The sequence below is a fragment of the Micromonospora sp. LOL_015 genome (genome assembly GCF_048060275.1).
Taxonomy (GTDB): Bacteria; Actinomycetota; Actinomycetes; order Mycobacteriales; family Micromonosporaceae; genus Micromonospora_E.
In genome coordinates this window covers 168,742-282,743 of sequence record NZ_JBHMIO010000003.1, presented here as the reverse complement: position 1 = coordinate 282,743, position 114,002 = coordinate 168,742, and the positions used below count along the sequence as shown (strand labels likewise).

At 71.2% G+C, this 114,002-nt stretch carries 102 protein-coding genes, 1 pseudogene and 1 riboswitch (1 of these 104 running past the window's edge); of the genes and pseudogenes, 54 read left to right on the top strand and 49 right to left on the bottom strand.

Annotated features, from left to right (window positions below):
- Positions 1–133: 133 nt before the first annotated feature.
- Together ACFHWU_RS05395 and ACFHWU_RS05390 are read right to left on the bottom strand one after the other, a co-directional pair.
- Complete coding sequence (locus ACFHWU_RS05395; RefSeq protein ID WP_416567856.1) at positions 134–334, bottom strand: GntR family transcriptional regulator; 201 nt, start codon at positions 332–334, stop codon at positions 134–136.
- 383 nt (positions 335–717) lie between these two features.
- Positions 718–957: a winged helix-turn-helix domain-containing protein gene (locus ACFHWU_RS05390; protein WP_416551118.1), complete on the bottom strand. Its 240-nt coding sequence runs from the start codon at positions 955–957 to the stop codon at positions 718–720.
- A 484-nt stretch (positions 958–1,441) separates the two neighbouring features.
- On the opposite strand from ACFHWU_RS05390, the gene ACFHWU_RS05385 reads away from it, so the two are divergent.
- Together ACFHWU_RS05385 and ACFHWU_RS05380 are read left to right on the top strand one after the other, a co-directional pair.
- Positions 1,442–1,789, top strand: a complete 348-nt coding sequence (locus tag ACFHWU_RS05385; RefSeq protein ID WP_416551119.1) for a DivIVA domain-containing protein — start codon at positions 1,442–1,444, stop codon at positions 1,787–1,789.
- The gene (locus tag ACFHWU_RS05380; protein WP_416589930.1) at positions 1,786–3,582 is read left to right on the top strand and encodes a hypothetical protein; all 1,797 of its coding nucleotides are present in this window, start codon (positions 1,786–1,788) and stop codon (positions 3,580–3,582) included. The genes ACFHWU_RS05385 and ACFHWU_RS05380 overlap by 4 nt, the downstream gene beginning before the upstream one ends.
- 86 nt (positions 3,583–3,668) lie before the next feature.
- Here the strand turns inward: ACFHWU_RS05380 and ACFHWU_RS05375 are convergent, their stop codons facing one another.
- Positions 3,669–4,775, bottom strand: coding sequence for a Ku protein (locus ACFHWU_RS05375; RefSeq protein ID WP_416589929.1), 1,107 nt, complete (start codon positions 4,773–4,775; stop codon positions 3,669–3,671).
- 147 nt (positions 4,776–4,922) lie between these two features.
- Here ACFHWU_RS05375 and ligD (ACFHWU_RS05370) point away from each other — a divergent pair, with 147 nt between their 5' ends.
- Together ligD (ACFHWU_RS05370) and ligD (ACFHWU_RS05365) are read left to right on the top strand one after the other, a co-directional pair.
- Positions 4,923–5,894, top strand: coding sequence for a non-homologous end-joining DNA ligase (gene ligD, locus ACFHWU_RS05370; protein WP_416551122.1), 972 nt, complete (start codon positions 4,923–4,925; stop codon positions 5,892–5,894).
- Positions 5,884–6,837 carry a non-homologous end-joining DNA ligase gene (ligD, locus tag ACFHWU_RS05365; RefSeq protein ID WP_416551123.1) on the top strand — a complete coding sequence of 318 codons (954 nt, stop codon included), beginning with the start codon at positions 5,884–5,886 and terminating at the stop codon, positions 6,835–6,837. The genes ligD (ACFHWU_RS05370) and ligD (ACFHWU_RS05365) overlap by 11 nt, the downstream gene beginning before the upstream one ends.
- Here the strand turns inward: ligD (ACFHWU_RS05365) and ACFHWU_RS05360 are convergent.
- Positions 6,829–8,499, bottom strand: coding sequence for a DNA repair helicase XPB (locus ACFHWU_RS05360; RefSeq protein ID WP_416567855.1), 1,671 nt, complete (start codon positions 8,497–8,499; stop codon positions 6,829–6,831). The two genes, ligD (ACFHWU_RS05365) and ACFHWU_RS05360, sit on opposite strands and share 9 nt — an antisense overlap.
- Positions 8,500–9,289: 790 nt before the next feature.
- Here ACFHWU_RS05360 and ACFHWU_RS05355 point away from each other — a divergent pair.
- The 3 genes from ACFHWU_RS05355 (at position 9,290) to ACFHWU_RS05345 (ending at position 12,936) form a co-directional block, all read left to right on the top strand.
- Positions 9,290–10,675, top strand: coding sequence for an endo-1,4-beta-xylanase (locus ACFHWU_RS05355; protein WP_416551125.1), 1,386 nt, complete (start codon positions 9,290–9,292; stop codon positions 10,673–10,675).
- A gap of 118 nt (positions 10,676–10,793) precedes the next feature.
- Positions 10,794–12,542 carry a cellulose binding domain-containing protein gene (locus ACFHWU_RS05350; RefSeq protein WP_416551126.1) on the top strand — a complete coding sequence of 583 codons (1,749 nt, stop codon included), beginning with the start codon at positions 10,794–10,796 and terminating at the stop codon, positions 12,540–12,542.
- 133 nt (positions 12,543–12,675) lie between these two features.
- Positions 12,676–12,936: a hypothetical protein gene (locus tag ACFHWU_RS05345; protein ID WP_416551127.1), complete on the top strand. Its 261-nt coding sequence runs from the start codon at positions 12,676–12,678 to the stop codon at positions 12,934–12,936.
- A 49-nt stretch (positions 12,937–12,985) separates the two neighbouring features.
- Here the strand turns inward: ACFHWU_RS05345 and ACFHWU_RS05340 are convergent, their stop codons facing one another.
- Positions 12,986–15,520 (bottom strand): helicase-associated domain-containing protein, encoded by a 2,535-nt coding sequence (locus ACFHWU_RS05340; RefSeq protein ID WP_416589928.1) that lies wholly within the window; start codon positions 15,518–15,520, stop codon positions 12,986–12,988.
- Positions 15,521–15,690: 170 nt separating this feature from the next.
- Here ACFHWU_RS05340 and ACFHWU_RS05335 point away from each other — a divergent pair, with 170 nt between their 5' ends.
- Both ACFHWU_RS05335 and ACFHWU_RS05330 read left to right on the top strand, forming a co-directional pair.
- The gene (locus tag ACFHWU_RS05335; protein WP_416551129.1) at positions 15,691–16,305 is read left to right on the top strand and encodes an HAD family hydrolase; all 615 of its coding nucleotides are present in this window, start codon (positions 15,691–15,693) and stop codon (positions 16,303–16,305) included.
- A 32-nt stretch (positions 16,306–16,337) separates the two neighbouring features.
- The gene (locus ACFHWU_RS05330) at positions 16,338–16,724 is read left to right on the top strand and encodes a cold-shock protein (protein ID WP_416551130.1); all 387 of its coding nucleotides are present in this window, start codon (positions 16,338–16,340) and stop codon (positions 16,722–16,724) included.
- Positions 16,725–16,762: 38 nt separating this feature from the next.
- Here ACFHWU_RS05330 and ACFHWU_RS05325 read toward each other — a convergent pair whose 3' ends face one another.
- The 3 genes from ACFHWU_RS05325 to ACFHWU_RS05315 form a co-directional block, all read right to left on the bottom strand.
- A complete protein-coding gene (locus ACFHWU_RS05325; protein ID WP_416551131.1) occupies positions 16,763–17,638 on the bottom strand; it encodes a 1,4-dihydroxy-6-naphthoate synthase in 876 nt (291 codons plus the stop codon).
- Positions 17,631–18,371 carry a futalosine hydrolase gene (locus ACFHWU_RS05320; protein ID WP_416589947.1) on the bottom strand — a complete coding sequence of 247 codons (741 nt, stop codon included), beginning with the start codon at positions 18,369–18,371 and terminating at the stop codon, positions 17,631–17,633. Before ACFHWU_RS05320 ends, ACFHWU_RS05325 begins: the two co-directional genes overlap by 8 nt.
- Positions 18,372–18,448: 77 nt before the next feature.
- The gene (locus tag ACFHWU_RS05315; RefSeq protein ID WP_416551132.1) at positions 18,449–20,233 is read right to left on the bottom strand and encodes an MFS transporter; all 1,785 of its coding nucleotides are present in this window, start codon (positions 20,231–20,233) and stop codon (positions 18,449–18,451) included.
- An 85-nt stretch (positions 20,234–20,318) separates the two neighbouring features.
- On the opposite strand from ACFHWU_RS05315, the gene ACFHWU_RS05310 reads away from it, so the two are divergent.
- On the top strand, positions 20,319–21,176 hold the full coding sequence (locus ACFHWU_RS05310; RefSeq protein ID WP_416551393.1) for a DUF3027 domain-containing protein: 858 nt from the start codon (positions 20,319–20,321) through the stop codon (positions 21,174–21,176).
- On the opposite strand, the gene ACFHWU_RS05305 is transcribed toward ACFHWU_RS05310, so the two are convergent.
- Positions 21,145–21,450: a DUF2530 domain-containing protein gene (locus ACFHWU_RS05305; protein WP_416551394.1), complete on the bottom strand. Its 306-nt coding sequence runs from the start codon at positions 21,448–21,450 to the stop codon at positions 21,145–21,147. The two genes, ACFHWU_RS05310 and ACFHWU_RS05305, sit on opposite strands and share 32 nt — an antisense overlap.
- Before the next feature lie 192 nt (positions 21,451–21,642).
- Between ACFHWU_RS05305 and ACFHWU_RS05300 the strand changes: the two genes are divergently transcribed.
- The 3 genes from ACFHWU_RS05300 to ACFHWU_RS05290 all read left to right on the top strand — a co-directional run bounded on the left by ACFHWU_RS05300 (position 21,643) and on the right by ACFHWU_RS05290 (position 25,055).
- Positions 21,643–23,106, top strand: coding sequence for an NCS2 family permease (locus ACFHWU_RS05300; protein WP_416551133.1), 1,464 nt, complete (start codon positions 21,643–21,645; stop codon positions 23,104–23,106).
- Between the two features lie 129 nt (positions 23,107–23,235).
- On the top strand, positions 23,236–23,670 hold the full coding sequence (locus ACFHWU_RS05295) for a MarR family transcriptional regulator (RefSeq protein WP_416551395.1): 435 nt from the start codon (positions 23,236–23,238) through the stop codon (positions 23,668–23,670).
- Positions 23,671–23,741: 71 nt separating this feature from the next.
- Positions 23,742–25,055 carry an MFS transporter gene (locus ACFHWU_RS05290; protein ID WP_416551134.1) on the top strand — a complete coding sequence of 438 codons (1,314 nt, stop codon included), beginning with the start codon at positions 23,742–23,744 and terminating at the stop codon, positions 25,053–25,055.
- A 61-nt stretch (positions 25,056–25,116) separates the two neighbouring features.
- Here the strand turns inward: ACFHWU_RS05290 and sepH are convergent, their stop codons facing one another.
- The 3 genes from sepH to ACFHWU_RS05275 all read right to left on the bottom strand — a co-directional run bounded on the left by sepH (position 25,117) and on the right by ACFHWU_RS05275 (position 28,856).
- Positions 25,117–26,184, bottom strand: a complete 1,068-nt coding sequence (gene sepH, locus ACFHWU_RS05285) for a septation protein SepH (RefSeq protein WP_416551135.1) — start codon at positions 26,182–26,184, stop codon at positions 25,117–25,119.
- A gap of 279 nt (positions 26,185–26,463) precedes the next feature.
- Positions 26,464–27,591, bottom strand: coding sequence for a phosphoserine transaminase (gene serC, locus ACFHWU_RS05280; RefSeq protein WP_416589927.1), 1,128 nt, complete (start codon positions 27,589–27,591; stop codon positions 26,464–26,466).
- A gap of 158 nt (positions 27,592–27,749) precedes the next feature.
- Complete coding sequence (locus tag ACFHWU_RS05275) at positions 27,750–28,856, bottom strand: citrate synthase 2 (RefSeq protein ID WP_123606312.1); 1,107 nt, start codon at positions 28,854–28,856, stop codon at positions 27,750–27,752.
- A gap of 199 nt (positions 28,857–29,055) precedes the next feature.
- Here ACFHWU_RS05275 and pdxH point away from each other — a divergent pair, with 199 nt between their 5' ends.
- The 7 genes from pdxH (at position 29,056) to ACFHWU_RS05240 (ending at position 36,279) form a co-directional block, all read left to right on the top strand.
- Positions 29,056–29,715, top strand: coding sequence for a pyridoxamine 5'-phosphate oxidase (pdxH, locus tag ACFHWU_RS05270; RefSeq protein ID WP_416551137.1), 660 nt, complete (start codon positions 29,056–29,058; stop codon positions 29,713–29,715).
- Between the two features lie 85 nt (positions 29,716–29,800).
- Positions 29,801–30,766, top strand: coding sequence for an aldose 1-epimerase family protein (locus ACFHWU_RS05265; protein WP_416551138.1), 966 nt, complete (start codon positions 29,801–29,803; stop codon positions 30,764–30,766).
- Complete coding sequence (locus tag ACFHWU_RS05260) at positions 30,766–31,386, top strand: nitroreductase family protein (RefSeq protein WP_416551396.1); 621 nt, start codon at positions 30,766–30,768, stop codon at positions 31,384–31,386. The genes ACFHWU_RS05265 and ACFHWU_RS05260 overlap by 1 nt, the downstream gene beginning before the upstream one ends.
- Before the next feature lie 171 nt (positions 31,387–31,557).
- A complete protein-coding gene (locus ACFHWU_RS05255; protein ID WP_416551139.1) occupies positions 31,558–31,869 on the top strand; it encodes a type II toxin-antitoxin system VapB family antitoxin in 312 nt (103 codons plus the stop codon).
- 138 nt (positions 31,870–32,007) lie between these two features.
- Positions 32,008–32,760, top strand: a complete 753-nt coding sequence (locus tag ACFHWU_RS05250; RefSeq protein ID WP_416567848.1) for a DUF4230 domain-containing protein — start codon at positions 32,008–32,010, stop codon at positions 32,758–32,760.
- A gap of 225 nt (positions 32,761–32,985) precedes the next feature.
- On the top strand, positions 32,986–34,212 hold the full coding sequence (locus tag ACFHWU_RS05245; RefSeq protein WP_416551141.1) for a glycosyltransferase family 2 protein: 1,227 nt from the start codon (positions 32,986–32,988) through the stop codon (positions 34,210–34,212).
- Positions 34,213–34,464: 252 nt separating this feature from the next.
- A complete protein-coding gene (locus ACFHWU_RS05240) occupies positions 34,465–36,279 on the top strand; it encodes an arabinofuranosyltransferase (protein ID WP_416589926.1) in 1,815 nt (604 codons plus the stop codon).
- A gap of 49 nt (positions 36,280–36,328) precedes the next feature.
- Here the strand turns inward: ACFHWU_RS05240 and ACFHWU_RS05235 are convergent, their stop codons facing one another.
- Positions 36,329–36,535: a PspC domain-containing protein gene (locus ACFHWU_RS05235; RefSeq protein ID WP_123607371.1), complete on the bottom strand. Its 207-nt coding sequence runs from the start codon at positions 36,533–36,535 to the stop codon at positions 36,329–36,331.
- Positions 36,536–36,974: 439 nt separating this feature from the next.
- Between ACFHWU_RS05235 and ACFHWU_RS05230 the strand changes: the two genes are divergently transcribed.
- Both ACFHWU_RS05230 and ACFHWU_RS05225 read left to right on the top strand, forming a co-directional pair.
- The gene (locus tag ACFHWU_RS05230) at positions 36,975–39,020 is read left to right on the top strand and encodes a DUF5941 domain-containing protein (protein ID WP_416589925.1); all 2,046 of its coding nucleotides are present in this window, start codon (positions 36,975–36,977) and stop codon (positions 39,018–39,020) included.
- Positions 39,017–41,230 carry a bifunctional glycosyltransferase/CDP-glycerol:glycerophosphate glycerophosphotransferase gene (locus ACFHWU_RS05225; protein ID WP_416589924.1) on the top strand — a complete coding sequence of 738 codons (2,214 nt, stop codon included), beginning with the start codon at positions 39,017–39,019 and terminating at the stop codon, positions 41,228–41,230. Before ACFHWU_RS05230 ends, ACFHWU_RS05225 begins: the two co-directional genes overlap by 4 nt.
- Before the next feature lie 33 nt (positions 41,231–41,263).
- Here ACFHWU_RS05225 and ACFHWU_RS05220 read toward each other — a convergent pair whose 3' ends face one another.
- Positions 41,264–42,862, bottom strand: a complete 1,599-nt coding sequence (locus ACFHWU_RS05220) for a glycosyltransferase family 2 protein (protein WP_416589923.1) — start codon at positions 42,860–42,862, stop codon at positions 41,264–41,266.
- 65 nt (positions 42,863–42,927) lie between these two features.
- Here ACFHWU_RS05220 and ACFHWU_RS05215 point away from each other — a divergent pair, with 65 nt between their 5' ends.
- Entirely contained in the window at positions 42,928–43,470 is a 543-nt protein-coding gene (locus ACFHWU_RS05215) for a hypothetical protein (RefSeq protein WP_416567846.1), read from the top strand.
- The gene (locus ACFHWU_RS05210; RefSeq protein WP_416551147.1) at positions 43,467–44,645 is read left to right on the top strand and encodes a glycosyltransferase; all 1,179 of its coding nucleotides are present in this window, start codon (positions 43,467–43,469) and stop codon (positions 44,643–44,645) included. The genes ACFHWU_RS05215 and ACFHWU_RS05210 overlap by 4 nt, the downstream gene beginning before the upstream one ends.
- A 49-nt stretch (positions 44,646–44,694) precedes the next feature.
- Here the strand turns inward: ACFHWU_RS05210 and ACFHWU_RS05205 are convergent, their stop codons facing one another.
- From ACFHWU_RS05205 to ACFHWU_RS05180, 6 genes are read right to left on the bottom strand one after another with little or no spacing between them, the layout of a single operon-like run.
- The gene (locus tag ACFHWU_RS05205) at positions 44,695–46,302 is read right to left on the bottom strand and encodes a hypothetical protein (RefSeq protein ID WP_416551148.1); all 1,608 of its coding nucleotides are present in this window, start codon (positions 46,300–46,302) and stop codon (positions 44,695–44,697) included.
- A 2-nt stretch (positions 46,303–46,304) separates the two neighbouring features.
- A complete protein-coding gene (locus ACFHWU_RS05200; protein ID WP_416551149.1) occupies positions 46,305–46,601 on the bottom strand; it encodes a YciI family protein in 297 nt (98 codons plus the stop codon).
- Positions 46,598–47,920 carry a hypothetical protein gene (locus tag ACFHWU_RS05195; protein WP_416551150.1) on the bottom strand — a complete coding sequence of 441 codons (1,323 nt, stop codon included), beginning with the start codon at positions 47,918–47,920 and terminating at the stop codon, positions 46,598–46,600. The genes ACFHWU_RS05200 and ACFHWU_RS05195 overlap by 4 nt, the downstream gene beginning before the upstream one ends.
- 57 nt (positions 47,921–47,977) lie before the next feature.
- Positions 47,978–48,790, bottom strand: a complete 813-nt coding sequence (locus ACFHWU_RS05190; protein ID WP_416551151.1) for an SDR family NAD(P)-dependent oxidoreductase — start codon at positions 48,788–48,790, stop codon at positions 47,978–47,980.
- On the bottom strand, positions 48,787–49,770 hold the full coding sequence (locus ACFHWU_RS05185; RefSeq protein ID WP_416551152.1) for an alpha-ketoacid dehydrogenase subunit beta: 984 nt from the start codon (positions 49,768–49,770) through the stop codon (positions 48,787–48,789). Before ACFHWU_RS05185 ends, ACFHWU_RS05190 begins: the two co-directional genes overlap by 4 nt.
- Positions 49,763–50,698 (bottom strand): thiamine pyrophosphate-dependent dehydrogenase E1 component subunit alpha, encoded by a 936-nt coding sequence (locus tag ACFHWU_RS05180; protein ID WP_416589946.1) that lies wholly within the window; start codon positions 50,696–50,698, stop codon positions 49,763–49,765. The genes ACFHWU_RS05185 and ACFHWU_RS05180 overlap by 8 nt, the downstream gene beginning before the upstream one ends.
- A gap of 133 nt (positions 50,699–50,831) precedes the next feature.
- On the opposite strand from ACFHWU_RS05180, the gene ACFHWU_RS05175 reads away from it, so the two are divergent.
- Entirely contained in the window at positions 50,832–51,962 is a 1,131-nt protein-coding gene (locus ACFHWU_RS05175; protein WP_416589922.1) for a mandelate racemase/muconate lactonizing enzyme family protein, read from the top strand.
- Positions 51,963–52,247: 285 nt separating this feature from the next.
- Positions 52,248–52,517: a hypothetical protein gene (locus ACFHWU_RS05170; protein WP_416551155.1), complete on the top strand. Its 270-nt coding sequence runs from the start codon at positions 52,248–52,250 to the stop codon at positions 52,515–52,517.
- 22 nt (positions 52,518–52,539) lie between these two features.
- Here the strand turns inward: ACFHWU_RS05170 and ACFHWU_RS05165 are convergent, their stop codons facing one another.
- The 10 genes from ACFHWU_RS05165 to ACFHWU_RS05120 form a co-directional block, all read right to left on the bottom strand.
- Positions 52,540–53,034, bottom strand: a complete 495-nt coding sequence (locus ACFHWU_RS05165; protein ID WP_416589921.1) for a GyrI-like domain-containing protein — start codon at positions 53,032–53,034, stop codon at positions 52,540–52,542.
- 20 nt (positions 53,035–53,054) lie between these two features.
- Positions 53,055–53,408, bottom strand: a complete 354-nt coding sequence (locus ACFHWU_RS05160; protein ID WP_416589920.1) for a helix-turn-helix transcriptional regulator — start codon at positions 53,406–53,408, stop codon at positions 53,055–53,057.
- A gap of 112 nt (positions 53,409–53,520) precedes the next feature.
- Positions 53,521–54,003 carry a GNAT family N-acetyltransferase gene (locus tag ACFHWU_RS05155; RefSeq protein WP_416551397.1) on the bottom strand — a complete coding sequence of 161 codons (483 nt, stop codon included), beginning with the start codon at positions 54,001–54,003 and terminating at the stop codon, positions 53,521–53,523.
- A gap of 38 nt (positions 54,004–54,041) precedes the next feature.
- Positions 54,042–54,413, bottom strand: coding sequence for an ArsR/SmtB family transcription factor (locus ACFHWU_RS05150; protein ID WP_416551157.1), 372 nt, complete (start codon positions 54,411–54,413; stop codon positions 54,042–54,044).
- Positions 54,414–54,520: 107 nt separating this feature from the next.
- Positions 54,521–54,886: an L-rhamnose mutarotase gene (locus ACFHWU_RS05145; protein ID WP_416551158.1), complete on the bottom strand. Its 366-nt coding sequence runs from the start codon at positions 54,884–54,886 to the stop codon at positions 54,521–54,523.
- Positions 54,883–55,719 (bottom strand): carbohydrate ABC transporter permease, encoded by an 837-nt coding sequence (locus ACFHWU_RS05140; RefSeq protein ID WP_282233411.1) that lies wholly within the window; start codon positions 55,717–55,719, stop codon positions 54,883–54,885. Before ACFHWU_RS05140 ends, ACFHWU_RS05145 begins: the two co-directional genes overlap by 4 nt.
- Positions 55,716–56,678 carry a carbohydrate ABC transporter permease gene (locus tag ACFHWU_RS05135; RefSeq protein WP_416551159.1) on the bottom strand — a complete coding sequence of 321 codons (963 nt, stop codon included), beginning with the start codon at positions 56,676–56,678 and terminating at the stop codon, positions 55,716–55,718. The genes ACFHWU_RS05140 and ACFHWU_RS05135 overlap by 4 nt, the downstream gene beginning before the upstream one ends.
- 72 nt (positions 56,679–56,750) lie before the next feature.
- Positions 56,751–58,049 (bottom strand): ABC transporter substrate-binding protein, encoded by a 1,299-nt coding sequence (locus ACFHWU_RS05130; RefSeq protein WP_416551160.1) that lies wholly within the window; start codon positions 58,047–58,049, stop codon positions 56,751–56,753.
- A 16-nt stretch (positions 58,050–58,065) separates the two neighbouring features.
- Positions 58,066–59,067, bottom strand: coding sequence for a Gfo/Idh/MocA family protein (locus tag ACFHWU_RS05125; RefSeq protein ID WP_416589919.1), 1,002 nt, complete (start codon positions 59,065–59,067; stop codon positions 58,066–58,068).
- Positions 59,064–60,308: a M20 metallopeptidase family protein gene (locus ACFHWU_RS05120; RefSeq protein WP_416589918.1), complete on the bottom strand. Its 1,245-nt coding sequence runs from the start codon at positions 60,306–60,308 to the stop codon at positions 59,064–59,066. The genes ACFHWU_RS05125 and ACFHWU_RS05120 overlap by 4 nt, the downstream gene beginning before the upstream one ends.
- Positions 60,309–60,416: 108 nt before the next feature.
- Here ACFHWU_RS05120 and ACFHWU_RS05115 point away from each other — a divergent pair, with 108 nt between their 5' ends.
- Positions 60,417–61,286, top strand: coding sequence for an amidohydrolase family protein (locus tag ACFHWU_RS05115; RefSeq protein WP_416589917.1), 870 nt, complete (start codon positions 60,417–60,419; stop codon positions 61,284–61,286).
- Positions 61,287–61,293: 7 nt separating this feature from the next.
- Here ACFHWU_RS05115 and ACFHWU_RS05110 read toward each other — a convergent pair whose 3' ends face one another.
- Positions 61,294–61,926, bottom strand: coding sequence for a GNAT family N-acetyltransferase (locus ACFHWU_RS05110; protein ID WP_416551164.1), 633 nt, complete (start codon positions 61,924–61,926; stop codon positions 61,294–61,296).
- Between the two features lie 204 nt (positions 61,927–62,130).
- Between ACFHWU_RS05110 and ACFHWU_RS05105 the strand changes: the two genes are divergently transcribed.
- Positions 62,131–62,787: an alpha/beta fold hydrolase gene (locus tag ACFHWU_RS05105; RefSeq protein WP_416589916.1), complete on the top strand. Its 657-nt coding sequence runs from the start codon at positions 62,131–62,133 to the stop codon at positions 62,785–62,787.
- A 137-nt stretch (positions 62,788–62,924) separates the two neighbouring features.
- Here the strand turns inward: ACFHWU_RS05105 and ACFHWU_RS05100 are convergent, their stop codons facing one another.
- A complete protein-coding gene (locus tag ACFHWU_RS05100; RefSeq protein ID WP_416589915.1) occupies positions 62,925–64,784 on the bottom strand; it encodes a S8 family peptidase in 1,860 nt (619 codons plus the stop codon).
- Positions 64,785–65,039: 255 nt separating this feature from the next.
- Positions 65,040–66,509, bottom strand: a complete 1,470-nt coding sequence (locus tag ACFHWU_RS05095; protein ID WP_416589914.1) for a hypothetical protein — start codon at positions 66,507–66,509, stop codon at positions 65,040–65,042.
- 212 nt (positions 66,510–66,721) lie between these two features.
- On the opposite strand from ACFHWU_RS05095, the gene ACFHWU_RS05090 reads away from it, so the two are divergent.
- The 4 genes from ACFHWU_RS05090 (at position 66,722) to ACFHWU_RS05075 (ending at position 73,194) form a co-directional block, all read left to right on the top strand.
- Positions 66,722–68,542, top strand: coding sequence for a glycosyltransferase (locus ACFHWU_RS05090; protein ID WP_416589913.1), 1,821 nt, complete (start codon positions 66,722–66,724; stop codon positions 68,540–68,542).
- Between the two features lie 126 nt (positions 68,543–68,668).
- A complete protein-coding gene (locus tag ACFHWU_RS05085) occupies positions 68,669–69,982 on the top strand; it encodes an ABC transporter ATP-binding protein (protein ID WP_416551169.1) in 1,314 nt (437 codons plus the stop codon).
- A gap of 96 nt (positions 69,983–70,078) precedes the next feature.
- Positions 70,079–70,828, top strand: a complete 750-nt coding sequence (locus ACFHWU_RS05080; RefSeq protein ID WP_416589912.1) for an HAD family hydrolase — start codon at positions 70,079–70,081, stop codon at positions 70,826–70,828.
- Positions 70,825–73,194 (top strand): glycoside hydrolase family 65 protein, encoded by a 2,370-nt coding sequence (locus ACFHWU_RS05075; RefSeq protein WP_416589911.1) that lies wholly within the window; start codon positions 70,825–70,827, stop codon positions 73,192–73,194. The genes ACFHWU_RS05080 and ACFHWU_RS05075 overlap by 4 nt, the downstream gene beginning before the upstream one ends.
- A gap of 57 nt (positions 73,195–73,251) precedes the next feature.
- On the opposite strand, the gene ACFHWU_RS05070 is transcribed toward ACFHWU_RS05075, so the two are convergent.
- Entirely contained in the window at positions 73,252–74,268 is a 1,017-nt protein-coding gene (locus ACFHWU_RS05070) for a coiled-coil domain-containing protein (RefSeq protein WP_416551172.1), read from the bottom strand.
- A 2-nt stretch (positions 74,269–74,270) separates the two neighbouring features.
- A riboswitch (cyclic di-AMP (ydaO/yuaA leader) is annotated at positions 74,271–74,406 on the bottom strand.
- Positions 74,407–74,658: 252 nt separating this feature from the next.
- On the opposite strand from ACFHWU_RS05070, the gene ACFHWU_RS05065 reads away from it, so the two are divergent.
- The 4 genes from ACFHWU_RS05065 (at position 74,659) to ACFHWU_RS05050 (ending at position 78,094) form a co-directional block, all read left to right on the top strand.
- On the top strand, positions 74,659–75,336 hold the full coding sequence (locus ACFHWU_RS05065; RefSeq protein ID WP_416589910.1) for a potassium channel family protein: 678 nt from the start codon (positions 74,659–74,661) through the stop codon (positions 75,334–75,336).
- Positions 75,337–75,840: 504 nt separating this feature from the next.
- Positions 75,841–76,050 (top strand): cellulose binding domain-containing protein, encoded by a 210-nt coding sequence (locus tag ACFHWU_RS05060; RefSeq protein WP_416589909.1) that lies wholly within the window; start codon positions 75,841–75,843, stop codon positions 76,048–76,050.
- A 48-nt stretch (positions 76,051–76,098) separates the two neighbouring features.
- Positions 76,099–76,767 carry a winged helix-turn-helix domain-containing protein gene (locus tag ACFHWU_RS05055; protein ID WP_416551175.1) on the top strand — a complete coding sequence of 223 codons (669 nt, stop codon included), beginning with the start codon at positions 76,099–76,101 and terminating at the stop codon, positions 76,765–76,767.
- A 28-nt stretch (positions 76,768–76,795) separates the two neighbouring features.
- On the top strand, positions 76,796–78,094 hold the full coding sequence (locus ACFHWU_RS05050; protein WP_416551176.1) for a sensor histidine kinase: 1,299 nt from the start codon (positions 76,796–76,798) through the stop codon (positions 78,092–78,094).
- 45 nt (positions 78,095–78,139) lie between these two features.
- On the opposite strand, the gene ACFHWU_RS05045 is transcribed toward ACFHWU_RS05050, so the two are convergent.
- Complete coding sequence (locus ACFHWU_RS05045; RefSeq protein WP_416551177.1) at positions 78,140–78,622, bottom strand: hypothetical protein; 483 nt, start codon at positions 78,620–78,622, stop codon at positions 78,140–78,142.
- A gap of 59 nt (positions 78,623–78,681) precedes the next feature.
- Here ACFHWU_RS05045 and ACFHWU_RS05040 point away from each other — a divergent pair, with 59 nt between their 5' ends.
- On the top strand, positions 78,682–79,827 hold the full coding sequence (locus ACFHWU_RS05040) for a branched-chain amino acid ABC transporter substrate-binding protein (protein ID WP_416567840.1): 1,146 nt from the start codon (positions 78,682–78,684) through the stop codon (positions 79,825–79,827).
- 51 nt (positions 79,828–79,878) lie between these two features.
- The gene (locus ACFHWU_RS05035) at positions 79,879–80,646 is read left to right on the top strand and encodes a hypothetical protein (protein WP_416551179.1); all 768 of its coding nucleotides are present in this window, start codon (positions 79,879–79,881) and stop codon (positions 80,644–80,646) included.
- A 67-nt stretch (positions 80,647–80,713) separates the two neighbouring features.
- On the opposite strand, the gene ACFHWU_RS05030 is transcribed toward ACFHWU_RS05035, so the two are convergent.
- The 6 genes from ACFHWU_RS05030 to ACFHWU_RS05005 all read right to left on the bottom strand — a co-directional run bounded on the left by ACFHWU_RS05030 (position 80,714) and on the right by ACFHWU_RS05005 (position 90,904).
- A complete protein-coding gene (locus tag ACFHWU_RS05030; RefSeq protein WP_416551180.1) occupies positions 80,714–81,571 on the bottom strand; it encodes a peptidase in 858 nt (285 codons plus the stop codon).
- A gap of 1 nt (position 81,572) precedes the next feature.
- On the bottom strand, positions 81,573–82,946 hold the full coding sequence (locus tag ACFHWU_RS05025) for a VWA domain-containing protein (protein WP_416589908.1): 1,374 nt from the start codon (positions 82,944–82,946) through the stop codon (positions 81,573–81,575).
- An 81-nt stretch (positions 82,947–83,027) separates the two neighbouring features.
- Entirely contained in the window at positions 83,028–86,303 is a 3,276-nt protein-coding gene (locus tag ACFHWU_RS05020; protein ID WP_416589907.1) for a methyltransferase domain-containing protein, read from the bottom strand.
- Positions 86,304–86,514: 211 nt separating this feature from the next.
- Positions 86,515–87,450 (bottom strand): glycosyltransferase family 2 protein, encoded by a 936-nt coding sequence (locus ACFHWU_RS05015; protein ID WP_416551183.1) that lies wholly within the window; start codon positions 87,448–87,450, stop codon positions 86,515–86,517.
- A gap of 119 nt (positions 87,451–87,569) precedes the next feature.
- Positions 87,570–89,747, bottom strand: a complete 2,178-nt coding sequence (locus ACFHWU_RS05010; RefSeq protein ID WP_416589906.1) for a carbohydrate-binding module family 20 domain-containing protein — start codon at positions 89,745–89,747, stop codon at positions 87,570–87,572.
- A 263-nt stretch (positions 89,748–90,010) separates the two neighbouring features.
- Positions 90,011–90,904, bottom strand: a complete 894-nt coding sequence (locus ACFHWU_RS05005; protein ID WP_416551185.1) for a LysR family transcriptional regulator — start codon at positions 90,902–90,904, stop codon at positions 90,011–90,013.
- A gap of 80 nt (positions 90,905–90,984) precedes the next feature.
- On the opposite strand from ACFHWU_RS05005, the gene ACFHWU_RS05000 reads away from it, so the two are divergent.
- A complete protein-coding gene (locus ACFHWU_RS05000; RefSeq protein ID WP_416589905.1) occupies positions 90,985–92,019 on the top strand; it encodes a bile acid:sodium symporter family protein in 1,035 nt (344 codons plus the stop codon).
- Between the two features lie 30 nt (positions 92,020–92,049).
- On the opposite strand, the gene ACFHWU_RS04995 is transcribed toward ACFHWU_RS05000, so the two are convergent.
- Positions 92,050–93,405, bottom strand: coding sequence for an LCP family protein (locus tag ACFHWU_RS04995; protein WP_416589904.1), 1,356 nt, complete (start codon positions 93,403–93,405; stop codon positions 92,050–92,052).
- A gap of 205 nt (positions 93,406–93,610) precedes the next feature.
- Between ACFHWU_RS04995 and ACFHWU_RS04990 the strand changes: the two genes are divergently transcribed.
- Positions 93,611–95,512, top strand: a complete 1,902-nt coding sequence (locus tag ACFHWU_RS04990) for an asparagine synthetase B family protein (protein WP_416589903.1) — start codon at positions 93,611–93,613, stop codon at positions 95,510–95,512.
- A 99-nt stretch (positions 95,513–95,611) separates the two neighbouring features.
- Entirely contained in the window at positions 95,612–97,000 is a 1,389-nt protein-coding gene (gene nhaA / locus ACFHWU_RS04985) for a Na+/H+ antiporter NhaA (protein WP_416589902.1), read from the top strand.
- 53 nt (positions 97,001–97,053) lie between these two features.
- Here nhaA and ACFHWU_RS04980 read toward each other — a convergent pair whose 3' ends face one another.
- Entirely contained in the window at positions 97,054–98,712 is a 1,659-nt protein-coding gene (locus ACFHWU_RS04980) for an ABC-F family ATP-binding cassette domain-containing protein (RefSeq protein ID WP_416589901.1), read from the bottom strand.
- 39 nt (positions 98,713–98,751) lie between these two features.
- Here ACFHWU_RS04980 and ACFHWU_RS04975 point away from each other — a divergent pair, with 39 nt between their 5' ends.
- The 3 genes from ACFHWU_RS04975 (at position 98,752) to ACFHWU_RS04965 (ending at position 100,278) form a co-directional block, all read left to right on the top strand.
- Entirely contained in the window at positions 98,752–99,504 is a 753-nt protein-coding gene (locus ACFHWU_RS04975) for an ROK family protein (RefSeq protein ID WP_416567834.1), read from the top strand.
- 151 nt (positions 99,505–99,655) lie between these two features.
- The gene (locus ACFHWU_RS04970) at positions 99,656–100,027 is read left to right on the top strand and encodes a tetratricopeptide repeat protein (RefSeq protein ID WP_123607363.1); all 372 of its coding nucleotides are present in this window, start codon (positions 99,656–99,658) and stop codon (positions 100,025–100,027) included.
- Positions 100,024–100,278 (top strand): Smr/MutS family protein, encoded by a 255-nt coding sequence (locus ACFHWU_RS04965; RefSeq protein WP_123606272.1) that lies wholly within the window; start codon positions 100,024–100,026, stop codon positions 100,276–100,278. The genes ACFHWU_RS04970 and ACFHWU_RS04965 overlap by 4 nt, the downstream gene beginning before the upstream one ends.
- 24 nt (positions 100,279–100,302) lie before the next feature.
- Here the strand turns inward: ACFHWU_RS04965 and ACFHWU_RS04960 are convergent, their stop codons facing one another.
- Positions 100,303–100,911: a TetR/AcrR family transcriptional regulator gene (locus ACFHWU_RS04960; protein WP_416589900.1), complete on the bottom strand. Its 609-nt coding sequence runs from the start codon at positions 100,909–100,911 to the stop codon at positions 100,303–100,305.
- Positions 100,912–100,979: 68 nt separating this feature from the next.
- Here ACFHWU_RS04960 and ACFHWU_RS04955 point away from each other — a divergent pair, with 68 nt between their 5' ends.
- Positions 100,980–101,804, top strand: a complete 825-nt coding sequence (locus tag ACFHWU_RS04955) for an SDR family NAD(P)-dependent oxidoreductase (protein ID WP_416551193.1) — start codon at positions 100,980–100,982, stop codon at positions 101,802–101,804.
- Here the strand turns inward: ACFHWU_RS04955 and ACFHWU_RS04950 are convergent.
- The 4 genes from ACFHWU_RS04950 to ACFHWU_RS04935 all read right to left on the bottom strand — a co-directional run bounded on the left by ACFHWU_RS04950 (position 101,734) and on the right by ACFHWU_RS04935 (position 104,721).
- The gene (locus tag ACFHWU_RS04950; protein ID WP_416589899.1) at positions 101,734–102,480 is read right to left on the bottom strand and encodes a hypothetical protein; all 747 of its coding nucleotides are present in this window, start codon (positions 102,478–102,480) and stop codon (positions 101,734–101,736) included. The two genes, ACFHWU_RS04955 and ACFHWU_RS04950, sit on opposite strands and share 71 nt — an antisense overlap.
- A complete protein-coding gene (locus tag ACFHWU_RS04945) occupies positions 102,477–103,241 on the bottom strand; it encodes a MerR family transcriptional regulator (RefSeq protein WP_416551195.1) in 765 nt (254 codons plus the stop codon). Before ACFHWU_RS04945 ends, ACFHWU_RS04950 begins: the two co-directional genes overlap by 4 nt.
- Positions 103,242–103,304: 63 nt before the next feature.
- Positions 103,305–103,712, bottom strand: coding sequence for a hypothetical protein (locus ACFHWU_RS04940; RefSeq protein ID WP_416551196.1), 408 nt, complete (start codon positions 103,710–103,712; stop codon positions 103,305–103,307).
- 403 nt (positions 103,713–104,115) lie between these two features.
- A complete protein-coding gene (locus ACFHWU_RS04935; RefSeq protein WP_416551197.1) occupies positions 104,116–104,721 on the bottom strand; it encodes a TetR/AcrR family transcriptional regulator in 606 nt (201 codons plus the stop codon).
- 63 nt (positions 104,722–104,784) lie between these two features.
- On the opposite strand from ACFHWU_RS04935, the gene ACFHWU_RS04930 reads away from it, so the two are divergent.
- From ACFHWU_RS04930 to ACFHWU_RS04890, 9 genes and pseudogenes are all read left to right on the top strand, one after another.
- Positions 104,785–105,627, top strand: coding sequence for a class I SAM-dependent methyltransferase (locus tag ACFHWU_RS04930; protein WP_416551198.1), 843 nt, complete (start codon positions 104,785–104,787; stop codon positions 105,625–105,627).
- Positions 105,628–106,000: 373 nt separating this feature from the next.
- Positions 106,001–106,186, top strand: a complete 186-nt coding sequence (locus tag ACFHWU_RS04925) for a hypothetical protein (RefSeq protein WP_416551199.1) — start codon at positions 106,001–106,003, stop codon at positions 106,184–106,186.
- A gap of 41 nt (positions 106,187–106,227) precedes the next feature.
- A pseudogene (locus ACFHWU_RS04920) lies at positions 106,228–106,431 on the top strand (sigma factor); the annotation flags it as partial.
- 112 nt (positions 106,432–106,543) lie between these two features.
- Positions 106,544–106,933: a hypothetical protein gene (locus ACFHWU_RS04915; RefSeq protein WP_416567864.1), complete on the top strand. Its 390-nt coding sequence runs from the start codon at positions 106,544–106,546 to the stop codon at positions 106,931–106,933.
- 221 nt (positions 106,934–107,154) lie between these two features.
- Positions 107,155–107,484: an ArsR/SmtB family transcription factor gene (locus ACFHWU_RS04910; protein ID WP_278173557.1), complete on the top strand. Its 330-nt coding sequence runs from the start codon at positions 107,155–107,157 to the stop codon at positions 107,482–107,484.
- Complete coding sequence (locus tag ACFHWU_RS04905; RefSeq protein ID WP_416551201.1) at positions 107,484–108,188, top strand: cation transporter; 705 nt, start codon at positions 107,484–107,486, stop codon at positions 108,186–108,188. The genes ACFHWU_RS04910 and ACFHWU_RS04905 overlap by 1 nt, the downstream gene beginning before the upstream one ends.
- 13 nt (positions 108,189–108,201) lie before the next feature.
- Positions 108,202–108,816, top strand: a complete 615-nt coding sequence (locus ACFHWU_RS04900; protein WP_416567863.1) for a methyltransferase family protein — start codon at positions 108,202–108,204, stop codon at positions 108,814–108,816.
- Positions 108,817–108,860: 44 nt separating this feature from the next.
- Entirely contained in the window at positions 108,861–109,778 is a 918-nt protein-coding gene (gene rsmI, locus ACFHWU_RS04895; RefSeq protein WP_416567831.1) for a 16S rRNA (cytidine(1402)-2'-O)-methyltransferase, read from the top strand.
- Positions 109,779–109,940: 162 nt separating this feature from the next.
- The gene (locus tag ACFHWU_RS04890; protein ID WP_416551205.1) at positions 109,941–112,205 is read left to right on the top strand and encodes a glycoside hydrolase family 9 protein; all 2,265 of its coding nucleotides are present in this window, start codon (positions 109,941–109,943) and stop codon (positions 112,203–112,205) included.
- Between the two features lie 47 nt (positions 112,206–112,252).
- Here ACFHWU_RS04890 and ACFHWU_RS04885 read toward each other — a convergent pair whose 3' ends face one another.
- Positions 112,253–114,002, bottom strand: the 3' portion of a protein-coding gene (locus ACFHWU_RS04885) for a M28 family peptidase (protein ID WP_416589898.1). The gene runs 665 nt beyond the window's last position; 1,750 of the gene's 2,415 nt are visible here — the last part of the coding sequence; its start codon lies beyond the right edge, outside the window — the gene reads right to left on this strand; its stop codon occupies positions 112,253–112,255.

Sequence of the window (114,002 nt, the reverse complement as noted above, 5' to 3'; positions counted from 1 at the left end):
TCAGCTTCAGCTCGAGACCGAGGGGGTGGTATTTGGCCGTCCGTGTCGGCGTTGGTGGTCACTGAGGGCGAGAGTGGAGTCGGGTGGGCGAGCCTGACCAGGGCGGTTCGCCCTGGCCGGGGTCGGCGTCGGGCTAGCCGGTCGAGTGGTCGGCAACGTAGGTGCCTCGTCCCTGCTGACCGATGATCAGGTCACGTTCGTGGAGCAGCGACAGCGCTCGGTAGGCGGTGCCCTTGCTGACGCCGTATTTGTCGGCGAGCTCGGCAGTGGATGGGAGTTTGTCTCCGGGCGCGAGCGCACCGGACTTGATCATCTCGGTGATGTCGGCGGCCATGCGCCGGAACGGTGGTTGGGCTGTAGGCATGTGAGGTGTCTCCAGTTGGTTCGGCACCTCCGATCATGCCGGACTTACTTTAGTTACTGCAATAGCTCGGCAAGCTCCAACAAGTCAGGGGTAGACCTGGCCTAGTTACTAAGGTAAGTTGAGCCGTGGTCGTCTCCGGTTGGTTCGGCAAAACGGATCGGGTGGCGGCTGAGCAGGTGGTATCGCCTCGCCGGGTGGCCGGCAGGCGCGGACGGTTGACTAGTCAGGGAGGGGGTGTGCGTATGTGCCGGCTACCCGGGACGGCTTGACGGCCGGGCTTCGTGCTCCAGGGCGTGGTGATCGGATGCGCGGGTCTGACGAGACGGCAGGGGTCGCCGGTGGCCGGCGAGGCCCTACGGCTTGCGCATCCACGTCGCCGGATCGGTGGCGAAGATGCCCTTGCCTTGGCGGCGGTCGATCACCTCAAGGGCTTCGAGTCGCACGTTCACCAGCTGCATGGTGGACGAGCTGACCGTGTACATCTTGCAGAACTCGGCGATCGACGGCAGCTTGCTGCCGGGCGCGTACTTTCCTGTGCGGATGTCGGCCATGATCTTGTCGGCTACCCGCAGGTAGTCAGGCTTGGCAGGCATGACGCTCCTGCTTGTCGAGGGCTCCTCGCGTGGCGACTCCAATTTGATCACAAGGAACGTGTATGAACAATGGGACTTAAGTTACTTGGCTTCCTCATTCAAGTTGCTCCCACGAGCGCTCCTCGCGTGGCAACGATGGGGTGTTCGTGCACTGGTCGGGGCGGGGTGGTGGCGCGCGGCCTGCCCGCCCCGACCGCCCTACCCGAGCGAATCCCCGCGAAACCCGTAAGCCCGTGAGCAGCAGAGATCCAGCATGAGCCGCTCCGGGGTCGTACTCGCCGAACGAGGCTGCGACCGCCGGAGCTGGGGCGACCCGTCGGCTGCGAGTCCTCCCGCTTCGGCCTTCCCGGCCGGCGGGTCGCCCCGTCCAAGCACACAGATACGCAGCACCAGCACCGGGAGCAGATCAGGCACAGCAACAGCGCGGCATCGCGTCGGCGGCACCGGCTGCCGGCGTACTCCTGACCGAAGGGGAACCCCGACGATGCGCAACCTTCTCCACCGGATCTTCAACCGACCAGGCCGGCGAGCAAACCGGGTGGTCGAGCCACCACAGCACCTGCGGCCCCGCAACGCCGGAGTGCCCCGCAACGCCGGAGTGTTCCGCCGGCCGCCGTTGCGGCCCCGGATCCACCCCGGCCAGGTCCGCGACCGCCGGTTCCGCGAAGTGCGGCGCGGCCTCGACCCTGCCGAGGTGTACGCCTTCCTGCACTACGTCGCGGAGGACCTGACCGCCCTGCGCGACGACCTGCGGCGCACCGACGACGAGAACCTGCGGATCAAGCGGGCGCTGCGCGAATGGCAGTCCACCCAGACCCGGATGTACGCATGACCACCGGGCCGCGTACCCAACTGGTGCTGACCGTCGCGAACCTGGACACCGGCGCGGTCGCCTCCACCAGCGTGATGCCCGGCGACATCGAGCCGGAGCCGGCCCTGCACGGCGGCTGGGATATACCACTGTGGCCGGTGCGTGACGAGTTGGCGGCGCAGGTCAAGGTCGACCGGTCGACGCTGCGTGACCTGCGCTACCTGGACCACACCGCTGCCCTGGGAGCCGATCCGGTGCTGACCCTGCCGTCGACCTGGCGGCCGGATCTGCCGGACGCCGAACGGGTCGCCGGGCTCGCGGCGGCGCACGCCGGTCCCGGCCACCCGGCCTGGTCGATCCACTTCGGGCGTACCGTGGCTGAGCCGCCGGTCAGCGTCGACGAGTCGCTGGGCCGGCTGTGCGCGCTGGCCGACCTGCTCTGCCTCGACCTGGTCGTCGAGGCCCGGTGGGGGGTGTTCGCGGCCGATCTCAACTGGGACATCAGGTTCGAGACGCCCGGCGCGGCCGTGCCCCGTGACCAGCGCGGGTACGCCGCGAGCCTGCCCGCTGCCGTCGACGGTACCGCCGTGGCGGACGCGTTGGCCGGGCTGGCCGAGCGGTCGTTGACCGCACCGGCGCACTTCCTGCTGCCGGCGCTGCGGTCGGCGGCGCCGCCCGACGAGATCGACGTCGATCGGCTGGAGCGCCGCATCGTCCAGGACTGCGGTACGCCGCCGCCGGCCCCGGCCAGCGCGGGGGAGTGGACCGCCGGGGCGCAGGCCATCTGGCGGGACCGCCGCTGGCGGCACACGTCGCTGTGCCGGATCCCAGGCCCCCGGCCGGCGATCCCCGAACGGGCACCGGTGCTGCGCCGGACCTGGCAGCCGCCGCTGCCGCCGTGGCTCGGCGAGCCGATCCCCAGCGAGCCGTGCCCGGACTGTCACGCCACCGGGTGGCGGCACCCGGTGCTGACCTGTCGGCGGTGCGGTGGCCACGGCCGGCAGTTCGACGCTGCCGTCGTCACCGTCACCAATCTTCGGGACCGGGCGACGCACGTCGAGTGGCGGCCGAGCCGCACCACGAGCCCGGCCACCGCTGCGCCCGTCATCGCAACGGGTGGGCTGCCGGTGGCGCGGCTGCCGGAACGGTTCCGGCTGGGCCGGCTGGCCGGGGTGTTCGGCGTACGGCCGGTGGACCTGCTCGACCTGACCGGCGAGCGGGTGGTCCCGCAGGAGCTGCGCGACGGGGTGGTGCCGGTGCTCGGCGACGGGCCGGACCCGATCCGGCGGTACCTGCGGGCTGCCGCCGCCGGTCGACCCGGCGCCCGCCTGCTGGTGCACGCCACCGACTGGGCCGAACTACCGGCGTTCGACGCGTTCGCTGCGCTGGTGGTCGGGCTCGGTCTGGCGCTGCGGGTGACCGCGCGGGACATGCGGCCGTACGTCGACGATCCGATGGTGGTGCACGACCTGCTCTGGGGCGTCGAGGCGTTGCCGGCGACCAGCCCGGTCGACGAGGTGGAGCCGGTCGACTGGACGGAGCGGGTGGGCGAGCTGGAGCCGGTGGACGAGCCGTTGAGCCGCAGCGTGCCGCAGGCGATCGGCTGCTGCCTGCACTACCTGGAGTTGGCGGTGGTCGAGTCGCTGCCGGCCGACCCGGCGCAGCCGATCCCGGTGCCGCAGCAGTTGGCGCCGCCGGCCGTGCCGGACATCGTCGGGCAGCTCACCGAGCTGGCCACCGCGCACGCCGGGCAGGTGGTGGCCGCGCATCTGGACCAGGCCGGCTGCCGATTCTGGGTCGCCCCGAGCCGCTGACGCTGATGCCACAGGTGCATCAAGATGCACCTGTGGCATCAAGCTGTAACTCGTGTCTGCCCCGGGGAGGGTCCGGAGTAGGCGGTTCAGGCGGATTTGCGGTCAGCGGTCTTCTTCGCGGCGGTCTTGCGGGCACCTGACTTCTGCGTACCGCCGGTTTTCTGACCGGTGCTCTTCGCGGCGGCCTTGCGGGCGTCGGTCTTCTTCTCCGGCTGGGCCTTCTTGGCGGTGGTCTTCTTCTGGTCGGCGGTCGCCGACTTTTTCGCCGGGGCCGTCTTCCTGGCTGGGGCCGCCTTCTTCGCCGCCGGCGCGGCGGCGGCGGCCTTGGCCGACTTGGCCGAGGTGATCGGGGTCGGCTCGGCGGGCTCCCGGTCCTTGCCAGCAGCCTCGTCCGAAGCTTCGCCAGCGGCTTCCCCGCGCGCCACCCGGGCCCGCTCGACCGAGGCGCGCAGCGCGGCCATCAGGTCGACCGCGGCGGCCGGTGCCTCCTCTTCCTCCTCGGGGGCGACGATCTCCCGGCCCTCCACCTTGGCGTCGATGACCTCCTGCAGCGCCGCCCGGTAGTCGTCGGTGTACTCGTCCGGGGCGAACTCGCCGGCCATCGAGTCGATCAGCGAGGCGGCCATCGCCAGCTCCGGCGGGCGGACCTGGATGTCGTCGTCGAGGAAGCCGAACGACGCCTGGCGGATCTCGTCCGGCCAGAGCATCGTGTTGAGTACCAGCACGTTGTCGCGTACCCGCAAGGTGGCGAGCTGTTCACGTTGCCGGATCGCGACCTTGACGATCGCCACCCGATCCGAGTCGGCCAGGGCGTCGCGCAGCAGCACGTACGGCTTTGTCGCGGTGCCTTCCGGCTCCAGGTAGTAGGCCTTGTTGTAGAGCATCGGGTCGACCTGGTCGGCCGGCACGAACTCCAGTACGTCGATCGCCCGGGAGGTGCTCAACGGCAGGTCGGCGAAGTCCTCGTCGGTGAGAATCACCATCTCGCCGCCGCCGAGGTCGTAGCCCTTGGCGATATCGTCGTAGCTGACCTCCTCGCCGTCGACCGAGCAGACCCGCTTGTACCGGATACGCCCGCCGTCCTCCCGGTGCACCTGGTGGAACCGGATGTCCTTCTCCTCGGTAGCGGAGTACAGGCGTACCCCGATCGACACGAGGCCGAACGACACCGCGCCTTTCCAGATCGCGCGCATGGCTGATCCCTTCGCCACCACCGGCGGCCGCCGACCTGTCCCGCCCTTCCCCAAGGTCAAGATCACCAGGTCGGCCCGGTGTTGATCCAGGATCGCATCCGACAGAACTCAGCGCGACCACTTCGTTGCTGGTTTTACAGTGACAGGATGCCGGGTGGACCGCTGCGGCCGATGCTCGCGACGACCGGGGAGCTGCCCACAGGCCCCGGCTGGTGGTACGAGTTCAAATGGGACGGCGTGCGCGCTCTGGCCGATATCTCCGCCGGCGGGCAGCGGCTGTACGCCCGGTCCGGCGCCGAGATCACCGTCGCCTACCCGGAGCTGTCCGGGCTGCCCCGCGCCCTGGACGACGCCCTGCTCGACGGGGAGATGGTGCTGCTCGACGCCGCCGGCCGACCGTCGTTCACCCTGCTCGCCGAACGGATGCACGTACGGGACCCGGCGCGGGCGGCCCGACTGGCCGCCGGTGCGCCGGCCACGTACATGATCTTCGACCTGCTGCGGCTGCGCGGAGCCGACCTGACCGGCTGGCCGTACCACGACCGGCGGCACGCCCTCGAAGCGCTCGGGCTGGCCGGGCCGGCGTGGGCGGTACCGCCCAGCTTCACCGACGGGCCGGCGACCCGGGCCGCCGCCGCCGAGCACGGGCTGGAAGGCGTGGTCGCCAAGCGACGCGACGCGATCTACCGGCCGGGTGCCCGCAGCCCCGACTGGGTCAAGGTCAAAATCGAGCTGACCCGGGACTTCGTCGTCGGTGGCTGGCGTCCCGGTGCCCGCCGGATCGGTGGGCTGCTGGTCGGCGTACCGGTGCGGGACGCGGCCGGCGTGGCGACCGGCGCACTGCGGCTCACCGGCCGGGTCGGCGGCGGGATCGGCTCGGCTGCCGAGCGGGCCCTGCTGGCCGCGTTGGAGCCGCTGCGCACCGACGTGTCGCCGTTCGACGCTGCGCTGCCCCGGGAGGACGCCCGCGGCGCGATCTGGGTACGCCCAGAGGTGGTGATCGAAGTACGGTACGGCCAGCAGACCCCGGACGGGCGGCTGCGGTTCCCCCGGTTCCTGCGGATCCGCCCGGACGTGCCGGCCACCGACGTCACCGAGGAGGACGCCGATGCGGGCTGACCGCGGTCGTGGCGCGGGCGAGGGCCGGATCCGGGTGGACGTGGCCGGCCGGTCGCTGGAGCTGTCCAACCTGGACAAGGTGCTGTACCCGGCGGCCGGGTTCACCAAGGGCGAGGTGATCGACTACTACACCCGGGTCTCTGGTGCGCTGCTGCCGCACCTCGCCGACCGGGCACTCACCCGGATCCGCTACCCGAACGGCGTCGACGGCCAGTTCTTCTTCGAGAAGAACGCCCCGGCGAGCACGCCGGACTGGGTGCGTACCGAACGGCTGCCCACCCCCGGGTCGTCGCGGGGCCGCGACGAGCTCGACTTCGTGATCGCCGACGACCTGCCCACCCTGGTCTGGCTGGCCAATCTGGCCGCGTTGGAGCTGCACACCCCGCAGTGGCGGGTCGGCGCCGACCCCGACCTGCTGGTCGTCGACCTCGACCCGGGGGCGCCGGCCGGGATCGAGGAGTGCTGCGCGGTCGCGGTGCTGATCCGCGACCGGTTCGCCGACGACGGCATCGCCTGCTTCCCGAAGACCTCCGGCCGCAAGGGTATGCAGCTCGGCGCGCCGGTGTCGGCCGGGCAGCCGGCCGACGTGGTGTCCGGCTACGTGAAGCGGGTCGCCGAGGAGCTGGAACGCCGGTCACCGAAGACGATCACGTCGAAGATGGCCAAGCGGCTGCGCCCCGGCCGGGTCTTCATCGACTGGAGTCAGAACAACGCGGCGAAGACGACGGTGGCGCCGTACTCGCTGCGGGCCGGCCCGGTGCCGGCCGCCTCCGCGCCGCTGACCTGGCCCGAGGTGGAGGCTGCGGCGGCCGGCGAGCCGGGCGTCGTCCGCCGGTTCACCGCCGCCGAGGTGCTGGACCGCCTCGCCGAGTACGGTGACCTGCTCGCCGACCTGCTGACCGTCGGGCCGCCGGTCCCGGACCGCAGCCAAGAGTCAGGGTAGGGCCGGGCCGAGGACGTCGTCGGCGTCGACGATCGTGTACGCGTACCCCTGCTCGGCGAGGAACCGCTGCCGGTGCGCGGCGTACTCGGTGTCGATGGTGTCCCGGGAGACCACGGTGTAGAAGTGCGCCTGCCGGCCGTCGGCCTTGGGCCGCAGCACCCGGCCGAGCCGCTGCGCCTCCTCCTGCCGGGAACCGAAGGTGCCGGACACCTGAATCGCCACCGCCGCCTCCGGCAGGTCGATGGAGAAGTTCCCGACCTTGGAGATGATCAGCGTGGGGATCTCGCCTTGCCGGAACGCGTCGAACAGCCGTTCCCGCTCCTTGTTGGTGGTGGAGCCCTGCACGATCGGCGCGCCGAGGAACTCGCCGAGCTGGTGCAGCTGGTCGATGTACGCCCCGATGACCAGCACCTGCTCGCCGTGGTGCCGGTCGACCAGCGCCTTGACCACCGGCAGTTTGGTACGCGCGGTGGCCGCCGCCCGGTACCGCTCCTCGGTTTCGGTGACCGCGTACCCCATCCGTTCCGCGTCGGTGAGGGTGACCCGCACCTCGACGCATTCGGCCGGGGCGATCCAGCCCTGCGCCTCGATGTCCTTCCACGGCGCGTCGTAGCGTTTCGGCCCGATCAGCGAGAAGACGTCGCCTTCCCGGCCGTCCTCGCGGACCAGGGTGGCGGTCAGGCCGAGCCGGCGGCGGGCCTGCAGGTCGGCGGTGAACCGGAAGATCGGCGCCGGCAGCAGGTGCACCTCGTCGTAGATCACCAGGCCCCAGTCGCGGGCGTTGAACAGGTCGAGGTGGGTGAAGGCGCCCTTGCGGCGCGAGGTCAGCACCTGGTACGTGGCGATGGTGACCGGGCGGATCTCCTTGCGCTCGCCGGAGTACTCGCCGATCTCGTCGGCGGTCAGCGAGGTGCGGGCGACCAGCTCCCGCTTCCACTGCCGGCCGGCGACCGTGTTGGTGACGAGGATCAGGGTGGTCGCCTTGGCCTGGGCCATCGCGGCCGCACCGACCAGCGTTTTGCCGGCGCCGCAGGGCAGCACCACCACGCCGGAGCCGCCGGCCCAGAACTGCTCGACCGCCTCCTGCTGGTAGGACCGCAGCGACCAGCCGGGCTGCCCGTCGACGCCGGCGGTGCCCAGCTCGATCGGGTGCGCCTCGCCGTCGACGTAGCCGGCCAGGTCCTCGGCCGGCCAGCCCAGCTTGAGCAGGCCCTGCTTGAGCCGGCCCCGCTCGGACGGGTGCACCGCCACCGTGTCGTCGTCGATCTTGTCGCCGAACATGCCGGCGAGCTTCTTGCTCTTGGTCACCTCGGTCAGTACGGCCCGGTCGGTGGTCCGCAGCACCAGCCCGTACGCGGGGTCGTTGGCCAGCTGCAGCCGGCCGTACCGGTCCATGGTGTCGGCGACGTCGACCAGCAGCGCGTGCGGCACCGGGTAGCGGGAGTACTTCAGCAGCGCGTCGACGACGCTCTCGGCGTCGTGCCCGGCGGCGCGGGCGTTCCACAGGCCGAGCGGGGTGAGCCGGTACGTGTGCACGTGCTCGGGCGAGCGCTCCAGCTCGGCGAACGGGGCGATCGCCATCCGGCACGCGGTGGCGTCCGGGTGGTCGATCTCCAGCAGCAAGGTCTTGTCCGACTGGACGATCAGTGGTCCGTTGTTCACTGTCGGTATCCCCCTTCTGGCCGACCCACCAGTCTCGCACACGATCGCCCGGCACCGGGCGGCCCCGGTGACCGACGCCACTGTCGGAGTGGCGATGTTGCGGACCGTGTGAATATCGCAACCTCAGCGGCGGCTGCGGCGTCTTACACCACGACGGCTGTCCCGCTCAGGGCGGCGTCACACTGGCCGGCGCCGACGGATGCGTTCGATCTGCACCGTGACCCGTCCGGGCGGAGAGGCAGCTCGGGTAGCGGCGACGCGGGCGGAGCAACGGGGGCGAGCGGTCCGCACCCGTGCGGCGGCCGGGTGGTGGCCGGGTGGTGGCCACCGGCTGCTGGCGACTCTCCAGCGAGCAGCCGGCGGCCGCCACCGGCGATTAAATCTAAATGCCTCTATGTCTTGAACGCTTCGTCGGTAGCACCTATGCTCCTGCTGTGGGGCTCAGGGCACGCCCCAGCCGCATCCATCGGTCTTGTCGGGAGCCGGCCGGGGTGGTCGTCGGCAGCGTCGCCACCTTCCGAGCCGGGCCTCCGGCGTCGAGCGCTGCGGGCAGGCCTCGTCTACCTCGGTCAAGCGTCCCGGGTCACGCTGCATGACGCGATCTCCCAGCGGTTTCCGGGCACCGCCCAATCCCACTACGACTCCGCTGGATGCTTGCTGACCGGATAGCGGCGTATCGGCATCGGTGCCTGGAAAGAGCTCGATCGGTGGTTCCTCAGCTCTGTCGCCGTCCGACGGTTCGACCTCAGTGGGCCATAGGCGCCGGTCGCGCAGTCAGGAAGGAAAGGTAATGAAAACGGTCAGAAGTGTACGCACGATGGTCGCGTTCGCCGCGACGATCGTGCTTTCCACCGCAATGGCGGTAGCGGTCGCCAACTCGGCCAGCGCGGCGTCGACGCTGGGCGCGGCGGCGGCCGAAAGCGGGCGTTACTTCGGCGCTGCCACGAACTCGTTCATGCTGAACCGCCAACCCCACGCCACGGTCCTCAACCGCGAGTTCAACTCCATCGTCGCCGAGAACGAAATGAAGTGGTATCACACCGAACCGAACCAGAACCAGTTCAACTTCACCGCCGGCGACCAACTCATCGCCCACGCCCGCGCCCGCGGCATGACCGTCCGCGGCCACACCCTCGTCTGGCACTCCCAGCAACCCCAGTGGGCGCGGAACATGTCCGGCACCGCCCTGCGCAACGCCATGATCAACCACATCAACCGGGTCGCCGGCCACTGGCGCGGCCAGATTCACTCCTGGGACGTCGTCAACGAAGCTTTCGCCGACGGCGGCAGCGGTGCCCGCCGCGACTCCAACCTGCAACGCACCGGCAACGACTGGATCGAAGTTGCCTTCCGCACGGCCCGCGCCGCCGACCCGAATGCCAAACTCTGCTACAACGACTACAACACCGACGGCATCAACGCCAAGTCCACCGCCATCTACAACATGGTCCGCGACTTCAAGTCCCGCGGTGTGCCCATCGACTGCGTCGGCCTGCAGTCCCACCTCGGCACCAGCCTCGACCCCACCTACCAGCAGAACATCCAACGCTTCGCCGACCTCGGCGTCGACGTCCAGATCACCGAACTCGACATTCTGCAGGGCTCCAACCAGGCGAACATGTACGGCCAGGTCACCCGCGCCTGCCTCGCCGTCGCCCGGTGCACCGGCATCACCGTCTGGGGCGTGCTCGACCCCGATTCCTGGCGTACCGGCGCCAACCCGCTGCTGTTCGACGGCAACGGCAACAAGAAACCCGCCTACGACGCCGTACTCAACGCCCTCAACGCCGGTGGTAACCCCACGCCGCCGACCAGCGCACCGCCGGCAACCACCGCACCGCCGGCAACCACCGCACCGCCGGCGACCACTCCGCCCCCGCCCGGCGGCGGATGCTCCGCCACCGTCTCGATGAACTCCTGGAACGGCGGATTCGTGGCCACCGTCCGGGTCACCGCCGGACCGGCGTCCATCAACGGTTGGCGGGTGCGGCTCACCGTGCCGTCCGGAGCCAGTGTGACCAACGCGTGGAACGCCGACCGCAGTGGCAACACCGGTGCCGTCGACTTCACCAATGTCAGCTACAACGGCCAGGTCGGTGCCGGGCAGTCCACCGAGTTCGGTTTCCAGGCCAGTGGAAACGGTTCGATTCCGACGCCCGGCTGCACGGCCAGCTGAGCCCGCTGGGCCGGTGAGGGGACCGTCCTGCCCCACCGGACCAGCTGAACCAGCTCTTCTCGGTAGGCATCGCGGCCAGCCCACTGCGGATGGCCACTCAGTAGATCGGGGAAAGTGAATGAGAAAGTGGAGAATCAACGCCGCCGTGGCGTCCGTCGGGGCCGTGCTGCTCGCGTCGGCCGCGGTGGCCGCCGCGACCCCGGCCGCTGCGGCCGCCGGATGCTCGGTCAACTACGCGGTGTCGTCGCAGTGGCCGGGTGGGTTCGGCGCCAACGTGACCATCACCAACCTCGGTGACCCACTCACCGGCTGGAGCCTCACCTGGTCATTCGGTGCCGGCCAGACGGTGACGCAGGCATGGAACACGACGTTGACCCAGAGTGGGGCGGCGGTGACCGCCAGGAACGTCAGCTACAACGGTGCCATCCCGACAAACGGTACGACCTCGTTCGGCTTCAACGGGTCGTGGAACGGCAGCAACCCCGCTCCCACCAGCTTCGCGTTGAACGGAGTGGCCTGCACTGGCGGTACGGTGCCCACCACCGCACCGCCGCCGACCACCGCACCGCCGACCACCGCACCGCCCAGCACCGCACCGCCGACCACCGCACCGCCGACCACGCGGCCGCCGACCGGGCCGGCCGACATCACGGTGAACAGCTCCACCAGGTACCAGACCGTCGACGGTTTCGGAGCCGCCACCTGGATCTGGGGCAGCAGCACCTGGTCGACGGCCGAGACCCAGACCCTGGTCGGGCTGGGCCCCGATCAACTGGGATTGTCGATCATCCGGACCGGCATCTCACCTGAGTCCGGCGAATGGTCGAACCAGGTCAACGCCCTGCGCACGGCGAAGTCGTACGGCTCCGACGTGAAGATCCTGGCGTCACCGTGGACGGCACCGGCGGCCTGGAAGACCAACAACAGTCGGATCAACGGCGGCAAGCTGCGTACCGACTACTACGACGACTACGCCAACCATCTGAACAGCTACGTCCAGTACATGCGCAACCAGGGCGTGACGGTCGACGTCACCTCGGTGCAGAATGAGCCGGACTGGCACCCGAGCTACGACTCGATGGACTGGAGCGGAACCGAGCTGCGCAACTTTGTCCGCGACCACGGGTGGCGGGTGCAGAACACCGAGCTGATGGTCGCCGAGGCGGTCAACCTGAACTACAGCTACACCGATCCGACCCTCAACGACGCAGGCGCGCGCAACAACATCGGCTACATCGGTGGGCACCTGTACGGCCTCGAGTCCTCGGGCCGATTGAAGCCGTACAACCTGGCCAATCAGCACGGCAAACCGGTGTGGATGACCGAGTGGAACCATCACGAGGCCGACGGCAGCGGCTCCAACATCTGGGGCGACCCGAGCAACCAGGCCGTCTGGGACGAGACGCTCGACGACATCATGCGTACCGTGCACCGGACGATGGAGGCCAACTGGACCGCCTACATCTGGTGGTACGGCAAGCGGTTCTACTCGTTCATCGGTGACGGTGAATCGGCCTACGGCACCACGGCCGGGGAACCGCTCAAGCGCGGATACGCGTTCTCCCAGTACGCCAAGTACGTGCGCCCCGGCTACCAGCGGGTCGCCCTGACGAAGAGTTCCAAGGCGTCACCGCTGGAGGTGACCGCCTACACCGGGGACGGGAAGACCACCCTGGTGGTCCTCAACCGCTCGAACAGCGCGGTGAACGGTGCGGTGGTCCAGGCCCCGCAGAACGTGACACGGGCGGAGCACTACCTCACCTCGCGGTACTCGAATGCGGCCAGCCAGTCGGTCGGGGTGAACGGCCAGCAGGTCACCGTCAACGTGGGCGCACGCAGCATCTCCACCGTCGTGCTCACCCACTGAAACCTCCGGCGCCGGTGCGGGTTCCTAGCCGCACCGGCGCCGGACACGTCGGCCGCTGCCGGCTACTGTCCGATCCGGCCCCGACCTGCCAGTCTGGAAGAGCGAAAGGCAGCATTCGGGCCGGGAGGCGGTCATGGCGGTCAACGACAGAGCGGATCGACAAGACCCGACCGACCGGGGCTACCCGTCGTCGGTGTCGCGGACCACGTTGTTCTGGTACGCGTTCGCGTCGTCCTCGCTGGTCGGTTGGTTCCTGTTCGGCTGGCTGGTGCTGCGTCAGGGCTTCGTCGACTCGGTGGGCGAGGCGCTCGGCACTGGATTCGCCCTGCTGCTCGCAGTATCGGTGATCGAGGCGGCCCGCCGGCACCGGCACGACGGTCGGCCCACGGGCTGAGCCCCGGGTCGCCGGGCGTACCGATCGGGAGCACATGCTGCGCGGTCAGTCAGTCGTGCACCACCGCAGCGGTCACCCGTTGTAGCGCGAAGGTGTGCAGCGTCTCGGTGCGCTCGTCCTCGGCCCGCAGGAAACCCCCGCCGATCGACACCGGACGGACCAGCCGGGAAGCGGCGGCGCCGTGCGCGTCCACATAGCCCACCCAGACCAGCGCCTTGTCCCGTACCGCCTGCTGCAACACGGCCAGCGCCTGCGAGTGCGCCTGTACCGCAGCCAATCCGTCGACCGTCTGCCCGGTGGCCGCCCGGATCGGGCCGGGTGTACGCCGTACCGCCCGGGCCGCCGCCTCCCCGCGACGCAGCTGCTCGACCAGACCGCTGATCCGGGGCGCGGTCAGCTTCGGCGCGGCCAGCGGATCGACCGACCGTAACGTCACCGGATGCCGCACCGGTGCCCGCCGGGCTCGGGGCCGGCCAGTACGCAGCGCGGCCCCGGTGCCGTCCTCCGGCACCGGGGCGTAGCCAGCCTGTCGTAGTGCCTCCAGCATCCGGCCGGCGGGCACCACACAGACCAGCACCGTCGGCGCCAGCCGGCGCAGTGACAGGGCGGCCAGCCGGCGGTCGGCCAGCACGGTGGCCAGCAACGCCTCGTCGTCGCTGCGCAGATAGCCGCCGGCTGATCCGGCGCGCAATCCGCCATGGGTACGGGCTGAGTCGTCGATCAGGTAGGTGAGGCCCTGCGGCACCGGGGTGCGGGACCGCCGGGCGAACAGCTCATGCAGCTCGGCCGCCTGGTAGCCGGCGTCCAACGCCCGACGCACACTTGCCGGCGTGACCCGGTGAACGCTGGCCGCCCCGGTCGACTCCGGCTCGGCGACCAGCTCCAACTCGGCAGCCAGGGCCGGCTCCGGTGGGCCGGGCACCACCACGGTCAGGTCGGCCTGCACCAGGACGTGGTCCACCGGGGACGGCAGCAGGTCGGCCAGCGCGCGTTCCGCCGCCGAAGCCGCACCTCGGTGCTCTCGTTCGGTGGCCCGTACGCCGAGCGGATCGTCGTCGGCCGAGATGTCCCGACCGTCCCGGCCCTCTCCGGCGAGCAGCGAGCGGCCGTACCCGGTCAACACGCCCAGCCCGGTGACGCCCAGTTGAGCCGCCTCGTCGAGGACCTCGCGGTGCAGGTCGTCGCGGCCCCGGCTGCGCCGTGGCGCCTGCCAGGCGAGCAGCGAGAGCACTTCGTCGGCGGTCGGCGCGGCTCCCGGCGGCAACCCGGCCAGCACCCCCAGCACGGTACGGCGTACCGGCGGCGCGCCGGCCCGCTCCACGTCGGTGGACAGCGCGGTGATCGGCCGGTCCCGGTCGTCCCGTCGGCCGATCAACCCGGCCCGCCGGGTCATCGCCAGCCACGCCCCGACCAGCCGCTCCCACCGCCGGGCCACCGGCTCGTTGATCCACTGGTCGTAGCTGCCGGTCGGCAGGATCTGCTGGTCGACGGCGGTGCGGCTGGCCGAGGCGGGCAGTTCGGCGGCACCGACCAGCCCGGCGGCGTACCCGATCTCGATCAGCAGCCCGGCCAGCGACTCGCTGACCCCACCGGCGCGGGCCAGTCGGCGCAGCTCCCGTACCCCGATCCCGCCGGTACGCAGCAGCGGCGCCGGCTCGGCAGCCAACGCCTCCAGCAGCGCGCCGGCCTGCCGGACCACCTCCATCGCCTGCCCGGCACCGGTCGAGTCCACCACCTTCGGATCGCGCTCGGCGGAACCGGCCGCAGGCGGGTCGGGGCGCAGCGCGCCGAGCGGCCCGGTGTCCCGGCGCAGCAGCAGCCCGACCTCGCGGGGCAACTCCACGGCCTGGCTGCCGGCCGTGGCCGGCGCGTCGGTGACCACCGCCAGCAGACCGGCCTCGACCAGCCAGCGCACCGGACTCACCCCGTCGCCCGGACCGCCGCCGGCTGGTGTGTCGGCGGCTTGAGCGCTGGTGGCCGGGGTGGCGGTAGCGGAAGTCACCGTGCCGAGCGGCGGGCCGGCGGCGAGTCGGTCGAGCACTGCCCGGGCCGATGGTGGGGCGCTGAGCAGTGTCCGGCGCAACGCGGCCGGGTCGGCGCACCGTCGCGCGACCCGGTCGTCCAGGTCGGCGGCGGGCCGGCCCAGCCCTGCCGGGTACGGCGAACTCGCCTCGTCCACCCCACCGGCGACCCGGAACCGGCCGGCCGACCCGTACAGCAGGCAGCGGGCCAGCAGCCGGCCCACCGCCGCGCGGACCTGAGCCGCGGTCGCCCCGCTGCCCGGCACAGTGGCCATCGCCAGCACCGCGTCCAACTCGACGGCGGCGTCGGCGGCGTCGGTCGAACCGGCCGAGCCGTCCCGGGCCGACGGCTCCCGACACAGTCGCGCGGCGTCCAGGATTCGCAGGGTGAACTCGTCCAGGTCGTCGAGCGCACGGGCGGAGGAGACCCGGGACTGGGCCCGGGCGGCCAGCGTGGTGATGTCGGTCGGCGCCGGCACCACCAGGTCCGGACGCAGGCGCAACAGGTCACCCAGCTCGGCGTCGGAGCGGGAACGCAGGTGGTCGGCGAGTGTGTTGGCCATGGTTGTTCCACGCTAGCCCGCCGGACGCCTCAGGTGGCCTCGGCCGTCCGGAGCAGATGCGCCGGCTCGGGAGTCGCCCGCATAGGCTCACCCTCCGGCCGCCACCCGACCGGCCATCCGCCGGCCGGATCCACCCGTTGTGGCGGGCGCGACGAGGAAGGGACGTACACATGTCGCCGGTGGTCGGATTCGACCTGGACATGACATTGATCGACTCACGGCCAGGGGTCGCCGCCACCTACCGGGCATTGACCGAGCTCACCGGGGTGCAGGTGGACGCCGAGGTCGCGGTGTCGCGGCTCGGCCCGCCGCTGCGCCAGGAGATCAGCCAGTGGTTTCCGGCCGACCAGGTCGATTCCGCGGTCGAGCAGTTCCGGTCGCTCTACCCCCGTTACGCGGTCGGTCCGACCCTGCCGATGCCCGGGGCGGTCGCCGCGCTCGAACTGGTCCGGGAGCAGGGCGGGCGGGTGGTGGTGGTCACCTCGAAGCTCGGCCGGCTGGCTCGCCTGCACCTGGATCACCTGAGGCTGCCGGCGGACGAGGTCGCCGGGGACCTGTTCGCCGAGGGCAAGGCGGTCGCCCTGCGCGAGTACGCCGTACAGCTGTATGTGGGTGACCACACGGCGGACATGGTGGCCGCGCGGACCGCCGGGATACCGGGTCTCGGGGTGGCCTCCGGCCCCTGTTCGGCGGCTGAGCTGCGGTCCACCGCAGCGGCTGCGGTGATCGACGACCTGACCGGATTCCCGGCGGCGGCCGGCGCACTGCTCCGGCTAGCCTGGTGAGGTCAATCCTGCGAGTGAAGTCGAGGTCAGTGGTGCCGACGGGTCGAGTGAAATGGTACGACGCGGGAAAGGGGTACGGGTTCGTCACCAGTGACGAGGGTGGCGACGTGTTCCTGCCCAAGGGTGCGTTGCCGGCTGGCGTCACCGACCTCAAGTCCGGGCAACGGGTGGAGTTCGGGGTGGTGGACAGCCGGCGCGGCGCGCAGGCGCTCGGCGTACAGCTGCTGGAGCCCCCGCCGTCCGTCGCCGAGCTGCGTCGGCGACCGCCGGAGGAGCTGCACGGACTGGTCGAAGACATGATCAAGGTGCTGGAGGCCAAGGTCCAGCCGGACCTGCGGCGGGGCCGGTTCCCGGACCGCAAGACGGCGCAGACCGTGGCCCAGCTGGTGCACGCGGTCGCCCGCGAACTGGAGGTCTGACCCGCGGTCGCGGTCCCCGGACCGCAGTGGTCGACTGTCTACCGCCGCCGTGACTGGTCGTCGGGCGGCGGCGCGAGCAGCCCTGCCGTCGGTGGGGTGAGCCCTTGCGCCGCCGCCCGGTCCAGTAGCGCGGCGACCGCCGCGTACCCGTCGGCACCGAGGTCGGCGGTGAATTCGTTGACGTACAGCCCGATGTGCCGGTCCACCACGTCCGGCTCCATCTCCTGGGCGTGGGCCAGCACGTAGTCCCGGGAGGCGCCCGGATCGGTCCAGGCCAGTCGCACCGACTCGCGTACCCAGCCGGTCGCCTGCGCCGGGTCGACGACGCCCCGTCGGGCCAGGATCGCGCCCAACGGGATCGGCAGCCCGGTGTCCGACTCCCACCACGCTCCGAGGTCGACCAGCGCGGTGAGCCCGTACCGCTGGTAGGTGAACCGCGCCTCGTGGATCACCAGGCCGGCGTCGTACCGGCCGGCGGCGACGCCGGGCATGATCTCGTGGAACGGCACGACCTCGATCCGGGCCGGCGGCCGACCCGCCGACCAGAGCCGGAACAGCAGGTACGCGGTGGTCCGCTCACCGGGTACGGCGACAGTTGCCCCGGTCAGGTCGCCGGCCGCCCAGCGGCCCTCTCCGGCCGTACCTCCGGTCAGCAGCAGCGGGCCGCAGCCCCGGCCCAACGCACCCCCGCAGGGCAGCAGATGGTAGTCCGGCAGCAGCCAGGGCAACGCAGCGAAACTGACCTTGACCAGGTCGAACTCGCCGCGTTCGGCGGCGGAGTTGGTGACGTCCACGTCGGCGTACCGGACGGTGACCGGCGGGGCGTCCGACACCAGCCCGTGCACCAGGGCGTGAAAGACGAACGTGTCGTTGGGGCAGGGGGAGAAAGCCAGCCGCAGGGTCACGTCAGCCACGGTAACTGGCGCTCCGGCTGGTCAGCGCGCTGGCCGCCGTGGTCAGCGCGGCCAGCGCCGACGGGATCCGCCAGCCGGCCCGGTCGCGCGGGCCGACCGGGTTGGAGATGGTACGCAGCTCTGCGAAGGGCAGCCCGGCCAGCTCGGCGGCCCAGGCCACCCCGTACCCCTCCATGGCCTCGGCCACCGCGTCGGGGTAGCGGCAGGTGAGCGTCCCGGCGGTCGTCGCGGTGCCGGTCACGGTGTTCACCGTCAGCACCGCGCCGGGTACGGCGTCCGGCAGCACCGCCCGCAGCCAGCCGGTGAGCGCGCCGTCGGCGGGGGCGACCGCGGTGCCGAAGCCGAGTTCGTCGATCGTCAGGAACCCGTCCGGCGACTCGGCGCCGAGGTCGGCCGCGACGCTGCGGGTGGCGACGGCGATCTGCCCGACGGCGATCCGGTCGGGGAATCCGCCGCCGATCCCTGCGCTGACCACCGCGTCGTACGGGCGTCCGCTGCTCGCCGCGAGTGCCAGCTGCCGGCTGGTCCCGGCGGCGGCGGCCGCCGAACCGACCCCGACCACCGCGATGTCGACCGCTCGGTCGGCTGTGTCGCCCGTCGTGCCGCCGCCCGCTGCCGTGCTGCTACCGGCTGTGCTGCTGCCCGCTGTGCCGCCGCCCGGGGCGATTCCGCGCCGGAGGGCGACCGCCTCGGCCTCGACCGCGGTCACGATCAGAATCCGCACCTGCCGCACCCTACCCACCGCGCCTTCCTGGACCTACCGGTCGCCGGGCAGGGTCGTTGCCCGGCGACTCGTCACCTGCCCGTGGGTCAGCTTCCGCTGTCCGGCCCGTCGGGTCGATCGTCCTCGGCCGCGCGGCGCAGCGTCGACGACGGGCGGTAGATGTGGAATCCGGGTGGCGTCGGATCGTCGTCGTCGGCTTGGCCGTCGGCCCGGTCGTCGTCGCGGTGACCGGCGGGTGCGCCGGCGGCCGGGACGCCGACCGGCTCGGCACCGACCGGGCCGGTGCCGCCCTGCCCAGCGCCGACCGGTGCCGGCGGTGCCGGCGTCGGCGGGGCGGGTCGCGGACGTGGTCGGATCCGGGCCGGGACGATCGACCGGCGGGCGCGTGGCGGAACAACCGTGCCGCCGTCGTCGGGTGAGCCGGCTTCGGGCGTACCGGGATCGGCGGTGCCTGATTCGGCGGTGCCAGGTTCGGGCGGGTCCGGGACGTCGTCGGCTGCGTCGACCGGTCGGCCGTTGAGCCGGTCCTTGCGCTGCCGGCCGGCGACGGTCATCGCGCGGGCGGCGGCGAGTATGCCGAAGCCGGCCGCCGCGATGACACCGACCCGGCCGTCCACCGGGATCAGCCCGAACGCACCACCGGCGACGAACGACAGCATCAGAATGGTCTCGGAGTGGGCGAATGCGCTGGCCCGCAGCCGTTCCGGCAGCCGCTCCTGGATGGTGGCGTCCACCGCGAGCTTCGCGATGCCGCTGATGATCGCGGTGACGAAACAGAACAGCGCCACCATCAGCAGCGAGAACTGCAGGGTGGCGAGTACGCCGACACCGGCCACGATCACCAGCCCGCTGGACTGCAGGGCGAGTGGACGGTTGATCCGCATCCGGCTGCCGATAGCGGTGGCGGCGAAGCTGCCGGCGGCCAGTGCCGCTCCGACCAACCCCAGCGCGCCCTCGTCGCCGAGCTGCTGACCGACGATCACAGTGGTCAGGTCGCCCGCCTTGATCGCGAAGGCGAGGAAGAGCAGCAGGAAGCCGTAGAGGCAGCGCAACGTGCCGCTGCCGACCAGGGTGGCGATCACCAGCCGGCTCCCGGTGAGGATCCGCTGCCGGTCAATGCCCCGCCGTATCCCGAACACCCGGAACGCCCGTGGCACCCGCTCGGCGGGCTCGGAGTCGGCCCGAGGCGGTAGCCGCAGCGCGATCACCATGCCGACCAAAAAGATCACCGACGCGACACGCAGCGGCCACTGCGGCCCGAACCAGAACGCAGCCAGCCCCAGTGGTGCGACCAGCGCTCCGGCGATCGTGCCGTAGACGCTGGCCCTGGCCCCGGCCTGGGACAGCCCAAGCCCGGCTGGCAACAGCCGGGGCACGGCGGCGGAGCGGCCGACGCCGTACGCCCGGGACAGGGCGAGCACCCCGAACGCCGCCGGATACAGCCCGAACCCGTTCAGGTGGTCGGCGATCAACCAGGCCAGGAAGGCCCGGCCGAGCATGGTGGTGGCCAGTGCGTACCGCCGGCCGTGCCGGAAGTGGTCGAGCACCGGGCCGACCACCGGGGCCAGCAGCGCGAACGGGACCATCGTCACCAGCAGGTAGAGCGCCACGCTGCTGCGGGCCTCGCCGAGCGGCGCGCTGAAGAAGATGGTCCCGGCGAGTCCGATCGTGATCAGGGTGTCCCCGGCGCAGGAGGCGGCGTGCAGGTCGAACAGGCGCGACATGCCCGGTTCACCGCCCGCCCCGCGGTGGCGTACCTGCAGAACCTTGTGTCCGGCCCAGCGACCGCTGTGCGCCGTGCCGCGCAGCACCGCGCGGGTGCCGCGGAAGGCGGTCCCGGCCGTGTGCCCGAGCGAGCGAAACAGCCCCATGCGCCCATCCTCACCTATCCGCAGCTGTCCCGTCTCGGGCTGTGCCGGTTTTCGCGGTCGCGGGTCCGGGTCGGCAGGGGAGTGCCTGGCGACAACGAGTCGCTGTCGGCGGGGGAGTGCCTGTCGGCGGTGCCGGCCGGTAGGCAACAATGGGACGGTGACCAGGAGCACCGCTCGTGCCGCCCGCCTCGACTCGGTCTGTGCCAAAGCCGTCGACGTGGCGTACGCCGCGCTGACCGACGCGGTGGATCCCGCCGAGGTCGGCGAGCACCTGCAGGCAGTCGCCGAAGGCGACCGGCTGGTGACCCACCTCTTCGACTGCCATCTTGCCGGGTACCAGGGCTGGCGGTGGGCCGTCACCGTGACCCGGGTGTCTCGCAGCCGGCAGGTGACCGTCTGTGAGACGGTGCTGCTGCCCGGTCCGGACGCGTTGCTGGCACCGGGTTGGCTGCCCTGGCACGACCGGTTGCAGCCCGGTGACCTGGGCGTCGGTGACCTGCTGCCGACCTCGTTCGACGACGACCGGCTCGCGCCCGGTTACCTGCAGTCGGACGACCCGGCCGTCGAGGAGGTCTCCTGGGAGCTCGGGCTCGGCCGGAGCCGGGTGATGTCTCGCGAGGGCCGCGCCGACACCGCGCAGCGCTGGTACGACGGCGAACACGGCCCGCAGGCACCGATCTCGGTCGCCGCGCCGGACACGGCCCGCTGCGGCGCCTGCGGGTTCTACCTGATGCTGGCTGGGGCGCTGCGGCAGGCGTTCGGGGTGTGCGGCAACGTGTACGCACCGGACGACGGCCGGGTGGTGAGCGTGGACCACGGCTGCGGCGCGCACTCGGAGACGCTGACCGGCCCGGCGGTGACTCCGGTGGACGAGCTGCCCACGGTTTACGACGACGGCGAGGTCGAGACGGTCACGGTGCGTTCGGGTCCGGCCGGCGACTGACCTGGTCGGCGTGGCGCCGTCGCCGGTTGGCGTCGTGCCGCAGCATCACCGCGAGCCCGGGCAGCCCGAGCAGGAGACCGGCCAGGCAGGTCCAGAGCCAGTCGGTACGCCCGGTGTCGGCCAACCAGTCTCGGGCGAGCAGGCAGACCAGCCCGGCGACGGCCCAGGCGATCATCCCGCCGACGGCGAACGGCACCATCGGTGGGTCCAGTGGCGCCGGTCGGGGCGCCCTCGGCAGCCGCACCGGGCCGGTCGGGGCGTCCGGCGGGGTCATCAGCGGCGAGTCGGGCACCTCACCAGGGTACGTCCCGGTTGATCGGGACCGCCGCGACGGGCCGGTCGACCCGGACGGCGGGCTGAGTCGGCCGTCGATGTCGCGGACGTAACCGGATGGACCTTCGCCGGTAACAGCTGATCTGAGACGATGCGCGCAACCTATCGACCTTATGATCAGCTGTGAGGATCCATGGCGACAGTGCCGGCAGAGACAACCGGGCCGACCCCGGACCCCAGCCCACGTAACGCGTTCGACCGCTTCTTCGAAATCACCGCCCGCGGCTCCACCCCCGGCCGCGAGGTACGTGGCGGACTGGCCACCTTCTTCACGATGGCGTACATCGTGGTGCTCAATCCGTTGATCCTGGGCAGCGCGGTCGACGGCGAGGGCGCCGCGCTGGCGATCCCGGCGATCGCCGCCGCGACCGCCCTGATCGCCGGGCTGATGACGCTGCTGATGGGGGTGGTCGCCCGGTTCCCGCTGGCGCTGGCCGCCGGTCTCGGGGTGAACGCCCTCGTCGCCTTCGAGATCGCACCGCAGATGACCTGGGCCGACGCGATGGGCCTGGTGGTCATCGAAGGCGTGATCATCCTGGTCCTGGTGCTGACCGGGCTGCGTACCGCCGTCTTCCGGGCCGTGCCCACCCAGCTGAAGACCGCCATCGGAGTCGGCATCGGGCTGTTCCTTGCGTTGATCGGCTTCGTCAACGCCGGGTTCGTCACCGGCGGCACCGCGTCACCGCCGCTCGGCCTGGGCATTAACGGCATGATCGCCACTTGGCCGGCGTTCGTCTTCGTACTCGGTCTGCTGCTCACCCTGGTGCTGGTGGTCCGGAAGGTACGGGGTGCGATTCTGATCGGCATCCTGGGCTCCACCGTGCTGGCCATCGTCGTCGAGGCGATCGGCGGGTTCGGGCCGGCCGGCGGTCCGGACGGCCGAGCGGGCGGTTGGGCGTTGACCGTGCCGAGCCTGCCCGACCAGGTCTTCGGCATGCCGGACCTGTCGCTGCTCGGCAACTTCTCCGTGCTGGGCGCGTGGGACTCGGCGACCTGGCTGATCGCCCTGATGTTCGTCTTCACCCTGCTGCTGACCGACTTCTTCGACACGATGGGCACCATGGTCGCGGTCGGCCAGGAGGGCGGCATGCTCGACGCCGAGGGGATGCCGCCGAGGACCCGGGAGATCCTGGTCGTCGACTCGATCGCGGCGGCGGCAGGCGGCATGGCGAGTACGTCGAGCAACACCTCGTACATCGAAAGCGCCGCCGGGGTGGCGGAGGGTGCCCGGACCGGGGCGGCGAACCTGGTCACCGGCGGGTTGTTCCTACTGGCCGTCTTCCTGTCCCCGCTGGTCGAGGTGGTGCCGTTCGAGGCGGCGTCGACCGCGCTGGTGGTGGTCGGCTTCCTGATGCTGACCGCGGTGCGCACCATCGACTGGACCGACTACGAGATCGCCATCCCGGCCTTCCTCACCATCGTGCTGATGCCGTTCACCTACTCGATCTCCAACGGGATCGGCGCGGGAGTGATCACCTTCGTGCTGATCAAGCTCGTGAAGGGCCGTGCGGCGCAGGTGCATCCGCTGCTGTACGGGGTGGCCGCGCTGTTCACCCTCTACTTCCTGCGGCATCCGCTGGAGTTGCTGATCGGCTGAGCCGACCGCCTCGTCGCTTCGCCTGCCGTCACCGGCGGTACCCTGGTGCCGCCGGTGACGGTGGTCATAACGGCTGGTCGATCGGTGTGTTCGTTAGTTAGGCTAACGAACGTGACGGAGTGGGCGGTGATGGGAGAGCGACAGGTCACGGCCGCGCAACTGGCGACGTCCCTGCGCGATGCCATCACCCGACTCAACCGGCGGGTCCGACGGGCCCGGCCGGTCGGCGATCTGACGGTCACCCAGCTGTCCGCGCTCACCAGCCTGGAGCTGGCCGGTGCGATGACGCCGCGGGAGCTGGCCGACATCGAGCGGGTCCAACCGCCGACGATGACCAGGATCGTCGCCAAGCTCGAGGAGCGCGGACTGGTGCAACGCACCCCGCACCCGACCGACGGCCGCCAGGTGATCCTGTCAGCCACCGAGTCAGGCCGCGAGGTGATCGCCGGGTTTGAGCGGATACGTGACGAGTGGCTCGCCACCCGGCTCGCCGCGCTGAGCCCTGCCGAACGGGACACGTTACGGCAGGCGGCGGAGATCCTGCAGCAGGTCGCCCGCGGCTGACGCGACAGTCGCCATCGGGTCCGCTTCGTCCCGTGTGGATGACGCGTACGATCCGAGGAGGCGCACCCCGAGTGCGGGCGACACTGAACACCACCTTTCAGTCCCTACAGGTCCGTAACTACCGGATCTTCGCAACCGGGCAGCTGATCAAGCTGATCGGTGTGTGGATGATGTTCATCGCGCAGGACTGGCTTGTCCTGCAGCTGTCGGACGACTCCGCCACCGCGCTCGGCGTGGTTGTCGCCCTCCAGTTCACCCCGGTGCTGCTGTTCACCCTGATCTTCGGCCGGCTCGCCGACCGCTACGACAAGCGGCTGCTGCTGTTCGTCGCCAACGCCATCTGGTGCGTGCTGGCCCTGGTGATGAGCGTGCTGGTGCTGACCGGCGTGGTGGCGCTCTGGCACGTCTTCGTCTTCGCCGGCCTGCTCGGCGTCGGTAACGCCCTGGAGACCCCGGTCCGGCAGGCGTTCGTCTCCGAACTGGTCGGGACCCCGCTGCTGCCCAACGCCCTCGCGCTGTCCTCGGCGACGTTCAACACCGCCCGGATCGTCGGCCCGGCCGTGGCCGGGCTGGCCATCGCGGCGTTCGACGTCGGGCCGGTCTTCCTGATCAGCGCGCTCGCGTCGACGGCCCCGCTGGTCGGACTGATCCGGATGCGCTCCGGCGAACTGCACCGAGTCGGCCTGCCGGTCGGAGCGCAGCGGGACGCCGCCAAGGTGGTCGACGGGTTGCGCTACGTCGCCCGCCGCCCCGACCTGATGCTGCCGATGGCCCTGATGGCCGTGCTCGGCCTACTGCTGTTCAATTTCCAGCTGACCCTCGCCGCGTTGGCGAAGACGGTCTTCGAGACCGGTGCGGCGTCGTTCGGCCTGTTCACCACGGCGCTCGCGGTCGGCGCGCTGGCCGGTGCCCTGGCCGCCAGCGGCCGGCGCGACCGGCCGTCGGTCTACGTCGTGCTGGGCAGCGCGTTGACCTTCGCCGGCCTCGGCACCCTGGTCGGGCTGGCCCCGACGTACTGGCTGGTGGTGCTCCTGCTGCTGCCGACCGGGTTCTTCATGGTCTACTTCGCGCAGGCCTCCAACCAGCGGGTGCAGCTCGGTGTCGACCCGGCGTTCCGGGGCCGGGTGATGGCGCTGTGGGTGCTGGTCTTCCTGGGCACCAACCCGGTCGGCGCACCGATCATCGGCTGGGTCGCTGAGCGTTTCGGAGCCGGGGCCAGCATCTGGCTGGGCGGCCTGCTGTCCTTCCTGACCGCCGCCGCCGCACTGGCCTGGCAGTTGCGGCGCACCGGCGGCCGGCTGCGGCTGAGGTGGGCACCGATGCCCCGGCTCTACGTACTGCCGGCCCGACCCGCGCCGGCCCATGCCGGAGCAGTCCGAGCCTGACCTCCTGGACCGGTACTGCCCGGGTCGGATCGGTCCCAGGCCGCCGGCGGCCGCCGACGGGTCAGGAACTCGCGCGGTCGGCCGGGCCGCTACCGAACAGGACGTCGTCCCAGCTCGGCAGTCGCTTGCGGGACTTGCCGGAGCTGTCGGCCGGGGTCTCGGTGGCACCGGACGCGGCGCGCCGGGGCCGCAGCACCGCCAGGGACGGCACCGCCGGGACCTCCTTGGGCGCGTCGGCGTCGTCGTCGAAGGCGGAACCCGTGCCGCCGCCGAGCAGGGCGGCGGCGCCGCCGGCCACCGGCCGCTGCCGGGGCATCTCGGCGTTGGCCGCCGGTTCCAGGCCGCGACCGGCCGCCGAACCGAGTGGTCGGTCCAGCGAGGCGAGCAGCGCGTCCCGCCCGGCCCGGATCGGGTCCCGGCTGGGTCGTGGCTGGTCACTCGGGGCAGCCGGGAGGCCGTGCCCGCCGCCCCGGCCCGGCTCGGCCCGCGACGGACCGGGCAGCGCGTGCCCGCCCCGCTCCGGCGCCGGCTCCTGACCGAGGATCTGGGTGGGCCGCTCAGTGCAGAGGTACTGCGCCATGTCGTCGTGCGGCGAGATCACCTGGCGGCTCTTGTCAAGCTCCCAGATGGCCTGGGCGGTGGCCTTGCCGGACGGCCAGGTGGCGATGATCCGCCAGGTGCCGTCGTCGCGCCGGTACGCGTCCCAGGAGATCTTCTCCGCGTCGATGCCGTGCTGGGCCAGCCGGCCGTCGACGACCTCGGCGAGCGGTGCACCCTTTTCGGAGTTCTTCAGCCTGGTACGCCGAGCGTGCTGGGCGAGCATGGCCCGCTCCTGCAGCACCGGTCCGGCGTAGCGCAGCACCCGGTCGACCGGCACCCCGGCGATCCGCGCGACGTCGTCGGCCGACTCGCCGGACCGGATCCGGGCCTGGATGTCCCGGGGGGACAGCGACGGCTGGGGATCGCCGGGCTGGCTGGCCACCGTCAACGTGGTCGAGCTGTCCGGGTCGGCCTGCACGGCGGTGGAGACGCGGTCGTCGATCGGTAGGGCGAGCAGTCGACCGACCTCGTCAGCGAGGACCAGGGCCTGACCGTCCTCGGAGAGGGCGACGAAGCGTACCGGGCGCATCGCGTTGCCTCCGTCCCGCTGAGCTGCCCCACGCCGCAAGGTCGACCCGCCCGCGACGTCCTCCGCACACGGTACGCCGATAAGTCACCTGATGGGAGTAGGCCACGCCGGGCATGTCGAGTGAGCTGCCCCGATCCGTCCACTGAGCGGGTCGGGTGGCGGACGGTGATCGAGCGTCGGCGATCACGGATGGTCGGTCGGCGGTTGATCGTCATCCTAGAGCAAACCGGCCGGTTCGGCGACAATCCACGCCGAACCGGCCTTATCGCCCGATATGCCTCAGAGTCGCTCGCTCACAAAGTCGACGCAGGCGGTCAACGCCTCGACGTCGGCCGGGTCGATCGCGGGGAACAGCGCCATCCGTAGCTGGTTGCGGCCGAGCTTGCGGTACGGCTCGGTGTCCATGATGCCGTTGGCCCGAAGTACCTTGGCGATCTGGGCGGCGTCCACTCCGTCGACGAAGTCGATGGTCGCCACCACGTTCGACCGCAGTGCCGGATCGGTGACGAACGGGGTGGCCACTGCGGACCGCTGAGCCCAGCCGTAGATCGCCGCCGCGCTCTCCGCCGTCCGCTTCGCCGCCCAGGCCAGCCCACCCTGGGCGTTCATCCAGTCGGTCTGCTCGGCGGCGAGGAAGATCGTCGCCAGTGCCGGGGTGTTGTAGGTCTGCTCCAACCGCGAGTTGTCGATCGCGGTAACCACGTCCAGGAACGCCGGGATGTACCGACCGGACGCCTTTACCTGGGCGGCCCGGTCCAGGGCAGCCGGCGACATCAGGGCCAGCCAGATGCCGCCGTCCGAACCGAAGCACTTCTGCGGGGCGAAGTAGTAGACGTCGGTCTCGGTCGGGTCGACCTCCAGGCCGCCGGCGCCGGACGTGGCGTCGACCAGCATCAGCGCACCGTCGTCGGCCCCGGCGACCCGCCGGATCGGCACCGCGACCCCGGTGGAGGTCTCGTTGTGCGGCGTCGCGTAGACGTCGACGCCCGCCTCGGCGACTAGGGTCGGGGCGCCGCCCGGCTCGGCCTTGTGCACCGTCGGCTCGCCGAGGAACGGCGCATCGCGTACCGCCTTGGCGAACTTGGCCCCGAACTCGCCGAAGCTGGCGAACTGCGCCCGGTCGCGGACCAGACCGAACGTGGCGACCTCCCAGAACGCCGTGGTACCGCCGTTGCCGAGAACCACCTCGTAGCCATCGGGCAGCGCGAAGAACTCGGCGATGCCGCGCCGCAGCCGGGCCACCTCGTCGCGGACGGTGCGCTGCCGGTGGGAGGTGCCCAGGTAGCTGGTGGCGACCTCGGACAGCGCCTCGACGGCTGCCGGGCGGACCTTCGACGGGCCGCAGCCGAATCTGCCGTCGGCGGGCTTGATCTCGTCTGGGATGCGGATGGTCGCAACGTCAGCCACGGTGGTCAGCAGTCCTTCCAGAGGCGCTACGGGTCGACCAATCCTTGCACCCGACCGGCTGGCCCCGGGGTGTGGTCCCACGTCTGTGACTGAGGCGTGCCCCACATCCCCCGGGCCGGTGCCGGTGGGATCCGTACCGGATCAGGACCGATGCCGGATCAAACGTCGTGCGGGACCGCGTCCCAGCCGGCGACCTGCTGCGGCTTGCGCGGCTGCGGGCCGACGTACCGGGCGGACGGGCGGACCAGCCGCTTGAGCCGCTTCTGCTCCAGGATGTGGGCGCTCCAGCCGCCCATCCGGGCGCAGGTGAACATCGAGGTGAACATGTGCGCCGGCACCTCGGCGAAGTCGAGCACCACCGCCGACCAGAACTCGACGTTGGTCGCCAGCACCCGGTCCGGCTTGCGGTTGTGCAACTCCTCCAGAGCGGCCTTCTCCAGCGCCTCGGCAACCTCGTAGCGGGGCGCGCCAAGCTCCTTGGCGGTGCGGCGCAGCACCCGGGCGCGCGGGTCCTCGGCCCGGTACACCCGGTGACCGAACCCCATCAGCCGTTCGCCGCGGTCGAGCACGCCCTTGACGTACGACTCGGCGTCGCCGCTGCGCTCGACGCCCTCGATCATGTGCAGCACCCGGGACGGGGCACCACCGTGCAGCGGTCCGGAGAGCGCGCCGATGCCCGACGAGATGCAGGCGGCGGCGTCGGCTCCGGTGGAGGCGACCACCCGGGCGGTGAAGGTGGAGGCGTTCATGCCGTGTTCGGCGGCGGAGATGAAGTACGCGTCGACCGCCTTGACGTGCCGCGGGTCGGGCTCGCCACGCCACCGGCGCATGAACCGCTCGACGATGGTCTGCGCCTTGTCGATCTCCTTCTGCGGCACGGCCGGCAGACCGAGCCCCCGGGCCGACTGGGCGACGAACGACAACGCGGTGACCGACACCCGGGCCAGGTCCGCGCGGGCCTGCTCGTCGGAGATGTCGAGCAGCTGGGACAGCCCCCAGTACGGGGCGAGCATGGCGACCGCCGACTGCACGTCCACCCGGATGTCGCCGGAGTGCACCGGCACCGGGAACGGCTCGGCGGGCGGCAGACCCGGCCCGAACCGGCCGTCGACCAGCAGTGCCCAGACGTTGCCGAAGGAGACCTGTCCGATCAGATCCTCGATGTCGACGCCGCGGTACCGTAGGGCACCGCCCTCCTTGTCAGGCTCGGCGATTTCGGTCTCGAATGCGATCACACCTTCGAGACCCGGTTTGAAGTCGGACATATGGCTCTCCTGGTGGGGATTTGGCGGTGCTGCCCGAGCGCCCGGTAGAACTGCTGCAGGCTGCCCTGAACGGCTTTCACTGACGTCCGTGTGCTGCGGTGACTGGTCGTTCGTACCCGGTGGGTGACCGGTTGTTCGTGCCTGGTGGGTACCCAGCGTAAGTTCGGTGCCAGGGGTAGCCCTAGTTCAGGAGAGCGACGTGACGGGAGACACACCACGACCGAGTCTGCCGCGTCGTGACTATCGCGGTGCCCCGGAACTGCGTCGCCGCGGCCTCGCCGTCGACTGGCACACCCAGTTCGCCCGGTGGTTCGCCGACGCGGTGGCGGCCGGGTTGCCGGAGCCGAATGCGATGGTGCTGGCCACGGCCGACGTCGATGGGCGACCGAGTACCCGGACGGTGCTGATGAAAGGGTACGACGAGACGGGGATCGTCTTCTTCACCAACTACCGGTCCCGCAAGGGCACCGAGGCCACCGACAATCCCTCGGTCAGCCTGCTCTTTCCATGGTTCGCGATGTCCCGGCAGGTGGAGGTACGTGGGGTGGTGGCACCGATCCCCCGGGCGCAGACCGAGGCGTACTTCGCCACCCGGCCGCGCGGCTCCCAGCTCGGCGCCTGGGCCAGCCCGCAGTCGCGGGTGGTGCCGGACCGCGCGGCGGTCGACGCCGGTCTGGCCGCCGCCCGGCGGCGGTTCCCGGAGCCGACCGCGGTGCCACCGCCGCCGCACTGGGGCGGCCTGCGGGTGACGCCGTGGACCGTCGAGTTCTGGCAGGGTCGGGCCGACCGGCTGCACGACCGGTTGCGGTACCGCCGGGATGCCGGCGGTGGCTGGTCGATCGAGCGGATCGCACCGTAGCGCAACCTTTAATTTACTCTTAGCTATTGTGGATCATTGGCCGGCGGGTGACCCGCGAGCTGGATCGAACCGTTATCGTCGCCGCATGGACAACGTCGATGCACGTCCGGGCCCGCCGTCCGGAGCGCAGTGGACGATCGCGGCGGACGGGCACGAGGCCGTCGTGGTCGAGGTAGGTGGCGGGCTGCGGGCGTACCGCGCCGGTGGGGTCGACTACGTCGACGGGTACGCCGAGGACGAGCTCTGTGTCGGCGGTGCCGGCCAGGTCCTGGCACCGTGGCCGAACCGGATCCGCGACGGCCGCTACACCTTCGCCGAGATCACCCGGCAGCTGCACCTGTCCGAGCCGGACCGGCACACCGCGCTGCACGGGCTGGTCTGCTGGCTGCCCTGGCAACTGATCAGCAAGACAGCCGACGAAGTGGTGGTCGGCTGTACCCTCTTCCCGCACCCAGGCTACCCGTGGTCGCTGGTGCTGCGTACCCGCTGGGCGGTCGGCGCCGACGGACTGCGGGTGACCCATCAGGTGACCAACGCCAGCGCCGAGCCGGCACCGTTCGGGCTCGGGGTCCATCCGTACCTGCGGCTGCCGGACACCGTCGTTGACGACCTGACCCTGCACCTGCCGGCCCGCAGCCGGCTGCTGGTGGACGGCCGGCTGCTGCCGATCGGTGCGGCGAAGGTGGCCGGTGGCGAGTACGACTTCACCAAGCCGCGGCGGATCGGTCCGGTGGTGCTGGACACCGCGTTCGGCGATCTTGACCGGGATTCGTCGGGCGGCTCCGCGGTCCGGTTGTCCAACCAGGATGGATCGGACGGCGTGACGCTCTGGGCCGACGCCGCCTTTGGCTGGTGGCAGCTGTTCAGCGGGGACACCCTCGCGGAGCCGCGCTACCGGCGGTCGGTGGCGGTCGAGCCGATGACCTGCCCGCCGGACGCGTTCCGGTCCGGGCGGGACCTGATCGTCCTGGCGCCGGCCGAGACCTGGCAGGCGAGCTGGGGCATCCGGCCGGGGCAGGAGCCGGCGGGACCGGGACCGGAGGGCCGGTGATGGAGTTCCGCGACGCGGTACGTAGGCGGCGGATGGTCCGCAACTACGATCCGGACCGCCCGGTACCGCCCGAGATCGTCGACCGGTTGCTGGAGCACGCCATCCACGCGCCGTCGGCCGGGTTCTCCCAGGGCTGGGGATTCCTGGTGCTGGACCGGCCGGACGACCGGGCGGCGTTCTGGGCGGCGACCACCCCGGTGGCGGCGGACCCGGACACCGAGCGGCGCAGCCGCTGGCTGGCCGGCATGACCCAGGCGCCACTGATCATCGTCCCGCACGCCAACCGGTCGGCGTACCTGGACCGGTACGCCCAGCCGGACAAGGGTTGGACCGACCGCGACGAGGCGCGCTGGCCGGTGCCGTACTGGCACATCGACACCGGGTTCGCGGCGCTGCTGATGCTGCTGACCGCCGTGGACGAAGGGCTGGGAGCCTGCTTCTTCGGCATCCCGCCGGAGCGCACGCCGAATTTCCGGGAGGCGTTCGGCGTGCCGGACGAGTTCGTCCCGATCGGTGCGATCACTGTCGGCTACCGGGCACCCGACTCGCGTTCCCCGTCGCTGCGTCGCGGTCGCCGTCCGGTCGACGAGGTGGTTCACCGTGGCCGGTGGAACGGTTGACCGGGGCCGGTTGCGGGCGGTGACGCTGCGGTACGGGCCGCAGGATCGCTCCGACTGGTCGCGGCAGGTCGCTACCCTGGCAGACGCGCTGGCGTACGGTGGCGTCCGGCCGGCGGGTGGCGGTTCGGCAGACAGACGGTCCGGTAGGCGACATGGGAGGAGCGCGCCGTCGTGATCTTCAAAGCGGTGCGGGACGGTCGTCCTTACCCTGAGCACGGTCTGACCTTGAAGCAGTGGGCGGAGATTCCGCCCCGCCCGCTGCGGCTCGATCAACTGATCACCACCAAGCGGGAGCTGGCGCTGGACAAGCTGCTCGCCGAGGACTCGACGTTCTACGGCGACCTCTTCCCGCACGTGGTGCAGTGGGACGGCGGTCTCTACCTGGAGGACGGCCTGCACCGTGCCCTGCGGGCCGCGCTTCAGCAGCGCAACCAGATCCACGCCCGGGTGTACCTGCTCATCCAGCAGCGGGCCGCCGGCTGACCTGCCGGCCCGGCCCGATTCGTCCGCCGGGCGCGATGATCCGCCGGTCGGCTCCGGATGCGGTTGTCGTACCGGGGCCGTACGGTGAATCCAGACGTCCCGGCGGTGGGCCGGCGTCTGGTGAGGACGGTGATGTGGATGTCCCGTAGCGGCGATGTCAACACTCCTACTCAGGAGTTTCCGGAGTATCCCGAGGGTTCGCCGGAGCCGGCCAGGCCGGTCGAGCCGGCTACGCCGCCGGCGGAGTCCGGCGGACGTCGGCGCGGGCTGCTCGGGCTCGCCGCCATCGTCGGCCTGGTCGTGGTGCTGCTGCTGTCCTCCCAGGCCGCCGGGTTGCTACCGAACTGGCGCAACCCCTTCGCCCAACAGGAGACCGATCGCACCCAGCCGCCGGTGCTGCAGTCGATCCAGGATCTCAGCCGGTTCGTCGCGGCGGAGGGCAACTATCAGGTCGTCGTCGACCTTGAGCAGGACCGACGGTACGTGCCCGATTTCCTGCTCAACGAACGAACCCTGTTCGTCGGGGTCGGAACGGTCGAGGCATACGTCGATTTCGGGCAAATTGGCGAGGAAGCCATATCTACCTCTGAGGATGGTCTTTCTGCGCAGATCGAGTTGCCGGCCCCACAGTTGACCGACGCGGATCTCGATCTCGACAACAGTTATGTCTTCGCCGAGGAGCGTGGCCTGCTCAACCGTCTCGGTGAGGTGTTCGGCGGTGACCCGAACCGGCGGCAGCAGGTCTACCAGTTGGCCGAGGACCGGATCACGGCCGCCGCCCGGGAGAGCGGGATCGCCGGGCGGGCCGAGGAGAACACCCGCAAGATGCTGACGGGGCTGCTGCGCTCTCTGGGATACGAGGAAAGCTCAGTCACCTTTGTGGCGCCATAGCTATTTCTGTAGGCTGAAACCGCCCGTGAAGGGTGGTGATCCGCCGGACCGAATCATCCTTCGGCCCAGCGTTTTCTGTCCGGGGGTGGGCACTCGTTCCGCGTGGGTCGCGCTAGAGTGCAGTCGAGGGTCGGATCCGCAGAAGCAGCGGGCCAGAAAATGAAATTGACTCATGACTGGTACGGCGGCCTGGCTGTGGTCAGTCTCTAATTCGGGGGTGCACCCGTGGCGCGTTCGGTGCGCAACGACGAGGTCGAGGTCACTGTCCTTCTGCCGTGTCTGAATGAGGCGGAGACGCTGGAGGTGTGCATCCGCAAGGCCCGCCGGTCCCTCGACGAGCTCGGGGTCCGGGGCGAGGTCCTGGTCAGCGACAACGGCTCCACCGACGGCTCACAGGAAATCGCCGTACGCGCCGGTGCCCGGGTGTCGCACGCCCCCATGCGCGGCTACGGCGGAGCACTGATCAACGGCGTCGAGCAGGCCCGCGGTCGGTACGTCATCATGGCCGACGCCGACGACTCGTACGACCTTTCCGACCTTGGACCTTTCATTCATGAACTGCGGCGCGGTCGGGACGTGGTGATGGGGAACCGGTTCCGTGGCGGTATAGCCGACGGTGCGATGCCGTTTCTGCACCGCCATCTCGGCAACCCGGTGCTCTCCTGGCTGGGTCGTCGGCTGTTCAACCTGAATGTGGGTGATTTTCACTGCGGGATCCGTGGGTTCAACCGGGACCGGGTCCGGCAGTTGCAACTGTGCATGCCGGGCATGGAATTCGCCTCCGAACTGGTCGTCCGGGCCGCGCTCAACGGCTACGACATCACCGAGGTGCCGACCACCCTGCGCCCCGACGGCCGGAGCCGGCCACCCCACCTGCGGACCTGGCGGGACGGCTGGCGTCACCTGCGGTTCCTACTGGTATTCGCCCCCCGGAAGATGCTGATCTGGCCCGGTGCGGTGCTGTTCACGGTCGGCCTGATCGGCACCGTAACGTTGGCCGTCGGCCCGTTGGTCGTCGGCGGGATCGGTTTCGACGTCAGCACCCTCGTCTACACCTGTCTCGCCATGCTCGCCGGCGCACAGTTGTTGCTCTTCGGGGCGTTCGCGCTGATCTACGGCAGATACGAGGGCATCACCGACCTGCGACAGTCCGACCGGTGGAGCCGGTACGTCAGACTGGAGACCTGCACGGCCGGCGGGTTCGCGTTGATCCTGCTGGGTCTGGCCGGCACCATCCTGGCGGTCGCCACCTGGGGTGCGACCGGCTTCGGCGCCCAGGACGCGAGTGAGACCATGCGGGTAGTGCTGCCCTCCTCGACCGCGATCGGCCTCGGCGCGACACTGATCTTCGCCGGGCTCTTCTCCAGCCTGCTCAGCCTGCGGCGGGTCTCCGTCGCCGTGGCCGATCAGCAGATCTCGGAGCCCGGCCCGCTGGTCGCCAGCACCCACTGACCGAGACGGCCCGCCGATGCGCGACATAGCCGGCGCGCGTCACGACAACGAACGGTTCCGCGGAGCACCATGACTGTCGAGACATCCCCGGCCGGCGCTGGCGAGCCGTCCGGCCGGGAGGTCGGTTTGCCCGGCCGGGGGTCAGGCTCGCAAGGCCGGACGGCATCGGGCCGGATCCCGGTGCAGGACAATCCGGACGGATCTCGTAGACCGGAGTCAGCGCCAGGGCCGGGGCGGCCCCGGGCCAGCCGGTTGCCGGCACTGGCCGGCCGGCCGGGGCTGCTCGCCGTACTGACCTGGCTGGTGGCCACACCGGTGGCGGTCGTGCTGCCGTCGGTGGCGCGCGCCGACCCCTTCACGGTGGCCGGTCGGGCGCTGCCGGTCGCCAGTGGCCTGCTCCTGGTCTGCCTCGGCGGACTGGCCGCTGCCGCCGTCCAGCGATGGCAGCCCACCGCGATGCCGGCGCTGGCCGGGGTCAGCGCCGGCCTGGCCTCGGCCTGGCTGGCGCTGATCCTGCGGGCCGCGCTGTACGGCACCCCGTTCGGCTTCGGTGGCCTGTCCGGGGACATGCTGCGGATGACCGCCACCGCCACCCGGTACACGGTCACCGTGGCCAGCGCGGACACCACGGTGCCCGGGCTGCCGTCGGAGTACCCGCCGCTGTACGCCTGGTTGGTCGGCCGGGCGGCGGTGCTGCTCGACCATCCGGCCTGGCGGTTGCTCGGCGCCGCCGAGGTGCTGTTCGTCTCGGCGTCGGTGCTGGTCGGTTTCCTGCTGTGGCGCCGCCAGGTGGGTCCCTGGGCGGCGCTGGCGATCTCCTGCGTGGGGGTGCTGGCCTGGTCCGACCCGCGGAAGGCGTACGAGGTCCTCGCCTTGATGGTCTTCATCCCGTGGGTGCTGGAGACCTTCACCCGTCCGCCTCGCAGCCGGCTGCACTGGCTGGCCTGCGGGCTGCTCGGGGGTCTGCTGGTGGTGCTCTACCAGGCCTGGCTGGTCTACGGGGCGCTCGGCCTCGCGGTGATCGTCGGGTTGGCCTGGCGGGCCGAGCCGGACCGGTGGGCGTACCTGCGGCGGCTGCTGCTGGTCGCCGCGGTCGCCGCCGTCTCGTCGGCGTGGTACGTGCTGCCGTACCTGTGGGCGTTGACCACCGGCGGCGGCGGACAGCTGGTTTCCGACCTGTTCGTGTCGCCGTACTACCTCGACAATCTGCTGCCGTTTCTGGAGCGGGGCGACCTGCCGCTGCGTGGCCTGCAGCTGGCCGGCCTGGTGGGCTCGGTGTGGCTGATCCGGTCGACCTGGTGGGCCCGGCCGCTGCTGCTGATCGCCGCCGGTGCGTTCGCCTACCGGCTGCTGTCGCTGGTGCGGTTCGTGCTGACCGGGCACACCGCCTTCGCGCATTACACGGCCCGGCTGTACGGCGTCGTACTGGCTGTCGCCGGGGTGCTGACCCTGGTGCACGCGGTGCCGCTGCTGCTGCGCCGGCTGCGGATCAGTCCGCCGGTCGGGCTGGCCGGCGTGCCGCTGGCGGTGCTGCTGGCCTGGGCGGTGCCGGTCTACTCCACGAACTGGATGCCGGGCACCGACGGTTCCGGTTCGGGGTACGCGGCGGCGGCGCACGCCGAGCCGCTGCCCGGCGGCGGCTATCCCCGGTACGCGCCCGACACCGGCCGCGCTGACTGGTTCCCGGTCGAGCCGGTTCGTCGAGCGGTTGAGCAGGTCATCGGGCCGGACCCGGACCGGGTCACCCTCAGCGTCGACGAACGGCTTTTCTCGTACCTGCCGTGGCCCGGCTACCTGAGCAACGACCGGACCGCGGCGGGCACCCTGTCCCGGTGGGACGAACGCCGGGCCGAGCTGCGCGATCTGGCCGACCAGGAGGACCCGGCGGCGTTCGCCGCCGAGTCTGCGGCGACCGCGTTCGGGCCGATCGACATCTTCGTCCTGACCCGCGACGGCGACGAGCTGGTCTGGCGGGACCTGCAATTCCATCGCGACCAGTTCGACCCGCGCTACTGGGTGGTCCGCGACGACCTGCCGGGACAGGTCGTGGTCTCGATCCGTCGGTGACGGGTCGTCAGCGGTCCCTGATGGCGGGCGCTAGCCGGGGACGGGGCGGTCAGTACGACGTAGCGAGGTTGCGGTCCTCGTTTGGCATCACGATCCACAGCGCCAGGTAAATGATCACCTGGGTGCCGGGCAGCAGCAGGGAGAGCAGGAAGATCAACCGCACCATTCCCGCTGAGATGCCGAACCGTTGGCCGAGCCCGGCGCAGACGCCGGCAATCATCCTTCCGTTGCGGGGACGTACCAGTTTGCGGCTCATCGGACGCTCCTTCGGGTGTCGTTTGCTGGCCGGTCTGCCACGTTCCACGGTAGGTACGCCGGGAGGCGGCGACCTCGGTCCACGGACCGATTCGCGGCGTGGCCCCCGTACGGCGTTACCCTGACTGATTCAAGATCATTCAGGGAGCCATGCCGAGGTGGCGTCATCTCACGGACGTGCGAGCTACCCGCTTTGTTCACCGACTGCTAATCTTGCCGGCGTTGCCCACGCCGACGGTGCCCCTACTCGCGTCGGTGCGCTCGGGCGACGCCACCCCTCTGAGCGCCTCGCGCGCTCGTCTAGACGGAAGCGCGCGAATGTGACACTGGCGATCCTCATTTCGGCGGACCGGGCTTCTGCTACCCCGGCCAGCGTTGATTCCGGAGAGTTGCGTACGGTAAGTGGATCGTCGCTCAATGGGCATCTCCGGGAGCAGCTCGTGGCTGCCGGCGCCGACGAGGTGTGGCCGACGGAAGCAGCCGGCGTCGCCGACCTTGTTGAGCAGGCCATTGGACCGGTCCTGCTGTGCGCCACCGACGTGGTCGCCCACACCGAGGCGATTCGACTGCTCGCCGTGGCGCCGGCCGAGACGACCAGGGCGATGCTGCTGCCCGCTGTGGACGGCTCCGGCGGTGGTCGGGTCGCCGCAGTCAGCGCGCTGCGTGGTCGTATCGTCGCCGTCACCCCCGATCCGGCCACCACCGACCGGCTTCCGCTCTTCGGCGGCGTACTGCGGGTCGGCGTCGGTGACCTGCCCGCGTTGGCCACGGCGGCCCGGGCCGCCGCCACCCGGCGACTGCCTCCGGGTACCCACCCGCTGGACGCGATCCTCGCCGAGTTCGTTGCCGGCGGCGCCGCCGTCGGGGCGTACCCGCTGCGTCACCTGGTGGCCCGGCGGGTCGCCGATCAGGTCGAGCTGTCCAACGCCGAGGCCCGGATCCGTGCTGTCGACCCCGATCAAGCCCGACTGCGCCTCGCAGTCAAGGAACAGGACGACCTGTTCGCCACCTATTTCGTGAGCAGCTGGTCACCAAGGGTTGTGAAGCTTGCGGCGTGGATCGGGTTGAGCCCGACCGGGGTCACCGCCATCTCGGTCGCGTTCGCCGCCGCCGCCGCGCTGTTGTTCGCCGTCGGTGACCGGCCGCTGCTGCTGCTCGGTGCGGTTCTGCTCTATCTCGGCTTCGTGCTCGACTGCGTCGACGGCCAACTGGCCCGCTACACCGGCCGGTTCAGCGCGTTCGGCGGTTGGCTGGACACCATCGCCGACCGGGGCAAGGAGTACCTGGTCTACGCGGGGCTCGGCGTCGGTGTACACCAGGCGGGACTGGCCGGTGGGTGGGCGGCCGACGGATGGGTGCTGGCCACCGCAGCGATCGTGTTGCAGACCGTCCGGCACATGACCGACGCCTGGTACGGGGCGCTGCACGACGAAGCCGCCCACCGGACGCCGAGCCGACCGGCCACCGGCGCGTCGGCGGGCGGGGTCGGCGGTCGGCTCAGCCAGGTCTCCGATCGCGTGCTCGCCGGGCCGCGCTCGCCGATCTACTGGGCGAAACGGACCATCGTCTTTCCGATCGGCGAGCGGTGGGCACTGATCGCCGTCACCGTGGTGCTGTTCGGCCCGCTGGTCAGCCTGTGGGCCGTACTCGGCTGGGGGATGCTCGCGGCCATCTGGACGGCGGGCCTGCGGACCCTGCGGGCCCGGTCGATGCGGGTCCCGGTACTGGCGGCGGTGGACACCGCGAATCACCGTGACGACGGTTTCCTGGCCGGTCGGATCGCCAATCTGCGGACCGGCCGGTCCCCCGCCGGGCAGTTGCCCCTCGCGGTGGCCGCCGCCGGGACAGCCGCGATCCTGTTGGCCCTGACCACGACCGGTGTGCTGTCCGGTGCCGGCGCTGTCCTCGTCGGCGCGGCGGCCCTGCTGGCGGCCGGCTCGGCCAGCGCGGCCCGGCCGGCCACCGGCGCGCTCGACTGGCTGGTGCCGGCGGCGCTGCGGGCGGCCGAACTTCTCTTCGTCGTCGCGGCCGGCGTGGTCGCCGGCGTACCGGCCGCGGTCACCTACGGACTGCTGCTGATCCTCGCCCTGCACCACTACGATTTGACCGCCCGGCTGGAGAAACGGCTCGACGGACCACCGCTGCGCCGGTGGAGCCTCGGCTGGGACGGCCGAGTACTGCTGCTCGCCGTCGCCGCTGCCGGACCGGCGCTGGTCGCCGCCGGGCTGCCCACGACGGTCACCCCGGTCGCGGTGACCACCGGTGTGGTTGCCGCGTTCGCCGGCTACCTGATGCTGCACTTCCTCGTGACCGCGGTCGTCGACCACCGACCGTCGGCACCGGGTCGAGCAGCGGACCACCGCCCGCCGGGCGCCGTCGCCCGGGTCCCGGCACCCCGCCGGCCGCCGGCCATGCCGGCCGGTCCGGCTCCCTCCCTCCGCCCCGCCGGCCGCTCCGCCGGCACGATCGCAGGTGATGACCGATGACGTTGATCAGTATCGTTGTGCCGGTGTACAAGGTGCAGGGCTACCTGCGGGAGTGCCTTGACTCCATCCTCGGGCAGTCGTTCACCGACGTCGAGGTGATCGCGGTCGACGACTGCTCGCCGGACACCTCCGGGCAGGTCCTCGCCGAGTACGCCGCCCGCGACCCCCGGCTGACCGTACTGTCGCTGCCGGCCAACGTCGGTTTGGGCAAGGCCCGAAACGCCGGCCTGGACGCGGCGACCGGCGAGTACGTCTGGTTCCTGGACAGCGACGACTGGCTGACCGACGGCGCGCTGCGGGCGGTCGCCAACCGGCTCCGCGACACCACGCCCGACGTGCTGATCGTCGACCACGTGCGGGTCTTCTGGAACAACTACCAGGCGGGTAGCGCGCTGCGCCAGGCGTTCCCGACCTCGCCCGGTGCCGAGGTGTTCAACGTACGGACCCGGCCAGAGACGCTCAAGGTCCTGCACACCGCCTGGAACAAGGTCACCCGTCGGAAATTCCTGGTCGATCTCGGGCTGCGGTTCGAGGCGGGCTGGTACGAGGACGTGTCGTTCACCTTCCCGCTGCTGGTCGCGGCCGAGCGGGTCACCATACTCGACCGGGCGTGCGTCAACTACCGGCAGCGCCGCACCGGGGCGATCACCCGGACCCGCAGCGCCCGGCACTTCGAGATGTTCGACCACTGGGGCAACACCTTCGACTGGTTGGATGCCCGCGGCCCGCAGGCCGACCCGGTCCGGCCCGAGCTGTTCGGTCTGATGATCTCCCACTATCTGATGGTGCTGGGACACGGCGGTCGGCTGCCCCGCGAGCTGCACCGGGAGTTCTTCGCCCGGGCCCACGCCGACTACCAGCGGCGGCTGCCGGCCGGCGGTTACCCCGAGCCGGACGGCGTGGAAGGGCTGAAGCGGCGGCTGCTGGCCGCCAACCGGTGGCGTACCTTCGCCGCGTTGCGGGCCGGCCAGCAGGTCCGCAAGAAGCTGCCCTCGGTCAGCCGACGGTTCGGCCGGCCGGTCAAACGGCGGCTGATCAACCTGGCCCGGGCCGGCCGGCGGGTGTTGCTGCGTGGCTACTACCGGCTGCAGCTGCGGCTGCCGATGGACCAGTCGCTGGCGCTGTACGCCGCGTACTGGTATCGGGGCTACAGCTGCAACCCGGCGGCGATCCACGCCAAGGCGGCGCAGATCGCCCCGCAGATCAAGAGCGTCTGGGTGGTCCGTCGGGACCGGGCCTCGAGCATGCCGCCCGGGGTGCCGTACGTCATCGCCGGCACCTGGCGCTACTACCGGGCCCTCGCCCGGTCGAAGTGGCTGATCAACAACGTGAACTTTCCCGACTACGTGCGCAAGCGGCCCGGTTCGGTGCACGTGCAGACCCACCACGGCACGCCGGTCAAGGTGATGGGCCTGGACCAGCAGCGGCACCCGATCGGTGCCACCTCGATGAACTTCTCCCTGCTGCTGCGCCGGGTGGACCGGTGGGACTACAGCGTCAGCGCCAACCACTTCTCCACCCAGATGTGGGAGCGCGCCTACCCGGCCGGCTTCGAGTCGCTCGACACCGGCTATCCGCGCAACGACCGGCTGGCACTGGCCACCGACGCGGAGGTGGCCGCGGCCCGAGAGGCGCTCGGCATCGCTCCCGGTGAGCGGGTGGTGCTCTACCTGCCGACCCACCGCGAACACCAGCCCGGCTGGCGGCCCGACTTCGACGCCGACGCGTTCGCCGAGGTCCTCGGCCCGGACGCCTGGTTGCTGATCCGCAGCCACTACTTCCACGACCGGCAGCGGACCGGCCAGGCACCCAACGCGCCGGCCAGCGGTCGGGTCCGGGACGTGTCGGCGCACCCGGTGGTCGAGGACCTGTACCTCGCCGCCGACGTGCTGATCACGGACTACTCGTCGGCGATGTTCGACTACGCGATCCTGGACCGCCCGATTGTGATCTACGCGCCGGACGCCGCGGCGTACGCGATGACGCGGGGCGTCTACTTCGACATCACCGCGGAACCCCCGGGAGCGGTCGCCACCACCTTCGGGCACCTGCTGGACGTGTTCCGTACCGGGGCGGTCGACGACGACGCCGCGGCCAAGGCCCGGACCCAGTTCCGGGGGCGGTTTTGCCACCTCGACGACGGGCACGCCGCCGAGCGGGTGGTCCGCCGCGCGCTGCTCGGCGAACCGGCACCGCCGGCGGCCAGCTGATGCCGGGTGGGGGCGGGCGACCGGCGGTGCCGGTTAACTGTCGGTGCGGCGGGAGGTCAGCCGCCGCTGCCCGGTCCGTGCCGTCTGCCATGCCCGGCGGAGCAGGTTCCGGCTCTGCCGGGCACCCATCTCGGACAGCCACTGCGGGCTGCGGGCCAGGGTGCCGGTGGTTCCGTCGGTGACGACAAGCGTCGGCCCGGCGGCGCCCGGCGTCAGCCAGAGCACCCGGGTGCCGACCCGGGTCGGTCGGGTGCCGAGGGTGCCTCGGCCGCCGCGCTCCGGCCCCGGCGGTACGGCGTACTCGCGGCCGCTGTCCCGGACGACCAGCCGGACCGGGTACCGGCCGGAGGCCAGTTCGCCGACAGTCAGCCGGCAGGACCAGCGCAGGTCGTTGCCCTTGCGGTACTCGACGGTGACCGGTTGGCGGAGCAGCCCGTCCCCGATCTCCAGCAGCAGGTCGGAGCGGACCTGACCGGGTTCGCCGTCGATGCCGGCACAGCGCACCGTGCCCTGAACGGTGACCGTCGGACCGGTACCCGGCCCGCTGCCGCGCAGGCCCTGCACACTGACCGTCACCTCAGAGACCCGCAGCAGGTCGCGGTAGGTGTCGAAGTCGGGGTGCCCGAGGTACGGCTGGCCGGCGTGCACCCGCAGCGGTCGGCTGGAACGCGGCCGGCGTACTGTCGCGGCGTCCTGCTCGTAGATCGCGACGGCGCGCAACCCGGCCCCGGCGTTGCCGACGAACTCGCTGGCCACATCGATCGGGAGGTCCTTGAAGAGGCTGTGCATCCGGGCGGTGAACTCGGCGAGCTGATCGTCGTCGCAGCCGGCCGCCGCCCGCCACGCGTAGTGCAGCTGCATGTAGGCGATCCACCGGTACACCGCTTCGCGGTCGTCGGAGCGCAGGTCACGCACCTCGTCGGCGAGCCGCTCGATGATGGTCAGATGCTGCATGATCCGGGCCGGCTGGCTGCGGGAATCCATCAGCGAGGAATTGTCCCCCCGCTGCCGGTAGAGGTAGCTCAGCCGGGGAGTGAGGATCGTCCGGGGCGACCTGGCCAGCAACGGAATGGTGAACAGCACGTCCTCGAACGCGGTGCCCTCGGTGAACTTGACGCCGACCGTGTCGACCAGATCCCGGCGGAAGATCTTGTTGCAGGCCGACGGGTTGCCGACCAGGTCCGGGGCGTGCGCGATGTGCTCGACGACCCGTTCACCGATGAGCAGTTCACGACGCCAGGCGGGGTTCGGCCGGGGCGGCAGCCCTTGCATGTCGCCGACGGCGATCGCCGCCTCGTGGTGGTCGGCGAGCCCGGTCAGGTGACTGAGCGCGCCGTCCGGGTAGATGTCGTCCGAGTCGAGAAATGCCAGGTAGCGGCCGGTGGCGAGGCGCACGCCATGATTGCGGGCCGCGCCGAGCCCGGCGTTGTCCTGCCGGACGTAGCGCACCGCGGTGGCCTGACCGGCGTACCGCTGGGCGATCTCGGCTGATCCGTCAGTCGAGCCGTCGTCGACCACGACGACCTCGATCAGGTCCCGACCAGGCTGGCGTTCGATGGATCCGAGCGCTTCCGCGAGCCATTTCTCTGTGTTGTAGACCGGCACGACGATGCTGACCGTCGGGGATGGCACCGCGTTCACCTCACGTCACGACTGGGTAATCTGGATCGGTGACCCTGATTCGTAGAGTACGTCGCGTGCTGCGCCCGGCACGGCGGATGGTTGGTCGGCTACAGCGCATGGCCGGCCGGCCAGCGGCGCAACTCTACAGCCCGAACGTTACCGCGAGCGACGTTCGTCTTCTCGTCGGCGTCGCCGAGCGCAAGGGTGATCGTCAGGGCGTAACGGCGGCCCTGCTCCGGCTGGTGCAGCGCGGGGCGGCGAACGAGACCGAGCAGCGGCGGGTCCGGTCCGTCGGCGTCGGCGCTCCGGCCCCGGTCGCCGACCCGCCGCCCGCGGGTCGACCGGGCGGCGACGCCGTCCGGCTCACCCTGCACCGACCCGATCCGGCAGCCCCGATCGAGGCCACCGTCACCGGCCGAGCCGCACCGCTTTCGTACTGGCGTCCTGCCTGGGCAGGGCTGCCGTCCGACCTGCGAGACCAGCTCACCGCCAGTGTCCTCACCCGACTCGCCGCGACCGGCGGCGTCACCGAGGTGCGCGCCGACGACCCGGCCAGCACATCCGTCGCCCGAGCGGTCGCCGCCGGCACCGGCGCACGATACGGTGGGCAGCCGTGATCGTTCCCTGGCGCCGTGGCACCTCGGCCGGACACCTGCTTGACGACGCGCTGAGCGCGCTGGCCGCCGCCGACTGGTCCGACACCGACCGCCCCCCGGTCGCCTGGCTGCACTGGCCGGTCGACACGGCCAATCCGTACCAATCGTTGCTGTACAGCCGGTTCTCCCAGCACAACCTGACGCCGATGCGGGTCCGCCGGCTCGACCAGCTGGACAAGCTGCTGCCCGCACTGCCCGACGGCATCGGCCGGGTGCTGCATGTGCACTGGCTCTACGACGTCACCTCCGGTTGCACCACCACCGGCCAGGCCGAAGCTGCGGTCGATGCCTTCGCCAAGCGGCTGGACACCCTGCGCGACCAGGGCGTACGGCTGGTCTGGACGGTGCACAACCTGCTTCCGCACGAGACCGTGCACCGGGCGACCGAAACCCGGCTGCGCCAGGTGATGCTCGCCGCCGCCGACGTGGTGCACCTGATGCACGACAGCCACCTCGACATCCTGCGGGACACTTTCGGAGCCGAGCCCCGACGCGTGGTGTTCGCCCCGCACCCCACCTTCGCCGGCGCCTATCCGGACTGGGTGGACCGGCCCGCCGCCCGCAGCCATCTCGGCATTCCGCTCGGCGCCCGGGTGCTGGTTACCTTCGGGCAGGTCCGGCCGTACAAGGGGCACGGCGACTTCCTTGACGCGCTCGACGTCGCGGTCCGGCACGACCCGCGGCTGCGCTGGCTGGTCGCCGGCAAGGTACGCGAGGAGGCCGGCGGCCCCGAGTTCATGCGCCGGGCCGCCGAGCACCCGGCGGTGATCTTCCATCCCGGCTTCGCGCCCGACACCGACGTGCAGTACTTCCTGCGGGCGGCCGACGCCGCCGTCTACCCGTACCGGTCGTCGCTGAACTCCGGCGCGCTGGCGCTGACCGCCGGATTCGGCCTGCCGGCGTACGTGTCGACCGGCACTACCGTCGGTGGTCTGCTGCCGGACGCCGCGCTGCGCCGGTTCGACCTGTCCGACCCGGACAAGACCGCCGAGACGATCACCGAGTCCGGTGGGGCCTGGGACCGTGCCGAGCCGGTCCGCGCGGCGGTCCGTGACCACGTCGAAGCCCTGTCTCCGGCGAAGGTCAGCGCCCGGTTCGCGGCCGAGTTGCGGCGGCACCTCGACCCGCTGGCGTGACAGGGCGCCCAGTGACCGGCGACCCTGCCGACTGGTCGCGCCGCCGGACTCAGCCGGCGCTGTACGCGTACCGGGCGGCCCGTTCGGCCAACCACAGCCACCGGCGCTGCACCGCCCCGCTGGTAGCGGCGACCATGCCGAGCGCGTCGGTGCGCACCCGGTCCAGCGCGACGGCGTCAGCCGCCGGGGCGTCGAGCAGCCCGGCGCCGTCGCGAAACGCCTCCGCCTCGGCCTCGCCACCGAAGCGGGGAGCGACCTCGTCGCGCCAGAAGTCCGCCCAGTCCAGCTCCGGGTTCCAGCTGAACCGGGCGTACGCCAGATAGCCGATCTCGTTCGTCGGGTGGTAGGCACCCGCCTCGCCGAAGATGGTCAGCCCCCGCATGCCGGCCACGCCGACCCGGGCCGCCATGTCGGCGTACAGCTGCGGCACCCAGGAGTGCCGCTGCCGGTTCCACTGCGATCCGGCGTGGGTACGCAGCACGTTCGTCGAGTGCGGTAGCGCTTCGACGTGCGCGGCGGTCAGCCGGTCCCGGTTGTCGTACCAGAATCCCCGGTTGACGCAGTACTGGTAGGCCACGTCGTCGGGCAGGTCGGCCAGCGGACGCTGTGCCGGCAGGTCGAAGATGTTGTCCCAGTAGACCTCGACCAGGTGCCGCAGCGGCACCCCGGCGGGCCCGGTACGCCGGGCCGTGTCCAGCAGCGTCGGGTAGACCGACCGCATCGCCTCGTACGACCAGGAGGTGCGTTCACCGCCGGTGCGCCGGGTGCACCGAGCGCAGGCGCAACTGCCGTAGTCGCCGGTCTCGAAGTTGATCCCGCCCACCGGGATCGTCTCCAGCAGCCAGTCGACGGCGTCGCGATTCCAGGCCAGATTGTCCGGCTGCGACGGGCAGGCGGCCATCATGTACTCGCTGGCCGGGAAGTGCAGATCGCCGAACTCATCGATGTCAAAGCCAATCTTCTTCGGCAGCTCGGCGGCCAGCTCGGGGCGTTGCCGCAGCCAGGTCGCCAGGTTGTAGCGGTGCCGGCCGTCGAAGTAGATGCCGCCGTAGGCGTTGACCCCGATCCCGGCGATGATCCGCACGCCCCGCTCGTTGGCGTACCCGCACAGGTCGCGGGCCGCGTCGACACCGCCGTGCGCGTCGCGCAGCAGCCCGTACACGACGATCCCGCCGATCCGTTCCCGGCTGCAGAAGTCGACCAGTCGCCGGTAGTCGGCGCCGAACGCGTCGGCTGACTTGGCGTACGGGTTGAGCGCGCCGATCTCCTGTAGGCCGAGCTGGCGCAGATCCCAGTTGGTCGAGTGGTCCCAGGTCCACAGGGTGCGCAGTGCCAGCCCGGGTGCCTGCTCCCGTACCCCCACCGGGACCTGGCGTTCGGTGGCCAGCTCGGTCAGCTCCCGGGCGGCGTAGATCAGGCCGGCGAACGGGTCGCCGGTCAGCCGGACTCCACCGTCACCGGTCGCGTCCGCACCCGGCCCGCCACCGGCCGGAACTTCGATCCGGTAGGTGCCCTCCGGCAGCGCCGGGTCGGCGTCGAGGTGCACCGGCACCCCGTCGGTGGAGCTGCCGAAGGTCTCGGCGAGCAGCCGGGCGGCGTACGGCGCGGATTCGGCACCGCGTACCTGGACTCCGGCGATCCGGCGTAACTGCGACATGTCTACCTCCCGAGGGATTGCGGTGTGGCGGCCAGGTACTCGGCCACCTCGATGGCCGTCCACACCCCGTGCCGCCAGTACGGATCGGCCTCGCACACCGCGCGGGCGGCGTCAGCGTCGGCGGCCCGCACGATGAGCACCGACGCGCTCAGATCGGCGTACGCGCCGGCGACCAGCGCGGTGCCGTCGGCGAGCAGGGTGGCGACCCGGTCCAGGTGGGCGGATCGGTGCGGCCCGCGCCGCTGCGCCGCGTCGGCGGCGTACCTGACGGTGACCAGGTAGGTCGGCTCGAATCTCACGCGTCACCGCCGATCGCTTCGAACAGCCGCTGCATCGCCACCCGGTAGACCGTCTGCGGGCGACCGGCTCCGGTGCTGACGTGCACTCCGACCTCGTCGGCGTAGCCGGCGGCGCGCAGCGAGTTGAGCAGCCGGCGTGCCGAGCGGGCCTCCACCCCGTACGCATCGGCCAGGCTGCGGGCGGTGACCTCGTTGGGGTCCAGCTGATGCAGCGCCTCCAGCAGGCGTCGGGTGGACAGCGGGCCGAGTTTGAGCTGCTCGGAGACGCGCAGGATGCCGGGCGCGGTCTCCCGCAGGCGCTGCTTGACCGGGCTCACCCGGGTGGAGTGGATCTCCCCGTCAGGGAAGACGACGTGGGTGTCGCCGCTGCCCCGGCTCAACGCGAGGGCCTTGCGGGCGTTGTCCTCGGCGGCGGCGATCGTCGTGCCGGCACCGAAGCCGACGGTGTGGCCGCCGTCGACGCCGCGCAGGGTGAGCAGGGAGGCGTGGCCGGCCCGGTGACGGGCGAGGGCGCTGTCCACGGTGCCCCGGGTGGTGGTGATCACCATCGTCCGGTCGTCGATCATGCTGAGCCGCCCGCGCATCCGTTCGGCGTGTTCCAGCAGCGCCTCGCGCAGCCGCAGCCGCTGCCGTTCCACCTCGTACGGGTCGTGCCGGCGGCTGGCCGGCTCGGCGAACTCGATCATCATCACGGCGATCTGGGTGGCCCGGGACTGCCGGATCTCGGCGGCCAGCCAGGCGCGGCGCAGCGCGTCGCGCACCGACGCGCGGGTGTGCTCGACCCGCCAGACCGGCACGCCCGCCTCGCGCAGGTCGCGGTGCACCGCACCGAGGCAGGTCAGGCAGGCTTCGACGGCACCGGTGGCGTACCGGTCGCGGTGGTAGGCGGTGACGTCGTCGAGGGTGGCGTAGAGCAGTCCGGTCGAGTCGGCGATCGGCAGGATCTCGGTCGGTGCGGGCACCTCGATGTCGTGGTACGTCTCCCGTACCACCCCGGCCTCGATGGTGTCGACGCTGACCGTCGGCAGCTGCCCGCCGGTCGCCAGCAGCATCCGGGACAGGGTGCGGTAAAGGTCGATGCCGCCATGGCGGATGTAGTCGACCTCGGCGCGCAGGTCACCGGCGGCGGTGGCGAGCGCGTGCGGGATCCGGCCGGTGAACAGCAGTACCTGGCAGAGCTCGTCGAGCTCGCGGGCCAGTTCCGGGGCCTGCTCCGGCCGGGCGTACGCGCGGCTGGTGAGTTCGCCGGCCCGCCCTTCGCCGGCGGCGACCTCCTGGACCAGCCGGATGGAGTCCTCCGGCCCGATGATGCCGATCATGTGTTGCTTGCCTCCACGTCGTCGCCGGCTTGCGGGCGGGCTGCTCAGCCAGGCCGTTCAACCGGTGTAGACGGTGCCGGTGATGCTGGCCGACAGTGGTGCCGCGAGCAGCACCAACGCCGACGCCACATCTTCCGGCCGGCCCAGGTCGGCTTCGATGTCGGCGACCCGGCCGGCATCGACCCCGTTGGTCCGCGCCTCGTCCAGCGAGCGGCGCATCAACGGCGTGTCGATGTCGCCGGGGCAGAGCGCGTGCACTCTGACCCCCCGTGGGCGAAGCTGGCGGTCCAGGGTCAGTGCCAGGCCGTGCAACCCTCCCTTGCTCGCGCCGTAGGCTACCGACCCGGAGCCGGTGAGCACGCCCGCCTTGGAGCCGACCAGCACCAGCACCCCGGTGCCGGCGGCCAGGTGCGGGACGGCGTGCTTGGCGACCAGGAACGGCCCGGTCAGGTTGACCGAGAGCACCCGGTGCCACAGCTCGATCGGCACACCGGTCACATCCAGGCCCTGGCCCTGCATGATCCCGGCGACATGCAGCACCGCGTCGATGCCGCCCCAGGCGGCGGCGACGCCGCCGAACGCGTCGGCCACCTCAATCTCGACCGTGACGTCGACCTGACGGGAGTAGGCCGTGACACCGAGGTGGCGAACCTGTTCGGCGGCGCGGGCCGCGCCGGCTCCGTCCGCGTCGATGACGGCGACCGCGGCGGCGCCGGCCGTGGCGGCGGCCCGGACGGTGGCCAGCCCAATGCCGGAGGCGCCGCCGAGCACCACGACCCGCCGTCCGGCCAGCACGGGCGCCGTACCGCTGGCCGGTGTGGCCGCCGCCGGATCCTCCGCCGGCGGGGTGTCCCGGGCGTCGCTGGTCACGCGCCGACCGTCCGGCGCACGGCGGCGGCCACGTCGGCGGCCTCCGGCACGACGGCGGCCTGCAACGCCGGTGCGGCCGGCATCGGCACATCCGGGCAGGCGACCCGGGCGATGGGGGCACGCAGGTCGGCGAAGCACTCGGCGGCGGCACGGGCGGCGATCTCCGCGCCGAAGCCGCCAGTCAGGTTGGCCTCGTGGGCCACGACGAGCCGGCCGGTACGGGCCACCGACGCCGCGACGGTGTCGAAGTCGAGCGGATTGAGCCAGCGCAGGTCGATCACCTCGGCGTCGATGCCGTCGTCGGCGTGCAGCTGCCCGGCGGCGTCCAGCGACGCGGACACCATTCGGGACCAGGCGACCACGGTGACGTCCGCGCCGGGGCGGACCACCCGCGCGCCGCCGACCGGCTCCACCGCCGCGTCGGTGCGGACCTCGCCCCGAGTCGGGTACAGCATCCGGGCCTCGCCGACGACCACCGGGTCGTCGCTGGCCACGGCGGTACGCAGCATCTGGAACGCGTCGTCCGGAGTGGCCGGTAGAGCCAGCCGCAGCCCGGGGGTGTGCGCGAAGTACGCCTCCGGGGAGTGCGAGTGCTGGGCGCAGGCACCGGGGGAGTAGCCCTGCTGCATCCGGATCACCAACGGCACCCGCCACCGGCCGTTGCTGGCGTAGTGGATCGTCGGGATCTGGTTGACGAACTGGTCCATCGCGACGAACGAGAAGTCGGCGTACATGATCTCGGCGATCGGCCGCAGGCCGGTCATGGCCGCGCCGAGCGCCATGCCGAGGAAGCCGGACTCGGAAATCGGGGTGTCGAAGATCCGTGCCGAGCCGAACCGCTTGTGCAGCCCCTTCGTCGCGCCGAACGGTCCGCCGGGCAGGGCGACGTCCTCGCCGAAGTAGATGGTGTCGTCCCGGCTGTCCAACGCCCAGGTGAGGGCGGCGTTGACAGCCTGGATGTAGCGCAGGGACTCAGGCATGGACATGCTCCTTGACGGTCGCCGGGTCGGGCAGCGGCGTGGTGCGGGCGGCGGCGACGGCGGCTTCGATCTCGGCGTCCACCTCGGCGTCGATCGCGTCCAGGGCGGCGGTCAGCGCCGCGTCGGCGGCCTGCCGGATACGGGCGAGGGGTTCACGCTGACGGGCGGCGGCGATCTCGCCGGCCGGCCGGTAGTGCTGGGCGTCGCCGCTGTAGTGCCCGACCAGGCGTTCGGTCATCGTCTCCACGATGGATGGGCCGGAGCCCTCGCGGGCGCGGGCCACCGCCTCGTCGACGGCGGCCGCGACCGCGTCCGGGTCGTTGCCGTCGACGACCCGACCGGGTACGCCGTAGCCGGGTGCCCGCTCGGTGAGCTGGCGTACTCGCACCATGTCGGAGATGCGCGACATCTCCGAGTAGACGTTGTTCTCCACGACGACGACCAGCGGCAGGTCCAGCACGGCGGCCATGTTGATCGCCTCGTGCACGTTGCCCTGGTTCATGGCGCCGTCGCCGATGCTCACCACCGACACCGCGCCGGAGCCAGTGCGCTGCGCGGTCAGCGCCGCCCCGGTGGCCACCGGCACCCCGGCGCCGACGATGGAGTTCTCGCCGACGAACCAGCGGCTCGGGTCCGACAGGTACGGCGAGGCGGCCCGGCCGCCGCACAGCGCGCTGTCGCGGCCCATCATCTCGGCGAACAGTCCGGCGAGGTCGACGCCGCGAGCAATCGCCCAGCCGTGGCCACGGTAGGTGGCAGTCACGTAGTCGCCGTCACGCAGCGTACGGCAGGCACCGACCGGGATCGCCTCCTGGCCGTCGCACAGGTGGATCGACCCCGGGATCTCGCCGCCGTCCTTGAGGGCGGTCAGTCGCTCCTCGAACCGGCGGATCCGGGTCATCGACCGGTAGTCGTCCGGCAGCCCCATCACACCCCCAACGCTCATTAGTCCCTTATTGAGGCTCGTTGAGAATGGAGCCTAGACCAGGGGCATCATGCTATGGAAGAGTGAGGTGGCAAGTTTCTGGCCGTTATAGGTCTCAAATTTTCTGGGGGCAGCTATGGAGATCGTCGCCGTCGACTCGGTGGTGCTCGGCGACGCGCACTTCGTCCAGGTGCACACCGCCGACGGGCTGACCGGCGTCGGCCAGTCCGCCTGCTGGGGCTACCCCGCGGCGGTGCACGCCGTGGTCGAAGCCTTCCGCCCGTACCTGCTCGGCGCCGACCCGCGGCGGATCGAGCACCACTGGCACCACCTGTACCGGATGGGGCCGTTCCGCGGCTCGGTGCTCACCGCCGCCGTCTCCGCGATCGACATCGCGCTGTGGGACGTGCTCGGCAAGCAACTCGGCGTGCCCGTCTGGCAGCTGCTCGGCGGCCAGGTCCGGGACCGGATCCGGCTGCACCTGCTGCTGGGCGGCACCGGTGCCGACGACCTGGCCGCCCAGGCGGCGGCCGCCGTCGCCGACGGGTTCACCGCCGTCAAGTTCGACCCGCTGCCGGCCGACTACGCGAACCTGTCGGTGGCCCGGCTGGTCGCGCAGACCGAAGCCACCACCGCAGCCGTGCGCGACACCGTCGGGCCCGACGTCGACCTGCTGATCGAACTGCACCGCAAACTCACCCCGCTACAGGCCGAATCGGTCGTACCCGTACTGGCCCGGCACCTGCCGCTGCTGGTCGAGGACCCGATCCAGATCGACAGCGTCAGCAGCCAGGCCGACGTGGCGCGTCGGGCGGCCGGCGTACCGATGGCCAACGGCGAACGACTGCACACCATCTGGGAGTTCAAGGAGTTGCTCGCCCAGGGCGGTGCCCAGTACGTGCGCCCCGACGTCGGCCTGGCCGGCGGACTCAGTCACGCCCGTAAGATCGCCGCGCTGGCCGAGGCGCACCACGCCGCCGTGGTCACCCACAACTGCCTCGGCCCGCTGCTGACCATGGCGTCGGTGCACCTCGACGCGGCGATCCCGAACTTCGTCGTGCAGGAGTACTCGCCACTGGACGACACCCTCGCCGCCGGCCCCGCCCGCCCGGCGGTCCGCCGTGACGGCGGCTTCCTGCCGGTGCCCGACCAACCGGGCCTCGGCGTCACCCTCGACCTGACCGACGCCGCACCACTGGACCTCACCGGCCGGCCACTGACCCGGATTCCGCGCCGCGCCGACGGCTCCGTCGCCTACGCCGTCTGAGCCGGATCCTTCCGGCCTGCCCGACCCCTCCGGCGTACTGTGTCACTCCAATTCCGACAGGTCGGACGAGCGAGGGGTCGATACGCTTGTCGGCATGTCGCAACCGACGCCCGAGACCCGTTCGGACCGGCAACTGGTCTTCGCCTCCGACGAGGTGATGGGCCGGATCGCGCAGCAGGTCCAGCCGCAGATCCAACAACCTGCGTCGCGCCGTCGGCGACCAGCGGGGCCAGCGTCGCGGCGACCGCGCTGTGGGCCCTGCAGTTCGCCACGCTGATCGCGATCTTGGCGGTCGTCACCACCCTGGTCCGGCGGCGCGCCACCCCGGCTGAGCAGGGTGGTGACACCCCGCCCAGCCAAATCCTGTTGCGTGCCGTGCGCGGCGCGCTGTTCACCGTCGTCTGCGCGGCACTGGTGCTGGCGTGGCAAGGGCTGTCGGTCGGTCAGATCGCGGTGCTCGCCGGGACGATCGCCGCCCTCCTGCATCTGGCACCGATGTTCATCGCCCGGCTACTACTGCGCCGCCGACAGCGCGGCGACGCAGCAGCCCGGTGACTCGCCCCGTGACCCGGTGGCCTCAGGCCGGTTCGACCGGTAGCCACAACTCACAGGTCGCGGTGCTGAAATCGGCAGCGCGGTCGAGCACCGCGACCATCGACGGACCTGGCCGCAGCCGCCACGGATTCGACGGGAACCAGTCGGCCGCCGTCGCCGCCCAAGCCGACTGCAGGGCCTGCGGGTACGGCCCGGCGACGCGGAAGACCGCCCACCTGCCGGCCGGTGCCGTCACGGCGTCCAGGTCGGCGGGCGTGGCCGTCTCCGCCGCGACCGCGACCCCGTGCAGGTAGGTCAGCTCGCTGCCTTCGGTGGCGTCCGGGTCGAGGTCGGCGAAGACCTGCAACAGGCCGGCCGGATCGGTGCCACACAGGTCTTTCAGCCGCCCATGCTCCTGGGCCGGCAGCGCGGCGATGTGCTGCTGGATGTGCGGGTTGACGCCGTGGTGGATCAGCGGGACCCGGGTCGCGTGTCCAACGAGCCGAAACTCGGGCCGGTCGACGATACGGGTGTCCATCGGGATGCTCCCTTCGACGGTCAGGCGGAACCTGAGCTGTAACTGGCTGCGAAGGGGCCTCCATCGCGGCGCACGTCACTCGGGCCGACACCGTGGACCGCCCGGAACGCCCGCCCGAACGCCTCGGTCGAGCCGTACCCGTGCCGGACGGCGATGCTCAGCAGATCGTCGTCGCCGCGCACCAGCTCGGCGGCGGCAACCGTCATCCGGCGTCGGCGCACGTACTCCGACAGCGGCATCCCGGCCAGCGACGAGAACATCCGCCGCAGGTGGTACTGGGTCGTGCCGAGCGTCCTGGCCAGCGCGTCCATGTCGAGCTCCTCGGTCAGGTGCTCTTCGACGAGGTGGACCAGCCGGTTGAGTGCCGAGATCACGTAGGCCTCCCTTCGACGTCCAGCCTGGCCGAGCGCACCCTGGCGGTGCCCGACCGTCGTGGCCCGATCCGATCATCCGGCCGCCCGACCCGGTTTGGGCGCCGATCAGACGTCAGTCGACGATCGGGCTGCGGCGCTCGAGCAGCACCACGTCGCGCCAGCGGCCGTGATGGCAGCCGACGCGCTCACGGGTGCCGATGGTGCGGAAACCACAGCTGTGGTGCAGGACGAGGCTGGCGGTGTTCTCGGGGAACACCCCGGCCTGGATCGTCCAGATGCCGGCCTGCTCGGTCGAGGCGATCAACTGCCGGAGCAGCAGCCGGCCCACGGCGCGCCCACGGGCGTCCGGGTGGACGTAGACGGAATGCTCGACGACTCCGGCGTAGACGCACCGGTCGGAGACCGGGGTGCACGCGGTCCAGCCGAGGACGGTGAGGTGAGCGGCATCGGCGTCAACGGCGACCCAGCGGTGGTCCGGCAATCGGGTGGCCGTGAAGCTGTCCCAGCCGGGCGGTTCGGTCTCGAAGGTGGCGTTGCCGGTGGCGATGCCGAGCCGGTAGATGTCGAGCACGACGTCGCGGTGCACGTCGGTCATCGGGATGAGCGTCACCGGCGGTGCCGCGCCGGTGTCGGTCACCGCGCGGCTCCGGCGGTGGTGGCGACGTCGAGGAGCCGGGACAGGGCGGCGAGCCGGGTCGGGACGATCCAGTAGTACACCCAGGTGCCCCGGCGCTCGCAGTCGATCAGGCCGGCTTCGCGCAGCACCTTCAGGTGGTGGGAGATGGTCGGCCCGGTCAGGGTGAACGCCTCGGTCAGGTCGCAGACGCACACCTCGCCGTCGGCCTGGGACGCGATCAGCGACAGCAGCCGCAGGCGTACCGGGTCGCCGAGGGCCTTGAAGCCGGGGGCCAGGCCCGTCGCCGCCCCGTCGGTGAGCGCCTGGTCGGTCAACGGGGCGCAGCAGGTCGACGGGTCCGGCACGACCGGCAACTCTTGTCTTGACACACGTCTAGTTTGACAATCATCAAGTCGGCGCGCAAGCTTGCTGTATAGATATCCGTCTAAGCGGTGATCGAGGTGCGGGACGTTCCGTTGCCAAAAGCGGTCCGCTGTCAGGCGGGCGGCGGTGGGTGGCCCGGATGGTCGAAGACCGGGTACGCCCAGAGCGGCTCGCCGTCGGCGTCGGCGACCTCGGCGAACAGGTGTGCCAGCGAACGGGTCCACCGGGCCTGCACCTGCGACGCGGCGGTGACCCGGCTGGCGTTACCGAAGCCGTTGCGGGTCCGCAGCACGCAGATCAGCATTAGCCCGTACCGGTAGATGCGGTAGTCGTAGATGCCGGCCTCGTCGATCAGCGCTGACAACTCCGGCCAGACCTCGGCGTGCCGCCGCTCGTACTCCTGCTCGGCGCCGGGGCGCAGCCGGTACACGTGACACAGCTGCGCGCCCGGCGTCTCGCTGTCGGCGGGTGCGCTCACTTGCCGGAGCCCGCGAGCGCGCCGGAGACCAGTTGCCGCTGGAACACCAGGTAGACGATCAGCACCGGCAGCAGCGCCACGATCAGGCCGGCGCTGACCAGCGGCACCGACACGTCGTACTGGCCGGACAGCAGCGACACCCCGACCATCAGGGTCTTGGAGTCCGACCCGCCCATGATGACCAGCGGCAGCAGCAGGTCGTTCCACATCCACACGAAGTTGAAGATGGCCAGCGCGGCCAGAGCCGGGGTAGCGATCGGCACCAGGAGCCGGAACAGGATGGTGAAGTGCCCGGCACCGTCCATCCGGGCGGCTTCGATCAGCTCGTCGGGCACCTGCTGGAAGTAGCCGGCCAGCTGGTAGGTGCCCAGCGGCAGGCCGAACGCCGCGTACGCCAGGATCAGCCCCTGGTATTCGCCGGACATGCCCAGGTCGAGCACGGTCTGGTAGAGCGGGTAGATGATCGCCTGGCTGGGGATGGTCAGCGTGATGATGATCAGCAGGAAGACGGCCTTGCCGCCGCGGAAACGCAGCTTCGTCACCGCGTACGCGACGAGCAGCGCGGCCAGCACCGACAGCACCAGCCCGCCCGCGGTGGTGATCAGCGAGTTGAGCAGCAGCCGGGGCATGTCCATCCGGCGGAACGCCTCGGCGTAGTTTTCCAGGGTCACCCCGGTGGTCGGCAGCCCGAGCGGGTCCTCGGCGAAGCCGTACTGCGTCTTCAGTGAGCTGATCACGGTGAACAGCAGCGGGTAGATCGCCGCGACCGCGACGACGACCAGCGCGAACGTCAGCAGGTAGCGCCCGAGTCGGGCGGTGGTCCGTCGGCTCATCGCGGCTTGCGGGTCCCCTCTTTGAACATGTGCCGCACGGAGAAGATCGACAGCACGGCGACGAAGACGAACAGGGCGATGCCGATCGCGGACCCGTAACCGCGGTCGAGGAAGGTGAAGGTGGTCAGGAAGACCAGGTACTCCGGCAGCATGGTGGCGTCACCGGGGCCGCCCTGGGTCAGCGCGTAGATCAGCGGGAACAGCCAGATCAGCACCCCGGAGGCGCACAGCACACTCCAGTACGCCACGGTCGGGCGCAGCATCGGCACCACGATCGAGAACAGCCGTCGCCAGAAACCGGCCCCGTCGAGGTACGCCGCTTCGAGCATCTCGTCGGGAATGGTGGCCAGCCCGGCCAGGTAGGTCATCACCCCGAGCCCGAAGAAGCTCCACAACGCGACGGCGACCAGCGAGAAGAGCGCGCTGTAGCGGCCGTTGAGCCAGGCGACCGCCAACGGGTCGAGCCCGATCGTGCGCAGGCCGGCGTTGATCGGGCCGTCGGGCGCGAGGATCTGGCGGAACATGATGCCGACGACGATCGGCGCGATCGTGTACGGGACGAAGTAGACGGCCCGGAAGAACTTCCAGCCGGGGGCCCGCTGGTGGATCAGCACCGCCAGCACCAGCGGCAGCACCACCCACACCGGCAGGGTGGCGACCACCATCAGCGCGTTGCGGAAGCTGGTGATGACCATCGGGTCGTCGAGCATCCGCAGGTAGTTGTCGGCGCCGGCGAACGTGGCGCCGCCGAAGCCGGCCGACGACTCCATGCTGGTGATCACACCCCGTACCAGCGGCACCAGTTTGAACGCCACGGCCAGCGCCAACGCCGGGGTCACCAGCAGCGCGGCCAGCCACCACTCGCGGGCGTGCCGGTGGCGGCGGGCCGGCCGGCGGGCGGATACGGGCGTCCGGTCGGCGGACGTCGGCTCCGGTGCCGGCGCGGTGGAGATCGTCATCGCGGTGTCCTTAGCCTGGCAGGGGTGCCGTCGATGGGCAGGCGGTGCCATGCCTGCCCACCGACGCGGCGGTCAGTTCTGCTGCTTGGTCGGGCTGCGTTCCAGGGCCTGCTGCATCTGTTCGGCCCACGCGTCAACGGTGAGCTGGCCGAGCGTGACCTGCTGCCAGCCGCGGGCCAGCGCGTCGGCCTCCGGGCCGGAGAGCATCACGCCGGCGTGCAGGGTCGGGTCGGCGACCAGTTCCTGGATCTTGAGGAACGCCGGTGAGTCGGGCAGCAGTGCGGAGTCCACGTTCCTGTTCAGCGGCTGCCCCTTCGCGTACTCCACCCACAGCTCGCCGTTCTCCTTGCTGGCCAGCCAGGAGATAAAGGTCAGACCGGCGTCCTTCTTGTCGCTCCACTGGGTGACGCCGTAGACGGCGCCTTCGATGCCGGAGAACTTCTGCGCCAGCGGCGCGTCCGGGTTGATCACCGGCCATCGGGTGACGCCGAGGGTCTCGTCGCCGAGGGCCTCGCCGAACGCCTGCCAGTTGACCGCGTCGGAGATGATCGTGCCGGCGAAGGCGGCGTCACCGCGCTGGAAGATGTCCGCGCCATCGGGCAGCATGGTGATCGACGGAGCGTTGTCGTTGGCCCAACCGCTGGTGGTGATCTCCGCTAGCTTTTCCAGCGTGGACACCAGCTTCGGGTCGGTCCAGGAGATGGTGCCGGCCAGCAGGGCGCGGATGTCGTCCTCGGTCAGGTAGTTGCGGGCAATCTCCGGGAAGTCCCAGTACGCCGGGAAGGTGCCGGACAGCCCGAGCGCCAGGCAGGTCTTGCCGGTGGCGGCGACCGCCTCGCAGGCCGCGCCGAACTCGTCCCAGGTGGCCGGCGGCTGTTCCGGGTCGAGCCCGGCGGCGGCCAGCACGTCCTTGTTGTAGTAGAGGACGTTGCCCTGGTAGGAGAACGGCACGCCGTAGCAGTTCTTGCTGGTGTCGAAGTCCTCGCAGGTGCCGCTGTAGGACACCAGGTCCTTGTTGATCTCGGCCGCCTGCTCGCCGAGCGGCACGTACGCGTTGCGCCGATCGAACAGCTCCAGCCCGGCGTTGTTGGCCATCACGTCCGGCCCGGACTGGGAGGTGATGTACGGTCCCTGTACCTCGGGGTACTTGTCGAACGGGACCGATTCCATCTCCAGCTTGATGTCCGGGTGGCTGGCCTCAAAACGGCTCTTGACCTGCTGCCAGTATTCGGCACCACCCGGCTCCCAGGTCAGCACCTTGAGGGTGACCGGTCCGTCGGCGGTGCCGTCGTCACCGCCGCAGCCGGTGAGCAGCACGGCGGCTGCCGTCCCAGCGGCGGCGAGGCCGGCAAGGGTACGTCGTCGATTCATCCGGTGAAGCTCCTAATCAGCGAGAGGTGTGGCGGATCCGGTGGGTAGCGCCACCGGCGGCGGCGCTGTCGGCGATGGCGGCGGCGACCTCGACCACGTGCAGGCCGTCGGCAAGCGGTACGACCGGACTGTGGTCGCTGCCGTCGACGCGGTGCAGGAAGTGCCGCAGTTCGGTGGCGAGCGCACCGCCGCCGTCGGCGGGCGACACCTGCCAGTCCGGCGCTTCGGTCTGTTCGGCCTGCACCAGCAGGGTGGGGTGGGCGAGGTCGACGTGACCGACCCCGTCGGTGCCGTACACCTCGACGAGGTCGCTGGTGTGGTTGGGCGAGTGTTCGGGCAGCAGGTAGCTGTTGCGGATCGACGACACGACGTCGTTGGCGTGTCGCAGCTCCGCCCAGACGAGGACCGGCGTGGCCGATCCGGGTCGGGTCCGGGCCGTGGCGCGCACCTCGACCACCGGCGCCTGCGCGTACCACAGAGCGAGGTCGATGTCGTGCACCGCGGTGAGCAGCGCGGGATGCTCGTGCGGGAAGAGTCGGCTCAACGTGCGCGGCCGGTCCCGGCGCGACGAGACGGCCAGCACCCGGCCGAGTCGGCCGGCGCGTACGGCGTCGTACAGTGCCCGGTGCGCAGGACTGAACCGCAGGATGTGGCCGGGCTGGCAGAGCACGTCGTGCGCCTGGGCGGCCGCGACGATGGCAGCGGCGTCGTCGACCGTCGTGGCCAGCGGCTTTTCCAGCAGTACGGGTACACCGGCGGCGAGCAGCGCGACGGCGACCGCCCGGTGGACCGGGCCGGGTACGCAGACCGAGGCGGCGTCGGGCCGGGCCACGGCGAGCAGTTCGGTGACGGTGCTGAAGGTGCGGCCGACGCCGTACTGCCGGGCGACGTGTTCCCGGGCGACCGGGTCGGGGTCGACGACGGCGTCGACGGTGACACCGAGTGATCGGTAGGCGGCCACATGCCGGGTGCCGAACGCGCCGGCTCCGAGCACGGCGACCCGCGGTTCGGAGTTCATCGGTCCGCCGCCCCGGTGACCCGTCCCGGTTCGGCTCGTGCGGACGGTTGTGCCGGGATCGTGGTGCCGGGCTGGGCGAGCCCGCCGGCGAGGACGGCCCGGGTCAGCCGTTCCAGCACCGTCACCCCGACGCCGATGCACCGTTCGTCGACGTCGAACGAGCCGGAGTGCAGTGGCGCACCGCCGACTGTGCCGTTCGACACGCCGAGTTTGACGTACAGGCTGGGGCCGAGAGCGCCGAGCAGTGCGAAGTCGTCGGTGGTCAGCGGTGGGACCGACAAGGGGTGCAGGTCGACCAGACCGGGCAGTACGGCGTCGGCAAGGGCGACGAGCTGGTCCGCGTTGCGTACCGGCGGCATCTCGTTGGCCCAGGTGAAGCGTAGGTCGAGGTCGAGAGCGTCGGCCTGCCCGACGGCGACCCGTTCGATCGCCTGTTTGAGCCGGGCCCGGGCGGCCGGATCGTGGGTGCGCAGCGTGCCGGTCGCTTCGGCGCGTTCGGCGACCTGGCTCTGGCTGGCGCCGCCGGTGATCGTGCCGATGTTGAAGGCGACCAGATCGTCGGGGTTCTGTGCGCGGGCGACGGCGGCGTGCAGGGCGGTCACGGTGGTGGCGAGACCGAGGATGGCGTCGCGGCCGCTGGCCGGGGTGGCGGCGTGTGCGGCCCGGCCGACCAACTCGACGCGGAAGGCGTCCTTGGCGGCCATCGCGGTGGTCCGGTCGACACCGAGGGCTCCGGCGGGTAGTCCTGGCCAGCAGTGCAGCCCGAGTACGGCGTCGAAGCGCCGGTCGGCGAGTGCCGGGTCGGCGAGCACGGCGGCGGCCCCTGAGTCGGCGCCGAACGGGATCTCCTCTGCGGGCTGGAAGAGCACGGTGACGCTGCCGGCCGGTGGCGGGTCGCCGGCGATCCGGGCGGCGACCCCGTACGCGACGGTCATGTGTACGTCGTGCCCGCAGGCGTGGCAGACGCCCGGGGTACGGGAGGCGTAAGGCACCTCCTTGGCATCCGACACCGGGTACGCATCCATATCGGCCCGAATAAGTACGGCTGGTCCAGGAGCGGCGGAGTTGAGCTCCAGAAGCAGTCCGGTGCCGGCTATGCCAGTGTGTAGCCGGCCCAGTGGTCCCAGCAGTCTCTGCAGTGTCGCTGCCGTCTGCTGCTCCTCGAAACGCAGCTCAGGGTGCTGGTGAAGTTGGCGCCGCAACTGCGTCAGCGCTTCGACCTCGTTGCCTGCCAGCGTCACCTAGCTTCACCTCACGTGTGACATAAATCCGGACCTAATAGAGACAGAACTTAGGTCAGCGGGTGCGTCGCGTCAATGGGCTGGTCGGATCCGGGTTAGGGTCCGGCCATGGAACGGGCCGACGCACACCTGCACCTGTTCGCCGACGGCTATCCGGGCCGGTACGGCAGATCCCCGTCAGGCGGGCAAGATATATCTATATACCAGGACATACGGCGAGAACACGTGATCAGCCGTGCTCTCGTCGTCGGCTACGAGGGCGAGCCCCGCTTCGCCGGCAACAACCACTACCTGGCGAGCCTCGCCGCCGTACACGACTGGCTGGCCCCGGTCGCCTACCTGCACCCCGGCGGAACGAAACCCGGCGACGAGAACGGCGGTCGGCGGAGCCAGACCGGCGACACCGCACCCGGCCACTGGCTGGCCGCCGGGTTCGTCGGCTTCGCCGCCTACCTGGGCGACCGGGACAGCGCCGACTGGTTCGCCGACTGGTTGACTCGGCACACCGCCACCGTCAACCGGGCGCACTGCCTACTCAGCTTGAACGCCGTACCGGCCGCTGTCGCCCGGCTCGGCCCGGCGCTCGCCGCGGTCGGCGACTGCACCGTGCTGTTCAGCCACCTCGGTCTGCCTGGCCGGCAACCCGCACCGCCGGCACCGTCGACGGCAGCCACCATCCTCGCCCCGCTGGGTGGGCTGGCCAGGCTGCCCCACGTCGGGGTGAAGGTCTCCGGTCTGTACGCGGTCAGCGACCCCCCGTACGACCACCCGCACGCGGCCGCCCGGCCCTTCGTCGAGCAGCTGATCGAGTGGTACGGGCCACAACGGCTCTACTGGGGCTCCGATTTCCCGCCCTGTCTGGACCACGTCTCGTTCGCCCAGACACTCGATCCGGTCGGCCTGGTCGGCCTGAGTGCCGACGAATATGCGGACGTGGCCGGCCGGAACCTGCTAAGGACTCTCGGCGACAACAGGTAGCGGATGGTCAACGATCGTTCACCCGGGGTCGGGGCTCGCGCCACATCGGCCAGATCGGCGGGCCGTCGGGCAGCCGGACCGGTCCGTGCGGTCGGTAGCCGTGCCGGAGGTAGAGATCCCGGTTGCGGGGCGTGGTCGCCTCCAGGTAGCCGGGGGTGCCGTAGCCGTCCAGATGCCGGTGGTGGTGCCGCAGCAGCGCACTGCCCAATCCACTGCCCTGCCGCCATGGCACCACCGCCAGGTAGGCCAGATGCCAGTGCGGCTGCCACGGATGGTGCGCCGCCAGGATCCGGCCCAACGCGGCGAAGCGGGGTTGCCACCGTCCGGTCGCGGTTAGCAGTTGCAGCTCGTGGTCGCTGACCGCCTCCGGCTCGGTGGGCGTACGTCGCCCGCGCGGGTGCCAGACCGCGACCCCGCTGAACTGGCCGGCGACGTGCACCGTACCGCCGGCCCGGATGGCGTGATCGAGCTCGATGGTGAACAGCGTCCGGAAGATCTCCGCCCGTGCCTCCAGGTCACTGATCAGCCACTGCGACACCGGCGCGATCAGAAACGCCTCGGTGAGCAGGGTGGCGGCCTGCGGGAGGTCGTCCACTCCGGCGGTACGGATCGTCACTGCGGCTGGGTGGATCGCGGTCATCAGCGGCCTCCTGCCGGTCGGCGTATCTGCGCGACGGGTTGGCCCAGCCGGTGGGCCGGGCAATGCAGGTGACGCCCGTGGTGCCGGGCCGGATGGCGTAGCGGCAGGTCAGATGCCCGACACTCGTACTGTCGGTGGTGGATGCTGCAATACCCCGACCGGCGTCGGTGTGACGACCGGTGTCGCGGCAGAAGCGGAGGCTCGGTGGCGACGTTCGTGCTGATCCCCGGCGGTGGGACCGATCCGTGGTACTGGCACCGGCTGGTCGACGAGTTGCGGGTCCGTGGGCATGAGGCGATCCCGGTCGACCTGCCGTGCGAGGACGACGCCGCAGGGCTCGACGAGTACGCCGACACCGTGGTCGCCGCGATCGGCGGTCGGGCGGACGCCGTACTGGTCGCGCACTCGCTCGGCGGCTTCACCGGGCCACTGGTGGCCGCCCGGGTGCCGGTGCGGATGCTGGTGCTGCTCAGCGCGATGATTCCGGTGCCGGGCGAGACCGCCGGGGACTGGTGGGCGAACACCGGTCACGCGGCCACCCTGGCCGGGCAGCCCGAGTCGGACGTGCTCGCGCTGTTCACCCACGGGATGCCGGACGACCTTGCGGCGGAGGTGCTGCGGCACGACCGAGACCAGTCCGGCACGCCGTTCGGACAGCCCTGGCCGCTGCCGGCCTGGCCGGATGTGCCGACCCGGTTCGTCGTCTGCCGCGACGACCGCTTCTTTCCCGCCGACTTCATCCGCGGCCTGGTCGCGCAGCGGCTCGGCTTCACGCCTGACGAGATCGGCGGCGGCCACCTGGCGGCGCTCACCCACCAACGGGAGTTGGCCGACCAGTTGGAGGCGTACCTCCTCGACTGACGCGACCAGGTGCCCGCCGAGCGTGCAACCGGCGCGCACCGGACCGGGGGGCGCCGCAGGTCCGCGGCGCCCCCCGGGCTCGGTGCACTGTCTCGCCGGGCCCGGTCAGGGTCGACCCGACCGGGCCCGGGACAGGATCACAGCTCGAGCGACCAGGTGTTGATGTAGCCGGTGTCGCCGCTGAAGATGTCGCGGACCCGCAGCTGCCAGGTCCCGTTGGCGGTCTCCGACGACAGGTTCACCGGGTACGTCTCGATCACGTTGTCGGCTCCGTCGAAGAACGCCCAGCTCTTCAACCGGTAGGAGGAGCCGTCCGGGGCGATCAGGTCGACGATCAGGTCACCCCGGTAGGTGTGCTGGATGTTGACGTCCACCGTCGACGACGACGAGGGGGTGCTGCTGCAGCCGCTGATCGAGATGCTGCTGCTCACCCACGATCCGCTGTCCGGGATCGCCACGTCGGTGCCGTTGGTGCCGGTGCAGCTGCCGCCCGGACCGATCACCGTCAGGGTGAACGTCGCGGTACGGGTCGCCGAGCTGCCGGTGCCGGTGACGGTGACCGGGTAGCTGCCGCCCGGAGTGCTCGCCGAGGTGCTGACGGTCAGGGCGGCCGAGCCGCCCGAGGTGACGCTCGACGGGCTGAAGCTGGCGGTCGCGCCACTCGGCAGACCGCTGGCCGAGAAGCTGACCGACTGGGCCGATCCGGACGTGGTGGCGGTGGAGACGGTCGCCGTCACCGAACCACCCGGGGTGGTCGAGCCGGACGTCGGGCTGACCGACATGGAGAAGTTGTCCGCCGGCGGGGTGCCGTCGTTGACTACGTACAGCAGGCGGTTGGGCGAGCCGCTGCCCGGGTTGCCCACCGCGCCCACCGTCGCGTTGTCGTACAGGTAGCCGCGGACCTCCTGCGGGCTCCAGCCGGGGTTGGTCGAGGCGACCAGGGCAGCCGCGCCGGCCACGTGCGGCGCGGCCATCGAGGTGCCGCTGATGGTGTTCGTCGCGGTGTCGCTGGTGTGCCAGGCCGAAGTGATCGACGACCCGGGGGCGAACACGTCAAGGCAGGTGCCGTAGTTGGAGAAGCTGGACCGGCCGTCGTTGCTGGTGGTGGAGCCGACGGTGATGGCTTCGGTGACCCGGGCCGGGGAGGTGTTGCAGGCGTTCGCGTTGCTGTTGCCCGCCGCCAGGCTGTAGGTCACACCGGCCGCGATCGAGTTGCGCACCGCGGTGTCCAGCGAGGTGTTGGCGCCGCCGCCGAGGCTCATGTTGGCCACCGCCGGCAGTTCGGCGTTGTCGGTCACCCAGTCCACCCCGGCGATGACCCCGGCGGTGGTGCCGCTGCCGGAGCAGTTCAGTACCCGGACGCCGACCAGGGTGACGTCCTTGGCGACGCCGTACGCGGTGCCGCCGACGGTGCCGGCGACGTGCGTACCGTGGCCGTTGCAGTCGTCTGCGGACCCGCCGTCGACGGCGTCGAAGCCGCTGACTGCCCGGCCGCCGAAGTCGTTGTGGCCGAACCGGATCCCGGTGTCGATGATGTACGCGTGCACGTTGGACGCGGTGTTCGGGTAGGTGTACGAGTCGTCCAGCGGCAGATCGCGCTGGTCGATCCGGTCCAGCCCCCATGACGGCGGGTTCGGCTGCGTGCCGCTGATCCGTACGGTGTGGTTCTGCTCGACGTACTCGACCGCTGGGTGGGCGGCGATCCGGGCCGCCTGCTTGGCGTTGGCGGAGATCTCGAAGCCGCGCAGCGCGGCGGCGTAGGTGCGGGCGACCGTCCGACCGTGCTGGCTGGCCAGGTTGCGGGCGGTCGCGGCGACCTGTCCCCGGGTGACCGCGCTCTTCTTGAAGACCACGATGTAGCTGTCCGGTACGGCGGTCGGTCCACCAGCGTGCCGGATCGTCCCCTCCGGTTCGGCGGCGGTGACCGGTCCGGTGACTGCCGCCACCATGGCCAGTGCGGTGGCACCGACGATGATGATCCTGCGGGGGAGATTCATCTCCCGTCCTCCCATCAGATCGGCAGGGCGTCAGTCCGCTGACGGTGACAGCGGATCAGTGAACGCCGATCTTGCTGAGAGTAATCTGAGCGGACACTGGCAAGTTATATTCCGGAACGTCTATACCACTGGTGCGATGGAACCGACGGGATCATCGCCCACCTGCAACGCCGTGCCCGAACAGCGGGTAGTGCCGGGTGGTCCGAAACAAGGAATTTTCATGATCGCCCCTTGGTGGGGGCGGGCGATCGAGGCTCAGCGGGAGACCAGCCGACGGCGTACCCCGCGGGCGTACTTGCGGGCGACGAAAACGGTCGCCCGGCCGAGGCTGCGTGCTCCACCGACGGTGACCGTCTGCCCGGCCCGTCGGCCGCCGCGCGGTCCGGCCGTAGCCGAGCCGCCCGCCGCGCCCGACCCGGCTGGGGTCAGGTCGACCACGTCGTACTCGCTGCCGGTCTCCCACCGTTGCCCGTGGCTGGCGGCAACCGCCTCGACCAGCGCGCCGTCGGCGGTACCGGCGTGCAGCGCCCGGCTGCGGGCCGCGGTGGACCACAACTCGACGGCGTGGGTCGGGGCACCGGCACCGGCCGGCAGCACCCGGAGCAGCCCGCACCGCCACTTCTCCATCGCCTCGACCAGCGAGCGGACGGTCCGCGGACCGACGCCCAGCCGGGCCGGCACCCGGAGCAGGTACGGCGCGGGGAAAGCGGTCACCGGAGCGCTGCTGACCATGCGTACCCGTGGTTCGCTGCGGTACTCGGCGGCCAGCAGCCGCAGGTCGGCTCGGCTGCTGTCGGTCCCGCTGCTGTCGGTTCCGGCCACGGCCCAGTCGCCGACCAGGGCCACGTGCAGGTCGCGCTCGTCTCCGCCGAGCAGCCGGTCGACGCAGGACCGGACCACCTGGTACGGCTGGTCGACCGGTATCACGACGGTCACCAGTGGCACCTGCCAGACCCGGCCGGGCCGGTTGCGACGCGCGCGGGGGAACGGCACCAGGTCGGTCAGCTCGGCGTCGGCCCGCTCCCCGGCGGTGACCGAATTTGCCGGGGCGGCCGTCCACAGCGTCGCCGCCGGCTCCGGCACGAACACCGCCCCAGCCTGCGCCAGCCGGTAGGCGACCTCGACGTCAGTGCCCTGGAACCGGTCGGAGCCGGCCTGGTAGCGGTCCCGTTGGAAGGCGTAACCGGTGCCGGCGGCGGCCAGGAAAACGAGATGGTCGGCGGTGCGGAGCTGATGCGTGGTGTCGAGCAGCCGGGCCAGCCCGGGGTCGACCGTACTGCCCGGGAAGAGCTGGCCGAGGGTGCCGGCGCTGGCATGGGCCACGATCACGTCCGGGTCCGGGGCCCGGCCGGAGAAGATCATCGGTACGGCGACACTGACCGCCGCCGGACTGGCCTGCTGCCAGCGGGTGAGCGCCGAGACCAGGTCCGGTGCCGGGACCGCACCGGCCGGAATCCGGACGATGATCTCGCCCTTCGCGGTACCGACCTGGTCGGCGAAGTCGCTGTCGGCGGTGACGGTGACGATCTGCAACAGCCGGTCCGGGTACCGCTGCTGGCGCAGTGCGGCGACGGTACGGGCGGCGCCCGCCGGGTCGCCACCGTCGCCGACCACCAGCACGCTCACCTGGGCGGTGGGCGCCGGGTGACCGGGCTCCACGGGGGCGATCAGGGTCCAGTCGTTGTGTGGTGACGGAGCGGCGGACACGGCACCAGGCAGGGACACGCGTGCAGCGTACCGGAAGCCTGGCCGGTAGCCTCTGCCGTGATGTGGGTCGGTGTCGCGTGCCTCGACCCGACGTGGTGCTCCGAGCCGGAACGACAAGGTGGCGCAGGGTGGCGGAGAATGCGGTGGGTGGCGTCGTGCGCGGCGGGAGCCCCGAGCACCGGCGCTGGTGGTGGCGGGTCCGATTGACTGATCGACCGGACGGCCGTCCAGTGTCCGGGCCGACCACCGGGGCGGCCCGCCGCACGCTGGTGGACGCCGACTCGGTGGCGGCGCTGCGCCGCCTGCTGGCTGAGCCGGCCGCGGCTACGCCGACCCGCCAGCTGGTGGTCCGGGTACGCCGTTGGCGTCCGCCGACCGCCGGCTGGTCCGGCCGGCTGGGCCCGGTACCGGGCCTGCGGCGGCACCGGGTGCGGCTGCCGCGAGGTGGCGGCAACGCACGGCTGAGCGTGGACCTGGCCGAGCCGGTCCCGCTGCACGATCTGCTCACCGCCGCGCTGGCCGTGCTGGCGCCGGTCCGGCCGTTGCCGCGACCGGCCAGCGCCGACGTCGCGGCGGTCGGGGTGGCGCCCGGCTGGCTGCCGGTCGACGCCAACCACTCGGTGACCGGGGCGCTGGCGACGAACCCCGAGATTCGCGGGTACGACGTGGTGCTCGCCCCGGACGCGGCGACGCTGGCCCCGCCGTCGGACCTGGTCGGGGTGGCGGTGACCGCCGGTGGCACCGGCGCCCGGGTGGCCAACCGGCAGCCGCTGGTGCTGATCGATTCGGCGGTGGCGAACCCGGTCGGCCGGGGTCGCTGGTACGGGCCGACGGAGCCGACCGGAGTGTTGGAGTTCCTGCCCGGCGACCCGGTGTCGGGCTGGCAGGTGCGGCCGGCTGAGTCCGATCCGGCACCGGCGAATTCGCCACCGGTCGGGGTGGATTCCCCAGCAGCCGATGCGATGCCGGTGGCACGCGGCGGGTTGGTCGGCGCGCCGCTGTCCGGCGACCAGCTGGCGGCGATCCGCCGGTTCACCCACCTGACCTGCCCCGACGTGCCGGCGGTCGCGCCGGCGGCGGAGGCGACGCTGCTCGCCCAGCTGGCGGCGACCGGTGCCGTGCTGCGGGTGCCGCAACTGCCGCCGGCGGTAGCGGACCGGCTGGCCGAGCCGTTGCTGGCGGTGCTGCGCACCGACCTGCCCGGGGTCGGCGCGGATCCGTTGGAGTGGGAGATCCGCAGCGTACGGCAGCGGTCGGCGGCGTTGCGTGGGCACGCCGCCGCGTTCGCCGCCGGTGACGTCACCGGCGACACCTTTCCGGCACTGGCGGCACCGCCGTCGGTGAGCGCGGTGCTGGTCACTCGGCGTCCCGAGTACCTGCCGGATGTGGTCCGGCAGCTGGCCGGGCAAACCTACCCCGAACTGGAGATCGTGCTCTGCCTGCACGGTATCGAGTTGACGGCGGACCTGCGGGCGCGGCTCGGTGAGTGTGGCCGGCCGATCCAGATCTTCACCGCGCCGGCCGGGTTCAGCTTCGGGGAGGTGATGGGCGCGGCGACCGCTCGGGCGCGGGGCAGCCTGGTCACCAAGGTCGACGACGACGACCTGTACGGCCCGGAACACATCTGGGACCTGGTACTGGCCCGGGAGTACTCGGGCGCGATGCTGGTGGGCAAGGCGGCCGAGTTCGTGGTGCTGCAGATGCTCGGGGTCACGGTCCGTCGGGCGGCGGTGCCGCCGGAGGCGTACGGCGCCCCGGTGGCCGGCGGCACGATGTTGATGGCGCGCGGGGACCTGGAGGCGGTCGGTGGTTGGCGGCCGGTGCCCCGGTCGGTGGACCGTGGCCTGATGGACCGGGTGCTGCGCGCCGGCGGGCTGATCTACCGCACCCATCCGCTCGGCTACCTGTACGAACGACGGGCGGCCGGGCACACCTGGGACGCCGGTCTCGACTACTTCCTGCGTCGAGGTGGCCAGCAGTGGGACGGGGTACCCCGGCACCCGGAGTTTGGTACATCGTTGGCCGGGCTACCCGAAGTAACCGTTCGGTAGCCAGCTCGACTCTCCCGGTAATCGGGCTGTCACAGTATGAACATGGCACGTTTACCCGATGTGCCAGGGCGATGGCGCTCGTCACAGTCATTCGGGGGCCGGCAACCGATGGCTGGGGAGGTGGCGGTGACCACCGTCGCGCTCAAGGATGTATCCAAGGTCTTTGTTGACGGAACCGTCGCCGTCGACAAGGTCAACCTCGACGTCAACGACGGTGAGTTCATGGTGCTCCTCGGCCCGTCCGGCTGCGGCAAGTCGACCGTGCTGCGGATGATCGCCGGGCTGGAGGATCCGAGCAGCGGTGCGGTGCTGCTCGACGGCGAGCTGGCCAACGACATTCCGCCCCGGGACCGCCGGGTCGCGATGGTCTTCCAGGACTTCGCCCTCTACCCGCACATGTCGGTGGGGGACAACATCGCCTTCCCACTGCGCCTGTCCGGAGTGGAGACGGCGTCCCGGCAGGAGCGGGTGGCGGACGTCGCCAGCGCGTTGGGCATCGGCGACGTGCTCGCCCGCAAGCCCAGTCAGCTATCCGGTGGCCAGCGGCAACGGGTGGCGATGGGGCGGGCCATCGTCCGCCGTCCCGGCTTGTTCCTGATGGACGAGCCACTGTCTAACCTGGACAGCGGGCTGCGGGCCGAGCTGCGGGCGGAAATCTCCGGGCTGGTCCGCGAGCTCGGCGTCAGCACCGTCTACGTCACCCACGACCAGGCCGAGGCGCTCACCATGGCCGACCGGGTGGCAATCATGCGCAAGGGCGTGCTGCAGGACGTCGGCACCCCGACCGAGGTGTACGGCCGGCCGGCCACCCTCTACGTCGCCGCGTTCCTCGGCAGCCCCCGGATGAACCTGCTGGAGGCCTCGGTCTACGTCCATCTCGACCGCTACGTCGCGCTCAACCTGGGCGAACAGACCCTCTACCTGCCCTGGACCGATCTGCGCGCCCGGGCCGTGTCGCACTACCACGGGGAACGCATCGTGGTCGGCCTGCGGGCCGAGGCCCTGACCCCGGTGGCCCCCGGCAGCTCGGACGACGTGCTGCAGGGCCGGATCCGGTTCCTCGAACACCACGGCCACGAGTCGTTGGCCTACCTCGACATCGGGGCCACCGCGATCGTGGTCGACGACCTCGCCGGCACGGCGGTGGAGCCGGCCGGCACCGGCAGCCGGCTGCGCCGGTTCGGCGGCGTGATGCAGCGCCTCACCGGTCGGTCCGTCGGGCGGGCGGGCGTCGCCGACCAATCGGCCGAGTCCGGCCCGGACCGGGAGAGCGTGCTCAGCGACCCGGGGCGGCACCACCGCCGGCCGGCCGAGCTGGCCGTGCGACTGGCTCCGTACCCGGCGGTCACCACCGGCCATCCACTGGCCGTCTCGGTCCGGATGGACGCCCTGCACTTCTTCGACGAACGGGGTGACCGGATCGACGTCGGCTGGCGATGAGTGGGCAGATGGCGATGAGTGACTAACCGGTCACCATGGGCTGGCGCGCTGGTGGAAACCGAGCCGGCCGACCGGAGATCAGGTTAGATTGGCTGCGTGCTCGGTCTACCCGCTCATGTGACCGCCTGCCTGTTCGACCTCGATGGGGTGTTGACTCAGACCGCGAAAGTGCACAACGCGGCGTGGGAAGAAACTTTCAACAACTTCCTCCGCGCCCGAGCCGACGAGACCGGCCATCCGTTCCAGCCATTCGATCCGGGCGCCGACTACAGCCGGTACGTCGACGGTCGGCCACGGTCCGACGGGGTGCGTTCCTTCCTCGCCTCGCGCGGCGTTGAGCTTCCCGAGGGGTCGGCGGACGACCCCCCGGAGGCCGACACCGTGTACGGCATCGGCACCCGGAAAAACGAGGTGCTGCTGCGACGCATCGCCGAGGACGGGGTGCAGGTCTACGACGGTTCGCTGGCCTACCTTCATGCTGCCCGCTGGGTCGGGCTGCACCGGGCCGTCGTCTCGGCCAGCGCCAACTGCCGGGACATGCTGATCGCGGCGGGGATTGAGGAGTTGGTCGAGGTGCGGGTAGACGGGGTGATCGCGCGCGAAAAGGGCCTGCGGGGCAAGCCGGAACCGGACACGTTCCTGGCCGCTGCCGCGCAGCTCGGCGTCGAGCCGGGCAACGCTGCGGTGTTCGAGGACGCGCTGGCCGGCGTGACGGCGGCGCGTGCGGGGGAGTTCGGCTGTGTCATCGGTGTCGACCGGGTCGGCATCGGTGACGAACTGCTCGCCAACGGTGCCGACATCGTAGTGAGCGATCTGGGGGAGTTGCTAATCGGAGCCGAACGGTGATCCGCGAGCGGGCCTACCCCGTGGAGCCGTGGCACGTGCGGGAAACCCGGCTCGACTTCGACATCCTGGCCCAGTCGGAGTCGGTCTTCGCCCTCGCGAACGGGCACGTCGGATTCCGCGGCAACCTGGACGAGGGCGAACCGCACGGCCTGCCCGGCACCTACCTGAACTCGTTCTACGAGTTGCGGCCGCTGCCGTACGCCGAAGCCGGCTACGGCTTCCCCGAGTCCGGCCAGACGCTGGTCAACGTCACCAACGGCAAACCGATCCGGCTGCTGATCGACGACGAGCCGTTCGACGTGCGCTACGGCGACCTGCTCTCCCACGAGCGGGTGCTCGACCTGCGGGCCGGTCTGCTGGACCGCCGGCTGGAGTGGCGCTCGCCGGCCGGGCGTACCGCCCGGGTCCGCAGCACCCGGCTGGTGTCGTTCACCCAACGGGCGGTCGCGGCGATCTGCTTCGAGGTGGAGGCGGTCGACGAACCGTTGCGCATCATCGTGCAGTCCGAGCTGGTCGCCAATGAGGAGCTGCCGGCACAGAGCAAGGACCCGCGCGTCGCGGCGGTGCTGGAGACGCCGCTGCAGGCCGAGGAGCGGCTGGTGCAGCCCGACGGCGGGCTGCTCATTCACCGGACCAAGGCCAGCGGGCTGCGGATGGCGGCGGCGATGGGGCACGATATCGACGGCCCCGGCGAGGTGTCGGTCAGCACCGAGGGTTTCGACGACTGGGTCCGGACCACCGTCTCCTGCCTGCTGGAGCCGGGGCAGCGGCTGCGGATGGTGAAGCTGCTGACGTACGGTTGGTCCAGTCAGCGCTCGTTGCCGGCGCTGCGCGACCAGGTCGGCGCGGCGTTGGCCGGCGCCCGGATCTCCGGCTGGGAAGGGCTCTGCGCCGAGCAGCGCAAGTACCTCGACGACTTCTGGGGCCACTCGGACGTGCGGGTGGACGGCGACCCGGAGATCCAGCAGGCGGTCCGGTTCGGGCTGTTCCACGTGCTGCAGGCCGGTGCCCGAGCCGAGCAGCGGCCGATCGCGGCGAAGGGCCTGACCGGACCGGGATACGACGGGCACGCCTTCTGGGACACCGAGATGTTCGTGCTGCCGGTACTGACCTATACCCAGCCAGGGGCGGTCGCCTCGGTGCTGCGCTGGCGGCACTCGACCCTGGACCAGGCGCGGGAGCGGGCCCGGATGCTCGGGCTCAACGGGGCGGCGTTCCCGTGGCGGACCATCCGTGGCCAGGAGTGCTCGGCGTACTGGCCGGCCGGCACGGCCGCGTTCCACGTGGCGGCGGACATCGCCGACGCGGTCCGACGGTACGTGCACGCTACCGGGGACGTCGAGTTCGAGCGGGAGATCGGCCTCGAACTGCTGGTGGAGACCGCCCGGTTGTGGCGTTCGCTGGGCCACCACGACCGGCACGGCCGGTTCCACATCGACGGGGTGACCGGGCCGGACGAGTACACCGCCGTGGTCGACGACAACATCTACACCAACCTGATGGCGCAGCGGAACCTGCTGACCGCCGCCGACTGCGCGCTGCGCTACGCCGACCGGGCCTGGGTGCTCGGCGTCGACGACGAGGAGACCGCGGCCTGGCGGGACGCGGCGCTGTCGATGCACGTCCCGTACGACGACGAGCTGGGCGTGCACCCGCAGTCGGCCGGGTTCACCCGGCACCAGGAGTGGGACTTCGCCGGCGCCCCGCAGGACCACTATCCGCTGCTGCTGCACTACCCGTACTTCGATCTGTACCGCAAGCAGGTAGTCAAGCAGGCCGACCTGGCGCTGGCGATGCACTGGCGGGGCGACGCGTTCACCGAGCAGGAGAAGGCCCGCAACTTCGCCTACTACGAGCGGCGTACGGTGCGGGACTCGTCGTTGTCGGCGTGCACTCAGTCGGTGATAGCCGCGGAGACCGGCCATCTGGAGCTCGCCCACGACTACATGGGTGAGGCCGCGTTGATGGACCTGCACGACATCAACCGCAACACCCGCGACGGCATCCACGTGGCCGCCCTGGCCGGGGCGTGGCTCGCGCTGGTCGCCGGCTTCGGGGGGATGCGTGACCACGGCGGGGAGCTGACCTTCGCTCCCCGGCTGCCGCAGCGGATCAACCGGCTGGAGTTCGCCATGATGTGGCGGGGCCTGCGGCTGCGGGTGGCGGTCCAGCATGACGAGGTGACCTACTCGCTGCGTGACGTCGACCCGAACGCCACCGTTGACCTTACCCACCACGGCGAGCCGATCACGGTGGCTGCGGACAAGCCGGTCACCCGGGCGATCCCGCCGGCCAATCCGGTCGGTCCGCCGCCGCAGCAGCCGACCGGCCGGTCACCGGTACGCCGGTCGGCGCGTACCGACTGACCACCTCCTCGTGCGGTGCCGGGCCGACCCGGCACCGCAGGAGGAGAGGAGGTCAGGTCACAGCAGGGACAGATGTACGTGGTTGGTGTGGTCGCTGTTCGGATCGCCGTTGGCGCCGCTGTACGAACTCCAACCGGTGGTCGGTGACCAGAACTGGCGGTACCAGATGACGTAGAGGATGCCGAGCTTGTCGGCGTTGCGGACCAGGAAGGCGGTCAGGTTGTTGCCGTACAGCCGGTCGTCGCCGAAGGCGTCGCCGCCGAACCCCTGCTGCTGGGCGGAGAAGTCGCAGGCCCGCCCCTTGGGGTGCTCGAACGGCCCACCGGGGCGGAAGCAGGAGACGAAGCGGGTGAAGCCGGCCTTTTTCGCTTCGTTCAGCGCGTGCATGGTGCGCGGAGTGATACAGCCGCTCGTGGTGGGGTCGTCCAGACTGCACGACTGGGACGGCCAGGAACCGTCCGAGTTACGCGGCGCCTGGGCGGCGACCGGCGAGGTGGCCGAGACGAACCCGTTGGTGGCGACCGCGCCGACCAGTTGCAGGGCCTTTTCGGCCTCTTCCTTCTGCCGGGCCATTGCCTCGAGTTGCTGTTCCTCGCGGGCCACTTCGGCGTCGATCGCGGCGACTGCCCGAGCTGCCTGTTCGCGTGCCTCGTTGAGCTCCCGAATCCGCTTGTTGTCGTGCATGGCGATCATGTCCAGGCCTTCGGCGCGTTCCAGCAACTCGTCCGGGTCCGCGCTGTTGAGCAGGACCATCACCGGGGTGATCCGGCCGAGACGGTACGAGTTGGAGGCGACCTGGCCGATCTGTGGGGTCAGCGCGGAAATCCGTTCCTCGACCTTTTCCAACTCGAGGTTGAGCTTTAACTGGCGTTTGCGGGACTCGTCGACCGCCGCCTTGGCTTCGACGAAGCCCCGGCCGGTCGATTCGAGCACTTCGCTGAGCAGTGGCGGGGCGCCTTCGTCATCCGGATCCTGAGCGGCGGCTGGCGACACTACGACGAACCCAGCGAGCAGGGCGGCGACGGCGGCGAGGGCCGCGGTCGTCGGAATCCGCCGGCGGAGGGGTGCGGTCATCCTGTTCCTTTCCTTGGCCGCCGACCGAGTTAGCTGACGGGTTCGGGACGGAACGATCCCTACCGCTGGCGCGGATTCACCCCGGTGGAAACGTGGTTCCCCGGCTCACCCCGGAGGGCGATTGGGCGGCGGTCACCGCCGGCACCGGTGGGCGCCGCCTGGCGAAGACCGCCGGCAAGCTTACCGGATTGGTCACCGGCATCAACACCTCGACAATCCTGACTGAGCTGGAAAAATCCGTTACCAGCCAACGACTTTCGGTGATGTCCACTTTCTGCGTTCGACGGCGTACGACAAGTCGTCAGGGGTCGGTATCGCTGCGCCGAGGTTAGCGGCTGACTACAGTGCGTATGAGGAAGCGGGAAAGTCGTAGCGTCGGACGGATCTTCGGTGAGAGATGACGATTCCCCGGTCGGGCCGCCGGACGCCGACAGCGTGGTGGTGATCGGCCTCGGCCGGTTCGGTGGTCAGGTCGCCCAGTCTCTGCTCCGCCTCGGCCACGATGTGCTGGGCATCGACGAGCATCCCAAACGGGTGCATCGCTGGTCCGAGCGGCTGCCGAGGGTGATCGAGGCGGATTCAACCGATGACCAGGCGTTGCGCCAGTGTGGCGTCGCCGACTGCCCCCGCGCGGTGGTCGGCATCGGCTCGGACGTCGAGGCCAGCATCCTTACCGTGGTGGCGCTGACCGAGCTGGGTGTCCCGGAGGTCTGGGCGAAGGCGGTCACCGCCAAGCACGGCCGGATCCTCGCCTCGGTCGGCGCGCACCATGTGATCCTTCCGGAGGCGGCGATGGGTGACCGGGTAGCCCGCCTGCTGGCCAGTCGGATGCTCGACTTCATCGAGTTCGACGACGGGTTCGCCATCGCCAAGGTCTGCGCCCCGCCGGACGCCGCCGGCCGGACGTTGGCCGAGTGCCGGCTACGTCAGCGGTACGGCATCACGGTGGTCGGGATCAAGGAGCGGGACCGGCAGCTGAGGTACGCGGGACCTGAGACGTTGATCCCGCCGGATGCGCTGCTGATCGTCGCCGGGGCAACCACGGCGGTTCAGCAGTTCGGCCGGTGAACATGGGCGTGAACGCCTCATCACACCTTCATTTCGTGAGCTGATCAGCCGCCGGACTTTCGCAAACTCGTGACTCAGGCTACAGTCCCTGCATGGGAGCGCTTCCATCGATGGATGTGCCCCCGTTGAAGTAGTCGACGCGTGGCGCGGCGATGGCGACATCACCGTGTCAACCGCACAGCTCCCGAGGCTGGCGGCGGGCCAAGCCCGGACTCCGCCGCCAGCCCGCGCACCACCTGTCGAGAGGAGGTGGAACCAGAGCCACTCGCGTGGCCCGGCTCCCGCGCGTCACGCACGACCCGGACGCCAGACCGCTCGTGCGTGTTCAGCAACTGATGGTGGGGACGGGGGTTGCCCTCCCCGTCCCCACGCTAGTCCTCGATTGTTACGGCGGGGAATCGCCAACAAGTCAGGACCGCGACGCCGATCTGTCCGACAGCGCTGCCCGGCCTGTCGATGCATCGGCAGGCTTCGTTGTGTATTGGGGCCTGGGCAGTGGCTGGGTTGCCGCGCCCGATCTGCGGCGACGGTCGGGCCGGGCCCTTACCGGTCGACCTGGTCCCGCCGGACATCACCGTCACCAACACGCCGTGGAACAGCCGGATCCCGGCCGGCGGCAGCGTACAGCTCGGTTTCGTGGTCAGGCACTCGGTGAGCAACCCGCCGCCGACGGACTTCCTGCTCAACGGCGACCGGTGCGCGTCCTCGGGCTGACCCTCGTCGAAGACGCGCTGGTGACGGCGGCTTGCTAGCCTCGCCCGCATGCGGGTGCTGGTGGTCGAGGACGACCCCGAGGTACGCAGTGCCGTCGTCACCGCGCTGCGCTCCGGCGGATTCGCCGTCGACCAGGCGGCCGACTGGAGCCAGGCCGACCTGAGCATGAGCATCAACGACTACGACTGCCTGGTGCTCGACCGGATCCTTCCGGAAGGCGACTCACTGCACCAGCTCGGCCACCGACGGCGGGCCGGGCTCACCACACCGGCCCTGGTGCTCACCGCGCTGGACAGCGCCGGGGACCGGATCGCCGGGTTTCAGGCCGGCGTCGACGACTACGTGGTGAAGCCCTTCGTCACCGCCGAACTGGTGCTGCGGGTCCGGGCGCTCTGCCGACGCCGTGGCGCCACCACCCCACCGCTGCTGCGGGTGGCGGATCTGGAGGTCGACGCCGCCCGCCGGGAGGTGCGCCGCGCCGGCGTCCTGCTGACGCTCACCCGCAAGGAGTTCGCCGTACTTGAAATGCTGCTGGTCCGGCGCCCGGCGGTGGCCAGCCGCAGCGACCTGTTCGAACACTGTTGGGACGAGCTCGCCGACCCCAGCTCGAACGTGGTGGACGCGGTGGTCGCCCAGCTGCGCCGCAAGCTCGGCGAGCCGCAGTTGATTCACACCGTACGCGGGGTCGGCTACCGGGTTGGCGGGGCGCCGTCGTGACCGCCGGCCGAATTGGCGGGGTGCCGTCGTGAACCGCCGCGTTCGGCGGGGTGGCAAGCCGCTGCAGACCGCCGACCGGCTGCGTAACCTGCGGATCCGGATCACGCTGCTGGTGATGGCGATCAACGTGGTCGGCCTGGCCGGGATGGGTGCCGTCGCGTTGCTGGTCGACGGGCGGCAGCGCGACGAGGTGGTCGCCGCCGAGCTGCGGCGTACCGCCAGCACCGCCGCCGCCCTGCTCTACTACGAGTCCGGGGCGCTGCAGCTCGACAAACTGTTCGACAACGCGGTCGCCAACGGCACCACCGCCGTCTACGTCTACGAGGCCGGCCGGGCCGACCTCAGCCTGGTCTTCGCGTATCCGGCCCGGCTGCCGGTCGTACCGCCGGACAACCTGCTGGCGCCGGCCCGGACGGTCTGGACCTCCGGCACCGAGCTCGCCGGCGGGGTCGGCGACACCGCCGAAACCTCCACCCCACTGCTCGCCGTACCGTTCGAGCACGCCGTCACCGGGGCGGTTGCCGGCGCCGTCGTCGTGCTCGGTGACACCGGGCCGGCCGAGACCGCCAACCGGCGGCTGGCCCTGGCCCTGGTCGCTGGCGGCGTCAGCTTCACCGCGCTGGCCTGCGCCGGCGGTTACCTGCTCGCCCGCCGCGGCACCGAGCCCATCGCCGACGCGCTCAACCAGCAGGAACGGTTCGTCGCCGACGCCGCGCACGAGCTACGCACCCCGTTGACCGTGATCCGTGCCGTCTCCGAGACCGCGCTGGCCGAGCCGCAGCGCCGCCCGGCGGCGCTGCGCCAGGTGGTGCGCTCCGCCGACCGGCTCGCCGACTCGGTCTCGGTCCTGCTCACCCGGGCCCAGCTCGTCGCCGGCCTGCGCGACCTGCGCCGCGAGCTGTTTCGCCTGGACCAACTGGCCGAGGAGGTGCTGACCGACACCGTCGTCGCGCCGCACCGCGCGGTGCCGGTCACCGAGGCGGTGGTGGCGTACGGCGACCCGGCGCTGGTCCGGATCGCGCTGCGCAACCTGATTCAGAACGCGGTCCAGCACGGTCGGGCCGCCGACCAGCCGGCCGAGATCCGGCTCGAGGTCACCCCTGGACCGCCGACGGTACGGGTACGCGACCGTGGCACCGGGCTCAGCGAAGCCGTCGCCGCCGCGCCCGAGCAGCGGTTCCGCAGCGGCACCGAGGACGGCACCGGGCTCGGGCTGGCCATCGCCAGCTGGGTGGCGCAACTGCACGGCGGACAGCTGCGGCTGGTCAACGCCGAAGGCGGCGGTGCCGAGGCCCGGCTGCGGCTGCCCGGCGGTCAGGGCGGGTAGGGCGGTATGCCCGAGCGGACAGGCCAGCGTGCCGGGAGCACCCGATCAGGGCACGTAGACCGCGTTGCCGCCGTCAGGGCGGATCGCGAACCAGCTGCCCGACTGGCCGTGACCGTTCGCGTCGCCGGGCATCCGGTCACCGGCGTACCCGTACAGCGGCCAGCCGGCCAGGCTCAGCTGCCGGGTTCCGTCGGACCGGTCGAAGCAGCCGACCAGCTGCCGGTCGATCCCCTCCACCCGTACCTCGCCCTCGCAGGGGGCCGGAAGCCAGGATTGCCGGCACTGTCCCTCGCAGGCGGACCAGGTCGGTGCCGCGGTGTCCCGGTCGGACCGGTACAGCACGAACCCCTGCGCGTCGATGACGATTTCGTCCAGCGTCCGGGAGTCGACCGCGTACAACGCGGTGCCGGTCGCGGTGGACGACGGCGCGGCGGAGACACCCGCCGGGGTCCCGGCCCCGGGGTCACTGCACCCGGTGAGGACCAACCCGGTGAGGGTCAGCACCGCGCCCGAGATCAACCGTCTCATCAAAATCTCACGCTCCTACCAGCAGGATAGGCGGGTCCGACCGGGTCCAGGAGGTGGACGTGCGCACGTTGCTGCGGCCGACGGCGGTGCTCGGCCTGCTGTCGGTGCTGACCGGATGCGTCGCTGCCGGCGGCGGCGAGCAGACGGCACCGGCCAGCGCCTGCGGCAGCCGCATCGCGGTCCTCGGCCCGCTCTCCGGCGACTCGGCCGATCTCGGCGGCAACGTCCGCGACGGAGCCCGCCTGGCCTTCGACCAGTACCGGGCGGAGCATCCGGACTGCCCGGTGGAGCTGGTCGAGTTCGATTCGCAGGGCGACCCGAAGCAGGCCCCCGCGCTGGCCCAGCAGATCGTCAACGACGCGCGCATCATCGGGGTGGTCGGTCCGGGTTTCTCCGGCGAGGCCGAAGCGGCACTGCCGATCTTCGACCAGGGTGGCGTCGCCACCATCACCACCTCGGCGACCCGTACCGAACTGAGCGAACGCGGCTGGTCCACCTTCCACCGGCTGGTCGGCAACGACGCCGCGCAGGGGCGTGCCGTCGGTCGGTACATCGACCAGGCGCTGGGCGGCACGGCGGTGTTCGTCGTCGACGACGGCGGGGCGTACGGCCAGGGGCTGGCCGACCAGGTGGCCGCCGGACTCGGCGCCAAGGTGGTGCAGCGGGCGACGGTCGCCGCCGGCGCGACCGACTTCAGTGCGGTCGTCGGGCAGATCCGTTCGGCCGACGCCGACGTGGTCTTCTACGGCGGCTACTACGCGGAAGCCGGTCGGCTGCGCCGCCAGCTCCGCGCGGCCGACATCCCGGCGACCTTCGTCGCCGGTGACGGGGCGAAGGCGGACGGCTTTCTCCGCGAGGCCGGCGACGACGCCGAGACCGGGGTGGTGATCACCTGCCCCTGCCTGCCGCCGGAGCGGGCCGGGGCCGAGTTCCCGCAGCGCTACCGGGAACGCTTCGGGGTGGAGCCGGGCACCAACTCCGCCGAGTCGTACGACGCGGCGACGGTGTTTCTCGCCGGAATCCAGGCCGGACATGGTGACCGGGCCGCGATGGCGGCGTTCGTCGACGACTACGACGCGCCCGGGGTCACCACCCGGATCGCCTGGACCGGCACCGGTGAGCTGGTGGCGTCGTCGGTGGTGGTCTGGGCGTTCCGCGTCCAGCAGGGCCGGTTCGTGGCGGAGCGGTCCATCCCGGCAAGTTGACCTGTGCGCCCCTGGCGGGCGCGTCCGTGAACGTGGCAGAGGAGTTCAGTCATGACCCTACCGACCACGGCTGGCAGTGGCGGTGCCGGCGACGCCTGCCCCGGGGCGGGTAACCGGCCCGGTGGTGGCACCGAGAAGGTGCTGCGCGCCGTCGCGGCCGGCCCGCTCGGCGCGTACCCGTTGCTGGAGGCCGCGTTCTGCTGGAACGAACGGCGGCCGGTCGGCTGGCGTCGGCTGGGGGCGGCGCCGGCCACCGCGGACCGGCAGCTACCGGTGGCGCAGACCGAGCAGCCGGCAGCGGCGGCCCGGACCGCTCGCCTGCTGTCCACGATCACCTGGTCGGTGACCAGCCCGGTCGGTGCAGCCACGTCGCTGACCAGGGTCGAGGTGTCCTCGGACGGGTACCACCGGGTGTTGCGGGCGTTGGCCGGCGCGTGGCGCGACGGGCGGCGGATGCTCGGCAGTCCCGGACTGGCGGCCGCGCACTACCCCGCTGCGCTGGCCGTCTGGCGGATGGCCGCGCTACTGGCTCCGGCGGACCGGACCGCCGGGGTGCTCGCCATCTCGGTGAGCACCCCGGCGGCGGCGCTGCTGCGAAGTGCCGCGCCGGCGTTGGCGCTGCCGCACACGGTCGTCGAGCGCAGTGGGCGCAGCACCGTGATCCGGGTGGACCGCCCGACGCTGTTCCGCCGGCTGCTGACCGAGATCGACCCGGCCGCCGCCGGTGCGGGTGACGGTAGGCCCGCCGGACGGCCGGTGGTGGCGGTCGGACGCCGGCTGCCGGCCGAACCGATGCGCCGGCTGGCGGCCGCCGGCTGACCGTGCCGTCGGCCGGGCCGACCGAGTCCACCGGCTGGGCCGCCGGAGCCCGCAACCGGTCAGCAGGTCAGCCGGCTGCGGCGGGGCCGGTCCGGCGACGCGGCCGGCGGGTCAGCCCGAAGCCGACCACGCCACCGACGGCGGCCAGTACACCACCGGCCACCGTCCAGATCCACCGACTCGTCAGGCCGGGCAACCAGCCGCTGAACCAGCCGACGACGCCCTCCCACCAGGACTCATCGCTGACCTGTCCGGCGGCGACCGGGTCGCCGGCAACGGCATCGCTGGCGAGCACCGCCCCCTGCCGTACGGTCGGCGTCAGCGGCGCCGCCAGCCGGCCGCCCTCCGGGCTGGTGTCGCCCGACACGTCGGCGCTCACCTGCAGCTCGACCTGCACCGGCAGACCGAGGTCCTGCTCCGGCAGGTCGGTGACGGAGAGCCGGACGTAGTAGGTGCCGGGTAGTGGATCGGCGGACCACGGCTCCGCCCAGGCCCGGACCTGCCGCAGTACGCAGCCCGCCCGTACCTGCCGGTCGGTGGCGGAGCCGACGGGTGCCTGCATGCCCGCGGTGCACGGCTGGCGGCGGCGCAGCCCGTCGAACACGTCGATGGTCCAGGTCGACGCGCCGCTGCGCGTCGCCGGGTCGGCGAGGGTCACGGTTGCCGCGATCGAGCTGGTCTGGCCGGCCTGGGCCGGGAACGACCAGTACAGGTACTCGCCGGTCGCGGCGGAGACCCGGACCGGCTGGTCGATGTGGACCGCCGCGGCGGTGAGGAACGACGTACCGGCCTTGGTGAGAGTGGCCTCCGCCGGTGCCGGGGTGGGGCCGTCGGCCGCCGCCGGGGTCGCGACGAGAAGGACGGCGGCGCCAGCGGCACCGACGGCCAGGCCGGTGCGGGTCAGCCGGAATGTACGGCGGGTCAACTCAGCTCTCCTTCCAGACAGTGGTCCACCAGCGGGTCAGCCAGCCGGCGAGGACTCCGGTGACCAGCCCCGCGAGGCTGAGCACGATCAGCAGCAGCCAGCCGCGGCCCAGGCCCGGGCTTTCCGGGGTGGGGGAGGCGGCGACCAGATCGACGGTGAGCTCGATCGGCATGCCCGGGGCGTCACCGGCCCCGCCGACGGCGGCGAACGAGTTGCTGACCACCAGGCAGACCTCGGAGGGCGGTGGCTCCACGCCGGCGGCCGTCGGCGCGGCGGCGGACGGAGTACCGGCCAGGTCAGCAGTTCCATCGGGGTCGTCGGCCCGGTCGGTGCCGTCGGCCTGGTCGGTGCCGTCGGCCTGGTCGGTGTCGTCCGCCCGGTCGTCTTCCGGGCCGGCGGACCAGCGCAGGCCGGTGGACAGTACGTCGGTCCGGCCGCTGCCGGCGTCGGTACCCCGGACCAGTTCACGGCCGTTGGGATGGACCGCGCGGAGCAGGATCCCGTAGTCCCGGTTCACCGGTCGGTCCAGCGCGATGCTCACCGAGGCGCGCAACTCCTGGTCCGCTCGGATCGGTACGCGGTACCAGCGGTGCTCCTCGAAGCGTTCCCGGTCGGTGTAGACACCTGCCGCGAGCAGCGGTGCCGCCGTGCAGTCGGTGCTGCCGGTGACCAGCTCCGGGGTCTGGGTGTAGGTGTCCTGGGCCCGGTCGACCAGCTGGTTGATCCGGTCGGCGAGCTGGTCGGCGCTCTGCGCGGTGGTGTACGTGCCGCCGGTGGCCCCGGCGATGCAGACCAGTTGCTGACGGACCTTGTCGTCGAGGGTGAGGCCGAGCGTGTCGACGATCAGCCGGGTGCCCTGGGCGGCGAGTTCCCGGGCTACGTCGCACGGGTCGGGCGGGGCGCAGGTGTCCTCGCCGTCGGTGATCAGGACGATGCGGCGGGCGGTCTCACCGGAGCCGAGATCCTTGGCCGCCTCCCGCAGCGCCAGCCCGATCGGGGTGAAGCCGGTGGGCCGCAGGCTGGCGATCGCGGCCTTCGCCTGGTCACGGTCGACCGGCTCGACCGGCACGATCTGCTGGGTGTCCTGGCAGCCGAGTGCCTTGTCGTCGCCGGGGTAGGTGGCACCGAGGACGCGGATGCCCAGGTCGGTGCCGGCCGGCACGGCGTCGACGACCTCGTTGAACGCGCGTTGGGCGACGGCCATCCGGGTCTGGCCGTTCATGTCGGGCTCCCGCATCGAGCCGCTGACGTCCAGGACCAGCTGCATCCGCAGGTTCTCGGTGGTCTCGTCGGCGCCGGCGGGCGGGGTTCCAGGCAGGATGATTACGCCCAGTAGTCCGATCAGGACAACCTGGGCGGTACGTCGGATTATCACCGGTCGATCGTAGTAATCATCCTATGTGCCCTCCACATTGGTAGGCGGCCCAGTGCACGGGCGGTCGCCAAGGCCACCGGCTCAGTCGAGGGGTGGGGCCTCGAACAGTTCGGTGACCATCTTGGCGTAGTCACGGGCCATGTCGCCGAACTGGTAGCTGCGGGCGGCGGCCCGGGCCGCCAGTTCCACGTGTCTGCCGCGCAGATTGGTCGAGGCCAGCAGGGCGTCGGTCAGCCCGTCGCGGGCCGCCGGATCGAAGCCGATGGTGTACGCCGGATCGAGCAGTGCGGTCAACGCGCCCACCCGGGGCGCCACCACCGGGCGGCCGAACGAGACCGCCAGATGGAAGCTGCCCGAGTTGAGCACCGTGCGGTACGGCAGCACCACGGTGTCCGAGGCCTTGAAGTAGAACTGGACCTCGTCGTCCGGGACCGGATCGAACATCGCGGTGATCCGGGGGTCACCGTCGCAGCGTTCGGCCAGCCCGTCGCGCGGGTCGAGCCGTTTCGGCGCCCCCGCGACGACCAGCCGCAACCGGGGATCCTGCTCACCGGCCGCGTTGAACGCGTCGAGCAGTTCGCTGACCCCCTTGTACGGTCGGATCCCACCGAAGAACAGCAGGACGTGGTCGTCTGCGGCGTACCCGAACCGGCGACGGGCCGCGAGTCGACTCACCGAGTCGGGATACACCCCGAGGTAGCTGCTGTGCCGCACGATCCGGACCTTCTCCGGCGGCAACGGATAGTGTGGCGCGGTCGCCGCCATCGTCTCCGGGCAGAGCAGGTGCACGACATCGGCCTCGGCAGCGAGGTACCGGGCCAGTTCCTTCTCCACCTCCGGGAACTTCCACTCGTGCGGAAAGACGTTGTGGATGGTCCAGATCAGCCGGCCGCCCCGACGCCGTAGGTCGGCGATCCGGTTCTTGAACTCGGCCAGCCGCGCCGCCGCCTGCTGGGCGTCGGTGGCCGGGTGCACGATCGGGTCGGTCCAGTGCACGTGCAGCACGTAGTTGTCCAGCCGACCGGCGGCCAGGTGCGGGGCGGCGGAGACCCGGACGGCGTCGGCGACCGGGAACCACCGCACCCCGACGTCGCGTAGACCCGACATCAGCAGCTGCTGGTACGGATTGTCCAGGTAGTAGGGGTACGTGCCGACGAACCGGCTGTTGGCCCGGCGCGGCTGCGGGTCCAGGCCGCCGATCACCGCGTGCAGGTCCGCCGCCCGGCGGGCGAACGAGTGCCGCTCGCGTACCACTGCGGACAGCTGGCCGGCCAGCGCGACGGTGCCGGCGGGGTCGCCGGCCAGCCGGGCGATCAGGTCGCCGAGGCCGGCCGCGTCGCTGTACGTGGGCAGCTCCGCCAGCCCGAGTTCGGCAAGTCCGATCCGGCAGTTCGTCAGGGGCAGCGCGCCCGCCGCCAGGCTCTCCAGCAGCCGGGAGTTGACGTTGCCGTACGGCCGGGTGGTGTGGTTGAGGTCGTCGAGCACCAGCAGCGCCCGCCGGTACAGGCCCGGCAGGTTGAAATAGCTGGTCGGGCCGCCAGCGTACCGGGAGAAGTACGGATTCAGCCCGCGCTGCTCGCCGAAGACGACGAACGGGAAGGTGATGTCCACCCCGCGCAGGCACTGGTACAGGTGCCGCTCCCGGCCCCACGAGTTGACCGTCGTCACCGCGCCACCGCGGACCTGGTCGGCACCGGGCAGGGTGAACAGCTCGGTGTCCACCCCGAGCGGCAGCAACCCGACCGGCCCGTCGTAGTGCTCGCGCAGCCGGCTGACCGAAGCGGACGAGGAGGCGACCACCGTGTCGAACAGGGCGAGGTGCGGATGCTCCCGCCAGCGGTCGGTCTCGTTGCGGACCCAGGCGACGATCCGGCAGCGGTCCGGTACGGTCAGCGGGTCGAACGTCGGGATCATGGCGACCGCCACGTCGGTCTCCGGCGGCAGGTCCGCCCAGCGCTCCGCCGGCAGGTACGCGACCTCGTAGCCGTGTCGCTGCAGGTAGCGGCCGATTCCGACGGCGACGTAGAGGTCGCCACGGCCGGCGTCCAGGTCGACGGTGGAGACGCAGAACACCACCTTCGCCGTGTCCGAGCGGTGGAACCGGTCCTGCCCGCAGGCCCGCCGGTAGGCGTCGCACAGCACCGGATCAGCGGTCAGCCCCCGAAACTGGGCCGGCACGTTGGTGGCCGGCGCCCTGCGGCCCTCCGAGCTGTCGGCACCGGCACCGGTGCCGGCCGTGGCGCGTCGGTTGGTCGACCGGCTCCGTCGGCGTTTGACGGCCCGCAGGCCCTCGTTCGGCCGGAACACGTACCGGACCATCTTTGCGGCCCGGTACGTGTTGCTGTTGGTCATCTTGTTGATCCGGGTCTGCAGCCTGGTGGCCGTCTCCTGCAGTTCCTTGACCTTCTGCTGCGAGTCCTTCAGCTTTGCCTGGAACTGCGTCCGTTCCTGCTCGGCCCGGCGCAGCGTCTCACGGGCCTGCAGCGCGTCGAGTCGTTCCTGGCCGACCAGGTCCTGGGCGAGGCGGAACTGCTCGTCCAGCTGCCGGTGCCGGTGCTGCAGGTCGTCGAGTTGCGCGGCCAGCCGCTCGTTGACGGCCAGCGCGTCGAGGTGGGCCGAATGCTCGGCGGTGAGCCGCTGCTCGGTCAGGCTGATCCGGACCGCTTCGGTGGACGGCCGGCACTCCACGACGTACTGGTAGGTCTCGGCCTCCGCTCCGAGCTGGGCCACCACCCGGCGCAGCTCGGCGCTGATCTCGAAGGCGCGGGCCCGGTGCGGAGTCTGCTCGGCGGACCGGATCGTCCGGTGTGTCGCGCTGACCAGGAACCCGTTCGACTCGAGCAGCGTCTGCATGCTGGTCCGGGTGAAGAAGCGCAGGTGGGTCGAGTCCAGCAGGCCCGTCCTGGTGTACTCGAAGTTGCCGGTCATCAACTGGATGATGATCGACTCGTGCGCCATGTTCGGGAAGCTGACGACCAGGAGGCCGTCCGGAGCGAGGATCTTGTCGTCCCGCAGCGTGCGCAGCACGGCACCCGGCTCGATCAGGTGCTCCAGTACGTCGGCGAGGATCACCACGTCGTACTCGCGGCCGGCCAGCACGCCGGGCCAGTCCGGTTCCCGCAGGTCGACGACCACCGTCTCCTGTACGCCGCCGGCTCGGGCCTCGGCGAGCGCCTCGGTGTCGACGTCGGCGCAGGTGACGGTGCGCCCCGCGACGGTGGCGAGCATGCCGGAGACGACGCCCGGCCCCGAACCGAGGTCGAGTACCCGGGGGCCACCGCTCGCCGCCAGCCGGTAGACGGCGGCGGCGGTGTTGTTGGTGTCCTCCGGCTCGAAGCTGTAGGAGTATCTGCTCAAGTCCGTCTCCGCGGGTGCGCCGTGGGCCTCGTCGGCCGGGCGGTGCGTAGTCGGGGCTCAGGGGGTGGCTGAACAGCAACTTTACTGGATCAACGGGGTGATCGGCGGCGAAGCGACAGCAACCGCGTCAAATCTGGTTGGCGAGCCGTCGGGCCCGGCGCGGCTGGCGATCCGCTCGTCTCCGGCTGGTGATCGGGCTCGTCGTCTCCGGCTAGCCGCAGACGAGTGCGTCGATGTCGTCGCGGCGGCCGAGGCGACCGTCCCGGCCGTCGGCGAGAGCCAGTTCGACGAGCTTCTCGTAGCCGACGCGCAACTGCGGGGCATGGGTGGCGACCTGCTGGAGCCAACAGGTGGCAAACGCCTCGAGCTCCGACTCGATCTCGCTCAGCGGGGCGGTGAAGAACCGCTTGCTGAAGTGCAACCGGTTCCGGCACATGTAGTAGACGTAGTACGGCGGCGGGTACCTGCCGGCCGACCGCTTGTAGTGCCAGACCCGGGCGTAGGGCGCGAGGACGGTGCGCCAGCCGGCCTGCTGGGCACGCAGGCAGTAGTCGGTCTCCTCGTAGTAGAGAAAGTAGTCCTCGGAGAGCAGACCGATCTGGCGTAGCGTCTCCCGCCGGATCAGGAAACACGCGCCGGTGACGTAGTCGACGTCGCGTACCGTCCCGTCCGGCGCGGCCGGATCGAACACCCCGGCGTCGGCGTGGTACGTGGACCCGTGGCCCTTGATCACGCCGCCGTTGAACAGAATGCGGGCCGGGTGTCCGCCGTCGAGGATGCGGCTGCCGACGATCCCTGCGTCCGGGTGCTCCTCGGCGGTCTGCAGCAGGCGCGTCAACGTCTCCGCGCTGACGACCGCATCCGGGTTGAGCAGCCAGACGAACTCGGCGGACGACGTCAGAGCGGCCCGGATCCCGATGTTGCAGCCGGCGGCGAAGCCGACGTTGTCACCGGCCGAGACGACCTCCACGGCCGGATCCAGCAGGTCGGTGAGATCGGGCCCGTGGTGCTCCTGTTCGGTGTTGTCGACGACGATCACCCGCTGGTCGGCGGTGTCACTGGCCTGCAGCGAGGTGAGGCAACGAACAGTGTCGTCGTAGTGCCGGTAGTTGACTACGACGGTTGCTACCCGCGGCCCGATTCGCACCGGTGACCTCCCGAACGGCAGGCGTCCGCAGCCGGTCCGTCCACCTGGGCCGAGGCTATCAGCTCGGCCACCGGGTGTACGGCGGACCGCGCGGAGCCGGTCCGCCGTACACCGCTTGGTCATCGCCAGGTGTCGGTGAGGGTCGTCGCGTCGCCGGCCGGGGTGGCACTGCGGTTGCCGCCCGACTCCCAGTCGACGGTGCCGTCCGGTGCCCGCTTGACGTACTTGTACTCGAAGGACTCACCGGCCGGCAGCGTGACGCTGCCCGACCAGACCGGGTAGTCGTCCGCAGCGAGGGCGACCGCCCGGGTCGGGTCCCACGAGCCCAGCGCCGGGACCGAGCCGACGACCAGGACGTCCTGGCCGTACCAGGTGGTCGCGGTGACGTCAAAGGTGACCGCGACGGTGCCCGGCTGCTCTCCGCCGGAGCCGGGCTGGCCCCAGATGGCGGTGAGCGGGGTGCCGCCGACGCCGGTGCGGTTCGCGCCCGCTTCCCACTCGACCGCGCCGTTCGACGCCACCTTGACCAGTTTCCACTCGAACGCCGTACCGTCCGGGACGTCGACGGAGCCGGTCCAGGTCGGGTAGCTGGCCGCGTCGGTGTTCAGTGGCGCCGCGCCGGCCGGGTCCCAGGAGCCGAGTTCGGGCAGTGAGCCGACCACCCGTACTTGCTGGCCGGGTGTGGTCTGCACGGTGGCGGTGACCGGGGTGCCGTCGCCCGGGGGCGGGTCGACCGGGCCGCAGCCGGCCGGGTCGGTGCAGTCGAGCCGCGCCGCGACGTGCAGTGCCACCGCCCGGTTCGCCGGGATGTCGGCGTGGAAGCCGCCGTCGGTGATGGCGATCGTGCCACCGGTGCAGGTGCCACTGTCCGCCCGGTAGGTGCCCCGGGCCACGTTGCAGTACCGGCCGTCCGGCAGGCCGGTGGCGAAGCTGCGGCTCCAGGTGCTGCCGGTCGCGTTGAACGCGGCGTACCCGCGGTCGGCGCGGGCGAAGCCGAATCGGCCGTTGCCGTCGGTGACGACGCCGCCGATGCCGGCGCCGGCGGTGGCGTTGCGGAAACCGACCATTCCGGCGACCTGTTCGTCGCGGTGCTCGCAGATCCACTCGGCGCTGGCGCAGTCGGTCGGCAGCGTGGTGCCGTCGCCGGTGCTGGGCGGGCCCTGGGCGACCACCGGGCCGAAAGCGTAGCTGGACATCAACTGCGGGGTCCCGTACGGGTGGGCCAGCATGAACGCGTCGGCCAGGTAGTAGCGGTCGCCGTCCTGGTAGGTGAGCGTCGGGGTGGCTCGCTGGGTGTCGTGGTTGTCGATGAAGACGACAGCCTGGTCGCCGGTCAGCCCGCCGTAGTCCGGCAGGCTGGCCAGCTGGGCGATGTTGCCGTCGCGGAAGGCCGCGGCGACCGCCCGCTGGTAGTCGAAGTTGGTGACCTTGCCGTACGGCGCGTACGCGGTGTACGGAATGGTGGCGTCGCCGTACACCTCGTGGAACAGGTCGGGCCGGCCGCCGAAGCCGGGCACGTCGTCCAGCCGGGAGATGATGTCCGCCAGGTGGGCTTCCTGGACGTGCTTGGCGGCGTCCACCCGGAACCCGGCTACGCCGAGGGCGATCACCGAGTTCATGTACTTGGCGATCTTGCGGCGTACCTCCGGGTCGGCGGTGTTGAGGTCGGCCAGGTCGAGCAGCTCGCAGTCCTGCACCTCGGTCTTGCTGCCCCAGTTGCTGATGGTGCGGTAGCAGGGGCCGAAGTCGGCGTAGCCGTAGCTGTCTCCGGAGCCGTCGCCGAACAGGTCGGGATAGCCGTACTTGCGGTAGACGGTGCCGGCGCTGCCCGGCCCGCTGCCGACCGATCCGGTGCCGCTCATGTGGTTGAGCACCATGTCGACGTAGATCTTGACGCCCTGGTCCCGGCAGCGTTCGACCATGTCGACGAAGTCGGCCCGGTCGCCGCGCCGGGTCTGGTCGATCCGGTACGAGACCGGCTGGTAGTCCTGCCACCACGGGTAGCTGGCGCCCTCCGCGCTGGGCAGCACCACATGCTCCTGCGGTGGGGAGACCTGGACCCCACCCCAGCCGTCCGGGCCGAGTGTTGTCTCGCACTCCTCGGCGATGGAGTTCCACCGCCACTGGAACAGGTGCACGATCGCGTCGCCGTTGCCGACAGCGGTGGCGGTCGTCTCGGCGGTCGCGGCCGGGGCCGCTGCGCGGGGCGTTGCGGTGGCGGTGGCGGGCGCGGTCAGGGTGACGGCCAACGGGATCCCGAGGACGGCCGCCACGGCGGTGGCCACCGGTCTGGACACGGTCGATCCGGGCACGGACATCAGCGCTCCAATGCTGGTGATGGCTTGCCTGCGAGGAGGCAGGCAGCAGGGCCTGGCCCTGAAAGATCCTGCAAGGTTCGCAAGCACTTCCAGGCGTGTGGTGAGGGTAACAATCAGATGTCTCGCTGTGAACAGCTTGTTTCGGCCGGGAGCTTAGGGTGTCAGATGGCGGTCCCGGATCGGGCTGCAAGATCTGGTCTCAGCTTGCAGCAAGATCCGTCGAACTGCGGTCCGGCCTGGGGTCAGCCGGCGGTACGCGGAGTCCGCCCCCGACCGCCGACGGCCGGCCGACCGGCGGCCCCGACCGCCTCACTGACCGCCGTCGCCACCGCCGGATCGGCGTCCGGACGGGACAGCAGGATGAACTCCACCTCGCCCAGCGGCGGCAGATCGGCCGGGGCCACCGGGGTCAGGCCGACCGGCACCAGCCGGGCCGAGTGCGGCAGCAGGCCGAGACCGGCGCGGGCGGCGGCCACCAGCCCGCCGAGACTGCCGCTGGTGCAGGCGATCCGCCACGGCTGACCGGCCGACGAGAGCGCGGCGAGCGCCTGCGCCCGGGAGATGCTCGGTGGCGGGTAGACCACCAGCGGCACCGGTTCCCCGACGGCCCGCCGCGGCGGCGTCGGCTGGTCCGCCGCGCCCAGCCAGACCAGCCGGTCACGCCAGACCAGGGTGCCCCGGGACTGGCCCGTCAGACGTTTGGCGAAGACCAGGTCGAGTGCCCGGGCGTCCAGCAACTGATGCAGTGTGCCGCTCAGCGCCACGGTCAGCTCGACGTCGACCAGCGGGTTGCGGCGGCGGAAGGTCTGCAGCACGTCCGGCAGATAGCTGGAGATCAGGTCCTCGGAGACGCCGAGCCGCAGCTTGCCGCGTACCACCGTGGTGCTGAAATGCCGGCGGGCCCGGTCGTGCGCGTCGAGAATGTCCCGGGCGAAGCTGATCATCGCTTCGCCGTCCACCGTCAGCTGCACGGTGTGCGTGTCGCGCAGCAGCAGCGGCCGCCCGGCCGTCTCCTCCAACCGCCGTACGTGCGCGCTGACCGTGGACTGCCGCAGACCGAGCCGCTCGGCGGCCCGGGTGAAGCTCAGCAACTGGCTCACCGCCAGGAAGCTGCGCAGCTGGACGGGCTCGTACACGACCTGCATGTTATCGCGTTACGCGATGACAGTCAGTGCGTTGATCAGCTTTCCCGCTGATCGGCAGCCGCTCAGAATGGGTGGACCGCCCCCTGTTCACCTGGAGCACCCGGATGCGCTGGCCCCGCTGGCTGATCATCGACCCGTTCATCGCGATGCTGTTCGCCGTCGTGGCGCTCGCCGCGCTGCTCCCGGTCCGCGGCACCGCCGCCTCGGTCGCCGGTGTCGTCGCCAGCGTCGGCATCGCCCTGCTGTTCTTTTTGCACGGGGCCAGGATCGCCCCGGCGGCGGCCCTCGCCGGCGCCCGGCACTGGCGCCTGCACACCGTGGTGCTGAGCACCACCTTCGTGGTCTTCCCGCTGCTCGGCCTGGCCGTCGCGGTGATCAGCCCGCAACTGCTGCCGGCCGACCTCTACCAGGGGGTCCTCTTCCTCTGCGTGGTCCCCTCGACGGTGCAGTCGTCGATCGCGTTCACCTCGATCGCCCGGGGCAACGTGCCGGCCGCCGTGTTCAGCGCGTCGTTCTCCAACATCGTCGGGGTCGCGCTCACCCCGCTGCTCGCCGTGCTGCTCATGCAGAACACCGGTGACCTGCGGCTGACCGCCGGTTCGATCGGATCGATCGTCGGGCAGCTGCTGCTGCCGTTCGTCGCCGGTCAGTTGTCCCGACGGTGGACCGCCGACTGGATCGGCCGGCACAAGAGCCTGACCTCGGTGGTCGACCGGGGCTCGATCCTGCTGGTGGTCTACACCGCGTTCAGCGCCGGTGTGGTCGCCGGGATCTGGCAGCAGATCGCCGTCAGCCAGCTGCTGATTCTCGGCGCCACCGTCGGTGCCCTGCTGGCGGTGGTGATGGGGCTGTTGTTCGGAGTCACCCGGCTGCTCGGCTTCGACCACGCCGACCGGGCCGCGACGGTCTTCTGCGGCGCCAAGAAGAGCCTGGCCACCGGGTTGCCGATGGCGGCCGTGCTGTTCAGCCCGCAACTGCTCGGCATGCTGGTCCTACCGCTGATGATCTTCCACCAGATCCAGCTGATCGTCTGCGCGGCCCTGGCCCGGTGGTGGTCGAACCGGGCACCAGCGGCCCGTCCGTCAGGCGAGACGACCCGGGTGTAGGTGGGTTCGGCCGACGGTGGGTCGGTCCGGTCAACGGACGACTGAGTCGAGCTGCTCGGCGCCGTACCGCTCGATGTACCGCTCCAAGGTGTCGTCGCCCACGGCGGTCCAGAACTCGACGCCGCGATCGGTGTCCAGCCATATCACCCACTGGTCGCCGACGTATCCGGTGTTCGCCACCGGCGCGGTGACGAACCGGACGTCGTTGCGGATCTTGCGCAGGTCGAAGGTGAGCTGCCGGAGCTTGTCGTTGGTCAGGCCGTCGTCGACGGTGACGGTCGCGGTGATCGCGTCGAGCAGCGCGTCGAGCTGTCGTGGGCTGGTCAGGGTGTCCCGGTCGAGGGTCTCGTCGAGCAGCGCGCGCAGGTAGTTCTGGTGGCGGCGCATCCGGTCGAAGTCGCCCTCCGGCAGGCCGTAGCGCTGGCGTACGTACTTGACGGCCTGCTCGCCGTCGAGCCGCTGCGGTCCGGCGGGCCAGCTGGATCGCAGATTCGGTCCGGGCGTCCCGGCCGGGATCTCCACGGTCACTCCGCCGACCGCGTCGGTCAGGTCCTGCAGCCCGACGAGGTCGATCAGGGCGACGTGGTCGATGCGCAGCCCGGTCACGTTCTCGACGGTCTGCACGGCAAGGCTGGCGCCGCCGAGCGCGTACGCGGAATTGATCTTGAGGTTGCCGTGCCCGGGGACCGGCACCCACGAGTCGCGGGGGATGGAGACGACGTACGCCCGCTCCCGGCCGGCGGTGATCCGGACCGCCATCAGCGAGTCGGTCCGGCCGTACGGCCCGGTGGGGGAGTCCGCGCCGGTGGCGCTGGAGGCAAGGCTGTCAACGCCGGCGAGCAGCACGGTCAGCCCTTCCGGCGTCGGTGCCGGCCGTTGGTCGGCCGGGATGGTGGCGAACGGGTCGGGGATCCGCTTGATCTCGCCGAGGTAGTAGTGGCTGACGGCGGCCACCCCGGCCACCCCGGCGAGGGCGGCGACCACCAGGCCGGTGATGCCGAGCAGGGCGATGCGGCGCAGCCGGCGACGGCCGTGCCGGGCCGGTGGCCGCCGGTGCTGCCCAACGCCGGCGCTCGACCGGGTCAACGTCACCGGGCTGGTCGCTGAGACCCCCGGCTGCCGGTCGGACCACTGCGGCTGGTCCGCCGACCACTGCGGCTGGTCCGCCGACCACTGCGGCTGGTCGGCGGTCGTGGCCCACTGGCCGTACGCCTGGTCGGTCGTGGCCCATTGGTCGTGCTGCTGGTCGATGGTCCACTGGTGTGACTCGGCCCAGTCGTCGTCCGCCGTGGCGGGGCGGTGCTGGCTCTGGTCGTGCGCGGGCAGGTCAACCCAGTTCTCCCGGGCGGGTTCCGGATTGTCCTGATCGTCAGGTCGCCCGGTCATGTGGTCACCTCTGGCTCTCGATCGCGATCGCTGAGAGACCCAGGCTAACCAGACATTGGGGATCTATAACTCCAATCGGCGAAATCTAGACGAGACTCGGGCTGACCGGCGTCGTCGGGTGAACCGGATCGACAACTCGGCACCCGGCGCAGCCAACCGGGGTTAGCGTCACAATATGTCAGCAATAGTCGGTATTGTCGGTGATGTGGGTGGCCGCCAAGAGGGCGTCGACCCACTCGCCCTGGCCTGCACCCCGCACGACCTTCAGCAGACCGGTCGCTACCTGGACGACCGAGCGGCGATCGTCGCCCGCTGGTCCGACGGCGACCGGGCGGCGAGCCGGTCGCCGTACTCCGCGGGTCGGTCGCCGTACTACGCGGCCACGACGGACGCGGTCGCGGTCAGCTGCACCGCCCAACCCGACCTGCTCGACCTGTACCAGCGGCACGGTACGGCGGCCGTCACCCAGCTGACCGGCGAATTCGCGATCGCGGTCTGGGACCGCGACCGGAACCAGCTGCTGCTGGCGGCCGACCGGACCGGCGAGCGGACGCTGTACTGGCGGCTCAGTGGTGACCGGCTGACCTTCGCCTCGCAGCTGCGGGCGTTGCTGGCCGATCCGCATGCCAGCCAGGAGCTCGACCAGGTCGCACTGCACCACTACCTGACCTACCGGTACGTCCCCGCGCCATGGACGATCTACGCCGGCATCCGCAAGCTTCCCCCGGGCACGTCGCTGACCTGGGCGGACGGGCGGGTCACCACCCGTCGCTACTGGACACTCGACGCCGCTGCCGGGCCGTCGGCACCGGGCATCGACCAGGCCGCCGAGCAGCTACGCGAACGGCTGGTCGACGCCGTGCGTTCCCGGCTGCCGGCTACCGGGCCGCCGCAGGTGCTGCTCTCCGGCGGGATCAGCGCCACGCTGGTCGCGGCCGCCGTGACCCGCAGCACCAGCGTCAGGGCGCACACCTGCTCCGTCGGGTTCGGCGAACCCCGGCTCGACCAGCGGGCGGCGGCGCGAGCCGTCGCCCGGGCGCTCGGCACCGAGCACCAGGAGTATCTGGTGACCGGGCTCGATCCGGCCGTACCGCAGCAGATCGCCGGCCTGTTCGATGAACCGTTCGCCAGCCCGGCCGCGATCCCGGCCTACCTGGTCGCCAGGTACGCCGGGGTGCGACGGGCGGAGGCATTCTGCGGCCTCGGGGGTGCCCTGCTGTACGGCGGGTTCCCGCACCACCTGCTGCTCGGCTGGCTCAACGGCTGGCCGCAGCGGCCGGCCGGACTGCCGGGGTTGCAGCGGGCCGGGGCCGCGCTGGTGCGGCGGAGCACGGCCGGGACCCCGGTGCGTCGGCTCGGCCGGCTGCTGGAGGTCGCCGGCTGCCCACCGCCGACCCGGTACGCACGGATCGTCGCCGAGTGCAGCGCCGAGCAGAAGAACGCCCTCTACCCGGCGCGGCTGCGCGCCGAACTCGCCAACGTGGACAGCGGCCTGCTGGCTGAGGCGGCCTACCTCGCCTCGTCGGGGGACTCCCAGGCGGTCCGGATGACCGGTGCGGATCTACTCGGATACCTGCCCGGCGACGTACTCGCCCGGTGGTCGACGGTGTCGGCCGGCGCGGGACTACGGCTGCAGGCACCGTTGCTCGACCACCGACTGCTCGAGTGGGTGGCCGGCCTGCCGGCATCGTGGAAGGTGCCGGGGCGGCGGCGGAACCTGGCGCGGCGGGCGGCGGCCGGCTGGTTGCCGGGCCGGGTGGTCACCTCCGATTCGGTGGACGCCAGGCCACCGCTGGCCAGCTGGCTGCGGGCCGAGCTGCGCGAACTCGCCGGGGACCTGCTCACCGACCGGACCTTCCAGGACCGTGGTCTGTTCCAGCCGGCAGCGGTCCGCCGGCTGCTCGACGAGCACCAGGCCGGGCTGGACCACGCTGGCGAGATCTACACATTGCTTCAACTCGAACTCTGGCTGCGGCACCGGCCGGGGCCGGTGAGAGACCCCGCACTTGCTGGTCAGCGCGACATGACCTTGGAAGAATCGGGGTACGGCACAACCGGTGCCGGAGGTTGTCCGGCGGCGGCATCGCCAACCGGAGACCTTCGGTAACCGTGCCGGAACGGATAGTGTGATCATCATCGACGCGCCGGTCAACCAGGACCGGCGTCGCTGTACCTGCTGCATGTACGTGGAGGTGGAGTTCTCTACATGACCGACCCGACCCCCACCAAGGCCTCCGGATCCGGCGACAAGTCCGGATCGAGCCAAAAGTCGGACTCAACCAGGCCGCCGGAGTCCCGGCGTCCGTTCCAGCTCTCCTCCTGGGCGGAAGCCAAGTTCATCGGCGACGTGCTCCGCACCGAGACCGTCGGCGGCGGGCTGCTGCTGCTCGGCGCGGTCATCGCGCTGATCTGGGCCAACTCACCGTGGGGTGACGCCTACACCGACCTGGGCCAGTTCGTGCCCTGGCCCGGCGGGGCACCGCTGCACCTGGACGTCGACCTGGCGCACTGGGCGGCGGACGGCCTGTTGGCGATCTTTTTCTTCGTGGTCGGTCTGGAGCTCAAACGCGAGTTCGTCGCCGGTGAACTGCGCAGCCCACGCCGGGCCGCGCTACCGGTGATCGCCGCGATCGGCGGCATGGCCATGCCGGCGCTCATCTACGTACTGATCAACCTGAACACCGGCGACAGCGCGCTGCGCGGCTGGGCGATCCCCACCGCCACCGACATCGCGTTCGCCCTCGCCGTGCTCGCCGTCATCGGCTCCCACCTGCCGCAGGGCCTGCGCGCCTTCCTGCTCACCCTGGCCGTCGTCGACGACCTGCTGGCGATCACCATCATCGCGTTCTTCTACACCGAACAGGTCAACTTCCTGGCCCTGGCCGGCTCCCTGCTGCCGCTGCTCGCCTTCGCGCTGCTGCTGCGGTTCGGCAGGACCTGGTGGTGGGCGCTGATCCCACTGGCCGCCATCACCTGGACGCTGATGCACGCCTCCGGCGTACACGCCACCATCGCCGGCGTACTGCTCGGCTTCATGGTGCCGGTGCTGCCCCGCAAGGGCGAGCAGCACGGCCTGGCCGAGCACTTCGAACACCGGTGGCGGCCGATCTCCGCCGGCTTCGCCGTGCCGGTCTTCGCCTTCTTCGCCGCCGGGGTGTCGCTGCGTGACGGCGGCATCGGCTCGGTGCTGACCGATCCGGTGGCGATCGGGGTGATCGCCGGGCTGGTCCTCGGCAAGACGATCGGCATCCTGGGCGCCACCGGGCTGATGACCCGCTTCACCCGCGCCGACCTGGGCGGGCTGAAATGGGTCGACCTGCTCGGGGTGTCGCTGCTGGCCGGCATCGGGTTCACCGTCTCGCTGCTGATCGGCGAGTTGGCGTTCGGCGCCGGCAGCGACCGCGACGCCCACGTCAAAGCGGCCGTCCTGATCGGCTCGCTGACCGCGGCGATGCTCGCCGCCATCGTCCTCAGCCGGCGCAACAAGGTCTACCGGCGGATCTCCGAACAGGAACGGCAGGACCGCGACGGGGACGGAATCCCGGACATCTACCAGCAGCTGCCGCAACCGACACCGGACGACGACCGCCGCTGACCCGGAGTGCCCCGGCGGCGCCCCCGCAACCCGGTCGTGGCCCTGGTCCTGCCCTAGTCGAGGGACAGGTCCAGCAGCGACCGGAGTGCGGGGCCGCCGCCGTCCAGCGTGATCCGGCGGGTCAGCCGCACCGACTCCAACATCCGGCGGTCGTGGGTGACCAGCAGCAACGTGCCGGTGAACGACGCCAGCGCCGACTCCAACTGCTCGATCGCCGGCAGATCCAGATGGTTCGTCGGCTCGTCGAGGACCAGCAGGTTCACCCCGCGCGCCTGCAGCAACGCCAACGCCGTACGGGTCCGCTCGCCCGGCGACAGGGTGGCCGCCGGCCGCAGCACGTGGTCGGCCCGCAGCCCGAACTTCGCCAGCACCGTACGGGCCTCGGCCGGGGCCAGGTCGGCCGCCGCCCGGAACGCGTCCAGCACCGGCTCGTCGCGCAGGAACAGCCGGCGGGCCTGGTCGATCTCGCCGACCACCACCCCGGGACCGAGCCACGACTCGCCCGAATCCAGCGGCAGCCGCCCCAGCAACGCACCGAGCAGCGTCGACTTGCCGGACCCGTTCGGCCCGGTGATCGCCACCCGGTCCGCCCAGTCGATCTGCAGATCCACCGGGCCGAGGGTGAACCCGCCCCGGCGTACCACCGCCTGGCGCAGCACCGCGACCACCGCGCCGGACCGGGGCGCGGCGGCGATCTCCATCCGCAGCTCCCACTCCTTGCGCGGCTCCTCGACGGTCTCCAGCCGCTCGATCATCCGCTCGGTCTGCCGCGCCTTCGCCGCCTGCTTCTCCGACGTCTCGCCCCGGAAGTGGGGGATGAACTTGTCGTTGTCGGTGGCCTTGCGCCGCGCGTTGCGGACGCCTTTCTCCATCCAGGCCCGCTGAGTACGGGCGCGGGTTTCCAGCCCGGCCCGGGTGTCGGCGTACTCCTCGTACGCCGCCCGGGCCTGCCGGCGAGCCACCTCCCGCTCGGCCAGGTACGCCTCGTACCCGCCGCCGTAGTGGTTGACCTGCTGCTGGGCCAGGTCCAGCTCGACCACCCGGTTCACCGTACGGGCCAGGAACTCCCGGTCGTGCGACACCAGCACGGCACCGGCGCGCAACCCGGTGACGAACTGCTCCAGCCGGGCCAGCCCGGCCAGGTCCAGATCGTTGGTCGGCTCGTCGAGCAGCACCACGTCGTAGCGGCTGAGCAGCAGCGACGCGAGCTGGGCGCGGGCCGCCTGGCCGCCGGAGAGCGCCGTCGTCGGCTGGTCCAACGTCACCGTCAGACCCAGGTCGGCGACCACCTGCTCGGCGCGTTCGGCCAGGTCGGCGCCGCCGAGATCCAGCCAGCGTTCCAGCGCCACCGCGTACGCGTCGTCGGCGCCGGCCCGGCCGTCGGCCAGTGCCTGCGTCGACGCGTCCAGGTCGTGCTGCGCCGCCGCCACCCCGGTCCGGCGGGCCAGGTAGTCGCGTACCGACTCGCCCGGCCGGCGCTGCGGCTCCTGCGGCAGCAGCCCGACGGTGGCGGTCGGCGGGTTGCGGGTGACCGTGCCGGACTCGGGCGCGGCGGTGCCGGCGAGGATCCGCAGCAGCGTCGACTTGCCGGCACCGTTCGCGCCGACCAGACCGACCACGTCGCCGGGCGCGACGACGAGGTCCAGCCCGGTGAAGAGTTGCCGGTCACCGTGCCCGGCGGACAGGTCCCTGGCGATCAACGTGGCGCTCATGGCCCGGCGATCGTAGCCGCCGACCGGCAGACTGTGCTGATGATTTCGACGCTGGCGATCGACTGCGGCGGCGGCGGCATCAAGGCGTCCGTACTCGATGAGGCCGGCACCATGCGGGCCCGGCCGCTGCGGGTGCCGACCCCGTACCCGCTGCCGCCGATACGCTTCGTCGACACCCTGCGCGGGTTGCGTGACCAACTGCCGGCGGCAGACCGGGTCACCGTCGGGATGCCCGGCATGATCCGCCACGGTGTCGTGGTCGCCACCCCGCACTACGTGACCAAGGCCGGTCCGCGGACCAGGGTCGACCCGGGGCTGCTCGCCGAATGGTCCGGCTTCGACGCCCGTACGGCGCTCGGCGCCGCCTTCGACCTGCCGGTGCTGGTGCTCAACGACGCCGAGGTGCACGGCGCCGGGGTGGTCGCCGGCACCGGCTGCGAACTGGTCCTGACCCTTGGCACCGGGCTCGGCTGCGCGCTGTTCGACGGCGGCCGGCTCGCCCCGCACCTGGAGCTGTCCCAGGCGCCGGTGCGCTGGGGGCAGAGCTACGACACCTACGTCGGCGAGCACGAACGCCGCCGGCTCGGCGACGCGTTCTGGTCCCGGCGGGTACGCGGTGTCGTCGACGGTCTGCGACCGGTGTTCTGTTGGGACCGGCTCTACCTCGGCGGCGGCAACTCGCGGCTGATCCGTCCCGAGCAGGTGGCCCGGATGGGCGACGACGTGGTGGTGGTGCCGAACACGGCCGGCATCGTCGGCGGCGTACGGGCCTGGACGCTGATCCGACCCTGAGAACCGATCCGACCCTGACCGGACTGTGCCGGATCGTCCCGAAGCTGACTGGGTGACCGGCGGATGTCCGGTACGGGAACAGTCGCATTCCGCCGGTGGTTGTGCCAGCGTCAAGGGTGTCGGTGATCGCGACCGGGAAGGTGGGGCGGCCATGGATCTGTTGGAGGAGTACCGCCGGGCGAACCTGTACTTCGAGTCCGGCGACCCGTCCGGGGCGGCCCGGCTGCTGGAGCCGATCATCGCCGCCGAGCCCGACAACTCGGCGGTCCGCCAGCTGCTGGCCCGCTCCTACTTCAAGTCGGCGCAGCTCGGCCGGGCCGAGGAGCAGTTGCGCGAGCTGATCGACCGCGACCCGAGCGACCACTACGCCCATCACGTGCTGGGCCGTACCCTGGAACGGCTCGGCCGGCCGTCGCAGGCGCTGCGGCACCTGCGGCTCGCCGCCGCCATGCGCTCCGAGCATTCGGACTACCTGGCCGCGCTGCGCCGGGTCGAGGCGAAGGTCAACGGAAGGGCGTCGTGAAGATCAAACTGGACCTGCACGACATCTACAACCGTGGCCAGGACATCGACCGGGCGCTGCGGGGCGTCATCGACGAGGCGGTGGCCAAGAAGGCCACCCTCGTCGAGATCATCCCCGGTAAGGGATCCGGCCAGCTGAAGAAGCGGGTGCTGCGCTTCCTCGACCAGAAGGACGTCAAGCAGCTCTACCACCGGGTGGAGAAGGACTCGAAGAACTTCGGCCGGCTGTTCGTCCATTTCAGATGGAAGTGACTCCGATCGGAGTTACTCGGCCGCCTATCGTGGGCTGAGGGCCGCCATCGCCCGGTCGACGTAGTCGGCGAGTGAGTCCTCGGTCGTGGACGCCAGCCAGGCGTGCTGCGCCGCGACCAGACAGCCGAAGGCGGCGGCGGCGAGCGCCCCGGGCGTCGGATCGTCGGCGGCGTACGGGGCGCCGGCCGCCGTGGCGCGCTCCCGTAGCACCGCGACGGCGGCGTGCTGCATGCTCTGCAGCTTGCGCAGGTAGACGGCGAGCAGCGCGGGCGTCTCCAGGATCACCCGCTGGACGGGCTTGCTGACCTGCTGCTGGCCTGACGTGTCTGCTGAGGCGTCCACGATGTCGAACAGCCGGCGCAGCGACGTCCAGACGGGTTCGCCGGCGGGGCGCTCGCGCAGGTTGTCGAGCATGTCGTCGGCACCGAGGTCGAACTTGCCGACGACGATGTCCTCCTTCGTGGCGAAGTAGCGGAAGATGCTGCGTTGGGACATGCCGACGGCCGCCGCGATGTCGTCGATGGTGGTGGCGTCGTAGCCCCGGGAGACGAAGAGCTGCAGTGCCGCGTCGGCGATGTCGCGCTGCACCGCCCGACGGGTGCGTTCGCGCAGGGTTGGCTGCTTTCCAGTCATGATGAGGCCAGCTTAGCACTGGCCGTCGCAGTTGACAGTTGCTGACAGTTTCGTCGTACAGTGTCGTCATGACCAAGGTGATCGTCATTACCGGATCCAGCGACGGCATCGGCGCTGCGGCCGCCCGTCAGCTGCACAGCGCCGGCCACCGGGTGGTCGTCGTCGGGCGCTCCCCGCGCAAGACCGAGGCCGTCGCCCGCGAGATCGGCGCGGAGCACTTCCTCGCCGACTTCGCCCGCCTCGACGAGGTACGCAAGCTCGCCGCCGAACTGGACGCCGCGTACCCGCGCATCGACGTGCTCGCCAACAACGCCGGCGGCGTCTTCGGTGACCCCACCAAAACCACCGACGGCTTCGAGCTGACCTTCCAGATCAACCACCTGGCACCGTTCCTGCTGACCCGGCTGCTCATCGACAAGCTGACCGCGTCGCGGGCCACCGTGATCCAGACGTCGAGCGTCGGCGCACGGCTGGCCGGCAAGCTCGACGTCGACGACCTCAACCTCGACCGCAACTTCGACCCGGTACGCGCCTACAGCGCCGCCAAGCTGGAGAACATCCTGTTCACCACGGAACTGCACCGCCGCTACCACGCCGAAGGCATCGCCGCCGCCGCCTTCCACCCGGGCAACGTCGCGACCAGCTTCGGCACCCGGTCGGCGAGCCGGCTGATGCGGTTCATCACCACCAACCCGGTCACCCGGGCCATGCTGACCACCCCGGAGAAGGGCGCCGACCAGCTGGTCTGGCTGGCCACCAGCCGGCCCGGCGTCGACTGGGAGCCCGGCCGCTACTACGAGAAGCGCCGGCCCGCCAGGCGCGTCAACTCCCAGGCGTACGACCCTGATCTCGCCCGCCGGCTGTGGGAGCGTTCGGAGCAGCTGCTCGGCTGACCGGCGTCGCCGCAGCAGACCGCGTCGCGGCATCCCGGCCGGTCGCGGCATCCCGGCCGGTCGCGGCCTGCCGGGTCGACCAGGCCGACAGTGCAGCGACCGGGTCGTCGGCGAAGAACCGGATCGTCCGTACGTGTGCGATGCGGCCCAACGGGCGGACCACCCGCAGCGGCTCGGCCAGCTCGACCACCAGGTTGGTCTGCGCGATCGCCGACACGATGAGCACGTCACCGTCGACCCGGATGGTGCCCTGCTCGTTGTAGTTGCGGACCAGCCGGACCTCGGTGACCAGCCGACGGGGCACCCGGACGTCCAGGAACGCGGCGTTGCGGACCCGGATCCCGTCGGGCCCGACCACGTGCGGTCGGGTCACGGTCGCGGCGATCACCGCCAGAGCGATCAGTACGCCGTACGCGTCGATCAGCAGGATCGCGTGCCGCAGCGGGTCCGGGGCACCGATCGCCCGCAGCAGGATCTCCACCGCGACCAGCTCCACGATCGACACCACCAGGAACATCACCATCGTCGACGCCACCGCCCCGGCGTAGGGCACCGCCGTCGCCGACTCCGGTACGCCGTGGCGGCGACGGCGTACCCACAGCCAGAGGCTGACCAGGCCGGCACCCTCGAAGCCGACCAGCCGGCGCAGCACCACCCCGACCCGACGCGCGGTCATCGGTGACCTCGCAGCCGGGCGAGGATCAGCCGGAACACCTCGGCCTGGGCGGGGGAGAACTCACCGGTGATGGCGGCCAGCCACTGGACGCCTGCCGCGTCGCCCGCGTTCGTGACGATGGCGTCGGTCATCTCGGCGGGCAGGAAGCCCTCCAGGTCGGCGGCGAGCGACGCCACCCGCGCGTCTGCCGGGTCGGCGTCGGCGATCTCGTCGAGCCGTCGGTAGAACTCCTGCGTACGGGCCAGCATCGCAGGCTCGGTCAGCGGCTGGAACAGCGCGCTGAACTCACCCCGCTGCTCCGGCCCGACCCCGGTGTCCAGCAGCGCCAGCATCTCCCGGTCCAGGGCGGCGAACGCCGAGCCGTCGGTCGGCAGTTGACGCAGCACCACTGCCATCTCCTCGGACACCGTGGCATCGGCGTCCAGCTCGTCGATGGACTCGCCGGCGGCCAGCAGCACAGCGAGCCGCCGCCGCCTGCTGGCGATCGCGGCCTGCTGGCGGGCCAGGTCGGCGTCCAGTTCGGTGAGCACCTCGCGCAGCTCCCGGCCCCGGTCGTCGGCGAGCACGTCCCGGATCTCGTCGAGGGAGAGTCCGAGTTCGCTCAGCCGGCGTACCCGGGCCAGCGCGACCGCGTCCCGCAGCCGGTACTCCCGGTAGCCGTTGGACAGCCGCTCCGGTTCGGGCAGCAGCCCCAGGTGGTGGTAGTGGCGCACGGTCCGGGTGGAGACCCCGACCAGCGCGGCAAGCTCGCCGATCCGCATGCCACCAGTAGAAACGTTGCCGCTACGGCAAGGTCAAGCTTGCCGTAGCGGCCTCACAGACTGTCAGGCGTCTTGGAGTTCTCGGAGGTGGTGGTCGGTTGCCTGGAACCGTGGCCAGTCCGGCGTGTGACAGCCGACCGCGTGCAGCGCGGTACGGATGTCCATCAGCAGCCTGCTGGCAGCGAACTCGAAGCTGGTGGCCTCGGTCGACGTGGCGATGTCCACGATCCGGTCAGCGAGCTTCGCGGCGATCTGGACCTCGACGTCCAGAGAATCCAATTGCTCCTGGACCGCATCGATGAATTCTTCGAACTGCTCATCGGTGCCATGGGGGGTGCTGACGAAGGTCATCTGGACCGCGAGACGGAACTCTTTCACGTTGCCTCCCAGCACGTCGCCCGACGAAGCTGAGCCCTCATGTCTCGCAAGTAGTTCGGGTTCGAGGGCGTTGTTGACATCGTCTTCATGCACTTACAGGGATTCGGGCACTTCAACTTGAAGTGCTTGTTCCCTCCTCCGGTGACGGACCAGCCATCCTTCTCGACCTCCTTGAGGAGTTCCTCGTACTCGCCGCCGAGCCTGTGACGAGGTCGTGACACCGTGAGTTCTCCTCGTGTTCGAGGGTACCTTGGATTGCTGCCGCTACGGCAGAGGTCTTTCGTGGGTCGATCCTCTCGTCAGTATCGATGTTCAGGGCGCAGGCCGGGTCGGACATATAACTCATTTGGCGCACTGTCGGTTATGAGACAGTCACTGAAAGCTACTTTTGGCGGATGTTGCCGGCCGATCGGCTACGGCCACCAGTGCAGTGTCGACGAACATGACGACGGGGGTGTGGCGTCGTTGCCGCCGCGACAAGGTCAAGCAGCGATCGTCAACGCGATGGCCCCCGTGCGGCGGCGCTGTCGAGGGCGACGGTGACGACCTTACGCACCGCCGGTTCGTCCGGCGGGTCGCTCTCCCGGTCAGCGAAGAGCAGATGTCCGGTTCCTGCCAGTATCGGCGCGAGCGTGTCGATGTCGGCGTCGACCGCGATCCGGCCGAGGTCGCGCTCGGCGGCCAGGTAGGACGCGATCATGGTCGTGGCGTCCGAGAGGATCGGCAGTCGGGGGTCCGGTCTGGTGCGCCGCAACCGGCTGCGTAGCTCGTCGCGGGAGACGATGAGACTGATCAGGGCGAGGGTCACCGATCCGAACAGCTCGGTGAGCAGCCCGGTCAGGTTGCCGGCGACGGTGCCGGTCCCGGCTGCCTGCTGCAGGGCAGCGGCCTGGGTGTCGATCCGGGCCATCCGGTCCAGCACGAACTCGGTGACGAAGGTGTCGAAGTCGGCGAAGTAGCGGTGCAGGACGCCCTTGGCGACCCCCGCCTCGGTGGTGACCGCCCGGCTGGTCAGACCACTTGGCCCAGCTTGGAGAAGGACGCGTTCGGCGGCGTCGAACAACTGCTCGCGCGCGTCGTGGATGGCCACACCGGTTGGCACTGTGCGCTCCTCCGCTCGCCTGTCGGGCCGCCGCAATGGGCGATTGCCCACTAGAGTGGGCGCATGCCCACTTCATCGTCCGGGCGTCCACCGGATCCTCATCTTGCCAGGGGCGTCGCCGAATCGTTCGGCGTCGACGCACCGCGCTACGACCGGGCCAGACCTCGCTACCCCGACGCGCTGGTACGGCGGATCGTCGCCGCCAGTCCCGGATCCGAGGTGTTGAACGTCGGCTGCGGCACCGGCATCGAAGCCCGACAGTTCCAGCAGGCCGGCTGCACGGTGCTCGGGGTCGAACCCGACCCGCGAATGGCGGATTTCGCGCGGCGCGCCGGCACCGAGGTCGAAGTGGCGACATTCGAGAAGTGGCAGGCCGCCGGACGGACCTTCGACGCCGTCATCGCCGGAACGGCCTGGCACTGGGTCGACCCGGTCGCCGGGGCGACCAAAGCCGCCCGGGTCCTGCGCACCGGTGGTCTGCTGGCACCCTTCTGGCACGTGTTCCAGCTCCCGCCCCTCGTGGCGGAAGCCTTCACCGCCGCCTACCGGCGGGTGGTGCCCGACTCGCCGGTCACCTTCGAGCCGGACAAGCAAGGTGTCGACGCGTACCAGCCGCTGTTGACCAGAGCCGCCGACGGCATGCACGAGGTCGGCGGGTTCAGCACCCCCGAGCAGCTGCGCTTCGACTGGACGCAGCCGTACACCCGCGACGAGCTGTTCGATCTCATGCTGACCCAGGGCCTCCTCACCCGGCTGGCACCGGACGAACAGGCGGCGATGTTGGACGGCGTCGGACCCGCTGTCGACAAGGCCGGTGGCAGCGTGACGATGTCCGGCACGACCGTTGCCGTCGTCGCGGTGCGTACCCGCAGGGCCGCCGCAACAGCGGTCACGCCGGCAGAGTGAGCCGGGCGGTCGGTCGGGGTGCGGGCGGCCAGCAACGCGTTGGTGCCGCGCCAGACGGCCACCGCGTAGTCGGCCTCGGGCACCTGGCACAGCGGCCTGCCAGCGGGCGTGCTCAACCGCAGACCATGACGGCGGGTACGGCGTACGGCGAAACTCCAGCCGCCGCCGGCACCGGCCAACACGTACCTGGCGTCCGGGTGCGCCAACAGGGTTACGACGCCGTTGAGCATGTCTGCGGCGGCGAGATACACCATCGACAATCCGCGCGATCCGAGGTGGCGGGAACTGTAGGCCCCGCATCAACGGGTGCGTCGAACTGTACGGCGATCACACAACATGATCACGGTGTCCCGCCGTAGCTGACCCCACCGGCGTGCTCGCCAAGGACGAAGACCCGGTCGCCCTGCTCACCACACTCACCTCGATCGGCCGCTGCCGACGCGACGACAGGCCGGGTTCGGCCAGGACAAGCCAGCAACGTCATGCCCTTCCGATGCATGGCGGCGAGGACTGCCTGACCCCGGAGGGACCGGCGGTGGTCAACAAATCGGCTCGGTGACCGCGGTTGGAGTGGTAGGCACTCGGAGGGATACCAGAGCGATGACGTTCGAGGATTATGTGGTGGCGCGTGGTCCAGCGCTGGTTCGCCTGGCGCGGCTGCTCACCGGTGACTCCCATCGCGCAGAGGACCTGGTACAGGAAGCCCTCGGCCGAGCGTACGCCCGATGGCGGTCGATCAGCCGGATGGACCGGCCGGACATCTATGTACGGCGCATCCTGGTGAACGTCAACTCGTCCTGGTGGCGACGCCGGTCCAGTCACGAAACACCGGTGACGTCGGAGCTGATGACCGCCGCGCTCGACCACTCGGCTGCGTGCCGGGTAAGCGGCGACATGGGCACCGCTGCCGCGAATCGTGTTGCCGTTCCAACTCGGCAACCTGCCGGACGGCACCCGGATGGTCCGCGCATCGGTGGGCTTCATCGACGGCCGGTACGCCGACGGAGGGGTCGTGCTGGAACGGGAAGGGAACGATCGGATGGAGGTGCAAGCTCAGTACGCGCTGGTCCGGTCGGGTAATGCTCGGCAGGCCAATCACGTGGTCGGTGAACGGCAGGCATTCCTGTACCCGGGCCGAGACGAGATGGAGTTGCTCGGTCTGCCGAACCTGGATCTCAGCGCCCGCATCGGCAAGGGCAACTACCAGGGCTTCAGCATCCAGGATGCCGACCTGATCCTTGATTCGGTGCAGGTGGCAACCAACGTGGGCAACCTCTCGACCTGGCCGCAGACCCTGATGCGCTGACGCCATGCCCCCTAGTGTGTACGCAATGTAACCCCAGAGATCGGAGGTACAGGTGCATCTTGATGCCAGAGGTGCATCAAGATGCACCTCTGGCATCAGGTCGGCGGAGACACCCTGCTCCCGGAGCAACCCGAGCGGCCAGGTCGGCCCAGGTCAGCCGGAGCGACCGGAGCAACGGTTCAGTCTTCGCTTTATTCATCAGCTGATGTACTGTCGCGGTCGTGGAGACGCTAACCTACGGGCAGGTGCTGGCGCGCTTCGGGCACGCCCTGTCCGACCCGGTCCGAGCCCGGCTGCTGCTGGCACTGCGCGACGGCCCGGGCTATCCCGCCGAGCTGGCCGACCTGCTCGGCACCAGCCGGCAGAACCTCTCCAACCACCTGGCCTGCCTGCGTGGCTGCGGCCTGGTCGTGGCGGTGCCCGAAGGCCGGCGGTCCCGCTACGAGCTGGCCGACCCCCGGCTCGCCCACGCCCTGGGCGACCTGCTCGGCCTGGTGCTGACCGTCGACCCGGCGGCCTGCCCGACCGCTGACACCGACGGCTGCTGCTGATGTCCGCCCAGCTGCCGCTCATCCCGATCGGCCCAACCCGACCGTCCGAACAGAACCAGCTGACCGGGCATGCCGGCCCGACCCGGCCGTCCGCCGCCCGGCAGGCGACGCTCGCCCGGCGAATCCGATGGTTCGTCGCCGCCACCATCGCCTACAACGTGATCGAGGCGATCGTCGCGATCAGCGCCGGCACCGTCGCCTCCTCCACCGCGCTCATCGGGTTCGGCCTCGACTCGGTGGTCGAGGTGGCCTCCGCCGCCGCGGTCGCCTGGCAGTTCACCGGCGCCGACCACAAACGCCGCGAACGCCGGGAACGCGCCGCGCTGCGGGTCATCGCCGTATCGTTCTTCGCCCTCGCCGGCTACGTCGGTGTCGAATCGGTACGGGCACTACTGGGCGCACACCGCCCGGACCACTCCACGGTCGGGCTGGTCCTCGCCGCGCTCTCCCTGGCGGTCATGCCGGTGCTCTCCACCGCGCAGCGTCGCGCCGGCCGGGAGCTCGGCTCGGCGTCGGCTGTCGCCGACTCGAAACAGACCCTGCTCTGCACCTATCTGTCCGCCGTCCTGCTCGTCGGGCTGGCGGTCAACTCGCTGTTCGGCTGGTGGTGGGCCGACCCGGCAGCCGCCCTCGTCATCGCCGCCGTCGCCGTCAAGGAAGGCCGGGAGGCCTGGCGCGGCGACACCTGCTGCTGCACGTCCTAACGGAGGAACAGTGATCGCCGGCTTCGCTCTCGTCCTCTACCTGGCCGCACTCGCCATCGCGTTCGGCTGGCGTAGCGTCGTCCAATGGCGGCGCACCGGTGACACCGGGCTGCGCCTGGACGCGGGACGGCCCGGCTCGCTGCGCTGGTGGGCGAAGCTGATGTTCGTCGTGGCACTGCTGCTCGCGGCCGCCGGCTCGGTCGCCGCCCTGGCCGGGCTCCCGCCGCTGACTCCGCTCGACCAGACCTGGATCCGGCTGGCCGGGACGGCCCTGGCCGTCGCGGGTGCCGGGCTGACCCTCGCCGCCCAGCACCAGATGGGGGCGTCATGGCGGGTCGGGGTCGACCCGGGTGAACTGACCGCTCTGGTCACCCACGGCCTGTTCGGGATCGTCCGCAACCCGATCTTCACCGCGATGGCGGCCAGCGTCGTCGGCCTCGCCGCCATGGTGCCGAACGCTGTCAGCCTCACCGCGGCCGCTGTACTGATCGTCTCGGTCCAGGTCCAGGTGCGGGCCGTCGAGGAGCCCTATCTGGTCGGTGTGCACGGCGAGGCGTGGACCCGGTACGCGGCCCGGGTCGGCCGGTTCCTGCCCGGCGTCGGCGCCTGGCGACTGCACTCGGGCTGAGCGCACCGTCGGACCGCGGTCGACCGGGTGGCTACCATCGCCGGGTGAACGAGGCAGCCGATGAGCGCAGGGCCGACCAGGGCGACACGGGCGGGCCGGGTGAGCAGCGGCGCGGCACTCTGTCGGTGGTGCCGACGCCGATCGGCAACCCGCGCGACATCACGCTGCGGGCGCTGGACGTGCTGCGTACCGCCGGGTTGGTCGCCGCCGAGGACACCCGGCGGGCCAGGCGGCTGCTCGACGCGCACGACATCGACGTCCGGGTGGTCAGCTGTTACGACCACAACGAGCAGGCCCGTACTGCCGAGTTGATCTCCGTGCTGAACGCCGGCACCGACGTCGCGTTGATCTCCGACGCCGGTACGCCGTTGGTCAACGACCCCGGCTACCTGGTGGTCGGGGCGGCGCTGGCCGACGGGCTGCGGGTCGACCCGCTACCCGGGGCGAGCGCCGCGCTGAGCGCCCTGGTCGGCTCCGGGCTGCCGGCCAACCGATTCCTGTACGTCGGGTTCCTGCCCCGCAAGTCGGCGGCGCGGCGTACCGCGTTGACCGAGCTCGCCCCGTTGTCCGCCACGTTGATCTTCTTCGAAGCGCCGCACCGGGTGGTGGAGATGCTCGCCGACGTACGCGAGGTGCTCGGCGACCGGCCAGCCGCGCTGGTGCGCAACCTGACCAAGTCGCGCGAGGAGTGGCTGCGCGGCCCGCTGTCCCAGGTGCACGCCGACCTGGCCGGCCGCGACGAGGTCAAGGGCGAGATCACCGTGGTGGTGGAGGGCATCCGGCGGCGTGAGTCGACCAACGGCGGCGGGGTCGGGGCCGGCGGCCTCGACCCGGACCGAGTGATCGAGTTGTTGCTCGGTGCGGGGCTGGACACCCGGACGGTACGGTCGTTGACCGGTCAGTTGACCGGGCTGGCCCGCAACGAGGTCTACGACCGGGTGTCGGCGTTGCGCCCGCGCTGAAGGCACCTGCATAGATCTATTGACATGCTCGAAACACGTTGAGAACATTCGAGTACTGCGGGTGGGAGCGCTCCCACCCGCTGCTTTCGATGCACGACCGCTGACGCGGCGCGCCGGGCAGAGAGCCTCGCCCGCGCCGCACGACCATCGGAAGGACCCGGCGTGTCGATACTCTCCCGACGGCGGACCGTTCCGCTCGCCGTCACCGCAGTGACGGCGCTGACCGCCACCGCACTCACCGCCGCTGTTCCTGCACACGCGCAGGACGAGGCACCCGAACAGATTGTCAACGGCACCTTCGACGACGGCCACGCCCCCTGGTGGGGCACCCCCAACATCACCCTCGACTCCAGCAGCCAGCAGCTCTGCGCCGACATCCCAGGTGGCACCGTCAACCCGTGGGACGTCATCATCGGCCAGGACAACGTCCCGCTGGTCGCCGGTGAGACGTACGAATACAAGTTCTTCGCCACGGCCACCCCAAACAAGGTGATCCGGGCGCTGATCCAACTGCCGGTCGACCCGTGGACCCAGTTCATGGCGGCCAACCCCGAGGTCAGCGTCTCCGGCAACAATTACACGTACACGTTCACCGCACCGACCGACCTGCCCGACGCCCAGGTCGCCTTCCAGGTCGGCGGCAGCGCCGACCCGTGGCGGCTGTGCCTCGACGACGTGTCGCTGCGCGGCGGCGCCGAACCGGAGGAGTACGTGCCGGACACCGGACCCCGGGTGCGGGTCAACCAGGTCGGCTACCTGCCGAAGGGGCCGAAGAACGCCACCCTCGTCACCGACGCCACCGACCCGCTGCCGTGGAAACTGTACGACTCAGGCGGCAAGGTCGTCGTCAACGGCAAGACCAAGCCGCACGGGCTGGACGAGTCCTCCGGGCAGAATGTCCACTCGATCACGTTCAGCCGCTTCGTCCGGCCCGGCACTGGTTACACCCTGGTCGCCGACGGCGAAACCAGCTTCCCGTTCGAGATCGGCACCAGCTTCTACACGCAGCTGCGCGCCGATGCGCTGAAGTTCTACTACACCCAGCGCAGCGGCATCGAGATCTCCGACGAGCTGCGCCCCGGGTACGGCCGCCCGGCCGGGCACGTCGGCGTCGCACCCAACCAGGGTGACCTGGCGGTGCCGTGCCAGCCCGGCGTCTGTGACTACACCCTGGACGTCTCCGGCGGCTGGTACGACGCCGGCGACCACGGCAAGTACGTGGTCAACGGTGGCATCTCCGTCTACCAGCTGATGAACGAGTACGAGCGGGCCCTGCGGGTGCACCGGGGCAAGCCGTGGCTGCAGCGCGACGGCGTGCTCGACCTGCCGGAGAGCGGCAACAAGCTGCCGGACATCCTCGACGAGGTGCGCTGGCAGCAGGAATTCCTGCTCAAGATGCAGGTCCCGGCCGGGCAGCCGCTGGCCGGCATGGCCCACCACAAGATTCACGACGCGGCGTGGACCGGCCTGCCGCTGCTGCCGCACCTCGACTCCCAGCTGCGCGAGCTGCACCCGCCGTCGACCGCCGCCACGCTCAACCTGGCGGCCACCGCCGCCCAGGCGGCGCGGGTGTTCAAGCCGTACGACGAGGCCTTCGCCGGCCGCAACCTGGACGCGGCCCGCACCGCGTGGGCGGCGGCCAAGGCCAACCCGCAGATGTACGCCGACCCGGCCGACGCCATCGGCGGCGGCCCCTACGACGACACCGACGTCACCGACGAGTTCTACTGGGCGGCGGCCGAGCTGTACCTGACCACCGGGGAGCGCGAGTTCCGCGACTTCGTGCTCGCCTCGCCGCACCACACCGGTGACATCTTCCAGGAGGGCGCCTTCGGCTGGCAGTGGACCGCTCCGCTGGGCCGGATGGCGCTGGCCACGACCCCGAACAGCCTGCCGGGCTGGTGGCAGGTGCGGGCGTCGGTGATCGAGGCGGCCGACCGCTACCTGGCCACGCTCGATGCCCACCCGTACGGTATCCCGTACGCCCCGGTCGGCAACCTCTACGACTGGGGTTCGAACAGCGTCATCGTCAACAACGCGATCGTGATCGCCACCGCGTACGACCTGACCGGTAAGGAGAAGTACCGCGACGGGGTGCTGCAGACGATGGACTACATCTTCGGCCGCAACGCGCTGAACATCTCCTACGTCACCGGCTACGGCACGGTCTCGTCGCAGAACCAGCACTCCCGCTGGTACGCCCGCCAGCTCAACCCCGAGCTGCCGAACCCGCCGCGCGGCACGCTCGCCGGTGGTCCGAACTCGTCGATCCAGGACCCGGTGGCGCAGCGGCTGCTGACCGGCTGCGCGCCGCAGTTCTGCTACGTCGACGACATCGAGTCCTGGGCCACCAACGAGCTGACCATCAACTGGAACGCCCCGCTGTCCTGGATCGCGGCCTTCATCGCCGACCAGGGCCGCGGCTGACCGCCACCGCCCCGGCGCCGTACGGGTTGGCGCCGGGGCGGTGGCGGTCAGAACGTGTAGGTCCGGGCGACGGTCACCAGTTCGCTGGTGTGTGAACCGGCCACCCCGACCCCGGTCGGCCGGGGGGTGAAGCCGGGCAGGTCCGCCAGGCCGTCGCTGCCGTCGGCCACCCGCACCCGGACCGGGCCGGTGGCGGCGTTCGCGCCGTCGCCGGCCCGCAGCACCAGCACGACCTCCAGCCCCTGCGGCGGCGGGGCGTGGAACACCGTCCCGAAGCTCCAGCCGTCACCGGACGAGGTGCCGGTCGACTCGACCGGCACCTCCCGGCCGGCGACCGTCGCCGACACCACCTCGGGCCCGCCGGCCGCCACGTGCAGCCCCACCAGCCGGACCGGCCGCTGCTGCAGCAGGCGCAACCGCAGGGTCCGCCGCCCGTCGGCGGCCACCCCGCTGTCGTCGAGCAGGTCCAGCGCCGGCGCCGGCAGGTCCGCCGCCTCGGCCGGCCCGGTACCCAGTGGATGGTCGCCGATCAGCGGAAACTCGTCCGCCACCGACGCGGTCCGGTCGACGTACCCGGCGGTCCACGGCTGCGGTCGGGTTTCCCAGCTCAACCAGCGGGCCTCGCCGGTGTCGGTGTCCAACGCGTACATCAGCTGGGTCGGCACCGGATGGTCGGTGTCGAACCGGTCCACGGCGAGGCCGACCACGGCCAGCACCAGCGCGGCGAGCCCGGCGGCGACCGCCGGCACCGGACCGGCCCGACGGGCCCGGACGGCGGCGACGCCGCGCTGCCCGCCGGCCTGTGGCAGCAGCAGGTCCAGCACCGGCAGCCCGGCCAGCGCCAGCAGCGTCGCGACGAACGCGGCGGCCGCGGCCAGGCCCATGCCCAGCGCCGGGAAGAGCAGTACCACCGTCGGTGCCAGCAACAGCACGCCGACCGTCGCCCCGGCGGCCAGCGCCACCACCGGCCACGGGCCGGTGATCCGCAGCGACAGGGCGACCAGGCAGCCGGCCGTGCCGGCCAGGGCCGGCAGCGTCGCCAGGTAGGACCCACCGGGGGCGAGGGCGGCGAGCAGCAGACCGAGCAGGGCAAGCCAGGCCAGCCCGCCGACGGCCAGCGCCGCCGGACCGACCCGCCGGCGCAGCAGCGCGTACCAGGTGAGAATCACCGCCGCGGTCAGCGCCAGCACCGCCAGCCGGTACGGCACCGGCCGGTACGGGTCGAGCAGGTCGGCGTACTCCGGCCGAAGCCGGACCACGACGGTCCACAGCAGCTGCGCGGCGACCGGCGCGGCGACCAGCGGGATCGCCGCCAACCCGAACCCGGCGGCGAGCCTCGGCCAGTCGGCCCGGCCGCGTCGCCGGGTCGCCCAGGCCAGTACGCCGACCGCGACGGCGGCCAGCACCGCCAACGGCCAGGTGAGCGCGCCGGGGTAGCGGGCCAGCCCGAGCGGGGTGGGAAAGTAGGTGGCGTCGGAGTCGGCGGACAGCGCCGGGATGTCCGCCACGCCGAATCCGCGGGCCAGCCCGAGGGTGTTGTCGCCGTGGTGCTGCAGGCTGGCCAGGTCCATCGACGCGGGGGTGTCCTGCGGGGTGTGGTAGATGGCCGATCCGTCGATGTACGCCGAGTTCAGCCCGGCGAAGCCGGCGTCCAGGAACGGGGTGAAGTCGGTGTCGTTGGGCAGCAGCCGGTAGACCTCGACGGCGAACGACGTGCCGATCGGGTGCGGGGCGGCGCGGCCGAACACGTCGACCAGGGCGGCGTTGTCGCGGGACGTCTCGAAGGTGACCACCGGC

Coding starts and splice junctions, on each gene's coding strand:
- ACFHWU_RS05395 (WP_416567856.1), bottom strand. CDS start 334: ATGGCCGCCGACATCACCGAGATGATCAAGTCCGGTGCGCTCGCGCCC.
- ACFHWU_RS05390 (WP_416551118.1), bottom strand. CDS start 957: ATGCCTGCCAAGCCTGACTACCTGCGGGTAGCCGACAAGATCATGGCC.
- ACFHWU_RS05385 (WP_416551119.1), top strand. CDS start 1,442: ATGCGCAACCTTCTCCACCGGATCTTCAACCGACCAGGCCGGCGAGCA.
- ACFHWU_RS05380 (WP_416589930.1), top strand. CDS start 1,786: ATGACCACCGGGCCGCGTACCCAACTGGTGCTGACCGTCGCGAACCTG.
- ACFHWU_RS05375 (WP_416589929.1), bottom strand. CDS start 4,775: ATGCGCGCGATCTGGAAAGGCGCGGTGTCGTTCGGCCTCGTGTCGATC.
- ligD (WP_416551122.1), top strand. CDS start 4,923: ATGCCGGGTGGACCGCTGCGGCCGATGCTCGCGACGACCGGGGAGCTG.
- ligD (WP_416551123.1), top strand. CDS start 5,884: ATGCGGGCTGACCGCGGTCGTGGCGCGGGCGAGGGCCGGATCCGGGTG.
- ACFHWU_RS05355 (WP_416551125.1), top strand. CDS start 9,290: ATGAAAACGGTCAGAAGTGTACGCACGATGGTCGCGTTCGCCGCGACG.
- ACFHWU_RS05350 (WP_416551126.1), top strand. CDS start 10,794: ATGAGAAAGTGGAGAATCAACGCCGCCGTGGCGTCCGTCGGGGCCGTG.
- ACFHWU_RS05345 (WP_416551127.1), top strand. CDS start 12,676: ATGGCGGTCAACGACAGAGCGGATCGACAAGACCCGACCGACCGGGGC.
- ACFHWU_RS05340 (WP_416589928.1), bottom strand. CDS start 15,520: ATGGCCAACACACTCGCCGACCACCTGCGTTCCCGCTCCGACGCCGAG.
- ACFHWU_RS05335 (WP_416551129.1), top strand. CDS start 15,691: ATGTCGCCGGTGGTCGGATTCGACCTGGACATGACATTGATCGACTCA.
- ACFHWU_RS05315 (WP_416551132.1), bottom strand. CDS start 20,233: ATGGGGCTGTTTCGCTCGCTCGGGCACACGGCCGGGACCGCCTTCCGC.
- ACFHWU_RS05305 (WP_416551394.1), bottom strand. CDS start 21,450: ATGACCCCGCCGGACGCCCCGACCGGCCCGGTGCGGCTGCCGAGGGCG.
- ACFHWU_RS05300 (WP_416551133.1), top strand. CDS start 21,643: ATGGCGACAGTGCCGGCAGAGACAACCGGGCCGACCCCGGACCCCAGC.
- ACFHWU_RS05295 (WP_416551395.1), top strand. CDS start 23,236: ATGGGAGAGCGACAGGTCACGGCCGCGCAACTGGCGACGTCCCTGCGC.
- sepH (WP_416551135.1), bottom strand. CDS start 26,184: ATGCGCCCGGTACGCTTCGTCGCCCTCTCCGAGGACGGTCAGGCCCTG.
- ACFHWU_RS05275 (WP_123606312.1), bottom strand. CDS start 28,856: ATGTCCGACTTCAAACCGGGTCTCGAAGGTGTGATCGCATTCGAGACC.
- ACFHWU_RS05265 (WP_416551138.1), top strand. CDS start 29,801: ATGGACAACGTCGATGCACGTCCGGGCCCGCCGTCCGGAGCGCAGTGG.
- ACFHWU_RS05260 (WP_416551396.1), top strand. CDS start 30,766: ATGGAGTTCCGCGACGCGGTACGTAGGCGGCGGATGGTCCGCAACTAC.
- ACFHWU_RS05250 (WP_416567848.1), top strand. CDS start 32,008: ATGTCCCGTAGCGGCGATGTCAACACTCCTACTCAGGAGTTTCCGGAG.
- ACFHWU_RS05235 (WP_123607371.1), bottom strand. CDS start 36,535: ATGAGCCGCAAACTGGTACGTCCCCGCAACGGAAGGATGATTGCCGGC.
- ACFHWU_RS05225 (WP_416589924.1), top strand. CDS start 39,017: ATGACGTTGATCAGTATCGTTGTGCCGGTGTACAAGGTGCAGGGCTAC.
- ACFHWU_RS05205 (WP_416551148.1), bottom strand. CDS start 46,302: ATGTCGCAGTTACGCCGGATCGCCGGAGTCCAGGTACGCGGTGCCGAA.
- ACFHWU_RS05195 (WP_416551150.1), bottom strand. CDS start 47,920: ATGATCGGCATCATCGGGCCGGAGGACTCCATCCGGCTGGTCCAGGAG.
- ACFHWU_RS05185 (WP_416551152.1), bottom strand. CDS start 49,770: ATGCCTGAGTCCCTGCGCTACATCCAGGCTGTCAACGCCGCCCTCACC.
- ACFHWU_RS05180 (WP_416589946.1), bottom strand. CDS start 50,698: ATGGGGCTGCCGGACGACTACCGGTCGATGACCCGGATCCGCCGGTTC.
- ACFHWU_RS05175 (WP_416589922.1), top strand. CDS start 50,832: ATGGAGATCGTCGCCGTCGACTCGGTGGTGCTCGGCGACGCGCACTTC.
- ACFHWU_RS05165 (WP_416589921.1), bottom strand. CDS start 53,034: ATGGACACCCGTATCGTCGACCGGCCCGAGTTTCGGCTCGTTGGACAC.
- ACFHWU_RS05155 (WP_416551397.1), bottom strand. CDS start 54,003: ATGACCGACGTGCACCGCGACGTCGTGCTCGACATCTACCGGCTCGGC.
- ACFHWU_RS05140 (WP_282233411.1), bottom strand. CDS start 55,719: ATGAGCCGACGGACCACCGCCCGACTCGGGCGCTACCTGCTGACGTTC.
- ACFHWU_RS05135 (WP_416551159.1), bottom strand. CDS start 56,678: ATGACGATCTCCACCGCGCCGGCACCGGAGCCGACGTCCGCCGACCGG.
- ACFHWU_RS05130 (WP_416551160.1), bottom strand. CDS start 58,049: ATGAATCGACGACGTACCCTTGCCGGCCTCGCCGCCGCTGGGACGGCA.
- ACFHWU_RS05125 (WP_416589919.1), bottom strand. CDS start 59,067: ATGAACTCCGAACCGCGGGTCGCCGTGCTCGGAGCCGGCGCGTTCGGC.
- ACFHWU_RS05115 (WP_416589917.1), top strand. CDS start 60,417: ATGGAACGGGCCGACGCACACCTGCACCTGTTCGCCGACGGCTATCCG.
- ACFHWU_RS05110 (WP_416551164.1), bottom strand. CDS start 61,926: ATGACCGCGATCCACCCAGCCGCAGTGACGATCCGTACCGCCGGAGTG.
- ACFHWU_RS05100 (WP_416589915.1), bottom strand. CDS start 64,784: ATGAATCTCCCCCGCAGGATCATCATCGTCGGTGCCACCGCACTGGCC.
- ACFHWU_RS05070 (WP_416551172.1), bottom strand. CDS start 74,268: ATGACCGCACCCCTCCGCCGGCGGATTCCGACGACCGCGGCCCTCGCC.
- ACFHWU_RS05055 (WP_416551175.1), top strand. CDS start 76,099: ATGCGGGTGCTGGTGGTCGAGGACGACCCCGAGGTACGCAGTGCCGTC.
- ACFHWU_RS05045 (WP_416551177.1), bottom strand. CDS start 78,622: ATGAGACGGTTGATCTCGGGCGCGGTGCTGACCCTCACCGGGTTGGTC.
- ACFHWU_RS05035 (WP_416551179.1), top strand. CDS start 79,879: ATGACCCTACCGACCACGGCTGGCAGTGGCGGTGCCGGCGACGCCTGC.
- ACFHWU_RS04995 (WP_416589904.1), bottom strand. CDS start 93,405: ATGACCGGGCGACCTGACGATCAGGACAATCCGGAACCCGCCCGGGAG.
- nhaA (WP_416589902.1), top strand. CDS start 95,612: ATGACCGACCCGACCCCCACCAAGGCCTCCGGATCCGGCGACAAGTCC.
- ACFHWU_RS04980 (WP_416589901.1), bottom strand. CDS start 98,712: ATGAGCGCCACGTTGATCGCCAGGGACCTGTCCGCCGGGCACGGTGAC.
- ACFHWU_RS04975 (WP_416567834.1), top strand. CDS start 98,752: ATGATTTCGACGCTGGCGATCGACTGCGGCGGCGGCGGCATCAAGGCG.
- ACFHWU_RS04970 (WP_123607363.1), top strand. CDS start 99,656: ATGGATCTGTTGGAGGAGTACCGCCGGGCGAACCTGTACTTCGAGTCC.
- ACFHWU_RS04960 (WP_416589900.1), bottom strand. CDS start 100,911: ATGACTGGAAAGCAGCCAACCCTGCGCGAACGCACCCGTCGGGCGGTG.
- ACFHWU_RS04955 (WP_416551193.1), top strand. CDS start 100,980: ATGACCAAGGTGATCGTCATTACCGGATCCAGCGACGGCATCGGCGCT.
- ACFHWU_RS04950 (WP_416589899.1), bottom strand. CDS start 102,480: ATGACCGCGCGTCGGGTCGGGGTGGTGCTGCGCCGGCTGGTCGGCTTC.
- ACFHWU_RS04945 (WP_416551195.1), bottom strand. CDS start 103,241: ATGCGGATCGGCGAGCTTGCCGCGCTGGTCGGGGTCTCCACCCGGACC.
- ACFHWU_RS04930 (WP_416551198.1), top strand. CDS start 104,785: ATGCCCACTTCATCGTCCGGGCGTCCACCGGATCCTCATCTTGCCAGG.
- ACFHWU_RS04905 (WP_416551201.1), top strand. CDS start 107,484: ATGTCCGCCCAGCTGCCGCTCATCCCGATCGGCCCAACCCGACCGTCC.